Below are 115,343 nucleotides of genomic sequence, written 5' to 3'. Positions count from 1 at the left end.
ATTCGAACAATGAAGGTAGGGGAAGTTAAACTATGGAATTGGAAGTAAAGAGCAAAAAAAAGAAGCGTCAAAGGCAAAGAGTTCCCACTGTCACAGGTCTTCTTTCCTTTGTTACTGCAATCATAGCACTTGCAGGATTAAATATAGCATTGTTAATGGATTATGATGAGTTTCCAGATTTTTTTCTTATAAAACTGCCTTTAGTTGGTTTGATCCTAGGCGGAATTGGACTTTTCACACAGAAAAGATCAAGATTGTTTTCAATTTGGGGCATGTTCTTATGTCTTTTCATATTTATTTTTACCTTTACGATGTTTGGGCTGGCATGGAGCATTAACCCCAAACCATAATAAAAAGGCAGGGAAATTTCCCAGCCTTTTTTATTTATACTTCTACCTTCTTATCCCTAACCTCTAATACATCCAAAAGGAATACAAACACCGGAATCCCAACAATCAGACCCCAAACACCAAAGAAATGTTCTCCAAAGATTAACACGATAAATGTGTAAAAAACAGGTAAGTCCGTCTTAGCAGACATTAATTTTGGATTAAGAATGTATGCTTCAATTGCATGGATAATCATGATTACAATAAGGATATAGATTACTTGAATAAAGCCCCCAAGTGTATAAGCAATTGTACAAAGCGGGATTAGTGAAATGATCACGCCTGCAACAGGTATTAATCCAAGTAAAAAGATTAAAATCGATAATCCCATTAATTGAGGGAAGTCCATAATCCATAATGCTAATGTAGTCAATCCGCAATTAACAATAGCAATAATAAACTGTGCTTCAATTACTTTACCAAATGTGAGGACAAACTTTTTTGCAAAGAACTCAATTTCATTGTAAAAAGGTGCAATTTTACTGTTTTTAAATTTGGAAGTAAATTCGATTAGCCTTGGCTTTTCTAATAAGAAGAATAAACTTAGAATAAGCGAAAGCATAACCTGGATGGCGATATTACTTACACCGCTAAAGTACTTTAGTAAGAATGTAAATCCTTGCTCCAAATATTTCGAGATTTGGTTCGTTTCTATAAAACTCATGACATAGTTTATAATAATATTATCGTGCTGCTGTGTATAGAAAACGGTAATCTGTGTGACTAGTTGGGAGATTTCAGCAACAATGATCGGCAAGTACTTGCTTATCCCAATCGTTAACAGCCCGATAATAGCCAAATATACAATGAGCACGGTTACTTTTCGATTCAACTTAATCTTTCTAGTAATTAGGTTCACTAATCGATTAAGTAAAAATGAAAAAATAAATGTGATTAGAATTAAATTAATCATGCTTCTAAGTAAGTATAGAACGAATAATAAAATTCCGAAAATAATAAATCTTTTGAACGCACTTTTTTGTAATAAAGTTTGAATCGTCTCCATTAACGTCATATTCCTCCAATATATCGTAGCAGGCGGCTACACTTCTTATCTTCTATTTTAGTCTATTTTTAAAGATAATCATAATGATTTCATAAAAAAACAGATACTTTTTCACATTCACTTCAAGTATATTACATGATTTAATTAAAATGATGAAACCTTCCTAAATTTGGAACGTAACAGTATAATATTTACATATTTTCTAAAGGAGACCAGAATGAGTAGAATCAAGGAATTAATTAGTTGGAAATTTTTATTATTTATTGCAATCGCTATTATTCTGACAAATGTGCCGATCATAGGAAACTACTTTCGTGTGGTGAATACGGTCATTCATGAATCAGGCCATGCCATCGTTGCCCTTTTTGGAGGGAAGGTACATGAAATTTCTCTGTTTATGAATACCGAAGGAGTAACCTACACAAGCCATTCATCCTGGTTTGGCGGCTTTTTCACTGGAGGTGCAGGGTATGTGTTTTCTTCCTTCATTGCATTTCTATCCTTTTGGTTTATTAGCAGAAAACAATACAAGCCGATAATCATTATTCTTTTAGCATTAATTGGGTTAAATCTCATCTTTTGGGTAAGGAATTTTTACGGCATTTTTTGGCTCATCACCTTTGGAGCTGCATTTATCTTTCTATTATTTAAAGGAACAGCCGCCATTGTTGAACATTTCTTACTCATGATAGCAAGTATTCTTTTAGTAGAATCTATTGGGTCATCCTTTACGATCTTCCTCTTAAGTTTTACACAGCCATATTCGGCGGGGGATGCGACAGGACTTGCACAGTCAACACATTTTATTCCTGCACAGTTTTGGGGAATTGTCTTTTTATGTCAAGCCCTTGGATTTGCAATAGCCGGATTTAAGGTTGGGGCTTATCGAATAAATAAATAAATTCTTACATTGTAGACAAGGATGTATTGAGCATACATCCTTGTCTTTTTTGTCTTATAGAGAAAAAATCACCAAAGTTCTTTCTTTAATATGCAAATTTTTCAATAAAAATCTGCCTGTACTGATAGGAATATGGTATTATTACGTTTGAATGTTTGTAAATGTCTAGCTCCTGCGGCAACCCCCGACGTACAGGACGTCGAGTTATGTCGAACTCGAGGTCACAAGATAATCCTTTCAGAAAGGCTCGACTTATGCTTGTCTGGGGTGATCAAACCGCTTGCGCTTTTCTATGTTTCGATTTTTTTCGATGAATTCAAACATACACTAAATGATTGAAGGAGATAAAAATGACAGATCATACAATAATTCGTTTTGAACAAGTAACGAAACAATATGATAATGATCCCCCAGTTTTAAATGACGTAAGCTTTGAAATCGAAAGAGGGAAATTCTATACGCTTCTAGGACCATCTGGATGTGGGAAAACAACGATTCTGAGATTAATTGCTGGATTCATTGAGCCGTCTAAAGGAAAAATCTTTATTAATGGAAAAATTGTTAACGACGTGCCTGCAAACAAACGTCAAGTGAATACAGTTTTTCAGGACTATGCTTTGTTTCCGCATTTAAATGTTTATGAAAATGTGGCATTTGGCTTAAGAATAAAGAAGTTAAAAAGTAATGAGATTGATCGAAAAGTGAAAGAAGCATTAAGGTTTGTCAATCTTGAAGGATATGAAAAAAGAGAAATAAAAGAAATGTCGGGCGGGCAGCGCCAGCGTGTTGCCATCGCACGAGCGATTGTCAATGAACCAGAGGTTATATTATTGGATGAACCTCTTTCTGCACTTGACTTAAAGCTCCGTACTGAAATGCAATATGAATTACGTGAACTGCAGCGCAGACTAGGGATCACATTCATTTTCGTTACCCATGACCAAGAAGAGGCACTTGCGATGTCTGATGAAATCTTTGTTCTTAATAACGGCAATATCGAACAAAGCGGAACGCCAACTGATATTTATGATGAACCTATTAACCGATTTGTTGCAGACTTTATCGGAGAATCAAATATTGTTCCGGGCGTTATGTTAAAAGATTTTTCTGTACAATTTGCTGGAAAAACGTTTGAATGTGTTGATGGTGGTTTTGATCCAAATGAGGCAGTCGAAATTGTCATTCGACCTGAGGATTTAGAAATTACGATGCCAGAAAATGGGAGGCTTCGTGTACATGTTGATTCTCAATTATTCCGTGGGGTTCACTATGAGATTAGCTGTAATGACCAGGACGGTAATGAGTGGCTTGTCCATTCAACAAAGAAGGCAATTGTTGGTGAGGAAATAGGGCTAACGTTTGATCCTGAGGCTATTCATGTTATGAGACATGGGGAGACGGAAGAGGAATTCGACAAACGACTAGAAGCATATGAAGAGGGAAGCTATGAAAAGTAAATCACGGAATTTTTACCTCATTCCATATGTTATTTGGATCGCCCTTTTTGTCGTTATGCCGATTCTCCTGGTTCTATATTACTCATTTTTCGATATAGATGGACAATTAACGTTTGATAATTACAAGAAGTTTTTTACACCAGTTTATTTAAAAATGACGTTTAGCTCTTTTTGGTATGCCTTTTTAATTACTATGTTTACATTACTTGTTGCATATCCAATTTCTTACTTGCTTACAAAAACAAAGCATAAACAGCTTTTACTTTTATTAATTATCCTTCCTTCTTGGATCAATTTATTGCTAAAAGCTTACGCATTCATTGGTATATTCGGAACATATGGAGCAGCTAATAGCTTCCTTGAAGTAATTGGGATCGGAACAAAGCAAATCCTTTTCACTGATTTTAGCTTTATCTTTGTTTCTGTATATATATTCTTGCCATTTATGATCCTGCCTATTTTTAACGCATTGGATGAATTGAATCCGTCACTTGTTGATGCATCCAATGATCTTGGTGCATCTAAATGGATTACATTTAAGCGTGTAATATTCCCGCTGACCATTGATGGTGTTAAATCAGGGTGTCAAATTGTTTTCATACCAGCCTTGTCGCTGTTCATGCTTACAAGATTAATAGCTGGTAATCGAGTGATTACACTTGGTACAGCTATTGAACAGCATTTCTTAGTTACGCAAGACTGGGGAATGGGCGCAACGATCGCCGTCTTTTTAATCATTGCCATGGTATTAATTATGATTCTCACTGGGAAAAGAAAGCGGGGGATCTTATGAAGAAATTATCTAAACTATCTACAGTTTATTTAATCATTATGTTTTTCATTCTGTATGCCCCGATATTATATTTAATGTTTTATTCCTTTAATAGCGGGGGAACGATGTACCATTTTGAAGGATTTACACTTGATTGGTACAAGGAGTTATTTGGCGATTCAAGACTGTTGATCATCGTACTAAATACAGCCATTATTGCTCTGCTTTCAGCTGCAATTTCTACGATTCTTGGGGTTGCAGGTGCCCTAGCTATCTACTATGCAAGAAGAAGAAGAGTGAAAAACACATTGCTTTCGCTGAATAATGTTCTGATTGTTAGCCCGGATGTTATTATCGGTGCATCCTTTTTAATTTTGTTTACGATGGTTGGTATTAAGCTTGGGTTTATCTCTGTATTACTTGCTCATATTGCTTTTAGTGTGCCAATTGTTGTCATTATGGTTCTTCCGAAAATTGAAGAGATGAATACATCAATGATTTATGCCGCTCTTGATTTAGGTGCTAGCCGTTGGGATGTCTTGACAAAAGTCGTGCTCCCATATATTACACCAGGGATTTTTGCGGGATTCTTTATGGCATTAACGTATTCATTAGATGATTTTGCTGTTACCTTTTTTGTAACGGGCAATGGCTTTACCACCTTATCAGTGGAAATTTATTCACTTGCCAGAAGAGGGGTTTCCTTAAATATTAATGCTCTTTCAACACTTTTATTTATTTTTACCATGCTCCTAGTTGTCGGTTATTACTTCATCACTAAACGTAATAACAAACCGGGTAGAATGGGGGTTAGATAATGAAACAGCTAATTCGTGCATTATTAGCCGTGTTAATCGTTTCGTTTGTTTTAATATTTATTGTTTTCAGGCTAAATTCCTCACAGGGCTATACGAGCGGAAATACGTTAACCATTTTTAACTGGGGCGATTATATCGATGAGGAACTGATTAAACAATTTGAAGATGAGACAGGAATAAAGGTCATTTACGAGACATTTGATTCCAATGAAGCGATGCTGACGAAAATCGAACAAGGAGGGACCGCCTATGATATTGCCGTTCCTTCCGAGTACATCATCGATAAAATGATTCAGGAAGATCTGCTTCTTCCGATCGATCATTCAAAGCTCCCGAATTTTCAATATCTGGATTCCCGTTTCTTAGATTTGCCATTCGATCACGGGAACAAATATTCGATTCCGTATTTTTGGGGAACGGTAGGCATATTGTACAACACGAAAATACTTGGCGATCGAGAATTAACTAGCTGGAATGACCTTTGGGATCCTGCGTTTAAGAATCAAATTTTGCTAGTTGATAGTGCGCGTGAAGTATTAGGTATGTCATTAAATAGCCTAGGCTATTCATTGAATGATAAAAACAAAGATCACCTTCAGGAAGCAAAGGAAAAGATAGATGCATTAACACCTAATATAAAGGCAATTGTTGGGGACGAAAATCGTTTATTATTGCAAAATGAAGAAGCAGCGATAGGACTTGTCTGGTCTGGGACCGCCCAAGAAATTATGTGGGAAAATGAAAATGTGGAGTATGTGATTCCGAAAGAAGGATCGAATTTATGGTTTGATAATATGGTTATTCCAAAAACGGCGAAAAATGTCGAAGCTGCACATCAATTTATCAATTTTATGCTCGATCCAGAAGTAGCTGCACAAAATACAGATTATGTCGGCTACTCTACACCTAATAAAGAAGCACTAAAATATATGGATGAAGAAGTAGTAAATGATGAGCGTTTTTATCCGGATGAAGAAATGACTTCAAAGCTTGAGGTATATGAAAACCTAGGAAAAAGAATGCTCGCTCATTACAATGATCTTTTTCTTGAATTTAAAATGCATACAAAATAATTGTGAACTGACCGGCTAATAGCTGGTCAGTTTTTTTTGTACCTGTTCTTATCATATTCTTATTGAATTATGGAGAAATTAATGGAAAAAGGAGTGGTGAAATGAAACGATTACTTTGCCTGCTTGTTCTTCTCTTTTCTTTAAACCAGCCCTTATTTACAGAAGCTTCTCAAATGAAAAGAGAACTAGCTATTGTAATAGATGACCTTGGAAACAATATGAAAGGAACAGAAGAAATATTAGAGCTTCCTATTACTTTAACTGCAGCAATCATGCCCTTTATGCCGAGCACGAAAGCAGATGCAGAACTCGCAAAACGAAATGGACATGATGTGATCGTCCATTTGCCAATGGAGCCAAAGAAAGGAAAGAAGAGCTGGCTTGGTCCAGGTGCAATCACAACAGACTTAAGTGATGAAGAGATACGGAAACGAGTTGTTGCTGCGATTAAGGATGTCCCACATGCAATCGGCATGAATCATCATATGGGATCGAAAGCGACAGAAAATGAGCGAGTCATGAGAATTGTCCTGGAGGTTTGCAAAGAATATGGATTTTTTTATCTCGATAGCAAAACAACTGCAAATAGTGTAGTGGGGAAGATTGCCAACCAACTAAACATCCCCTATTTAGAAAATAATTTGTTTTTTGATGACGTATATACCACTCGCCATGTGACAAAACAAGCGAACCTATTAGCCGGAAAGTTGAATAAAAGTGAGCAAATCATTGCAATTGGACATGTTGGTGTTTCTGGTCCAATTATGGCGAGTGTCTTAGAAGCGTATATTCCTGTTTATAAAAACAAAGCAGAACTTGTTCCGCTTTCCAAGCTTATCCCTGGATATGAGTTGCTTGATGAGGGCATTTAAAATGTAAAAACAAACTGGTTGTACTTTGACCAGGTTATTTCTTTTCAGTATAGAAAATAACAAAAAAGCCGCCCACATTCTGATCTGGTTAGTCCCGCAGTCGCTGCGAAAGTAGAAGAGGTGGACGGCCGTGATACTAGTATATGTTTTAGTGAAAAAAAGATTCGAGTTCACACACATTTAGTGAAAGGAAGGGAGTTTTCCACTATTATTAAAGATGATAAGAAATTTTTAGTAATTGAGGTGGAACATATGAAGATTCGTGAAATCACATTGCGACATTTAAAAATGAAAATGAAATCTCCGTTTTCGACAAGTTTTGGGACAATGCAAGATAAAGAATTTCTTCTTCTTGAAGCAAAATCAGAAAATGAGCATATCGGTTGGGGAGAGTCCGTAGCCTTTGACACACCCTGGTATACAGAAGAAACGGTAAAGACGAATTGGCATATGCTCGAAGATTTTATGATCCCGGCGGTAATAAACGAAGAGCTTGACCATCCAAATCAAGTTTCAAATATTCTCTCATCAATAAGAAAAAACAATATGGCTAAATCAACAATTGAAGGGGCTGTATGGGATTTATATGCGAAAGAAAAGGGGTTAAGCCTGACCAAAGCACTTGGAGGAAATAAGAAGAGAATCGAAGTTGGAATAAGCATTGGTATTCAAAATACTATTGATGACCTCTTACAATTAATTGATGGGTATACTGCTAAGGGATACAAGCGAATGAAGGTGAAAATTAAACCAGGCTGGGATCTTGAGGTCATTCGAGAAATCAGAAAGCATTACCCAAAAGTCCCATTAATGGCTGATGCAAACTCAGCGTACACGTTAAATGATATCGATCTGTTTAAATCAATGGATGAATATGGTTTAATGATGATTGAACAGCCATTAGCTGCAAATGACATTATTGATCATGCAAAGCTTCAAAAGGAAATTACAACACCGATTTGTTTGGATGAAAGCATACATTCATATGAGGATGCGCGTCTAGCCATTGAATTGAAAGCCTGTCAAATAATTAATATTAAAATTGGCAGGGTAGGGGGACTATCAGAGGCAAGAAGAATTCATGATCTATGCAAAGAAAACAAGATTCCTGTATGGTGTGGCGGCATGCTTGAAGCAGGCATTGGAAGAGCACATAATATTGCTTTAACTACATTATCTAATTTTATTTTGCCAGGTGATACAGCTGGTTCTTCACATTATTGGGAACAGGATATCATTTATCCAGAGGTAGTAGTAGAAAATGGATATATCAATGTACCAGCGCATCCTGGTATTGGCTTTGATCCAAATATGGAGACCATTCGGCAATTTACTATAAATGAAAAAATATTTTCTTAATAAGCTCCCAGGACATGTGGAGCCTGGGAGTAATTATAAATTACGAAATATTCAATCAATATTTCTTGGGAAAGCGCAGATTCAGACATTTCCTTATTAAAATCGTCATTCTGCAAGTCTGAATTTGTCGTATGTAAAAGATGTTGTCGGTTCTTGAGGAGAGAGGCGGTTACAATGGGAATTTCATATGAAAGGTTGTCCCCGCACTTTCTTTACTAACAATTTTGTAATCGCCATTCATACGTTTAATGATATCAAAACTAATCATTAAACCAAGACCAGTTCCTTTTGTTTTGGTTGAATAATATGGCTGTCCTAGCTGCTTAATCTGATGGGAGGAAATACCAATTCCTTCATCTTTAATATTTATTTTCGCATGTCCATCTTCTTGATAGGCATGCAATTCTAAATTTCCGCCAGAGGGCATGGCCTCAATCCCATTCTTGATTAAATTGATTAATAACTGCTTACATTCATTTGTATTTCCGTTAATAACTAAATTTCCTTCAATATTTGTAATAAGAATAACATTAGACATTACAGCAAATGGATGCATAAATTCTGCAACATCCAATAATGTTTGTGTAAGAGGAATCGACTCGCAAAAATGGCTTGAAGGGCGTGCAAGCGATAGAAAATCTCCAATTATTTTCTGTGTCCGATCCAATTCTTCAAGTGAAACAGATATAAACATTCCTTGTTTGGATGTTAAGTTATTTTCGTCCTTCATGATTTGCAAAAAGCCTCGGATCGTTGTCATTGGATTGCGAATTTCATGTGCAACTGAAGCAGCGAGCTGACTCACTGCATTCAATTTATCTGCGTTTTGTAATTGTTCCAGCATGGCTAGCTGAAGCTTATTCATTTCGATTAAATAGATAATGATCGCAAGTGTCAGTAATGAAACAATGGAAAATGAGCATAGAAATAGGAAATCTTCTGAATGTCCTGATTGTATAAAAGCAATTATGCGTGTACCAGTAATTAAAATATAGAAAGTGACACCAATACAAAGTTTCTTCCAAGGATTTCCTCTTTGATAGTTTTTATAAACAAAGCCAAATAAGGGTATGATGATTAAATAATTTATTAATAATACCAATAATTCCTTAAACTCTCCAAATACGTTTACTCCTAATAAAGCACCAATTGTAATACCACCAGATAGTGGACCCATATAGAAAAAAGATATAAAAATAGGAATAAATTTCAAATCAAATGCCATGCCATCTGCAACTCTTACAGGAAAGGACATAGTCAATAGAAGTGAAAATATAATCGTGATAAGAAAAACAATATATGTTTTCAGTCCTTTTTTGTGTCGGCTAAGTATGATATTTACTAAGGGGATCATCATCATAATAAAGAAGTGAAAAAATAAATCTGCTACAAAATCCTTCAAGAGCACCATTCCTCCATGCTAATCGTTCCATATCTAATTAAACAAGCAGGGAGGGGAATCCTTTATAATATGTAGATAAATGTTGAATGAACAGGAAAAATAATTCTTTCATATTTTACAAAACTCGACAAAAAAATAACCGGCTCATGATGAGCCGGTAAATCTTAAGAAAGAACGAGTTGCTTTTCATTTATCGATGGGTAAATATCCACAAGTTCTTGGACTTCTGTCCCATCTAAAGTCTCTTGCTTTAAGAGGGCTTCTACTAAGTTGTCAAATTGGACTCTGTTCGTATTTATTAGCTTTTCTGATCTCTCTAATGCTTTTTGGAAAAGTTCTTGCATTTTTATTTCTTTATCTGACTTGTTAAAGGTTAAAGTAAAACCATCATCAAGTAAGCCTGTGTCAACCATTTGTTCAATCATCTGTTTTGCCTGTTGAACATCGCCGCCAACACCTATGCTGTGCTCGCCAAGAATCATTCTTTCGGCAACACCGCCAGCTAAAATCATTGCTACTTGATCAAGCATGTCGCTTGTTGTCGAGAGATGCATTTCTTTCGGAACCGGCGCAACATAACCAAGTGCTTGTCCACGGGGAATAATGGTCGCTTTACGAACAGACCCGGGCTTTGTAATTGCTGCAACAAGTGCGTGTCCTGATTCATGGATTGCAACACGTCTTTTCGTTTCTGTGTCCTGAAGCGCACGTGTTGAGCTTCCAAGCACGGTTCTGTCTAAAGCGAAATCAATATCTTCCTTTGAAATGCAAGCTTGTCCATTTTGTACAGCTCTGCGACTGGCTGTTTCAAATAGTGATTGAAGATCGGCACCGGAAAAACCAGAAGTGCTTTCAGCAAGTTCTTCAAGAGAGTTCATTACATTTGTAGCTAATTTTCTATTTTTCGTATGAATCTCGATAATTTCTTTTCTTCCTTTCGTATCAGGAAGAGGCACATGAAACGAAAAGTCAATCCGGCCAGGTCGAAGAAAGGCATCATCAAGCATATCTTTCCGATTTGTCGCCGCAATGAAAAGAATGCCATCATTAGAGTGTCCGCCATCTAGCTGTACTAGAAGTTCAGTTAACGTCTTCTCACTTTCTTCACCGCCATGCTGCTTTCTTTTACCAGCAAGGGCATCGACTTCATCGATAAAAACGACTGCAGGCTTTTGCTTCCTTGCATTTTGGAACAATGTTCGCACGCGGGATGCACCAACACCTACAAACATTTCATTAAATGCTGAGCCGCTCGTTGAAAAGAAGGTTGCACCTAGCTCTTTAGCAATCGCTTGTGCCAGCAATGTTTTCCCTGTTCCAGGAGGACCATATAATAGTATCCCTTTCGGTTGCTTTAAACCCATTTGAATTGCACGTTCCGGTTCTTTCAAAATAGAAAGAGTTTGCATGATCTCATCTTTCATTTCACCTTGAATTCCTCCAACATCAGCAAGAGAAATAGGTGGAAGCGGCTTTGCCCTCGATACACTTTGCTTCATTGTATTTGTTGCACCAAGGCCGCCTCTGCCAGACTTATATAAATAAATGCCTATGGCAGTAATTAAGACAGCGAGCCCGCCCAAAATCCATGGTGTATATGGACTACTAGATGAAAATGTATATTCAACATGATAATTTTCTACTAATTTACCAATCAATTGACTATTTGGCGGGACATGTGAAATAAATTTACCATCACCAGTAATAATCGTAAGTTTTCCATTTATATGTTCATTTATTGTAACCATTTCCCCATTTTGCGATGCAATCAATTCTTCGACAGAAGAATAGGGGACTGTTACGGATTTATTCCCATTCTGAACAACAAAGAAAATGGCTGTTGCTATAACTAATAAGCCTACAATAATCGGAACAATTGTTGAAGCTTTTCTAAAATTTAATTTCAACTTTTTCCCTCCTCATTGTACCTTTTCATTATAAGTACGAAACATATGTGTGAATAGTAGATGATTTATGTAAAAACTAGAAAATATTGTTAAATAACTTATATAGCAAAGATATCCTTAAAAGTACTATTTCCCCTTCACAAATATTGGAAAGCAAGATATAATTACATAGGATATTAAATAAACGTAACCACAAGGGGAGCGTAAAGCTGAGAGTGAACAGTTCGCTGTTCTGACCCTTCGAACCTGTTAGATAATTCTAGCGCAGGAATGTGGATTGAATAGGTGTTTTTTTGTTTTGTATGCTTATTCTCCCCTTGAGGTGTCGTACCATTTGAAAAGGGGAGTATTTTTATGAAAAAATTAAGTTTAATCGCATTGATTGAGGCTTCATTTTTTGCAGCATTTGCCATTATTTTGGATTTATTGCCATCAATCAAGCCAACGCCCAATATATCAATTTCAGTTGCCATGCTGCCCATCTTCATCTTGGCCTTTCGATGGGGGTTTCGTGTAAGTATGATTTCTGGCTTTATGTGGGGCATTCTCCAAATTGTCATGGGAGATGCTTGGATAGTAACACCTGTACAAACATTTATTGAATATGTCTTGGCTTTTGCATTCATCGGTTTTGCTGGACTATTTTACAATTTCATTCAAAAAGATCTGAGATATGGAAAAAAGAAAACTGCGCTTACTTGGATTGTAGCAGCTATATTTATCGGAAGTCTTGCTCGCTATTTCTGGCATTTCTGTGCTGGTATTTTATTTTTTGGCAGCTATGCACCAGAAGGCATGTCACCGTTTCTATTCTCTTTTGCAGTAAATGGAGCAACAGCACTTGGATCATGGGTACTATGTTCAATTGTTGTCGTACTTGTCATTGCCACTGCACCGCAAATAATTATTAGAAAAAATGACTCATTGGCTATAACACATAACAAAGCTTCGTGAAAGATAAAAAATCCTCTCTAAACTTTTTAGAGAGGATTTTTATTTATTGAAAATGAAATGTAATACTATTTTTGAATCATCATATTTAGTGGATAATTATGTGAAGAAAAGAGAGTTGCTACTGGAAAAATATATTGAATATGGAAAAATAATCATTATTTCAGAAAAACTGATTCGAAAGATTTAACAGAGAATTACGAGAACTTTTTAATAATTTTACAAATATGTGAACAACTTTTGAAATCTGAATCAGCTTCAAAAGTTATTTTTTCCTCTAAGAAAGTAGTTTAAATGCAATGTTTATATGTATTCATTGTTATTTCGATATATTAGTTGATCCAATAAAGTAAAAATATTCCTTCGGTTATTTGTCACATTCTTTTCGTTAACAACATGTTAATATTGTAAATGAACCAGCAAGAACATGTTTAGGTGTTCTTTTGTTGAAGATTGTGAAAATATGTACACAATAATTGGTTTTTTTGATTTCTAATAAGAAAGGAGCCCCTGTTATGAAATTGAAATGGGCTGTATTAGCGGTATTTTTCACTATTGTCACTGTGTTAACAGGATGTGAACCATTAACGGTCTTTGATCCTAAAGGGCCTCAAGCTGAAAGGCAAGCCAATGACATACTATTATCGATAGGAATTATGTCGGTAGTTGTTATTGTTGTTTTTGCTATTTTAATATATGTGTTGGTGAAATTCCGCGCTTCAAAACAAAGTGAAGACTATGAACCACCTCACATGGAAGGGAATCCATGGGTCGAAGCAATTTGTGTAGGAATTCCTGTGATAATTGTTGCTTATTTATCATTCGTTTCCGTACAAAGTAACTATATCGTTGAGTCTGCTCCGAAAGGCTATGAAGAACAAGAACCATTGGTTGTCTATGCTTCATCGTCCAACTGGAAATGGCATTTTAGTTATCCTGAAGAAAACATTGAAACAGTCAATTATTTATATATACCAACAGACCGTGCACTTGAATTTAAATTATATTCAAATGGACCGATTACAAGTTTCTGGGTTCCACAACTAGGCGGTCAAAAATATGCAATGGCTGACATGATTACAACATTGCACTTAGCTGCAGACGAACCTGGCGAATTTATGGGTCGTAATGCTAACTTCAGCGGAAAAGGGTTTGCTGAAAATGCATTCAATGTCACTGCCATGTCTCAAAAAGATTTCGATGATTGGGTAAAGGAAGTAAAAGAAACGGCTGATCCACTTTCTGAAGAAAAATACAATGAATTATTAAAGCCTGGACACCTTGGTCAAATGACTTTCACTGGAACTCATTTAGAATTCGCACCACCACCTGAGCATGACCATGGTTCATCAGACAGTGAATCAACAGAAGAAACACATGAAGGACATTCTGATTCTCACGAATCAGAAGAAAATCATTCAGATCATAGCAATCATTAAGAATAACAGAATAGTAAAATAACTTTTCTCGAAAGGAGAAACATACGGATGGAATTCTTTGAACGCTTTGCCATACCACATCCAAGTCCTGCAATTTATGCATCAATGGTTGTTATTGGGCTAACAGTGATCGCAATTATTGCTGGATTAACCTATTTTAAAAAATGGGGCTATTTATGGCGTGAATGGTTGACAACGGTTGACCATAAACGAATTGGTTTAATGTATTTAATATCCGCATTGCTGATGCTTTTTCGTGGTGGGGTAGATGCCATCATGATGCGTGCTCAGCTTGCTACACCAGATAGTAAATTACTTGATGCACAACACTATAATGAAATTTTTACTACACATGGGGTCGTTATGATCATTTTTATGGCGATGCCTTTCATATTTGCATTTATGAACTACATTGTGCCATTACAAATTGGCGCGCGTGATGTTGCGTTCCCACGTTTAAATGCAATTAGTTTCTGGCTATTTTTCATGGGAGCAATGCTATTTAACATCTCATTTGTCATTGGAGGTTCACCTGATGCGGGGTGGACATCATATTTCCCGCTTGCAGGAAATGAATTTAGCGAATCCGTTGGAACGAATTATTATATGATCGCGATCCAAATATCTGGACTTGGTTCTTTAATGACAGGTATTAATATGATCACAACGATTATGAAAATGAGAGCCCCTGGTATGACTATGATGAAAATGCCAATGTTCACATGGTCTACTTTAGTTGCAAACCTTATCATTGTTACAGTGTTCCCAGTTTTAACAGTGGCTCTTGCTATGGGAACAATGGACCGACTTTTTGCAACCAACTTCTTTACAAGTTCGAACGGCGGTATGGATATGCTTTGGGCGAACCTATTCTGGGTTTGGGGACATCCTGAGGTATATATCTTGATTTTGCCAGCTTTCGGAATATACAGCGAGATAATTTCTACTTTCTCAAGCAAAAATTTATATGGCTATAAATCAATGGTCGCTTCTATGGTTATCATTTCAGTACTTTCATGTTTAGTATGGGCTCACCATTTCTTTACAATGGGTCAAGGGGCAGCATCGAATAGCTTCTTCTCGATCACAACGATGGCGATTGCTGTACCAACTGGGGTTAAGATTTTCAACTGGTTATTCACCATGTGGAAAGGGAAGATTCGGTTTACCGTTCCTATGCTTTATTCAATAGGATTTATCCCACTTTTCACAATTGGCGGAGTGACAGGGGTCATGCTTGCGATGTCAGCAGCTGATTACCAATATCATAATACAATGTTCTTAGTTGCTCACTTCCATAATACAATTATTCCTGGTGTTGTATTTGCGATGCTTGCAGGTCTTACGTATTATTGGCCAAAAATGTTTGGCTTTATGTTAAATGAACGAATCGGGAAATGGACGTTCTGGCTCCTCTCAATCGGCTTTGTTCTTGCATTCTTCCCAATGTATATTACTGGTCTAGATGGGCAAGCGCGTCGTATGTACACTTACTCTGAAGCAACTGGCTTCGGTGCATTGAATATGATTTCATTTGTTGGTGCAGGGATTATGGCAATAGCTTTCGCTTTAATCGTCTACAATGTTTATTATAGCATTCGTTATTCACCAAGAAATATCGGTTCAGACCCATGGGATGCTCGTACATTAGAATGGGCAACAAATACACCAGTTCCTGAATATAATTTTGCAATTACACCACAAGTGAATTCTATTCAGCCATTCTGGGATTCTAAGAAAAAGGGACATGTACTATTCCCAGCTAAGTTAGACAAAATTCATATGCCAAATAACAGTGGCATGCCATTTATCTTATGTTCAATCTTCTTTGTATGGGGCTTTTCATTTGTATTTGCTATCTGGCCGCTTGTCATCCTTTCAACAATCGGAATCTTCGCATGTTTGGTATTGCGCTCATTCGAAAAAGATCACGGACGTTATATTTCTATTGAAGAAATTAAAGAAACGGAAGAGAAAACAGGGGGGGCTAAATTATGAAACTAGATCACTCGCAACCTCTTGAATATAGTACTGGGCAAAATAATCTAAATATATTCGGTTTCTGGATTTTCCTTGGTGCCGAAATTATGCTTTTCGCAACACTTTTTACAACTTATTTTACATTAGAGCACCGAACAGGTAATGGTCCTACCGGCGCAGAAATTTTTGAAATAACACCAGTATTAATTGAAACAATTTTGCTTTTAACAAGTAGCTTCGTGATTGGTCTTGGAATTCATGCCATGCGTTTAGGCAAGATAAAAGCAATGATTAGCTTCTTCTCCATCACTTTGCTATTAGGTTTAGGATTCTTAGGGTTTGAAATATTTGAGTTTGTACATTATGTACACATAGGAGCAGGATTGCAAACGAGCGCGTTTACTGCCAGCCTATTAACAACATTAGGAACACATGGAGCACACGTAACATTCGGTTTATTCTGGGGCTTAGCCATCATTCTGCAAGTAAAGAAACGCGGGTTGACTCCTGAAACTGCGAATAAATCATTTATTTTCTCCCTTTACTGGCATTTCTTAGATGTAGTTTGGATCTTCATCTTCAGCTTCATCTACTTGAAAGGAATGATGTAATATGAAAGAATTATTCCCGGCCAAACAAGTAATGGGCTTTGTATTTTCATTAATTCTAACTGCTGTAGCCCTTGCCGTTTATTTCTTAGACATGTCATTCGCAATAGGATTAACAGTTCTTGTTGTGACAGCATTTATTCAAGCATTGCTGCAACTTGTAGTATTCATGCATGCAGGTGAAACAAAGGATAAATGGTCCATATATGGCAATGTCTACTTTATGATTTTCATTGCGTTAATTACAATATTCGGTACACTATTCCTCTTCAACTGGGATATGTAACATATTGCAAAAAAGGAGCATCTAAATGGATGCTCCTTTTTTTGTTTTGTTCAGCATCTCTTCCGTTGCTACAAAGAATATCCCCATCACAAAGATAAAAACCGCACCCATAATTGTTCCAATCCCAATCGGTGTTAATATATTATTCCCGTTTCCAAAGAAACCAAATGTAAAAATGATAAGGCCGATTGTTGATAATGTGACACCAACATAATTTACAATCTTGAGTATGTTCGCATTTAGATTCATTTAACTCATCCTCCTTATATTTAAATTATTCATTTTGTTCACAAAATTGTCAAACTTTTTTTAAAATTTTATTTTATTATTTCTAGATCATAAGATTTAGATACATATAAAAAATGCTTGAAGACAAAGTTTTTTTGAAAACAAGTCTTCAAGCTTTTATGATTTACATTATTTTTTATAGTGTGGCTCCAGTTGTTTTCTAATATCCCTTAGTAATTCCTTAACTGTCATTTGATTTTCACTTTGACCTTTTGTTAATGCAGATTGCATTACCTTCGCTATTTCATTTGAATTTACTTTTGGTTTCATATTCTAACACCTACTAATATTCAATAAACATACGTAATCATTCATTAATGGTGTTACTTTTTTTTAGTATATTCTCCTCCAATACTGTCCGTGAATCGTTGACAATATTACAAAAAAGTGAAAATCGTAGTTTACAAAATGGAAAAATCGGGTAGTAGGATATTGACCCTCATAAAATGGTAGGGGTCAGCGAATACTGTATTAAAACAAACAGGTCTACATGAAAAGGAGGTCTGATTATGAAAAAGAAGAATATGGATATTGATAAGCTTTTGGATGCAACTAAAGAAATAGCTGATGACGACTTTCACTATATGATCAGACACATCGAAATCGATTCATTGCTTGAAAATACAGAGAACTGGTAAAATAAAAATTCCATACATAGATGGTAAATCCACTCATATTGAGTGGATTTTTATTTTTCATTTTTATTACAAATATGTAACAGTTTTCAATCGAAGTGCGTCAATAGCTATAAAGGAGTGAAAAATATGAAGAAAAAGTGGGTACTAGTAGGCGGCGCTCTCGTGATCATGATGTTTATCCTTACTGGCTTCTTTGTAACTCAATTAAAAGTAGTGGGTGGCTTAGACGAAAAGGAAAATTTGATCGTAATGAAAAACAAACTGTGGAAAATCCATTTTTCCGAAAAACTTGATCCATCAAGCATTAATAACCACACCGTTTTTGTTTTGAATCAAAAGGGAGAGAAGCAAAAGACAGTTGTATCATTGAGTGACGATGATAAAACAATTCTTATTGAACCGCCAGAGAACGGTTACGATTTTACCTCTTATACATTACAACTATCAAAAGAGATTCATTCCATAATGGGCAGAAAAATAGTAACCGGTATTACTCAGAGCTTTACTGTAAAAGAATCTTTGCCAATTGCTGAATCGAAAAGCAAGTTAAATGAACATATCTTAAAACGAGTGACTGAAATGTGGGGAAATAAGGATTACTCAGTTAAAGAGGAATCTTCAATGGATTCAGCAGCAGGGGAATCTGAAAAGTCACAAGGTCATTCAGAAACAAATGTGCAAGTGGATGGAATTGATGAGGGAGATATTGTCAAAACAGATGGAAAGCATATTTTTCAACTGAAAGATAATACACTGCAAATTATTAAAGCAATCCCTGCTGATAAAATGTTAATAGAAAAAGAGATTACTTTTAAACAATCATTTTATCCTATTCAAATGTATTTACAAAACGATCAATTAATCGTTATGGGCACGAGTTACGAAGGACAGTCGAGCGAGAAAAAACAAGCAGACATGAAAATAGCACCAGTTCATGAAACAACAAAAGCAATAATTTATGATGTGAAGGATAAAAAGAACCCTGTAGAAATAAGACAGATTGAAATTGAAGGAACACTTGTCACATCAAGGTTAATGGATGGTAATGTTTATTTAATTGCCAATAAATACCCAGATTATTGGCTGCTTCGTGAGAATCCAGAAATCGATATTCGGCCAAGATATTCAGATTCAGCTACTCATACACAAATGCAAGCAGTTAATTACGATAAGATTCAGTACTTTCCAGAATCTAAAGAAACCAATTTTACAAACATTGCTGTGATTGATTTAGATAAACCTACTTCCAAAATTGCTCTCACCACGTATTTAGGCAGTGGAGATCAGATATATATGGCAAAAAACAATCTTTATCTTGCCGTTACGAATTATATGCCCATGGCAATTGAAGGAGATTATTCATACAACCCTGATACAACGGTTTATAAATTTACTGTAGATGGAATGAAGGTTGATTTCCACAGCTCAAGCGAAATTTCAGGAACGATATTAAATCAATTTTCGATGGACGAATATAAAGGTTATTTCCGCATCGCTACTACAAAAGGGCAAGTATGGGATGATTCAAAGCCATCTGCCAATAACCTCTATATCTTAGATGAGAATTTAAAGCAAGTTGGACAGTTAGAGGATTTAGCAAGAGGGGAACGAATATACTCGGCTCGTTTTATGAACGATAGAATCTTCATTGTTACATTCAAGGAAACCGATCCGCTCTTTGTCATTGACGGATCAAATCCTAAACAGCCGAAAGTATTAGGAGAATTAAAAATTCCTGGTTTTAGCAACTATCTCCACCCATATGATGAAAATCATTTAATCGGATTTGGTCATGATACAAAGGTAATCCCTGGCAAGGGCTCAGGAGGGGAGCCGCTTATTTTCACAGATGGGGTAAAACTTTCACTATTTGACATAACAAATTTATCGAATCCAAAGGAGAAATTTACTGAAATAATCGGTGGCAGAGGAACGTATTCCCAATTAAACTATGACCATAAAGCTCTCCTGTTTGATAAAAAGAAAAACCTATTTGCTTTTCCGATAACCGTTTATGAAAATGGAAAATCGACGGATGAAATGGAAAGGGATTCAATTTTTACATTCCAAGGTGCTTACGTTTACAACATTGATCTTAAAAAAGGATTTTCATTGAAAGCAAAAATGACCCACCACGACCCAAATTCCATCTATGAAGAGTGGGAGGACAGCATTCAGCGCGTCCTATATATCGGTAACACGTTGTATGCATTATCGCCGAATAAAATTAGTTCTTATGATTTAGGTTCATATAAATTAAAAGGGGAGTTAAACTTAAAAAAATAATGTGAAAATTAGCACCCAAATTATGGGTGCTAATTTTATTGAAGAATTATAAAAATTGCTTCATAATTAAACGTAAACAATTTTTATTTTTAAAAGACTGGAGTAATCTATGAATCTATTTCTTTATTGTGTTAGCTCTTATTTCATTGGGAACATTTTAACCGCACATTTTCTTATAAAAATTCTTCATAAGGGGAAAATTCTTGGGGAAGGTTCAGGTAATCCTGGAGCAAGAAACGCGGGTCGTTTATATGGCAAAAAAGCTTTTGTTCTTACTTTTCTTGGGGATGCCATTAAAGGAGCTCTGGTTGTTTTCATAGGCAGAATGATTGAATTATCAGCCTTGGAACAGATAATAGGGCTATCCTTTGCATTAATCGGCCACATTAAACCTATTCTTTTCCGGTTTAGAGGAGGAAAGGGAATATCCACTTTTATTGGTGGGGCACTCGCCTTCGAACCTTTATTAGCAATTGTCATCATTATAGCATTTTTAATCACGTATCCATTTACAAAAAGCTTTACTTTTTCCGGTCTTGGTTCCTTTCTTGTCCTGCCTGTTGCCGTTTTTTTTCTGCATGATTCTGTAGAATCAATGTGGGGATTCATTGGGCTAACAATTATTATCCTGTTGGCGCATTCACAAAACTTGATTGAAAAATGGAGAAAAAACAATCCTAACCGAAATTAACTTCGGTTAGGATTGTTTTTATTCAGGATCAGGGCTATTCACCATAATACCAGCAACCTGAGTCAGTCGATCGTAGAAAACAGGACCTGAAGGATGTTCATCAAGCCCTATTTCATGAAAGGCTTCTTTCATACAGCGAAGCCAGCACTTTGCACGTGTTGGTGTAATTTCAAAAGGAAGATGCCTTCTTTGCATCGCTGGGGGGCCAAATTCTTCACTGTAAAGGGCTGGTCCACCAGTAAATTGAGAAAGAAACATCCGCTGCTTTCTTTTTATTTCTTCCATGTCATCTTCAAACAGTGGACGCAAATCTTTATCTGCATACACTCGCGGATAAAAAGCATTGACTAATTTATCAATTGTCTCTGCTCCTCCAATTTCATCAAAAAGATTTTTAAATTTATAATCCATTTTTACTCACCTACTATCGATATTCTATCAGTTATCCTAATTATAATGATTAATAGTATAAATTTTTGTGATTTAAATCACGTTTGGTTAAACGTTCATTAGAGAAGATTTTCTAATTGTACATTATTCATTACTCTTCCTAAAGGATAATAAAATAGAAATATAAATAGGGTAAGGGGAAAGGAAGAAAAAAGATGGTAAAAAATGCGGAAGCGCAGAAGCGGGTCAAAAAGAAGTGGTGAAGGCAGGGAATAGGTTATCAAAAATGCTCGATTTCCAGCATAATAATCTAGTTATCTATTGTAAAAAAACTCTGGCTGCTCTGAATTGTATAATCATCATCTCCAGGGAATGTGCATGAGAAACTGGTTAGGACTCGATTTTTTCTGATTGCAATTAATCTGTCTGAAGACTGCATAGATAAAGACAGAGCTTCCTTTTTATTAGCGATCTTCGCCCAAATTCTACTTTACTACACATATTTTTATTAGCCCTTCAAATTCTGTCATAAACCATTGTGATTTGGGGTATAACCAGCACACGCAATGACCCAATTAGTTTCTAATTTATACATTGTAAAATTAATCTTCAAAAACAAATTTTATTTGCTCATCATGCTTGCTGTTTTCTTCATCCGACATTTCGTAATCCGTTCCAGAGTTTGTTACAGCTGATTCCGTAGTAAATGCACCATTCATGCTTTCTATTAATAATGTCATTTCAGGGATATTATCTTCCATTATCTATTACACCTCCTGATAATAGAGTGCGGAAATTCAACAAAATTATTCACGAACTCATACTCGTTTTGAATAAGCATACTTCCATTAACAAAACATATAAACAAGTCTGATTGGAGGTATGATTTCAATGGAAAAAGATATTGAATGTTTAGATGATAAAGATATTATGCATCATTTAATGTCCGAACAAATTGCCTATATATGTGTGGAAGAAGAGGAAGAACGAATGCGTGCTGAAGCTAATAATACAAAGGGACAAAGTACATGAAGAAGAATGTATTTGCTTGTCTATTGATTATAGGAGGTTTATTATTTTCTGGCTATCCTTCTTTTGCATCGCCACCTTCCTATGCAAAATGGGGACAACTCGCTGTTAAGACAGCCAAAGAAAAATATCCTCGTGCGAATATTGTAGACTATTTGCATATTGGTAGAGAGGACAAGCCAAATTCTTCGATAGAAAAGTTTAAGCTTTGGGTGGATGATCAGGGAAAAGAGTTCGGGCTACTCATTCAGATTGAATTTGATCCAAAAAATGATCGGGTTATACGTGTACATACACAAAAAACGAGCAATTAAAAAACCCAATAGCATCCGCACAATACAAGCGGTTGCTATTGGGTTAATTTATACTTTCAACACATTAAAGTATCTTGCCTCAGGATGGGCAAAGACGATAGCCGAAACGGATGCTTCTGGCTCCATCATACATCCATCTGTTAAATGAACTTCGATATCCTCCGGACAGATTAAACGGAAGAGCTTTTTCTGATCTTCTAAGTCCGGACATGCAGGATAACCGAAAGAATAACGCTGCCCATGATATTTAGCTGAGAAACGATCCTTCATTGTCATTTCAACTGGATCAGCGAATCCCCAACGGTCTCTTATTTGACGATGTATGAGTTCAGCAAAACCTTCAGCTGTTTCAAGGGCAAGCGACTGCAGGGCATGGCATTCTAGAAATCTGCCTTGTTCTTTTAAATGGTCTGCCACTTGACGAATCCCTCTTCCAGCAGTAACGGTAAAGAAGGCGACATAATCCATTTGTCCGCTATCTGTAGACTTCAAATAATCTGCTAGACAAAGATATGGTTCAACTTCCTGCCTTGGAAATTCAAATGTTTCAATAATAGCTGTTTGCTCTTCATTATATATAATCACCTTATCGCCATCTGACTGTGCAGGGAAAAATTGATAAACTGCGGCAGGCTTGATCCAATCATTTGCCTTTGATTCCTGAAGCAAGTCATTCACCATATCATTCATTTTAATCGCCTTCTCATCACCTTCATCAAGCAATTTTTCGAACTTGCCTTTTAAGCCAAGATGATGTCCGATTAGCATTTGCTTATTAATATAGGGTTCAATATGTGAAAGGGAATAGGACTTCAATAATCTTCGTTTTAGATCCATTGGAACAAAAACAGGAACATTTATATCTAATTTTGGTCTCATTTTTATGGCGGTTGCGGTATGCCATCCGATTCTTTCAAAAGGTACAGCATTCAAAGCAGCCGTTTGTTTTTCGACCTGCAGAAGCTTCAGTTTTTCTACTTCTGCAGGCTCCTGAAGCTGGTTGGCAAGTGAAAGGCCGTTCATCGCATCCTTTGCATAAAGAACGAGGCCATCATACTCTTTAGCGATTTTTGTATCGGTGAATTTTCGTGATAAGGCTGCACCGCCAACTAAAATTGGGATGTCAATTCCAGCTTGTTTTAAATCATGGGCGGTAATGACCATTTGTTGTGCTGATTTCACAAGCAAACCAGATAATCCGACCATATTGGGCTTTACCTTTTTTATCGTCTCTACTAGCTGCGCTGGTGCCACTTTAATTCCAAGATCAATCACTTCATATCCATTATTGCTTAAAATAATATCGACTAAATTCTTACCAATATCATGTACATCACCCTTAACAGTTGCAAGTACAATTTTTCCTTTTCCAGCTGTTGTGTCATCCTTTTCCAAATAAGGCTCAAGAAATGACACAGAAGTTTTCATCACTTCTGCACTTTGAAGTACCTCGGCTACAATTAGTTGATTATCATTAAACAATCGGCCAACTTCCTTCATTCCAGCCATTAATGGGCCATTTATGATTTCAAGGGGAGCAGGATAGACTTTAAGTGCCTCTTCGAGATCAGCTGTCAGGCCTTCTTTCGTTCCCTCAACAACATAATAGGCAAGACGTTCCTCCAGTGTCATATCAGGTAAAATACTTTTCTTTTCCTTTTTTTTATCACGATAAAAGTCTGTAAACTCTGCTAGCGCTTGATCCGTTGTTTCAAAAAGCAGCTTTTCTGCAAGCAGCACTTCTTCTTTAGGAATAGAAGCGAATCTCTCTAACTTTTCCGTATTGACAATTGCATAATCTAAGCCAGCTTGTGTGCAGTGATAGAGAAAGACAGAATTCAATACCTCACGACCGACAGGAGGGAGGCCAAATGACACATTACTAATACCTAGGATCGTTTGAACTTCGGGCATTTCTTCTTTAATTAACCGAATGCCTTCTACCGTGGCTTTTGCTGATCCAATATATTGTGCGTCACCTGTTCCAACAGGAAAGACAAGCGGATCAAAAATAATATCCTCCGGTTGAATACCGTATTTATTTACAAGTAATTTGTATGAACGCTTCGCAATTTCAAGCTTCTTATCAGCAGTAACACCCATTCCTTTTTCATCAATCGTACCCACGACCACAGCAGCACCATACGTATGAATAAGGGAAGCGGTCACTGCGAATTTTTCTTCTCCATCTTCAAGATTAATCGAGTTAATAATCGCTTTGCCCTGAGAGTACGTCAGAGCCTTTTCTATCACATTTTCATCTGTAGAATCAATGACTAGGGGAGCTTTCACTTTTTTGACAAGTTCTTTCATAAAGTTTTCTACATCTTCAAGCTCTTCTCGATCAGGATCTGCAAGACAAACATCGATTACATGGGCACCACCTTTTATTTGTGCGCGTGCAATTTCAGATGCCTCCTCAAACTTTCCCTCTCTTATCAGCCGCTTAAACTTTCGTGAACCAATGACATTCGTACGTTCGCCAACCATAATTGGACGAAGGGTAGGATCATCATAAATAAATGGTTCGATTCCGGAAACTTTATGAATTGTATTTTTTTCAAACACTCGCGGTGAATACTTTTTCATTTCTTCGGCAATTGCTTTAATGTGTTCAGGGGTAGTTCCACAGCAGCCCCCGACAATATTCAGCCAGCCTTCCGAAGCAAAGCCTCCTAGCTTTTGTGCTAACGTCTCAGGGGTTTCATGGTATTGCCCTTCCTCATCAGGCAGTCCTGCATTCGGATAACAGCTAATTGCTGTAGATGCAAGACTTGATAAGGATCGTATATGATCCTGCATGAATTCAGGGCCTGTTGCACAGTTTAATCCAACAGCCAATGGCTTCATATGTTCTAGTGAGATGTAAAAAGCTTCAATCGATTGTCCAGCAAGTGTGGTCCCCATCGGTTCAATCGTTCCAGATATAATAAGCGGCAATTGTTTACCCGTTTTTTTGAAAGCGTTTTGAATGCCAATGAATCCTGCTTTTACATTCAGCATATCCTGACTCGTTTCAAGTAGAAGAAGGTCAACATTTCCATCAATTAACCCTAGTGCTTGCTCCTCATAAGATTGAATTAGTGTTTCAAATGTCGTACCACCTGTAACACTTAATGTTTTTGTTGTTGGTCCCAGAGAACCAGCAACAAATCTCGGAAATTCATCTGTTGATAGTTGATCAGCTGCCTTTTTAGCAATCTGAGCAGATTTCTTATTAAGCTCATAAGACTTGTGAGCTAGCCCATATTCTTCTAAAACAACACTTGTTGCGCCAAAGGTATTTGTTTCAATGATGTCAGCACCAGCATGTAAGTACTCAAGGTGAATCCGTTCAATAAGAGAAGGGAGGGTAATTGTTAAATACTCATTGCAGCCTTCATATTCCTCACCGCCAAAATCATCTGCAGACAAATTAGCATTTTGAAGCATGGTACCCATTGCACCATCCATAATGAGAATTTTTTTCTCTAGTTGTTCAGTTAATACTGATTTTTGCATTTTTGTTCCTCCTCGTAATCTTAGCGCTCACTTCATGTGCATATAATGCTAATTCAGCAGTAAGATCAAAACGCATAAACGGTGTTATCAAGTAAATTCCATTAAAAAGTTCACATGCTGCATCGATTAAAGATTTCGCAATTGCTACTCCTTCACGAGCTGCATGGACTGGGTCATCCTTTAGATTGGCCATACGGCTGCGTATTTCTTCTGATATTTTTATTCCTGGTACCTCATTATGAAGAAACTCTGTATTTTTACTCCCTGTTAATGGCATAATCCCAATGTATATGGGCTTTTTTAAGTGTTTGACCGCTCCATGGATTTCCAATAATTTTTCCAACGAAAAAACTGGCTGGCTAACGAAATAATCTGCCCCATAAGTAATTTTCTTTTCCAGTCTTTGCACGGCTTTTTCGATGGATCGAACATTCGGATTAAAGGCAGCACCAACAGAAAAAACCGATTGTTCCTGTAAATGTTTTCCTGAGACAGAAATCCCTTCATTAAATTGTTTAATCATCTGAATTAACTCAAATGATGATAAATCGTATACGGAAGAAGCCCCAGGAAAATCACCGACTCTTGCCGGATCACCGGTTAACGCCAATACATCATATAGTCCTAATGTGTGAAGTCCCATCAAATGAGATTGAAGACCAATAATATTCCTGTCTCTGCATGTAATGTGTACCAATGGACGCATGCCCATTTCCTTTTTAACCCGATATCCTAGTGCTGAATTACAAATTCTTGGCGTTGCTAGTGAATTATCAGCAAGAGTTATGGCATCAATTCCAATTTCCTTAAAAGCCTTCACACCCTCGAAAAATTTTGCTGTATTAAGGTGCTTAGGGGGATCAAGTTCGACAATAACAGATGATCTCATTTTTACGATTTCCTCTAAAGGAGTATATTCTCTTACAGGTATATTTCCATCAGAAATACGTATCTGCTCACGTTTCTTAATTAATTTTTCTGAAATTGGAGGGAGGCCCTTGAGTTCAGATGCAAAGGCTTGAATATGATCAGGCGTTGTACCGCAGCATCCGCCAATTAATCGAACACCTTGATTTCGAAAAGCTTTTGCAGATTGTCTGAAATAATTTGGGTCTCCTTCATAATGAAATTTCCCATCCGTATAAGCTGGGATACTTGCATTTGGATAAGCCGATAAATAGGCTCGGCTAGGAAGGGGAATATCCTCTAATGTTACTAGCATATGATGGGGGCCAAGACGGCAATTTAACCCAACAACATCTGCACCAAGATTCTCGAGACGTTCGATAGCTTTTGAAATCGGTGTTTGATCCTGAAGAACACCGACTTCATGAAGGGAAACCTGGGCAATAATAGGTAATTCAGTTTCTTTCCGAACAATTTGGAGTACATTTTCCAGTTCTTCAATGTCATAATACGTTTCAAGTAATATACCATCTACCCCTTCAAGAAGGAGACAATAGAGCTGCTCCCGAAAACTTCTTTTTATCTCCTCAAGAAAAACCATATTTGGCTTCATTCCTCGGATTCCGCCAATCGTCCCAACTACATAGCTGTCTTTTCCAGCAGCTTTTCGGGCATTTCGGACTGCGGCAGTATTGATTTCCTTTACATTATCCTCAAGGCCATATCTTTGCAGCTTAATATAGTTGGCAGCATAGGAATTTGTTTGAATGAGGTTTGCACCCGCATGGATATATGCTTTATGAATTTGCTGGATTTGTTCCGCTTGGGATATATTTAATTCTTCAAAGCAGCAATCTGTCCCATAAGAATAGAGAAGGGTACCCATTGCTCCATCAGCAATGAGGATTTCATTTTTCATTCTTTCAAGTAAACTCATTTTCATCCTCCTCTATGAAATACTTTTTCTTCGAAACTACTTGCAGATAGTGCTGTCTTAAAGTCCCTTAATAAATCCTCTGAGTTCTCCAAACCAACAGAAAGGCGAAGGAGACTATTACTAATTCCTCGTTTTTCACGTTCATGAAGGGGCATGGCTGAATGGGACATTTTTGCAGGATAGGAAAGGATGGATTCCACAGCACCAAGACTCACAGCAAACACAGGAATTTTCACCTTTGAAACAAAATCTCTTAATATACTTTCATTTTCAAGTTCAAATGAGAGGACAGCACCAGCATCTTTTGCTTGCCTGCCTTGTAAAACATAGTGTGGATGGTCCTCCAGGCCAGGATAGTAAACATTTTTGATGGCTGGATTTTCCTTAAGGGCTTGGGCGATTTGTTTGGCCGATTGGATAGATTGAGCAAGTCTCACATGTAACGTTTTGATTCCGCGTAGAACGAGCCAAGCATCCTGTACACCAAGCACTGCTCCAAATGAATTTTGCAAAAATCCGATTTTATCTGCAAGAACTGGGTCCTTTACTACAGTAAGACCAGCAACAACATCACTATGCCCAGATAAAAACTTTGTTGCACTATGCAGTACTACATCTGCTCCTAAAGTTAATGGCTTTTGTAATGCTGGTGTTAGGAAGGTGTTATCAACGAAGGTTAAAGCCCCATGAGACTTAGCGATCGAGCTGATTGCTTTAATATCCGTTACTTTCAACAGTGGATTGGATGGAGTTTCAACGTAAAAGACCTTTGTATTTGGACGAATAGCTTGCTTAACATTATCTAAATCAGTCATATCAACAAAAGTATGGTTAATTCCATATCTTGAAAGCACTTCAGTTACAAAGCGGTATGTTCCGCCGTATACATCCTCTGTAATTACTACATGATCTCCCTTTGACAATAAAAGGAATGCAGTTGAAATTGCAGCCATTCCTGAAGAAAATGCAAAGCCTCTAGTTCCTTCCTCCATATCAGCTATAACCGTTTCCAATGCTTCTCTCGTTGGATTTAAGCTTCGGCTATAGTCATACTTTCCAAATGAATCGATATCATACTGATGGAAGGTAGATGCATGATGAATTGGAACACTGACTGCACCAGTTAGATGATCAATTTTTTGACTATTATGAAGAAGCTTCGTCTGAAAACTCCATGACTCTATCTCACACATTGCATACCCTCCGTCCGAGCTTTAGCAAAAGCCTGCTCTAAATCATTTATTAAATCTTCTACATGCTCAATTCCGACCGAAAAACGCAGTAATCGATTGCATACACCTGTTTCAAACCGGATATGTTCTGGAATATCAGCATGTGTCTGAGTTGCAGGGTATGTTATAAAGCTTTCTACTCCACCAAGACTTTCTGCAAAAGTAATGAGGCGAAGAGTTTGTAAAAACGGATTTACCCATCCTTCATCTTTGATTCGGAATGAAATCATTCCGCCTCGTCCTGGATAAAGTACATCGGTAACGGCATCATGTTCAAATAAAAATCTGAAAATTTCCTTTGCATTTCTTTCATGACGTTCCATTCTTAAAGATAGTGTTTTCATTCCACGTATAAGCAGCCAAGAGTCAAACGGACTTAATACCGCACCTGTAGCATTATGATTAGCAGCTAATGCTTCACAGATTTCCTTGCCCTTAGCTACGATAAGCCCTGCCAATACATCATTATGGCCGCCTAAATATTTTGTTGCACTGTGGATAACAATATCTGCTCCTAGTTTTAAGGGCTGCTGTAAAAGGGGGGTGAAAAACGTGTTATCAACAATCAGCAGAAGCTGATGCCTTTTCACAAAATAAGCAACCTCTTCGATATTGGTTTGCTCCATTAAGGGGTTCGTTGGTGTCTCGATAAAAATGGCCTTTGTTCGTTCAGTAATTTCTTTTTCCAGGACTTCAGCAGAAAAAGTTTGAACATATTTACATCGTAATCCCCATTGCTTACAGCCCTGTTCAAAAAGCCGATAAGTACCACCATATAAATCCTTTGAAACGATAAATTCATCGCCAGATTGAAAGAGGGAGAGGACGGTTAGAATAGCTGACATTCCTGAACTACACGCAAATCCTTGGTCGCCTTCTTCAAGCTCAGCAATTGCCTTTTCAAGCAATTGGCGTGTTGGATTTCCGGTACGGATGTAATCATATCCGGTTGATTGTCCAATTCCTTCATGCCGATAGGCTGTAGAAAAGTAAACGGGTGGATTAACTGTTCCTGTATCTAATTCGCTGCGATTGCCAATTTGGGCAAGGATTGTGTCGAGCTTATGCATTATTTACACTCCTTTTGTCTATAAAAATAAAAAAAAGCCTTCTTTAAGAAGAAGACTTTTTCATAATCAATAATTAGCCGTTCTTCTTATCTTTCAAGTTATAAAACTTGCAGGAATTAGCACCTTATTAATCTCATAGATTAATGGTTGCTGAGGTGTCTACGGGCCTTACCCTCGACCTCTCTTGATAAGAAATCATTATTTAATTATTTCAAACTTTACAACATTCTTATAATAAAAGTCAATGGATTTTAAAAAAATGTGTAAAGGTACAATAATATTATTATGTAAACTATCTATTCTTCTATATATTTTTCGAAAAAGGAAGTGATTAAAAAATTAATTGCACCATTTAACATTTATTTATAAGGATCATAAACACTTTTTTAGAATAAGTTTTTCCTTGGAATAGATAAAAAAAATATTTTTCACTATTTTCATATTAAAAACCTTTGAACAACAGGGTTTTACGTGGTAGAATGGCTTTGAAAACGATTTATCCTCTGAAAAATATTATTATTCTAATAATTATCATTTAATGTTAAAAAGTGGATAAATAGTTTATTATGCATTTAATACAAATTCAGTTATGGAGGTCATTTTCCATGAAAAAGCCATTGAATGGCGAAAAGCCTTTTGCTGAAGGCTTTCATGGCCCGAACCTTGGCTATGTCATTGAACTATATGAAGCATATTTAGAAAACCCTGAGTCTGTTGATCCTGAAATGAGAGCGTACTTTGAAACAACAGGATCTCCAGTTGTAGAAAATCGTACAGGGAAGACGGAAATTAGTGGTGTTAATCAAACTGTTCCGCAATTAGAAAAAACATTGTCTGCTATACGTCTGGCAGATAATATTCGCACATACGGCCATCTTGCCGCAAACATTTATCCATTAAATGACCATGAACCTGAAAAAATGCTTTTTGAGCTATCACATTACGGGTTAATAGAAGAGGATTTGTATGCAATCCCTGCTGGAGTCATCTGTAAAGATGCGCCAATTCCGCTAAAGAATGCGTATGATGCGATTGAATACTTAAAAAGCATGTATATGGGTACAATTGCATTTGAATTTCACCATGTATATGACGCAAATGAAAAGAACTGGCTGCGCCGAAAAGTTGAATCAGGCAGCTTAAAGCTGAAATTGCAAAAAGAAGAAAAAACTAAGATTCTAAAAAGATTGACTGAAGTAGAAGAATTCGAAAAATTTCTTCATCGCACATTTGTCGGTCAAAAACGGTTTTCAATTGAAGGGCTTGATTCAATGGTGCCTTTACTTGATGAAATAGTTGCAGAATCTGTATCAAAAGGGGCAAAAACCATTAATATCGGCATGGCTCACCGCGGGCGCTTAAATGTGCTTGCCCATGTGCTTGGGAAGCCGTATGAAATGATTTTCGCTGAATTTCAGCATGCTCCAAATAAAGAGCTTGTACCTTCTGAAGGTTCAATTGGGATTAGCTATGGCTGGACAGGAGATGTGAAATATCATCTTGGACTTGATAAACAAATTAAAGACGAAAATACTACAGTGACACGTTTGACATTGGCAAATAACCCAAGTCATCTTGAATTTGTCGGTTCTGTTGTCGAGGGATTTACACGAGCAGCACAGGATAATCGATCAACAAAAGGCTATCCAATTGAGAATTTAAACTCGGCAATGTCTATAATTATCCATGGGGATGCCGCATTCCCTGGTCAAGGGATTGTAGCAGAAACTTTAAACTTAGGTCAGTTGAAGGGATATAATACTGGAGGCTCCCTCCATATCATTGCAAATAATACAATCGGCTTTACAACAGAATCACGTGATTCACGTTCTACTAGATATGCGAGTGATCTCGCAAAAGGGTTTGAGATTCCGATCTTGCATGTGAACGCAGATGATCCGGAAAGCTGTATAGCTGCAGCAAGATTTGCTAGTGAATACCGTGAAAAGTTTCAGAAAGACTTCTTAATTGATCTTATCGGTTATCGCCGCTTTGGGCATAATGAAATGGACGAGCCAATGGCAACGAATCCATTAATGTATAAAATCATTAATGAACAGCCAACGGTAAAAGAACTGTATGGAAAGAAACTAGTAAATCAGTTAATCATAAACAAAGATACAGCTGACAAAATAGAAGAAGACGTATTAGTAAAACTGAAAGCTGCATATGAAAAAGTACCAGCAACGAAAAAAGAAACAGAAGAATTAAATCCGCCTGAAACGGTAGAAAAAGGCCTGCCAAAACTCAAAACAGCTGTTCCTTTTGAAAAACTTAAGGAAATTAACCGAGAGCTGTTAACATGGCCTGAAAAGTTTACTGTTTTCAATAAGCTAGACAAAATTCTAAACCGTAGAATGAGCGCTCTTGACGGAGAAAAGAAGATAGATTGGGGTCATGCGGAAACTTTAGCATTTGCATCCATTCTCCATGATGGAACTCCTATCCGCCTGACAGGTCAAGATTCTGAACGAGGCACATTTGCCCACCGAAATATTGTTTTACATGACAGCAGCACAGGTAAATCCTATTCGCCACTTCATTTATTATCATCGGCGAAGGCTTCCTTTGCCGTTCATAATAGTCCATTATCAGAAGCAGCTGTTCTTGGCTTTGAATATGGTTATAATGTATTTGCACCTGAAACGCTCGTTTTATGGGAAGCACAATTTGGAGATTTTGCTAACTCTGCACAGGTGATATTCGATCAATTCATCGCTGCGGGCAGAGCAAAATGGGGACAAAAATCCGGGCTTGTCATGCTGTTGCCACATGGTTATGAAGGACAAGGTCCTGAGCACTCGAGTGCACGCTTAGAAAGATTCTTAACACTAGCCGCTGAAAATAACTGGACTGTAGCTAACTTGACTTCGGCTGCACAATATTTTCATATTTTACGTAGACAGGCAGCGATTCTGAAACGTGAAGAGGTTCGTCCGCTTGTCATTATGGCACCGAAGAGTCTATTACGTCATCCGCTCGTTGCTTCTAGCGGACATGAGCTGAGTGAAGGCGATTTTCAATCAGTTATTGAGCAGCCTGGTTTAGGTCAAAATACGGATAAAGTAACTCGGCTTGTTCTCTCCACAGGAAAAATGGCTATTGATTTAGCAGATAACCTAAAAAATGTTGATAACCAAGAGTGGTTCCATCTTTTACGAGTAGAAGAAATCTACCCATTCCCGTTGGAAACGATTCAAACTATAATGAAACGGTATCCAAACTTAAAGGAAATGGTTTGGGTACAAGAAGAACCAAAAAATATGGGTTCATGGAATTTTGTTGAACCAAGATTACAATTTATTGCACAGAAGGAAATAGATGTTTCCTATATTGGCAGACGCAGAAGATCTAGCCCTTCTGAAGGGGATCCAAATGTCCATAAAAAAGAACAAGCACGAATAATAGAAGAAGCATTTATGCACAAGCAAGAGGGAGGAAATTAAGGTGGCAGACATAAAAGTACCGGAACTAGCTGAATCGATTACAGAAGGAACGATCGCCCAATGGTTAAAAAAACCAGGTGATTTCGTAAATAAAGGGGACTATGTTGTTGAGCTTGAAACAGATAAAGTAAATGTCGAGATCATTTCAGAGCATAGTGGGATTTTAAAGGAAGTTAGAGCAGGGGAAGGCGATACAGTTAATGTCGGTGAAACGATTGCCGTAGTTGATGAAAGCGGGGAAGCAGCTGCTGAGTCAGCAGCTGAACCTCAAGCCGTAACAGAAATAGCTCCAATTCAAGAGGCACCGAAACACGCTGCCTTACAAGAAGAAACGGTTCATGTAAGCAATGAGCAGAAGGGACAGCGTCCGATCGCATCTCCTGCTGCAAGAAAAATGGCTCGTGAGAAAGGGATTGATCTGACACAAGTGCCGACAGTTGATCCGCTTGGACGTGTTCGTGCTCAAGATATATCATCCTTTAGCCCTCGTGAGGAAGTGAAGCAGCAAGCAACACCAGTTCCAAAGCAGCAGGGTGCACCTGCCGTTCAGCCTGCTGGTAAAGAAGTTGAGCGTATTCGTATGACCCGCCGCCGTCAAACGATTGCCAATCGACTAGTAGAAGTACAGCAAACAGCAGCGATGCTGACAACGTTCAATGAAGTAGATATGACAAATGTAATGAACTTGCGAAAACGACGTAAGGATAAGTTTTTGGAAGAAAATGACGTGAAACTTGGATTTATGTCCTTCTTCACAAAAGCTGTTGTTGCTGCATTGAAAAGAAGCCCTTTATTAAATGCAGAAATTCAAGGTGATGAACTCGTTCTGAAAAAATTCTATGATATCGGGATTGCCGTGTCTGCGAACGAAGGTCTAGTCGTACCAGTCGTACGCGATGCAGACCGTAAAAACTTTGCGGAAATCGAAAAGGATATTTTAGATCTTGCCGAAAAGGCAAGAAACAACAAATTAGCCTTACAAGATCTGCAAGGAGGAACATTTACGATTACAAATGGCGGGGTTTTTGGTTCTCTATTATCCACACCTATTCTTAATGGACCACAAGTCGGCATCTTAGGCATGCATTCCATTAAACTGCGTCCAGTTGCTATTGATGCAGAGCGTATGGAGAATCGTCCAATGATGTATATTGCTTTGTCTTATGACCATCGTATTGTCGACGGTAAAGAGGCAGTTACTTTCTTATCTAGAGTGAAAGAATTAATTGAAGATCCTGAATCATTATTATTTGAAGCGTAATAGAGGAAGCAGGGTGGATGTTTGACACCCTGCTTTTTTGTATCATGCGAACTATTTTAAAAAAATAAAAAAGAGCGAAAGGCATCAAAACCTGTCGCTCCACTTCTGAAATTTTCTCATTTACTTTTTAAATGGTTTTAAACCTCGTTTTGTAATCTCCATTTTCAATATCCTAATCCATTCTTTCTCTAACCCAGACTTTAATGCATCACGATACGAGACGACCAATTGTTCATTACTCATAATCTTCATTCTGCATACCTCCTGTAATGGATTGAATATGAAGCTTTCATTCATTTTAATCGTTTCTACTACATTTGAAAACCCCCATTTTCAAAAAATACAAAAAAAGGACTTTTGAACCTTAAAAGTGAAGAAAAAAAGTGGTTTACCCTACATAGGTGAAAAATGGAAGCAAATCTATAGGAGAATGCAATGATGAAATTAGCGAAGTGGATATTTTTTATCCATGCTCATTCTTGTGCTTGCAGCTGATGCTCTCTTTTTTCTTTCCCTTTTTCCATTTACAATAGAAGTATCATACTAAGAAGGAGTGATTCTATGAACTTAGCACTTGATCATATTGTTCACTTTATTAAGGAACATCCTAATGTGGCAGTAGAAAAATGGAAGATGCGCGGTTTTCATGCTGTTATGGGCGGAAGCCATGAAAAATGGGGGACATATAATAGTTTACTTTATGTTGGAGAAGCATATATTGAATACTTAACGATTGAGAATACAGAAATTGCCTCTAAATCTGCTAATCCTTTAATCTTGCAACTTGTTAGAGATCTCACGAACGGAGAAGGGTTTGGTCAAATTTGTTTCCGAACGAATAATATGGTTGACTTGAAAGAACAGATCGAGAATAAAGGATATCAAACATATCCAATTTTTAATGGAAGCAGAAAAAGGCAAGATGGGTCTATAATTAGGTGGAAAATGCTTTTTATTAAAGACTCATCGAGCTTACCTTATCCATTTTTTATTGAATGGGAACAAGAGGATTCGGCTCGGATGAAAGATTTGAAAGATCTTGGATACTTGGATGAAAGTCTAACGAAACATTCCATTCATTTTATTCAAGTTGCTGTGAATGACTGCGAATCTGCAGCAAGGGATTGGGCAAATATATTTGATTGTACCTTACCGGATATTCATATGGATGAACATTCATCGGTGAAAAAGGCAGTACTTAAAGGAGAAACGTTTGAAATTCACTTTTGCCAGCCACATAGTGAGGACAGTCCTATACATAATATCCTATGTAAAAGAGGAGAAAGGCCATTTGAAATTCATTTTGACCCTGTTCTTGATACAAAGTCTTTTACTTTGTTTGGCTCGCAATATAGCTAAATAATAAAAAATGCGTTACAAACTAGTAGCGCATTTTTTATTCCATTTATCATTATTAGAAAATATTGAATATTACGTAATGTGTGATAACATAAAATGTAAGCGTTACAGGGTGGTTCTGTTTTTACTGTTTAAACGAAAGGGTGATGTTCATATGTCAGAGTTGTTACATTTCACTGTTGGGAAGCTATTAGAGGAAAAAGCACAGCTGCATCCAGATCATGAAGCAGTTGTCTACGCAGATAGAGGACTGAGGCTGACGTATAAGCAATTGGATGAATATTGTAGACGTGCTGCAAAAGGCTTGATGAAACTTGGACTGGAAAAAGGAGAGCATATAGCTGCATGGTCAACCAATACACCAGAATGGCTCATTACTCAATTTGCAACAGGTCAAATGGGAGCTGTGCTCGTTACTGTTAACACAAATTATCGAACAGCTGAGCTTGAATATTTATTAAAGCAATCTGATGCAACAACGATTATCCTAATGGAGCATTATCGAGATGCATCATACATAGACATGCTGTATGAAATCGTGCCAGAATTAAAAACGAGTGAACCTGGCCGCCTACAGTGCAGCCGACTTCCTTTCTTAAAAAATGTCATCGTGCTTGGTGAAAATCGATACCCAGGGACATTTAGCTGGGAAGATATTTTAGCTTTAGGTGAAGCAGTGCCTGATAACCTGCTTGATGAGCGCTTGAATAGCCTTGATCCAGATGATGTGATCAATATGCAATATACATCAGGAACAACTGGTTTTCCAAAGGGTGTCATGCTGACACATAATAATGTTGTAAATAATGCATTCAATATCGCTCATTGCATGCGTTTAACAAAGGATGACCGTTTATGTATTCCAGTACCATTCTTCCATTGTTTCGGCTGTGTAATCGGTACGCTCGCATGTGTTTCTGTTGGAGCAACAATGGTTCCCATTCAAGAATTTAATCCAAAAGCAGTACTTCAAACTGTTCAGGATGAGAAATGTACAGCTATCCACGGGGTACCAACTATGTTTATTTCCGAATTAAACGATCCTGATTTCTATCAATATGATCTTTCTACACTCCGTACAGGTGTAATGGCAGGATCTAATTGTCCCATTGAAGTCATGAAGGCAGTGATTGAAAAAATGGGTGTACGGGAAATTACGATTGCCTATGGACAAACTGAATCATCTCCTGTCATTACACAAACAAGAACAGATGATCCAATTGAACTGCGTGTAGAGTCGGTAGGTAAGGCTTTACCAAATGTTGAAGTAAAGGTGGTGGAACCGGGAACAGGTAAAGAAGTCTCAAATGGGATACAAGGGGAGTTATGCTCAAGAGGCTATCAAGTCATGAAGGGCTATTACAAAAATCCTGGGGCAACAAAAGAGGCAATTGATGAAGATGGCTGGCTCCATACTGGAGACTTAGCAGTGATGGATGAAAATGGCTACTGCAAAATCACAGGCCGTTTAAAGGATATGATCATCCGAGGCGGAGAAAATATTTATCCACGTGAAATTGAGGAATTTCTATACTCTCACCCAAGCATCCTTGATGTACAGGTTGTTGGTGTACCTGATGAGATATTTGGCGAAGAAGTTGTTGCATGGATTATATTAAAAGAAGGTAAATTAGCTACAAGCGAAGACATACGTGAATACTGCAAAGGAAAAATTTCTCGTCATAAAATCCCTCGCCATTTTGAATTTACGGATGCCTACCCAATGACAGCATCTGGTAAAATTCAAAAATACCGTTTGCGTGAGCAAGCGAAAGAAAAAATTGAAAGAGTAAATTCGATGAAATGAATTTTCCCAAGATCCATTATCCTCTTAATGTTTAAAACATGCTAAATAGGTGGTATATAACTATTGCCATCTTTTTAGAAAGAGGGTTACTAAAATGGATAATTTTGCGAATGCACGTTTATTAGAATTAGTTTACGATGGGCGGACTTATGAATTTCTAGAATTTATTCGAATAGACCGAATATGTGAAATCACCTATATTACATTAAAGAATGTGATTACGACTGAAATATTTACTTTTGATGAAGAAAAGATCAGAAGTATTCGAATGAAAATTTACCCCCATTCAAAGTCAAATTCAAAAAAACGAGAATCATCTTGCAGGAAGTAGCTCCAATTCTTTATACTATTAAATATAAAGAATGAAGGAGTTGCTACAATGATTCATCTTAATTGGCATGAACGAGAGACAGTGAAAAAGGTTAAATGTGTGCACACAGATGCTGCTAAATATATCGTGAACAGAGCGTTAACAGCTGGCAAAACGTATGAAGTAAAAAATGAAACTGAGGAATTTTATTTTATTATTGATAATTCAGGAAAAGTTGGCGGATTTTACAAAGATTATTTCCAAAATGCATAATGGGAGAAAGGAACTGTCAGTAAAAATGTAAATACTTGCTGCTCACTCATGCATTTGAAATCTGGCAGTTGAATCGTGTTTTTTTCAAAACGGATGCAAGAAATACACGATCTCAGCAGGCCATTGCCCGTCTTGGTGCCGTGAAAGAAGGAGTACTGCGAAAGGATAGAATTATTTCAGATGGCTTTGCTCGTGATACCGTATACTTTAGCATCTTAAAAGAAGAGTGGCCAATGGTAAAAAAGCTCCTTCTAGAAAAAATGAAATAAAGGAAAAGAGGATCAACTTTTGATCCTCTTTTCTTATTAGTCATTACCGTTGATTATTTACATTTGAAGGAAACATCCTGCGGACACTTTCTGTGAACTCTTCAAATAAACCTTCCATTGGTTCCCCATTACGAATATCATTTGAATAGGAAGTCATTCGATCATAAAAATCTGGGTTTGCTGATACATATACATCGTCAATCTCTTGATCAACCGCTTTCACCTGATCAGCAATCTTTCTTTCAACTACACGTGTTAACTCAACACCTTCACCAAGCTGTGCGGCAACATAAGCATTATCATCTGTAACAATTACATTGACATCTTTTACTTCTGGCATTGCCGCAATTCGATCTGCTGCTTTATCAGCTACTCTCATTCTCGGTGAATCATTATTGTCATTTTGCGGGTTATTTCTCACCCGGAGCAAAGGATCAAGGTCGTTCAGATCATTTGTACCATTAAAGCGATTCCCATCATTTACACGTACAGGATCCGTTACATCACGGTTTCCGAGAGCTGTATCATTTCCATTGTTATTTGCCCCGCATGCAGTTAGGAAAACAGCCGTTAAAGCTGCAGTAATCATCCATTTATATTTCAACATTCACTCACTCCTTTCAATTCATTCATATCTATTTTTCCTACTTAAATAGTAGTTATCCATGCTTTATTTTTCATAATGATGAGATTTTTTCCTTATGAATGATATGATAGGGAGGTAAAAGTGTGGAAAGCAGGGAAGAAGCATGACTTATGTTTTTATTGGAATTGGCGGGATTGTCGGCAGCTTGCTACGCTATTTTATTTCTGTTTGGTCTGATCATTTATGGATCCATGCTTTTCCATTTGGAACCCTTATTGCAAATTTGACCGGATCGTTTTTCTTAGGTGTTTTCACGAGGATGTACAGTGAAAATGAGAAGGAAAACCGCATGTTAGTTCTGTCAATTGGTACAGGAGCAATCGGTTCTTATACAACCATGTCAACCTTAAACACGGATATAATCAATCTCATTGATAATGGAGAAATTAGTCTGGTGTTTCTATACATTTTGATTAGTTTATTTGGAGGGCTGGGGGCAGCTTGGTTAGGCTACTTCCGTACATTAAAAAAGAGAGGACATAAATAGATGTTGTTTCATATATGTTTAGTTGCAATAGGTGGATCTTTTGGAGCCATTTGCCGCTATTTAGCAACTTCTTATCTTCAAAGAAAATACCCAGGAAAGATACCATTTGGTACTTTAACAGTAAACTTGATGGGCTCCTTTTTATTAGGCTATCTACTCGGGGCAGCAGAAGATGATAAGTTGACCTTACTTCTTGGAACAGGTTTTATGGGCGCTTTTACAACGTTTTCAACCTTTAATTTAGAAGCAGTAAAGCTGCTGGAAGGCAGAGAAAAAACGTCAGGACTCTTTTATATTGCAGTTACCTATGCAGGAGGAATTACCCTTGCTTTCCTTGGGATGCTTTTAGGAAAAATAGGAAAAGGAGTATAGCATATCGGCTATACTCCTTCATTGTTAATTTGAGCTTACTTCTGTATTTTTTGATTTCTCGGATGGATAAAGTTTTCTCCCAAGCAGAGTTTGCAAGGTTAAGAAAATACCTCCGACTGTCCAATACAAAGGCAAAGCAGCTGGTGCATTTAATGAAATTAAAACAATCATAATAGGGGAGAGAAGCCCCATAAACTTCATTTGCTGCTGAGTTTGAGCAGGCATATTCGCCTGTGAAACTTTGAACTGTAAGTAATAAACGATCCCAGCAACAGCTGTTATCCATATATCTGAATGACCAAGATTAAACCATAAAAACGAATGGGCAGCGATTTCCTCAGAGCCTCTAATCGCATAATAAAATCCCATTAATATAGGCATTTGAATTAGGATTGGAAGGCACCCCATATTAAGCGGATTGACATTATGCTTCTTGTAAAGGGCAAACATCTCTTGCTGTAGCTTTTGCTGTTCTTTCTGATCCTTCGCTGCTTTTAATTTTTTTTGGATGTTATCCATTTCTGGCTTAAGAACATCCATTTTCTCTTTCATTATTTGCTGTTTTTTATATTGTTTTAACATTAAAGGCATTAACAATAATCGAATGGCAAGTGTAATCACAATAATTGCAATCCCATAATTATCATGAAAGAGAACAGCCACTCCATGGATTAAAGAAGCAAATGGTTCAACAACGAACTTTTGGAAGAAACCATCGCTATTTTGAGTATTTGGTGCGCTACATGCGGATAAAAGCATTGTTCCCGCTGCAAGCAACAAAAATAAATGAATGTTTTTCTGATTTTTCATATTTGTCACTCCTCATAATAGTTAATAAATCATGTAACAATTAGAGGAGAAGCACCTTCTGGATCATCACCAGGACTTTGTTTGCTACGAATGCATTTAATCATCCAAATTAATAATGGATTTCTATATTTATAATAAAATAACTGCTGAATCGGTAAATTGGTTGATGTTTCTAATTTATTTGCAGTATTTAATGAGTCATAAAAATGATATTCAATCTTCCAAACCCAAAGAAACTTAACTATCATTCCTAAAAGAAAGCTTGCATAAATTGTGTATTCAGTGGGAATATTCGAAATATCAATTAAAAATTCAGTCATGTTTTTTCACCTCATTACTTAAGGCCAATGGGTAAATTATAGAGTAAATTATCGTTTTAAGCAATTAAGAACATTATCCATTGATTTTTGATACTCAAGGTTTCCTGTTGAACACAAGGGAATAGAGTAATAGAATAGTAGGTAGACTGATTAATTTAGAACGGTGGGGTATTTTGTTATTACCAAAGCAAAAAACACTCGTGAAATATTTAAAAATATTGATTCCCATTTTTATATTATTCATACTTGCCTTTGAATCAAAGGAAATTTTCAAAGATTTTAATTGGCAGCTGCTTAATCATTATTTGGACAAGCTTGCATTAAATAAACTTTTATTTATTTTATTCCTTGGCTTAATTTCCCTTACTCCAATGTTTTTCTATGATGTCATTTTACTTCAAATTTTTCATATATACATACCGAAAAGAAAGCTCATCTTTTTTTCGCTTGCAGCTAATGCTTTTTCTAATCTTATCGGATTTGGCGGAGTTGCAGGAACAACATTGCGATCCTTTTATTATAAATCTCACGTAAGGAATGACACACCATATATCCAGACAATTGCTAAATTATCACTGTTTTATTTGTCAGGACTTTCCATTCTATCCTGGATCACTGTCTTTTCCGACATGCATGTTTATTCCGAAGTGAAATTTATTAAGATTGCTGTCTTAGCCATTGCCTTATACACGCCTATTCTCTTGATCGTATTCTTTCTTAAAAAGTCCTTTTGGAACTTAGGACATGTAAAACGAGGCTATATTAGTGAATTAATGGCTGTCTCTATATTTGAGTGGTTATTTGTTGTCATCTGTATATGGGGAATCGCAAATTTTTTAGGTGTGTCTGTCCCTTTTACGAAAGTATTTCCAATTGTAATCATTTCTGCATGTGCTGGTATTATAAGCCTGATTCCTGGGGGAATTGGCTCCTTTGATCTCGTTTTTCTAATTGGAATGGAGACAAAGGGTGTGCCTGCAGAACTTAGCCTGTTAATTATAATGTTTTACCGTCTAAGCTATTACATCATTCCAGCTATTTTGGGGACGCCATTTATTATGAGGCATTTTATGGTGAAGAAACATATACGAAAATAGGGGCTGTTGATCAACAGCCCCTTACTTTTATAGTGATTCTTGCTTAATATTAGGATGAGTGGAAAATAAGAGCTTTGCAGAAACTAATCTTTTTCGAATGATGATGCCGATCCATGATGCAAGTGCTGCTTTAATCAAACCAACTACGAGGAACGGAGTAAACCCGCCAGCTAAAGCCATTGTCCATGTAAGATCCGCTGATATTTTTAGCCAAGTGGTTCCAAATGCTAAAGTAATGATCATCCCGATTGTATTTGCAATCATTGCATTTTTAAAAGTAAAACTTGTTTTTTCCATATAGAAGCCTATGATAAATGCTGCTGGTACAAAACCAACTAAAAAGCCACCTGTTGGTCCAACCAATTTAGAAATTCCACCTGAAAGTTCTGCAAATACAGGTACACCAGTTGAACCAATGATTAAATATAGTAAAACTGAAAGCGTTCCATAGCGGGAACCGAGAATCGTTGCAGCTAATCCGATGGCCAGTGTTTGTCCAGTTATCGGAACTTGCGGGAGGGGAATTGTTATTTGTGCCAAAACACCGATAATAGCAGCGAATAATGCAGTAACAATCATAGATCTTAATTTCAGTTGCTGATTTGTCATCTCCGTACTCCTCTCTATGTTAACTATAAATACAATAGAGTTAACAATATTAAAATAATATTTTCTTAATCTTTTGTCAAGCTCTTTTTCCTTGATGTAACATGGCTTGTGTAATCATACTTATTTCAGGGTAATATAACAATACTAATCGCTTACAAGGGGAGGTAAATTTATGAGCACATCATATAATGATGACAGTCTTTCTTTACATACAGATTTATACCAAATTAATATGGCAGAAACGTATTGGAATGACCATATTCATAATAAAAAAGCAGTCTTTGAAGTTTATTTTCGTAAAATTCCCTTTGGGAATGGATATAGCATATTTGCTGGCTTAGAAAGAGTCATTGAATTTATTGAGCAATTCCGTTTTTCAGACAGTGATATCGCCTATTTACGTGATGAATTGCATTATAAAGAAGATTTTCTTGAATATTTACGCTCCCTTACATTTACAGGTTCCATTCGTTCTTTAGAAGAAGGGGAGCTAGTATTCGGGAATGAACCAATTATGCGAGTAGAGGCACCGCTTGCGCAGGCACAATTAATTGAAACAGCCTTGTTGAACATTATTAATTATCAAACATTAATTGCAACGAAGGCCGCGCGAATTAAAGAAGTCGTTGGTGAGGAAATAGCGATGGAGTTTGGAACAAGACGGGCACATGAAATGGATGCTGCCATTTGGGGAGCAAGGGCTGCTTATATTGGCGGCTTTCAATCCACATCAAATGCAAGAGCTGGGAAGAAATTTGGCATGCCTGTTTCTGGTACACATGCACATGCACTCGTACAAGCATACCGTGATGAATATACAGCTTTTCATAAGTATGCTGAAAGACACAAAAATTGTGTATTTCTTGTAGATACATATGATACATTGAAATCCGGAATACCAAATGCCATAAAAGTAGCTCAAGAGCTGGGGGATAAGATTAACTTTGTCGGTATTCGGCTAGATAGCGGTGACCTTGCTTATCTATCAAAGGAAGCCAGGAAAATGCTTGATGCTGCAGGTTTCTATCAAACGAAAATTATCGCCTCTAATGATCTAGATGAATATACAATCTTGAATTTAAAGGGGCAAGGTGCGAAAATTGATGTATGGGGAATTGGAACAAAATTGATTACTGCGTATGATCAGGCTGCACTTGGAGCGGTTTACAAGCTTGTTTCAATAGAAAATGAAGCAGGAGAAATGGTAGACACAATTAAAATCAGCGGCAATCCTGAAAAAGTTACAACACCCGGACTAAAAAGAGTGTATCGAATCATAAATAAAAAATTCAAAAAATCTGAAGGGGATTACATTGCTTTAGATTTTGAGAATCCACAAGAAGAAAAACGTCTGAAAATGTTCCATCCTGTTCATACATATATCAAGAAATTCGTTACAGATTTTGAAGCAAAAGAGCTCCATAAAGATATCTTTTTTAATGGAAAACGTGTATATTCATTGCCAGCACTTTCATCCATTCAGCAATATGCGAGGGGAAATTTAAATCTCTTATGGGAAGAGTATCGAAGATCATTAAATCCAGAAGAGTATCCAGTCGACTTAAGTCAAAAATGTTGGGACAATAAAATGAAGCATATTGATATGGTTAAACAAAAGGTAAAAGAGTATTTAGAAAAGAAAAAATAGGGGGAAGAGAAATGACTTTACAAAAAGAAATCATGCAAAGCCTGCATGTAAATCCAGCTATTGATCCAAAAAACGAAGTTAGAAGACGAATTGACTTCTTAAAAGAGTATCTCATTCGTACAAAAGCGAAAGGGTATGTCCTTGGAATAAGCGGTGGGCAGGATTCCACACTAGCCGGAAGATTAGCACAGCTGGCGGTTGAGGAACTCCGTAATGAGGGGCATAGTGACGTTTTATTTATTGCAGTCCGTCTTCCTTATGGTGTACAAGCAGATGAAACCGATGCTAAGTTAGCTTTATCCTTTATTAAAGCTGATTACGAATATATATTTAATATTAAAGCAGCGGTCGATGAGGTCCAAAAAGAATTTAACTCTAGTATCCAAAGCCAGCCGTTAAGTGATTATCAGAAGGGGAATGTAAAGGCAAGAATGAGAATGATTGCCCAATACGCTTTTGGCGGAGAAAAAGGACTGCTAGTTATTGGAACAGATCATGCTGCAGAAGCGATCACAGGATTTTTTACAAAATATGGGGATGGAGGGGCGGATGTCACCCCATTAACAGGATTAACAAAAAGACAGGGGAAAGCACTGCTGAAAGAATTAAATGCGGATGAAAGATTGTATTTAAAAGTACCAACTGCCGACCTTCTTGATGAAAAACCAGGACAAGCAGATGAAACTGAGCTAGGAATTACATATGAAGAATTAGATGATTACCTTGAAGGGAAGCAAGTATCTGCAGTTGTCGCTGAAAAAATTGAAAAACGCTATTTAATTACCGAACATAAAAGGCAAATTCCAGCATCGATGTTTGATGGGTGGTGGAAATAAAGCAAACGCTTGGGGATCCAAGCGTTTTTTTAAAAAGATAAGAAAGTATAAACTTGAAGTTAGAGAAATGTCTAGCACAAGCGTCCTATCGCCTATCAAACTTCAGGTCCTCTCCCTACGATAAGTCGACATCAATTCGCTTCACTCATTGTGTCTCCTATATCGAAAAAACCGGTCCTTCCAGTTCGTACAGCGATGACCAAGGTGCTTGCGCATTTCTCATACCCAATATGTAATTGAATCCATGATGCCAATCAACAATAGAATCAAACCCGTCATCCTTTAAATAAATTGATCAATTTTCTTATTTTTCCTCATTAAGCCTCCGTCAATGCCCAATACATAAATGATCATTAAAAAAACGATAAGTGGGACAGAGGTGCCAATCGCAAAAATTGGAGGAAGAAAGGCTCCATAAGATGAATTCAAAACTAAAGGCATAAGCCCAAAAAAGAATAGTGAGAACATCGTCGGACAAAACGAAATAGAGAAGGTTGCCCCCATTAAAAATGATCCCGTTTTCCGTTTACTCAGAAACAGTTTCAACCATCACGATTCTTTTTTGAATAGCTTGATAAAAACCATCTGGATCATCAACATTTAAAATGATACATTTAACTTCCTTTTTTATCCCGTAAGCGAAGTTCACCACTTGAGGCTCCTTTAGATTTATTTCAAATTGTGGCTTTTCTTGAAAAAAATCGATTACCCTTGCATCAAATAGCTCATTCAGCTCTTTTTTATTCAACTTTTCCGGTCCATCGTAATATTTAATTTCTTTTATTATTTCTAAAGGAAGCTCCATGCTTTTGGAAAAGCCCGGTTGAAGGAGAAGACAATCTTTTGAGAGAACAAAAGGGGTAAGACGAATCGCATGAATTTCAGCCAGAAAATATAGAATGGCATATAAATTAAGAAATAGAAGAATGTAAGAAGCCATTTCATTCCATTGATGAAGAAAATAATGGAAGCCAATCGATTCAATGACTGTCGCATGAATGAGCATAATATAAACGGCATTAACACTCGTCTTTTTATGATAAGTATAGGAATGACCATTTTGAATATTTACCTTTTTTCGCCAAGCAAAGAGGGAATAATAGAATATGGATAACTCCGACAAGAACACAGCGATTAGACGATTATTCGGCAAATGATTTTTAACAGTTCTCTTAACATTTAATTGAAAAAGTGAATCTTGATTTGAAATGGACCGATAATTTCTAATAAGTCTAGGTAACTTGGATATAACCTTGTAAAGAATGAAGAGTTCAACTAGAATGAGCAGTCCTTCCGAAAGGAAAACAATATATGGCAAAAAGGAATATTGAGAAAAATGCTCATTCGGAATAATAAAGTAAGCAGCCCCATAAGAGGCAGCAATTACGAATCCCAAGTACTTAAGTGAATATCTCTTCCGGATGATAAAAAAGTATGCAAGCAAAGGAATCACAATCATGAAATCGAGTATAGATCCAATAACCGCACCACTGGGAACTGGACCTAATACTGGTATTCTAAATAAAATATAATTAGCAGCGAGTATGAAACTAATAAAAATGAAAAATAGAAGAATTTTAGTTTTTTTGTGTTTTCATTTGTCAAATATAACCACTCCTTCCATTTAATTATACTGTATTTGAAGAAGAAGAAAAACAAAAATGCAGCAATGGCCAAATGCTGCATTTTAGAAAAGTGTGTTAGCTTTTTGTAAGGATTCGGAGAGCCCTTGCAGTTTTTTCTTTGTTTGGCGGCTCGATCTCTTTTAAAGGATAGTCTAGACCGAGCGCTTCCCATTTGTATACACCAAGCTTATGGTAGGGGAGGACTTCAACCTTCTGCACATTTTTTAATGAACGGATGAACTCACCTAGTTTTTTTAAGTCCTGTTCATCATCTGAAATGGTTGGAACAAGTACATGGCGAATCCAAACCGGTACCTCATGGTCAGATAAGTACCAAGCAAATGATAAGATATGTTCATTGGTTAAACCAGTCAGCCTTTTGTGTTTCTCTTTATCAATCTGTTTTAAGTCGAGTAGAACGAGATCAGTATATTGCATTAACTCTTTTAATTGTTTTTGAAATAACGGTGCCTTGGAATAACAGCCACCTGATGAATCAATTGCGGTATGAATCCCAGCATTCTTGCATTCCTTAAAGAGTTCAATAAGGAAGGGGATTTGTAGTAGTGGTTCACCTCCGCTAACAGTAATGCCACCCCCAGATGCTTCAATGAAAGGAAGATAGGATTTTATATCAGACATGATTTCAGAAACAGACATTTGCTTGCCTGTGCCTATCTCCCACGTATCGGCATTATGGCAAAATTGGCAGCGGAGCAGACAGCCCTGTGTAAATACCACATATCGAATGCCTGGTCCATCAACGGTTCCAAATGTTTCAATTGAATGTATGTTTCCGATCATGATAATCTTCCTTTCATTTGAACGGTAAGTGAGTATGAGAGTTTGACAAGGATACCGATTACATTTTTACTTCCGTTTTTTTATTACATAGTCTCGTGAAACGTACGATTTATAACGTCCAGCTGCTGTTCTTTCGTCAGCTTAATAAAGTTTACCGCGTAACCTGATACCCTGATTGTTAATTGCGGGTATAATTCTGGTTGCTCCATTGCATCTACCAATGTTTCCCGATTAAAGACGTTCACATTTAAATGATGCCCAGATTTAATTGTGTAGCCATCAAGTATAGACACGAGATTACGAACACGGCTTTCATTATCTTTACCTAACGCATTAGGCACAATCGAAAAAGTATTTGAAACACCGTCCAATGCATATTGATAGGGGAGCTTCGCTACTGAAGAAAGGGAAGCGAGTGTACCTTTCGTATCACGGCCATGCATTGGGTTAGCTCCTGGTGCAAACGGTTCACCCGCACGTCGTCCATCAGGTGTATTTCCCGTTTTCTTTCCATACACAACATTTGACGTAATTGTTAAAATAGACAATGTATGAACAGAATCACGATAGGTTTGATGCTTTTTCAGTTTTTTCATAAAGCGTTTAAGAATATCAACCGCAATGCTGTCTACACGATCATCATTATTCCCGTATTTGGGATAATCACCTTCAGTAATGAAATCAACTGCTAAACCATTGTCATCACGAACGATTTTTACCTGTCCATATTTGATTGCGCTTAATGAATCAGCAACAACACTTAGCCCCGCGATACCCGTTGCCATTGTACGAATAACATCAGAATCATGAAGCGCCATTTCAATTCTTTCATAGCTGTATTTATCATGCATGAAATGGATAATATTTAACGTATTAATATATAAATCCGCCAGCCATTCCATCATATGATCAAATTTATTCATCACTTCTTCGTAGTTAAGCAGTTCTCCTGTTATCGGTGCATATTCAGGTCCGACTTGAGCATGTAGCTTTTCATCTTTCCCTCCATTAATCGCATAGAGAAGGGCTTTCGCTAAATTGGCACGTGCACCGAAGAATTGCATTTGTTTACCAATTTTCATCGCTGAAACACAGCAGGCAATTCCGTAATCATCTCCGAATTCGGGAAGCATAATGTCGTCATTTTCATATTGAATAGAGCTTGTCTCAATGGACATTTTTGCACAATATTCCTTAAAGTTTTCAGGCAGTTTCGCAGACCAAAGAACAGTTAAATTTGGTTCTGGTGCTGGACCCAGGTTATTTAAAGTATGAAGGAACCGGAAAGAATTCTTCGTTACTAAAGGGCGTCCGTCCAATGCCATCCCGCCAATTGATTCCGTTACCCATGTTGGATCCCCACTAAACAATTCATTGTAATCTGGTGTTCTTGCAAATTTAACAAGACGAAGCTTCATAACAAAATGATCGACAAGTTCTTGCGCTTCTTGTTCAGTCAACACACCGTTTTGAAGATCTCTTTCTAAATAAATATCAAGGAATGTCGATACACGGCCAAGACTCATCGCTGCACCATTTTGTTCCTTTATTGCCGCAAGGTAGGCAAAATATAGCCACTGAAATGCTTCTGCTGCATTGCTGGCAGGATCTGAAATATCAAAGCCATAAATCAATGCGAGCTGCTTCAATTCTTTCAATGAACGAATTTGTTCTGATATCTCTTCACGAAGCCTAATATTCGTTTCTGCCATTACACGGCTCGTTGCTTTTAAATCTGTTTTCTTTTCCTTAATTAGTGCATCAACACCATAGAGCGCTACTCTGCGGTAATCTCCAATAATTCTTCCGCGTCCATAAGCATCTGGTAAACCTGTAATAATTCCGGCTTTACGAGCAAGCTTCATTTCATCTGTATAAGCATCAAATACACCTTGATTATGTGTCTTCCTATATTCAGTAAAAATCTTTTCCATTTCTTTATTAGCTTCATAGCCATAGGATTCGCAGGCGGAAATTGCCATCCGTACACCACCATAGGGCTGAAGGGAGCGTTTAAAAGGCATTTCTGTCTGGAAGCCGACAATTTTTTCTTTATCTTTATTTAAATAACCTGGTCCATGTGAAGTGATTGTTGAAACGATTTCAGTATCCATATCAAGGACACCGCCACTTTCTCGTTCCTGCTTAGTTAGTTCCATCACTTGATTCCAAAGGGAAGTCGTTGAATCAGTTGGACCTTCAAGAAAGTTTTCATTTCCAAGGTATAGAGTGAAATTGTTTATTATAAAATCACGGACATTTACTTCTTTTTCCCAATTTCCAGTTTTAAAGCCTTTCCATTGTTCCATTGTCAATCACCTCGGGTTAATGTTGTATGATACAGGTGCTAAGAACATCTACAATTTGAGTATAACAGATAATTAGTGAAGACAATCACAAACTTTTCGACTGAATTGTGAACATTGATATATCAATGGTTAGATGAAGGTAAATTTGTTAATGTTAAAATTACTCCTTCTATTCTTGATGGACTGTATTATAACTGATACAAAAAATAGTAACCCTGTTATATAAATTCTACTTATCATTAATAAGATTAAACTTTTACCAAAAGAAGAATACAACTAATATGGAAAAATGACGAAATGAATAGGCAGCATTTACCGGTTTAATAGAGTAAGTGAGTTTGGTTTAATAGAATTATGAAAACAATTAAAAAGATTTCACTCACTATTTTGTTGTCTGTCGCTCTAGCCTTTGGACTTTCTATTCATGCAAGCGCTTCTACCATACATACTGTACAGTCCGGTGATACCATGTGGAAAATTGCTGTTAAATACCAAGTAGGTGTTACTGAGATTATCAATGCAAACTCGCAAATTTCTAATCCTAACATGATTTATCCGGGACAAAAAGTAAATATTCCAAGCTTATCAGTAGCTACAACAAGTGTAGAAGATCAAGTTGTACAGCTTGTTAATCAGGAAAGAGCTAAGTATGGACTAAACCCGTTAAAATCAAATTGGGAGCTTGCAAGAGTTGCAAGATACAAATCTCAGGATATGATTGATCGAAAATATTTCGACCACAACTCCCCAACTTATGGAACACCATTCCAAATGATGAAGAGCTTCGGCATATCATACCGTTCGGCTGGAGAAAATATTGCAGCTGGACAGGCTACTCCATATGAAGTCGTTCAAGCATGGATGAACAGCGAAGGGCATCGCAAAAATATTCTTTCAAGCACTTTCACTGAAATCGGCGTCGGTTATGTAAAAGGCGGCTCCTATGGTCATTATTGGACACAGATGTTTATTTTTAGATAATATAAAAAAGACACCGGATTTTTTCCGGTGCCTTTTCTATTAATCAACTACAATGTATGCAATCATCGGTCCGTTTTGTGATTTATCATGATGTGTATGACAAATTAGCCGGTAAACTCCATCTTTTCTAAATTGAAGTGGAACAATGGTTTCCTCGCCTTTTTTCACTATGCCTTCAATATCTGTTCCCTCAATAGAAAAAGGATGCTCTGCACCATTTACACCAGAGATCATTAAATTCACTTTTTCTCCTTTTTCCATAAAGATCGTCCCAGGGTCCCAGCGATATGATTCTATTTCTTTGCCATCGGGCATTGTAGCATTAAATTCCCCTGTAACCATATGAATCTCACGAACTTCATCCTCCGTTTCCTGATTAAAAACTGTTTCAGCACCCGTATTCAAAATTAACCAAATAGATGCCGATGCAACAACAGTAATTAAAATAAGAAACACAATAATGGACCGTTTTTTCAACACAAAAAATGGCATTTTTTCTCCCCCTTACAAATGGTTGTCTATTATTATAGATATGCAGGGAGGGGGGGAGAACTTGTCTACTTTATGATTATTTTCATTGATTTAATCAAACTATTTAATTCTAGTAACAATAAGTAACATAAAAAACGAAATTAAAATCATGGTTAAAACAAGAAGCCACGCAAGCTTCATATTTCCTGATTCAATTGACATATAAATTGCAGTAGACATCGTTTGTGTCTTCCCAGGAATATTTCCGGCAAACATTAATGTGGCACCAAATTCACCTAAAGCTCTTGCAAAGCTAAGTATGGCGCCAGAAATTAGAGAGTGATAAGCAAGAGGCATTGTCACTAGAAGAAATACTTTCCATTCTCCAGCTCCATCTACTCTTGCGGCCTCTTCTACAGCAGGATCAATAGTTGAAAATCCTGTTTTTGCAGACTGATACATAAGTGGCAAAGCAACAACTGTTGACGCAATTACACCAGCCCACCAAGTAAACATCACTGGCTGGTCGAAAATCCACTCTATCCATTTACTCACAGGACTTGTATTCCCAAAAAATACAATTAATAGAAAACCAATAACGGTTGGCGGAAGCACAAGAGGAAGCAAAAGGATTGTTTCAGCGATGACTTTCCCTTTAAACTTCTTTTTAACCATAAATTTTGCTAGGAGAATCCCAAGTATAAAAACAATAATAAGTGACACGAAAGCAATTTTTAATGAGAGTTGTACTGGTAAAAAAAATGAATCATTCATTCCAATCAATCCATTACAATAAATCCGTATTTTTCAAATATTTTTTTAGCGGATTCCTCTTGAAGGAATTGAAAAAAGTTTTCGGCTTCTTGCATATGTTTCGTTCCTTTCAAAATGCCTACAGGATAAACAATAGGATCGTGATTATTGCTATTAGCTTCTTCAACGATTTCAACTTTGTCTGACATTAATGCATCGGTCTTATAAACAATCCCTGCATCGACATTTCCAGTTTCTACATATGTTAACACTTGTCTCACATCTTTTGCAAAGACAAGTTGATTCTCCATTTTATTCCAAAGATTCATATTTTCAAGCGTTTGTTTCCCATATTTTCCAGCAGGGACCGCTTCTGGTGTACCAAGGGCCAGTTTTCCATCCTCAAAGTTTGTCAGATCTTTAAAACCTTTTACCCGATGATCTGATTCTTTTGGTATGATTAAGACAAGCGAATTTTGTAAAAGATCTTTCCCTTTTGTTTTTTCAATAAGATCTTTTTTTATAAGGTCATTGTATTGATCCTGCGCTGCTGAAAAGAAGAGATCAACAGGGGCACCTTGAATAATTTGCTTCTGAAGCGATCCTGAGCCGCCATAATTAAAGAAAAGCTTAATATTTTTGTTTTCCTTTTCAAAGAGAGGCTTCATTTCATTCATCGCATCTTCTAGACTAGCAGCAGCCGAAACCGTAAGTTCTACAGTTTCTGCTATATCTGCATCTGCTGTCTTTTTAGATGGATCATCTGTTTGCTTATTTGAGCATCCACTGATAATCAGCATGAACAGCAAAGACAGAATAAACATTAAACTTTTACATTTCATTTTTCAATCATCCTAACTATTTATATTTTTATTTAACAAGTTATAATTAATTATAATTAGTTATAACTAATTATAACAGTAATATTTATCACATTATTAAAAATGATTGGATGGATTCTATGTCTGATAATGATGTTTCATACACAATTGAAGAAGTTGCTTCCTTATTAAAAGTCTCTAAGCTAACTGTTTATGATTTAATAAAAAAAAATGAATTGCCATCCTATCGGGTCGGCAGGCAAATGAGAGTGGATATGAAGGATTTAGAAGAATATAAAAATAGGAAGAAAACAGGAGGGAGCATAAGAGTACCTGTTAGTAAACAGAGCATTCCTGAAATCCAGCCGAAATCCTTTGTAATTAGCGGGCAGGACCTAGCATTAGACTTACTTGCCAAGCAGCTGGAAAAGGGGGAGACTGAGCTGCGTCCTTTACGTGTATATTCCGGCAGCTTAAACAGTTTAATATCGATGTATAATAACCAATGTGATTTAGTGAGCCTCCATCTTTTTGATGGAGATACAGGGACATATAATATCCCATACGTAAAAAAAATCCTGACGGGTTTTCCGTTTATTGTCATTAACTTTTTATCAAGATGGGCTGGTCTCTATGTAAAAAACGGGAATCCGAAAAACATAAAAGGATGGGCTGATTTAAACAGAGAAGATGTAAAAATTATTAACCGTGAAAGAGGTTCCGGGGCAAGAATCCTATTGGATGAGCAGCTGAGAGTTCATGGGATTAAGTCAAGTGAAGTCAATGGCTATTATCGTGAAGAAACAAGTCATTTAACTATCGCATCAGCGATTGCTGGGGAAAAAGCAGATATAGGAATTGGGATTGAAAAGGCTGCAAAAATTGTTGGAGTTGAATTTATCCCTCTAATTAAAGAACGATATGATCTTGTGTTAATAAAAAGGGAAGAGAATAAAGATATCATTCAACAAATTAAAGACATACTAAGCTCAGGGGAAATGAAAAAAGACATACATTTAATGGGTGATTATGATATTACAGAAACTGGAAAAGTGATGTATGAAACGTTTTAAAAATTAAAAGACTAAAGAGGAAAAATCTTTAGTCTTTTTATCATGTTTATTGTAATCTTGATTCCACCTGTGAACAAACCTCATCTGCTGTTAAGCCGCTAGCCTCAATAACTGGGGCTTTTGTCGATACGTCCTGCATCCCCATTACATTAGAATCAATTCCGCTTACAACACAGCAGGAGCAATTTTCGGCATCGGCAGCCGATTTCAAATCGATGACATCATATCCTTTTTCACGAAGAGCCTCTGAAACATTCGTTAACGATTGTTCAACTGCAATTTTTTTCATAATAAATCACACCTCCTATGTTGTATAATTCCTTTTCTCTCCCCCAATTATTCAACTTTTTTAAGTATAAAAAAGAAAAGAGATTCAAAAAGTAAGGGTGGAGGTGATACATATTGGGAAAGCGTAAAAAGGATCCATCAAAGGCAGGATTGAGCTCCCCGGAAGTAAAAGGGCAGGGGACAACGAATATAGAAACAGGTAATTTCGCCTCATCTTCAGCTCGTCATAAAAAGAAGAAACAGGATATATAAAAAAGAAATCGGCTCTCTCGCCGATTTCTTCCATTCTTTTATTAAATTTCTTATTTATACATATCAGCAATTTGCTTTTGCAAATCCCCATTCTCTAAATATTCATCATATGTCATTTGTTTATCAATCATGCCATTTGGAGTTAATTCGATAATCCGATTGGCAACTGTTTGAATGAACTGATGGTCATGGGAAGCGAAGATCATTGACCCTTTAAAATTAATTAATCCATTATTCAATGCAGTAATCGACTCAAGGTCTAAATGGTTCGTCGGTTCATCAAGCAATAGTACATTTGCACCACTTAACATCATTTTTGATAGCATACAGCGAACCTTTTCTCCTCCAGAAAGAACACTAGATTTCTTCAAAACTTCTTCACCAGAAAATAGCATACGACCTAGGAAGCCTCGAAGGAAACTTTCACTTTGGTCATTCGGTGAAAATTGACGAAGCCAATCAACAAGATTTAAATCACTGTTTTCAAAGTACTTGGAGTTGTCTTTCGGAAAATAGGCTTGAGATGTTGTTACTCCCCATTTAAATGAACCACTATCCGCTTCTAATTCCCCAGCAATAATTTTAAATAAAGTAGTCTTTGCAATCTCATTTGTTCCAACAAGTGCAATTTTATCATCTTTATTCATAATGAAGCTAATATTATCTAATACTTTAACTCCATCAATGGTCTTGCTGATTCCTTCTACACGAAGTAGATCATTCCCGATCTCCCGTTCAGGTGTAAAGCCGACAAATGGATATCGGCGAGAAGAAGGCTTAATATCATCAAGTGAGATTTTATCAAGGAGTTTTTTACGAGATGTTGCTTGCTTTGATTTTGATGCATTTGCACTAAAACGAGCAATAAAGGCTTGAAGCTCTTTAATTTTCTCTTCCTTTTTCTTATTGGCATCTTGAGCCATCCTTGAAGCAAGTTGACTGGATTCATACCAGAAATCATAGTTTCCAACATAGATTTGAATTTTCCCATAATCAAGATCGGCAATATGTGTACATACTTTATTCAAGAAATGACGGTCATGGGAAACAACAATAACTGTATTTTCAAAATTGATTAAGAATTCTTCAAGCCATTGAATCGCTTTGATATCCAAGTGGTTTGTCGGTTCATCCAAAAGGAGAACGTCTGGCTTGCCAAATAATGCCTGTGCAAGCAATACCTTCACTTTTTCAGAACCAGATAATTCAGCCATTTTTTTATCATGAAGATCTTCTCCAATACCTAGACCTTTTAGAAGAATAGCTGCTTCAGACTCAGCTTCCCAACCGTTAAGCTCAGCAAATTCACCCTCAAGCTCTGCGGCCTTCATTCCATCTTCATCCGTAAAATCTGCTTTCATATAGATCGCATCTTTTTCCTGCATAACCTCATACAGACGAGTATGACCCATAATCACAACCTTTAATACTTCGAATTCCTCATACTCGAAGTGGTTCTGTTTTAATACCGCCATACGCTCACCAGGTCCAAGCTGAACATTACCCGTTTGGGCTTCTATTTCCCCTGATAAGATTTTTAGAAAGGTTGATTTTCCCGCACCATTTGCTCCGATTAAACCGTAGCAGTTACCGGGAGTAAATTTAATATTCACATCTTCAAACAGCTTACGATCGCCATAGCGAAGACCTACATTACTTACCGTTATCATCTATTTATATTCCTCCAAAAAACATAATCCTATAAATTATAACATTTTCCTCAACGAATCGCGAATATTATTGAAATGTATTGTATAATAGCCAATCCATCTTTAATGAGCAATAAACCAAAAGAGAAATCAGAAATTTTCGATAACTAGAAGGAAGTGTTAAGAAAGTATCGAATTATAGTAAGAAAGTAAATATTTATTCGCAGATTAGAAGGAGGAAATAAAGCAAAATGGAAGTCGTTCAGAATAGACAAACCAAGCGAAAAACCAATTGGAAGAAAATCTCCGTTTGGTCATTTGCTATCCTAGCTGCAATCATTGTAATTACGGTCATTTCGTTATATCTATATATTTCACGATCACTTCCAATGACAAAGGGGGAAATAACGATCGGCTCCATTTCATCCCCAGTTAAAGTAACACGAGATGACAGCGGGGTCCCGCATATTCTCGCTAAGAATGAACGTGATTTGTACATAGCACAAGGGTATATACAGGCACAGGACCGTCTCTTTCAAATGGATTTAAGCAGACGGCAAGCCTCAGGAAGGTTAAGCGAGGTCATTGGAGAGGCAACTGTGGAAAATGATAAGTATTTTCGTACACTAGGATTAAAGCGTGCTGCTGAAGCCTCATATGATCAATATTCCGATGAAGCAAAAGAAATTTTGAATTGGTTTGCAGAAGGTGTAAATATTTATATGAAAGAACTTGAAGAAAACGGAAAATGGCCAATTGGCTTCAAGCTATTAGGCTATCAGCCAGAGGAATGGAAGCCAATTGATTCATTAACCATCGGAAAATACATGGCATATGATCTTGGTGGTCATTGGGAAAACCAGGCATTTAGATATTATTTGCTGCAGAATTTTTCAGAGGAAAAAGCATATGATCTATTTCCGTCTTACCCAGCTGATGCACCATACATTATTAGCTCAGATAAGCTCGATATAGAAAAAAGTCTGGCATCAGCAATTATTCCGCCAGAATTCAACGGAAGCAACAACTGGGTTGTCAGCGGGGTGAAAACAGCTTCTGGTAAACCGTTATTGGCAGATGATCCACATTTATCACTAAGTACACCTTCCATCTGGTACCAAATGCATTTGCAGTCACCAGAAATGAATGTAAGCGGAGTTATTTTTGCGGGAATTCCAGGTATTATATTAGGACATAACGATCAAGTGGCATGGGGGGTAACAAATACTGGACCAGACGTCCAGGATCTTTATATCGAAAAAAGAAATCCAGACAATCCAAAAGAGTTTCTTTATAATGACAAATGGGTAGAAGCTACAATAGTAGACGAGCCAATAAAGGTAAAGGGAAAAGAAACTATAGAATATGAAGTAACGATAACTCGTCATGGACCAGTTATTTCTGAGTTTGCAGAAGAAAGCGGAAAAGAAGATGTTTTATCTCTACAATGGACAGCTCTTGAACCTTCCATTGAATTGGAGGCAATCGTCGAAATGAACAAAGCGAGTGATTGGGAACAATTTGAGAAAGCACTTGAACTTTTCCATACACCCGCTCAGAATTTTGTATTTGCCTCTCAGGATGGAACCATTGCTTATAAAGCAAACGGAAAAATTCCTATTCGTAAACAAGGTCAAGGTCTTCTTCCGGTTCCTGGGTGGACAGATGAATATGGATGGGAAGGCTATATTCCTTATGAGGAGCTTCCAAAAACGGTTAATCCAGAGGACGGATTCATCTCAACTGCAAACAATAAAGTCATTGATGAAAGCTATCCTTACCATATTAGCAATGATTGGGCCCAACCATATCGTCAAATGAGGATTCAGGAAGTCCTAAAGACGAAGGAAAAACTCACATCCAAAGATATGATGGCTCTTCAGATGGATCAGAAAAACTTACAGGCAGAAGAGTTCGTTCCAATTCTACTAGAAAATCTGGATGCTTCATTAAAAGGATACGAGAAAGAGGCCATTGCTATTTTAAAAGATTGGGATTATCAAGATAGTAAAGATGAAGCAGCACCATTGATCTTTAATCTCTGGATGAAAAAAATTTCTGATGTACTATTTCAAGATGAAATTTCAACGGAAATGAGAGGATTATTTAAAGGGCAAAAACAAGCAGTCGATGAATTAATTAGAAGAGCCGCAAAAGGCAATGAAGGCCCATGGATAAAGGAAAACGGAGGACTTTCTAATGTATTGCATAAATCTTTACAGCTGGCATTAAAGGATGTCGAAAGTCTTCAGGGAAGCACGCTTGCTAAATGGAAGTGGGGGGAATACCATCAAATATACTTCCCACATTCATTATCTAGTGTCAAACCATTAAACTATTTATTTAATAAAGAAGGCAGCATTCCAGTAGGTGGTAGCTCTGTAACTGTACAAGCAGCAGCAAATAAGGAAGACGGCACCGTTAATCATGGAGGCTCTTGGAGATTTGTTATTGATACAGCGGAGATGAACGTAGGCTATCATCTAGTCGGTCCCGGCCAATCAGAACATCCTTTAAGCAAATGGTATCACAACCAGATGAGGGCGTGGGTTGAAGGTGACTATCATCAAACCTATCTAACAGATGTAAAAGGAGAAGAACTGACACTTAATCCATAAAGGATAATCTTTGAATAATTTGTGAAATATGCCAAAATCCTTATTAAATAATTTTAAAAAACCAACCTATTGTTCATAATTTTTTCATATTTTTCATGTACAATAAATCCATACAGGCAGGATAAAAAAGGAGTTTTTATTGTGGCCAAAAAACAACTCGTCGAATTAGTAACCCGTTTAAAAAAAGCAGGTATTAATGTGAGTTTTACAAAACCAAGATCAAAAATGCTGATTGCACTCCCACAGAACAAAAGATTAACTACATCAACAAATTAGAATAACAAAAAGAGGCTGTCACTAATGTCAATGAAAATGGATTTTAGTGGCAGCCTTTATTCTACTTATTATTTCTTTTAGCTAATTTTTCGCGGTCCTCAAATTGTGGTGGCTGTTCCAGCCAATTTCGTTCAATCATTAAATTCATCCCATCTTCACCATATGCCCCTGCTTTAGACATAAACCCTAAATACATTGAAACGATATCTCTGCGCATACTTGTTGAAATACCAGAACCATATGCAGCTATACCAATATTGGAAAGGGCACCTACTATATAAAGCATAAGTTGATCTGAAAATGGAGGACTAGTCGAATTGGTCACATTTTGATCCCATGACATTGCTGTCGGTACATCACTTTCCTCAAGTACATCATGAATTGAACTCAAGAGGTGTGAACATACATGTTTCCCACGAAGAAAATAGTCTCGCAACACTGGTTCTGTTGCAACTTGTGAAAAACCAACACAAGTAGCTTTGCCCACTTCATTATTTATCGCATTCATTACTAAATGGGTTACCTCAATCCCTAACAGTGCTCGACGTCGGCCAAACCAACCTGTTAAAAAATTTTTTTCGTCGACAAAATCAACCTCTTGTGGATAGGTCATAAAAGGAATCCGTACAAATACACCCTTCGATTGCATACAATGAACGACATGCTGATATAACAGGGCAGTATGCCCCATGAAGTCACGGTACATCTGACAAATATCCTCTCGTGCAGACAGCGTAAGAGCAGTTGTATGGGAGGTGACTCCAAATCTAGCTAACTGCAGAACAAATTGTAAATAAAAAATATCTGAAAATAGTTTTGGTGCATTCGGGACAACATGCTTTTCTACTCGAAATCCTTGTGGCACAACAATTTTTTCTTTAAGAAATATAGCTTCAATAGTATCCTTATGGTTTATTGCTACTTGTAAGGTTTCTTCAAGAATTATTTTTACTTCTGGATCTTCCACCGTTTCCAAAAAATGAGTTATCACACATATAACCATACTATCGTTTATATATGTTCCCCATAAGCTTGAAATTTCTGCACAAGTCAATTTAACAATCTCAGTTTTTTCACCCAATACATCTTCCTCCTTTTTACCTATTTTCCCCGATTTATGGAAAAACCATGCAAACTTCTTTTCTTTGTTATAAGAAGTTAAACAAAAAGCGAGGGAAGAAAAATAACCATTTTTCTTCCCTCGCTTTGAACTTCTTTTTTAAATTTCCTTCATGATCTTTTTAAACACGTCATCCTTATTAAAATCTTCTCCCATTGGGAACTTTTTAATAAATTTATTGTTCTCATCAATTAAGAAAACAAAAGTACTATGAACATAGAACCCATCGCCAGGATCACGATATTGAAATTGGAACGTTTCTGCTAATTCACGAATTTCCTTTTGATCTTGTTTCATATTTTCTTGATCACCTGTCAATAACGTCCAATTGCCATCATCCTCGATGTCAAATGTTTTCATATATTTCATCATTTTTTCTGGTGTATCTCGGTATGGATCAATACTAACAGATAAAAATTCAACATTCTTCCCGAAAACACCTTCAGCAACTAAATCGTTTTTTAAAAGGTTCATTCTTTGGGTTGTTGTCGGACAAATATCTGGGCAATGTGTGTACATAAATTCAACAAGCTTTAATTTTTTGTCTGACTTAGAAAATTCATAGTTTTCATTATGCATGGTTACAAGTGAAATATTATCAGGAATCTTTGAAGTCATGTCACGAATGATAAAAAAAGAAATACCAGCGATAATTCCAAGAACAACAATACTTGAGCAAATAATATATATTTTTTTCATTATTAACCCTCCCTTTATAAGGATAATGAAAACTAACCGAAAATCCTATGGATAATCTGTGAACATGTGATATCAATCATAGGTTTTTCAATGAAAGATTTCAAATTTTGGCGTTATTTTACCATATCCAAGAGTGGAGGGGGGAATAGATACAGAATTGTTTGAGAACATGATAGGTTATCAATAGAAAAAAGGAACCGTCAAGTTCCTTTTTTCTGTTACCTATCGTTTATTTCATTGAAATCCAAACACTTTTCACTTCTGTGTAGTTATTTAGCGCATAGGATCCCATTTCTCGTCCCATACCTGACTGTTTATACCCGCCAAATGGAGAAGCGGCATCAAAGGCATTATAGCAATTCACCCATACCGTTCCTGCACGAAGCTTGCTTGCAACGTAATGGGCATTGGCAATATCACGCGTCCAAACACCTGCAGCTAAACCATACTCGCTGTTATTGGCACGATTAATCAATTCATCCAAATCCTCATACGGTAATGCAGAAATAACAGGACCAAAAATTTCTTCTTTCGCAATGGTCATTTCATCCCGAACATCTGCAAAAATAGTAGGGGAGACAAAATATCCTTGCTCCTGTGGCTTTTCACCGCCAACAAGAAGCTGCGCACCTTCACTGACACCTTTTTCAATATAGCCCAGGACTCGATTTTGCTGTTCAGTTGAGACGAGCGGGCCAATTTCAGTATCTGCATGAATACCTGCACCTTGTTTGATTTTCTTAGCATGACTAACCATATCGGCGACAACATTATCAAATTGCTTCTTTTGGATAAAGACTCGAGATCCAGCACAGCATACTTGCCCTTGATTAAACATAACCCCATTTAATGCACCTGGAATCGCCTTTGTTAAATCTGCATCCGGTAGAATGATATTAGGCGATTTTCCTCCTAATTCAAGCGTTACTCTTTTTAAAGTCTTAGAAGCTTTCTCCATTATCAATTTTCCAACTTCAGTTGAACCGGTAAATGCAATTTTGTCCACTAGTGGATGATCGACTAATGGCTGACCAGCTGTTTCACCAAATCCTGGTACAATATTCACTACACCAGCAGGGAAACCGGCTTCTTCAATTAATTCTGCTAAGTATAAAGCAGAAAGCGGTGTTTGCTCCGCAGGCTTCAATACGACTGTACAGCCAGTCGCGAGAGCTGCTCCTATTTTCCACATCGCCATTAGGAGAGGGAAGTTCCATGGAATAATTTGCCCTACTACACCTACTGCTTCATGGCGTGTATAGTTGAAAAATGGACCGCTTACAGGAATCGTTTGTCCTACAATTTTTGTCGACCATCCGGCATAATATCGCATATGCTCAACAGCTAGCGGAATATCCGCATTAGTTGTTTCACGAATAGGTTTCCCATTATCTAATGTTTCCAATTGTGCTAATTCTGCACTGTTTTCTTCCATTAAATCTGCAAGTTTATACATAAGTCTGCTTCTTTTCGCTGCACTCATCTTTGACCAAGGACCTTCATCAAACGCCTTTCTAGCAGCTTTTACAGCAAGATCGATGTCCTCAGGCCCTGCCTCGAATACATTAGCTAGCACCTCGCCAGTAGCTGGATTATATGTTTCAAATGTTTTTTGAGACTTGCTTTCAACAAACTCTCCATTAATATATAGATGTTTTTTTCCGGTTAGAAATTTTTCTACCTTTTCCTTTAGACTAACTGTTAATTGACTCATCATACTCCTCCTTTAAAATAGTAATCTATGTATTTCATGCTGCTAGTTTAAGAAGAATGCCTTTGTGAACGCTTACAATACTATGTTAACACTATGAAAAATTGATAATCAATGAATAATTAAACAAATATTCTGACAACAATCGACACGTCTTTTCTATGAATATCTTTTTCCATCATTGTAAATATGTCAGAAAAATGGCAGTAGTTTGAACTAATGGTGAACAATTTACCTGTCCGACACGAAAAGCCAGTGTTGATGCTATTTTTCCTCTTTTTGAACATTCTGTGATTTGAGGAATATGTCACAGAACTACGATTAGGTTAAGAATACGATAAAGATAAGTATTTCCAGTAATAACTTAAAAGACCTGTATTCAAAGGGGGGCAAGGGAATGAAGGGTACAGGATTATTCAAAATTTTGATTGGCGGGCTAGCTGCATATGAACTTCTCGGGATGATGAAAGCAGGAAATAAAACTGTTCTGCGGCCCCCGGGAGCAGTTGATGAAGATGAATTTCTTGCCCTTTGCATTAGATGCGGGAAGTGTAATCAAGCCTGTCCCTATGACTCTATCAAAATGGGAAAGGAAAACCTAGGCTTTGGGATTGGAACTCCTTATATCGATGCAAGAGATAATCCATGCCGCCTTTGTGATGACTACCCTTGTGTTAATGTTTGCCCAACAGATGCTCTAACAGGAATTAATAATGTATACGATGTAGAAATGGGCCTAGCTGTTATTGATACGAAACATTGTATTGCTTACCAAGGTATGAGGTGCGAAGTATGCTATCGTGAATGTCCATTAATAGACGAAGCAATTAAATTAAATATTTATGTAAAACCTGATGACCCAACACACGCTGTCTTTGCACCTATTATAGATCCTGAGAAATGTGTGGGCTGTGGGATCTGTGAAGAAAGATGTGTCATAGAGAATCCTGTTGCGATAAGAGTTAAACCACGAGTAATAAAGGGGATCTTTTAATAGCGGTTTTTAGTGGCATGAGCACATAGATTAGATACATACTGCTCAACAAATTTAAGCCACTTTAAATAGATAGATAAAGTCTCTTCATTTAAAAGGGAGGAAAGTAAGCTATGGAATTATCTAGAAGAACCTTGCTTAAAGCAACTGCAATCTCCATGACAATGGCTGTTGCTGGCTGTAAAAAGAAGGAGGCAAAACCTTCAGGAACAGAAGTGGCAATAGCTGGAGAATCAACAGAACCAGATGAATGGAAATCGACTGTTTGCCGATTCTGCGGTACAGGATGCGGTGTATTAGTAGGAATAAAAGATGGGAAAGTTGTAGCCACTAAGGGTGACCCAGATAACCGTTCAAGCAGAGGACTTAACTGTATTAAAGGTTTTTATGTAGGGAAAATCTTATTTGGAAAAGATCGCCTGACAAAACCGTTAATACGGGAAGACAAATCAAAAAAAGGTACAATGGAGGGTTTTAGAGAGGCTTCCTGGGAAGAAGCACTTGACCTGGTAGCAAAGAAGTTAAAGGAAAACTATGAAAAGGATCCAAAATCGATCGCATTCTGGGGCTCTGGTCAGCAGACAATCATGGATGGCTATGTATCTGTTAAACTTTGGAAAGCTGGCTTATTAAATAATAATATTGATCCGAATGCAAGACTTTGTATGGCCAGTGCAGTTACTGGGTTTATGTCTACTTTCCAGTCGGACGAACCGATGGGCTCCTATAAAGATTTAGATGAAGCAGATGTTTTTGTTACATGGGGTGCCAATATGGCTGAAATGCATCCTGTTCTGTTTTCACGTTTAACAGCTAGGAAGATTGCAAATCCAGGCGTTAAACTCTATGACATAACCACTAGACATTCTCGGACTTCTGAAGTTGCCGATTCTGTTTTAGTATTTAGACCGCAATCAGATTTAGCAATCGCAAATGCCATTGCAAACTATCTCATTCAAAATAAAAAATATGATCAAAAATTCATAGATGAACATCTCCAGTTTAAGGCAGGAACAGAGAATCTTGGCCATTCCTTTAAAGATGATTATGATGTAACGGATGGAAAAGATGCGGATAAGGTTTGGAATATCACCTTTGAAGAATATAAACAGAGTGTAAGCACTTATACATTTGAAAAAGCGGCAGAAATTTCCGGAGTACCAGCTGCAGATATAGAAACTCTTGCGAAAGAATTTGGAGATCCTGATAAAAAAATCATGTCTCTTTGGACCATGGGAATGAATCAGCATACACGAGGAACATGGATAAATAATCTTGTCTATAATATTCATTTATTAACTGGAAAAATAAGCAAGCCAGGGAACGGACCATTTTCATTAACTGGGCAGCCTAGTGCCTGTGGTACAGCTAGAGAGGTTGGCGTATTCTCCCACAGGCTCCCTTCGGATATGGTCGTAAGCAACCCAGAGCATAGAAGATATACAGAAATGATTTGGAACTTGCCTGCGGGTTATCTTGACCCGATTGAGAAACCAGGGTTCCATACGGTTAAGATGTTTAGGGAATTAGGGAAAGGAAATGTCAAATTCCTTTGGAGTATGTCCAATAACTGGGGACAAACGATGCCAAAACTCAATCGTTATCGCGGGAAGGATGCTGACGGCAAGGGAGTTCTTGATGGATTTATCGTTGTTTCGGAAGTGTATCCTACTAAATCAACAGAACTCGCAGATGTCGTTTTCCCAGCAGCTATGTGGGTTGAACGGGAAGGACAATTTGGCAATGCAGAAAGACGTACGTCAGTGTTCGAAAAATGCACAGAACCTCCAGGGGAAGCTAAATGGGATATATGGACACTTGTGCAAGTAGCCAAACGTGTACTAGATGGCAAAATGATAGGCAATAAGGCAGCTTTTGATGTCCTCTTTGGAAATATATGGGATTATGATAAAAATGATTTGCTAGAAGATGGCCATGAAGTCAATAGCCGTTTGTGGGCTGAATATCGCTCTTTTACAAATCCCCATGAAAGTACAAACAAAGAAATTCAGGAACTCGGTAAAAAACTTAAATTAAAGGCAAAGCAAATGGCTCCATACGAGGAATATTTCAAACAGCACGGAATTTGCTGGCCAGTCCGTGAGGTAAATGGCAAATGGGTAGAAACAAACTGGCGGTATGTACACGGGAAACAAGAAGAAGGCTATGACCAATATGGAGTAGAGGAATTTGGAACAGTAGGAAAATATAAAGATATTGATTTTTATAAATCGGATGATCACCGTCCAAGTGTCATTTTCCGTCCATTTGAAGATGCAGCGGAAATACCTGATGCCGAGTACCCATTCTGGCTTTGTACTGGACGTGTACTAGAACACTGGCACAGCGGTTCAATGACACGACGTGTTCCAGAACTCCATCGAGCTGTACCAGAAGCTTTCTGTGAAGTTCATCCTGAGGATGCCAAGGCATTAGGCATTCAAAACGGAGACTTGGTCAAGGTAGTATCAAGACGAGGTGAAGTACAAGTAAAAGCCACAACGAAAGGAAGAGGAAATCCCCCTAAGGGACTCATCTATGTACCATTTTTTGCCGAGGAAACATTAATCAATCTTGTCACACTAGATTGCTATTGTCCAATCTCAAAACAGCCAGATTATAAAAAATGTGCAGTTAAAATTGTTAAGGCATAAAGATTGGGGGGAATATCATGAGAAGCAAAGAAATACTATTTGTTGTTGCATTTATGCTAATCATATCGATCGCAATTGGAGCAACAAAATTATCAACACCACAATCATCAGAAACAGATGATCAAACTCCACAGAAAGTGGAAACGGTATCCATCCCTCAGCTGGAAGTGGAAGGAAGGGAAGCCTCTGCAACAATGGTGCTCCTCGGTGCACCGCCAATGCAGCCTGCGGATCACATTGATCGCTGGAACCCTGAGATTCATCATGAAAGCTGTATGACCTGTCATGCAGTTCCGGAAACTGGGGCACCGACGCCTCCAGCAAATCATTATTATGATGAAGACACAAAAGGAACAATCTTTAGAGACAATTGCCAGCAATGCCATGCCACACAAAATGATAGTAAAACTGCGTTTAATGAGGAAGAAAAATAGATTTTATAGATTAGTATGAGGTGCCTTTGGTGTACACGCTCATATCGTTTTATTCAAATAAATAACATAATGAACGGATACACCTTTGGCAAAGAAAAATAGAAAAAACTATTTAAAAAAGCTTATAAATTATGGGAATTTACAAATTTCACAGGAAAGCCGGGGATTTTATGGTGATATCAGGCATTTATATAGAAACGATTCCGGGCGGAGCCAATAATGCAGCTGCATTATTAGCTGAAATAAATGGAGTTGAAGTCCATCATATAGAGGATGATTATAAAATTATTCTTACGATTGAAGCAGAATCAATTAATAAAAGCTATGAAATTGCTGAAACCTTCAAGCCTATTGATGGAATTCTTACGATTTGTTTAGCCTACAGTAATTTTGAAGAGGAACCTGCTTATCAAGAAGCAGGTGTTTTCAGATGAATGAAAGAATAAACAGAAGGCAATTCTTATCTATTAATTTAGAGGCAACTGTTGGTTTTTTGGGGAATTTTCTCGGTACACAAATGGAACAGGAAAGAGATTTTTTCAGACCTCCTGGTGCCCTTAATGAACTTGAGTTTCTAACATCTTGCACGAGATGCGGAAAATGTAAAGATGGCTGCCCAGAGGGAATTATCAATCTATTTACTTTATCTGATGGAGCGAAACTGATAAATACTCCTTACTTGAATCCGAATCAGAGCCCATGTACATTTTGTATGGAATGTGTTGAGGTATGTCCAACAAATGCTTTAAGCAGGATAGGCTTACTTGAAGAACCGTCGATTGGAAAGGCAGAAATTTTAACCAATCGTTGTCTAGCTTTTCAAGAGGTAATGTGTGATTTTTGTGTTCGTTCCTGCCCAGTTAAAGGAGCACTTGTTTCAATGAATGGGATACCAAAGGTAATTGATGAAAATTGTACAGGTTGCGGAATGTGTGTAGCAAACTGTATCTCTGAACAAAAAGGAATACGCATCCAAACATTAGGTTAGGAATGAGCAGGATGAGAAATAAGGTATTTTCAATCCGAAAATGGACAATAGCAAGAAGAATTATTCAATTTTTCATTATCGCCCTTTTTTGCTCACCACTATTTTTTGTTGCAGTAGAGGGAGAAAATTTTTTCTTTGGTTCTTTAAGTTCCTCCACAATTGTCGGGATTGTGCTGTCAGATCCATTCGCCGCATTGCAAGTGATGATGGCATCGAAACAAATCCATTTTGCTTATTTAACTGGAGCACTGATTATTTTTGTGTTTTATTTAATTATTAGAGGCAGAACATTTTGCAGCTGGATCTGTCCTGTTAATACTTTGTTAGAGTTAACTGAAAAATTTAGAAGGTTCATGAAGGTTCCAGATAAGATGTACAATCGGCATACAAAAAAACATTTGGCACTTGCCATATTACTTTTATCATTTCTGGTTGGGGTTCCAGTCTTTGAATTATTTTCTCCTATAGGATTTACAATGAGGAATGCCTTATTTACTTTCGGAATAGGAATATGGATCATCATAGCAATAGTTTTATTCGAACTTCTAATTTCGAAACGTGGGTGGTGCCGTTATTTTTGCCCTTTAGGGGGATTTTATCAATCGATCGGAAAAGCTGGGATTTTCAATGTGAAATTTGATCATGATGCATGTGTTGGCTGTGATAAATGCCGTTCTGTCTGCTTTGCAGATCCAGTTATATTAGAACCTGGTATATTTCGAGAGAGTAAATTTGTTGTGTCTGGTGATTGTAGTCTCTGTGGAGCTTGTGTCGATCATTGTCCATTTGGTGCATTAAAAATTACTGCACAACTTCCGACTTCTAGATATAAAGAAGATTTGGTGATAGGAAAGGAACAGTTTGAGAAGGAAAGACTAGCAAAATGGTATAATATTAAAAATTGAGCCTATTCAACAGGACAAAACCAATTTGGTTTTGCCCTGTTTTTTCTTGGTAAGCTACTGCCATTGCTGGCAGCTTATTCACTCTTATCATTTCTGTTGGAGTTGCTTTTTAACTAAATAAACATTCCTGCAATAGCGGCACTTAATAAGGATGCAAGTGCACCTGCAATTACTGCTTTAATGCCTAGTTTGGCAATGTCGCTTCTTCGTCCTGGAGCAAGATTCCCTAAACCTCCGAGAAGAATAGCCATTGATGAAATATTAGCAAAACCGCATAAAGCAAAGCTAATAACAATCACAGATTTTGGAGACAAATGACTGATTTCAGGTGCAAAAGAGGAGTAGGCAACAAATTCGTTTAACACTAATTTCTGTCCGATATACCCGCCAGCTTGTACAGCTTCATTCCAACTATCGGTAAAACCTGGAAGGCAAATATAGTCCCAATATTAGTCCCTTCAGCAAACAATCCCCCAAAAAGGAAGTTAATTCCTTCATTTGCATAGCCAACAACTTCATTGACTACATTTGTAAACTTCTCTAATGCCTTTTTCCCGTACTCCCATTTTAGTACAATAACAGCAAACCCCACTTGGATTGCAAGCCCTGCAAGGATTGTTCGAATATTAATTGCCTTTCGATTGGAAGAGAGAAGAAGAGCGATAGCAAAGATCGTCGCAATCCCCAATAATCCCCAAATATAATTCATGAAAACACACCTCGTACACAATTTATCATTAGATTTTCCCCAAAATCAAAAGAGTCATACAAAAATATTTTGTCGTAGTGTAAAGATAGTTAAGATTTGCCACTTCAAAAGTGATACAATATATTTTGCATTCTTTTTAAATACTAGAAATTTCAAACTAAACAATATGTGAGGATGAATAATGAAAAAGGATATAAAAAGAAATATATGGACAATGCAATCATTCTATTTACTAACTTTTTTCGGAACTGGAAGTTTATATCCTTTACTAAGTGTTTACTTAAGTGATGTCGAACATTTAAATGGATATCAAATCGGGACAATTATGTCGATTAGTCCGATTGTCATGATATTTTTTCAGCCTATATGGGGAATGGTTTCCGATAAATTAAACGCACCTATCAAAATACTAACAGCTGCCACAGTAGTTGCAGGAATATTTGGGTTAGGATATATCGCTTTTAACGGCTATTATTGGATATTTATGACAGCAACATTAGTTGCCATTTTCCAAAGTGCCATTATACCCGTGTCTGATAGTCTAGCATTAAAATATACAAGTAAGGTCAAGGTGAATTATGGGAATATCCGCTTGTTTGGTTCTCTTGGCTTTGGTCTTGCTGTTTTTATTATGGGAAGGCTATCTGAACTAGATCCAGAAATTATTTTCTATTCTTTTTTCTTTTCTTTATTACTAGCGAGTTTTCTTGCTTCTAGAATGCCGTTTGAAAAAAGTTCAAAAAATCAAAATCTCCTCGGGGGAGTAAAAGAGATACTTTTTCATAAGAAATTTCTTGTCTTTCTTGGAATCACATTTTTAGTTTTTGGTCCAAACCTAGCTAACAATACATACTTTGGATTGTTTATTGATGGGAGCGGGGGAACATATACAGGAATCGGGATTGCTTTTTTACTAGCCGTCTTATCTGAAGTGCCGTTTATGAAGGTAGCTGCAAGCTGGATTAATCGGATTGGATTACTCCAAGTTGCGACTATTGCTGGAATCGTGTCGTTAGCAAGATGGCTGCTTTATTTTGCTGAACCTGATCTTTGGATCATCTATGCTACTTCCATCTTACAGGGCTTCTCAATCGGTCTATTTATACCTGCAGGCTTACAGTATATTCGGGATATCACACCCGTCCATATTACAGCAACAGCGATTACACTTTACTCTGCAATTGGAAATGGCCTAGGAAACTGGTTCTGTACTTTTGTCGGAGGGATCATCTTTGAAGAATCTTCTATTTTTACCGTATACTTATTTTTTGCCATTCTAGCTTTTATTGGGATTTGCTTAAGTTTATGGTTAATTAAGGAGGAAAAGGGAAGCTCAAAAATACGTGCTACTAGTAAAATGAACTTTTAATTTCTAAGCCCTCCATTACGGAGGGCTTTATTTATTTTAAATCTAACTGTATTAGGAAATATATAACAGTTTTAAAAAAAGGAAGTTCTAAAGTGGAAGGAGGGACTGCCATAAAAAAACGAAGCTGGAAAGTACAAAAATTGCTCGCAACTTCATTTGTTCTTATTTACTTCTATTGTCCGATCTCTTTGCCAAAAGTTCTTTTACTTCATTGTATGATAAGCCTGATTCACGATTAAGCCGTTTAACCTCTTCAATATCAGTTCCTACAACAGTGTATTTATTTGTTTTATTATTCATATTCATTGTCATATCCTCCATTTACAATTAGATACCCTAAACTTTTCGAAGGTTAAATCTTCCTTAATATGAACATACTAAGTAAGAAATGCGTAAGTGCCTTCGGAACCATCAAAGTACTGATCGTTCCTGTAAGGGTAATGCTAAGGCGCTAGTACTAGATAAAAGGGGGCGTTTGCTATTTTCTTTAACCGAAAAAATCAAGATGATAAACCAGAAGTCGTCATGTTAGATACGGAAATTTATTCTTGCAGCCATGATGATTGTAATGGATGGATGAGAAAAGATTTTGCTTCAGATGACTTAAAATGCCCATTATGCGGCAATGATACGAATGCTGAAATGCGTGAACTTCCGCAAATTGAATAACGTTTTTCAAAAAGACTGTTGAAGAGAGATAGACAACAGTCTTTTTATATTGTTAAGAAAATGAATATTATCGGATATAATGGATAATTTTGTTCCGAATTGGTCTGCGTCCAACTCGCAAGGAATTTTAGGCAGCACGAGTATAAACGCAAGAGTCTCGACTTATGATTGTCGGGGGTGATCAAGTCACTGGCGTATTTATTCTTTACAAGTTTTCATTTTGCTGGCCTATTTCATTTTCACCAATAAGAATATTGGCAGTTTCTATTGAGTGGTGTTCGTTTAATGCCCCCCCTCTATAATTGTTTTCATTCGGATGCTTCTCATCCTTGCTCATAATCCTATAATCATTAATTCCTTCGTTTGTATTTTTTTGCTTCTTCAATTTTAGTTCTCCTTTCTTCCTTATCAATAACATGACAATTAATTCGACCCCTTATGCATGTTTGAAAAAGAAAATCCCTCTATATAAAGAGGGACTGATCTATCTATATCTGTACTATCTATTTACTAGCTGTTATTCCGCTTTTTTTGATAAGCATCGATCACATTCCAACAGATAGGTTTCTACATGTTCATGAACCCTTTGACCACATTCTGGGCATACTTTACCTTGCTTTCCTTTTGATTTTTCATTTGCCACATTAATCATAGTAACTCCTCCTTTTTATAATACAGACTTATTATTTTCCTATTGTTATAGTACAGTATACACTAACAGAATTAAAATGTGCACAATAATTAAAAGAATATTTAAACATTTTATTATTTTTTAAAAAATTCCCTAAGGTAAGATATATAAAGATATTTCAGATTTTCACTTCCAACCAATGGTTATTTGGATTACAATCATACTTGTGATTATTTTTTTATGCCTTAATTAAAGGGGGCTTTTAGAACATTTATGCTAGACATTTTACAATTGTTTAATCCAATGCTTATTTTTGTTGCGATGGTTCTTACATTTATCGCATCCTATACAGGTTTAGATTTATTCTCACTTACACGTTCTACTGAAAGTAATAAAGGATTTCTATTTTTAGGGGGTACCTTTTCGCTTGGAGTAGGAATTTGGATTATGAACTTTATTGGGATGGTTGCCATTAATATGAATGGGTCCGCGACCTATCATATTCCGTTAACTGTATTATCACTTGTTTTTGGCATTGCATTTACAGGAATGTCATTTTATTGTGTCATTGATATGAAACTTAAATTTCGCCATTTGTTATTAGGCAGTTTTTTTATGACCATAGCGGTCTTGTCGATACATATTACCGGTATGTATGCCATGAAAATGAATATCCATTATAATCCTGTCCTATTTTCAGTCTCAACACTTCTCATCTTTTGCTCATTTGTATTTTCTTATTGGATGCTATTTTATTCTAAAGGTCTTTCACGTATTAATGAAATATGGATTATGCCCATTAGTTCACTAGTCATTACAGGCGCTATTATTGAAGGATATTTACTGTTGCTGCGCGCATCCTCTTCAATGAAAACATCAGGTACTGCACAACAAACGTCTAATCCTGAAACCTATCTGATTTATCTCGTCTTTTTTGTTTCGATACTAATCCTAAGTGGATTAATTGGTTCAAGAACGATTACAGGAAAAATGCTTGCTGTAAGCAACACGAATCTAAGCGATATTAAGTCAGCACTCGATGAATCTTCAATCGTGACCATCACAGATCCAGATGGAAAAATAACATATGTGAATGATAAATTTGTTGAAATCTCAAAATATGAAATGCATGAAGTGCTGGGTAAGACTCATAATCTCTTAAATTCAGGCGTTCATTCTACCCAGTTTTTCAAAGATCTATGGGATACCGTATCATCTGGGGAAATTTGGAGAGGTGAAATATGTAATCGCTCAAAGGAAGGGAAACTGTATTGGGTAGAGACAACGATCGTGCCATTTCTCAATCAGGAGGGAGTACCATATCAATTCGTTTCGATTCGATCAGATATTACTGCTTTGAAAACAACCGAGAAGCATCTAAAAGAAACATTAAAAGAAGTAAGTGATATAAAATTTGCCCTAGATCAATCTTCCATCGTTGCCTTTACAGATGAAAAAGGAATCATTACGAATGTGAATGACCGTTTTTGTGAAATTTCGAAGTACAGCAGAGAAGAAATTATCGGACAAACACATTCTTTGTTAAATTCCATGTATCATTCAAAAGAGTTTTTCCAAGAGCTCTGGAGGACAATCGGACAAGGAAAAGTTTGGAAGGGGGAAATTCAAAATAAAGCGAAGGATGGGACGCTTTATTGGGTTGATACAACGATTGTACCTTTTTTAAAAGAAAACGGGAAACCATATCAGTACTTAGCTATTCGGAATGATATTACCGAGAGGAAGAAAAACGAGGAAATTATGCATCGACAGGACAAGCTGGCAACAGTTGGACAGCTGGCAGCTGGTGTTGCACATGAAATCCGCAATCCATTAACTTCAATGAGAGGGTACACCGAGTTCCTTCAATTAGATGAAACAAATAAAGAACGGCAAGAATATTTAGACATCATCCTTGATGAAATTGATCGTGTAAACAATATTGTCGAAGATTTTATGATGCTTGCAAAACCAAAGGCAGTCGTATTAGAGGAAAAAAACATCATTCCTATTATTAAAACAGTACTTTCATTATTTGAATTTGAAGCAAGGAAGAAAAATATTCATATTTACTTTGAATTTAACCAAGAGAATGTAACTGTTGATTGTGATGAAAACCGTTTGAAGCAGGTTCTCATAAATTTCATAAAAAATGGGATCGACGCCATACCTAATGGAGGAGAAATAAGAATACGCGTAAGGGTTGTTGGTCAAACCGTACATGTATCCATTCAGGACACAGGGATGGGAATTCCAAAAGATAAACTAGAAAAAATAGGTGAACCATTTTTCACAACGAAAAAGAAGGGAAATGGACTTGGTTTAATGGTAAGCTTTCATATTATTGAAAGTCATAACGGTAAGGTTGATGTTGAAAGTGAACTCAATAAAGGTACAACTTTCACAATTAAATTACCTGCCAAAACAGCCTAATAAAAGACAAAAAGGAAGGAGAAACCCTTCCTTTTTACTTTGATCATTTTGAATGTCTATCCTCTTTATCATTTTGATGAACAAAAAAACTTTGAACAGGTTTCACCATTTTCTTGAAATTCTCTTCAAAACTTTGACTTATAAAGGAAGCACGTTCATAAACAACCGTACGGAGGTTATCAAGCTGCCGAATGATTTTCTGCGTTAATGCCTCTTGTACGTCTAATCGTTCCATGACTGTTGTATGGTAGACTTCCTGCACCTCAAGTTGCTTTATCATCTCGTCATACCGTTCTTCTTGTTTCACCAGCTGTTCCGACATCTTTGTTGATATCGATTCAAAATTAGCGATTTTGCCTGTAAGCATTTCTGTTGAATGATGCTGTATCGAAACTTGGTCCAAGATTGCCTGATTGATTAGATTTTCTCGTTCGATTAACTTAACAATGAGCCCATTTCTATTTTCAAGAAGGTCAAGACGTTCGAGAAGCAGACTATTTTCGTTCTCCTGCTGTTCAATTGTCGATAATAAATGGTTTATGAGCCCATCCTTATTTTCTAATTTGTTAATAAGTGTGTTGAAATATTCATTTTGATTCGCTGTAGAAACCACCATTTGATGATGAACATCTTTAAATGAATGGTCAATCCGACTATCCAATTTTCCAAAAGCTTCTGAAAAACGATGGTTCACTTTCTGTTGTTGCTCAAGGACACTCTGCAAATAATTATAGCGAAAGGTTTCTTGATTGGATGTTTCATTTATCTCTTTCCTCTGAAATAGCCTTGGTTCTATGTCACGGTTAGAAAACATTCCTATCGTTCACTCCTTCCTTCTCATACCACATAAAGCAGTACTTTTTTTATGTTATGTTTATAGACAAGAAATGGTTGCAAGATTGGGCTGCTCACTAGACGTGTATAGAGAAAATCCCATAAATTTAACGACAATGGTAAATTTTTGATATATTATTGTAGCCAGTAAAGTTTAACTTTAGTAGAATAGGTTTATAAGAAGGGAACATAGGTGTAAATGTTTTACGTAAATAGATTAAAACGGTTACACTAGTAGATGAAAAGATATCTTTTCACTTCTGTTATTTTGTAAATTAATTATTTGGGAGGATGAAAGCGTTTATGGCTATTTCACTATCTAAGGGACAAAAAGTTGATTTAACAAAAACAAATCCTGGGCTGTCAAAAGTAATTGTTGGGCTTGGCTGGGATACAAATAAATATGATGGGGGCCAAGATTTTGATTTAGATGCAAGCATATTCCTTCTTGATTCTGCAGGCAAATGCGCTTCTGATAAGGATTTTATTTTCTATAACCAGCTAGAAGGCGGAAATGGTTCTGTTGTACATACTGGCGATAACCGTACAGGTGAAGGGGACGGCGATGATGAGCAAGTGAAAGTTAACTTAAGTGCTGTTCCAACGAGTATTGAAAAAATTTCGTTCGTTATTACCATTCACGATGCAGAAAGCCGTGGGCAAAACTTTGGTCAAGTATCGAATGCATTTGTTCGTATTGTTAATGAAGATACGAACGAAGAAGTTATTCGCTACGATCTAGGAGAAGATTTCTCTATTGAAACAGCAGTTATTGTAGGCGAATTATACCGTCACTCAGGTGAATGGAAATTCTCTGCAGTTGGATCAGGCTACCAAGGCGGCTTAGCTCGTATTGCAACAGACTTCGGTTTGCAGGTAGGATAATTTCCCAATTGCTAATTGCTATACAAATAGATAAGCCAGGTAGACATTACTCTATCTGGCTCATTCTTTAAACTAGATTTTAGGGAGGGTTTATGATGGGAATTCAATTATCGAAGGGACAACGAATTGACCTAACAAAAACAAATCCTGGATTAACGAAAGCAATCATCGGACTTGGCTGGGATACAAACAAATACCAAGGCGGACATGATTTTGATTTAGACGCTTCCGCTTTTTTAGTTGATGCAAATAATAAATGTCAAAACGATCTTGATTTTATCTTTTATAATAATCTGCAGCATCCAAGCGGAGCTGTTATTCATACAGGTGATAATCGTACAGGTGAAGGGGACGGCGATGACGAGCAGCTTGTAGTTGATTTTACAAAAATCCCTGCAAATGTTCATCGTATTGGGATTACTGTTACGATTCATGATGCAGATCAGCGTATGCAAAACTTTGGTCAAGTATCAAATGCGTTTGTACGCTTAGTGGATGATGCAAATAATCAGGAATTATTGCGTTTTGATTTAGGAGAAGATTTCTCAATCGAAACAGCAGTTGTTGTCTGTGAATTATACCGTCATGGAAGCGATTGGAAGTTTAATGCCATTGGCAGCGGATTTTCCGGCGGTCTTGCATCTCTTTGCCGAAATTATGGTCTACAGGTGTAGTTATACATTTCTACTCTCAGTAATAAGCTCCTTTCAAATAATTTTTGAAAGGGGTTTTTTTATCCTTAATTGTACTAATAACTGGAGGATATACCATAAACTTAAAAAAAGAGTGGAAAAAGAGGTGTGAAATCATGACAGTTCATGTCGTGAAAAGTGGTGAATCTATATGGTCAATCGCACAGAGCTATCAGGTACCCCTCTCATCAATTATAGAGGCAAATCAGCTTAACCAAAATGAAACGATCATTCCTGGATTAGCACTTTATATTCCTAATAATGGCTTACCTATAAGGTCACAGATCGTTTCACTAGGAGATACCATTAGCAATTTAGCGAAAAAGTTTCAAACATCGATTAATCTTATTCTAATGGCAAATCCAGGGATTAATCCATATCAGCTAAGAATTGGACAAAAAGTAAATATACCTTCTCCACTAAAATTAGTAATGGAAACTCTCGGTTTTATCGTTCCGTATTCTCCAAAGTCATTCCTGCCAGTCCTAAATCAAATAGCTAGTAATCTCACCTATTTATCAATTGTTTCCTACTCATTAACATATGAAGGATATGCGTATATCCTTTTGGATGATACAGACCTTATTACTGAAAGCAGAAGACTGAATGTCGTTCCACTTCTAATGATTAGAAATTTCGTAAATGACGAATTTAGTCCGGATCTCATTGGTAGAGTACTTGAAAACCCGCGTTATCGGCAAAATTTAATAAATAGTTTAATGAGTTTTATTTTACAGAAAGGGTATGGAGGAGTAAGCATTGATTTTGAATTTATTCCTCCGCCAAGAAGACTGGATTTTAATCTGTTTCTTTCCGAATTGAAAGGAGCATTAGGCTCTCTCATTCTACATGTAAATGTCCATGCAAAAACAGAAGACATTCCAACGAATCGAATCATCGGAGCATACGATTATGAAGCCATTGGGAGAGCAGCGGATATTGTTGCTGTCATGACAATTGACTATGGTTACCCAACAGGACCGCCAAATCCTGTTTCACCATTATGGTGGATGGAACAGGTAATCCGTTATGCAACCAGTTTAATTAATCCGCAAAAGCTGCAAATTGCCTTGCCTTTGTATGGCTATGATTGGAGGCTTTCCGATAACAAAACGAGTGCCCATTCTCTCCTTGGCGCACAAAATTTATCTATTGCAACTGGTTCGGTCATCAATTACAATCCTCAGGCTGCTACACCATCGTTTACTTATTGGCATGGAGCGGAAGAACACATGGTCTGGTTTGATGATATTCGAAGCTTTCAAGAAAAATATAAGCTTATCGATCAATACGGTCTTTTAGGTACAACCTACTGGCAGTTAAGCCTTGCATTTCCACAAAATTGGTTTTTTATGGATCAAAACTTTCTAATTACGCAGTGAATCTTGTGTTATTAATCAATTGTCTGCAATTCATCTTCAAAATAAAACATACTCGGATTTTCTTTAATGGTATAAGAATATCTTTTCATATTTGCAATATAACTAGATTTATTTATCGTGACTTTTTCTCCTGTTGAAATTAAAATAACAACTTCATCCGCTTCGAATTTATTATTACGTTTCATTGTCATTCCTTCTTTCTGTTTTATCATAAAGACAAAAGAGTATAAAAAAAGACGCCAATAAGGCGTCTTTTTACGTATTGCGGCGATGACTGCACGCCACATTCGTGCATTTCCTTTGAAGGACTGTCCATCGGCTTACGCAATTAGCTCATCGCATATCTAATATAACATATATAATAAATAATAGCAATCAACACGTAATGACATTTTATTATAGAGCAAAAATGACACTTTATGAAACCTTTTAGGCTCATTTTCGTTTATTATAAAGATATAACTTTGAAATGGATATAGTAGGGAGATACGATGAAAAGAATTCAGCCAATTTGGGAAGCAATTAGAAGGTTTTGGCGTAATAAGCATCTAACAAAAATATTGCTGCTCATTTTACTTACACTTGTATTATTAACCATACTCTTTTTTGCCTTCATAGCCGCTACTGCAAATGTGGAAACGTTAAAGGAAGGATTAAAGCAATCTACTGTCATCTATGATAAAAATGAAGAAGTTGCTAGCCATTTAGCTACTAATCGGTCAGAGGGTGTTTCGATTGAGGAATTACCTGTTTATGTTAAAAACGCAATTGTAGCTATTGAGGATGAACGTTTTTATGAGCATAATGGTTTTGATTTGAAGGGGATTGCACGAGCATTCTTCAAAAATCTGTTTGCCGGAAGAATAACTGGAGGCGGAAGTACAATTACTCAGCAGTTAACAAAAAACGCTTTACTTTCATCTGAAAAGACGTATAAACGTAAAATTGAGGAGCTGTTTCTAGCTGTCGAAATAGAAAAGAACTATAAAAAAGATGAAATATTGCAGATGTATATGAATCAAGTTTATTTTGGGAGCGGAGCTTGGGGCATAGATCAGGCTTCGAATAAATATTTCAATAAAAGTGCTAAAGACTTAACAGTAAGTGAATCTGCATTACTTGCAGGGTTATTGCAATCACCCTCTGGAAGGGACCCTTTTAAGCATTATGATCGTGCGATCGAGCGTAGAGATGTCGTTTTAGGAAAAATGAAGGAACACAAAATGATTAATGACAGTGAATATGAGGAGGCAATTTCTGAAAAAATTGAATTAGAGGAAGGACATGGCAGCTTCATTGAAAGAAAATATCCTTATTATGTTGATGCCGTCCTTGACGAAGCTATTAATCAATACGGACTAACACAAGAAGAAATTTTTACAAGAGGATACAGAATCTATACAGAAATGGATCAAGATCTTCAATCCAATCTTGAAAAGATATATGAAAGGGATTCACTATTCCCGAGAGGAAAAGGTGGTGTCCTCGTGCAAAGCGGTGCCGTATTATTAGATCCACAATCAGGCGGGGTAAGAGGTCTTGTAGGCGGCAGAGGTGATTATGTATTCCGCGGTTTTAACCGGGCTACCCACATTAAAGCTCAGCCAGGCTCAACCATGAAGCCTTTATCCGTATATACACCTGCATTAGAGGAAGGCTACCAAGCAACCTCTATCTTAAGGGATGAGCCAATGAACTTCGGGGACTATAAACCAGAAAATTCTTCGAAACAGTACGGTGGAGACGTTCCAATGTATAAAGCTGTTGAAGAATCTTTAAACATCCCTGCTGTCTGGCTGCTTGATCAAATTGGGCTAGATAAAGGGCTTGATGCTTTAAAACGTTTTGGCATTCCGCTTGAGGAAGAGGATGAATATTTAGGGATTGCTTTAGGAGGAATGCATAAAGGAATTTCACCAATGAAACTGGCAGAAGCGTATTCTACCTTCCCAAATGAAGGGAAGCGACATGATGCTCACCTTATAACTAAAATTGTTGGACCGACTGGCAATATTATTGCTGAAAGGAAGAAAAAAACAGTTAAAGTCACCTCAAAAACTGTAGCCAAGCAAATGAATTCCATGCTTCTTAATGTTGTAGAATCTGGAACAGGAGAAGCAACGAAAATAGATGGCGTTCAAATTGCAGGAAAAACTGGAACAACACAGCTGCCTTACAATGATATAAATGGTACAAAAGATCAATGGTTTGTTGGTTACACACCTAATATTGTCGGAGCAGTATGGTTAGGTTATGATCAAACAGATCGTGAACATTATTTATCGAGCAGCACGACGAAAACGGTTGTCCCTTTATTTAGAGAAATCCTTGAGCAATCGCTTCCGTATATTGAAAAAGATGACTTCTCGACAAAATCTGTAAATGAGAAACTAGCTCAACAGAAAGAACAAAAGGAAGTCAAACAAACCATTAAGGATTCTGCTGAAAAAATAAAGGAAGAACTACCCAAATGGAAGGAAAAGCTGATGAATGTAGTGGAAGAGCTTGACCAATTTGGCGATTTCCTTAAAGATAAATGGAAAAATACTTTTAATAATTAAAATAAAAGGAGAATAGCAGTCCTCAAAAAAGGACACTATTCTTCTTTTATATTCACAGAGTGTTATAATATGGATTATTAAGCTAGCGATTTGAAAGCAATCGCTATTTCTCAACTATCATACTGCTAGCAAATGATAGCAGTATGATAGATCGCATTTACAGGAGGGTTTTGCATTGTTATGAGTGAAGATAAACGTATTCAATTAAATGTCCGTATTGCAAATGAAACGTCTAAAAAGCTAGATGAAATTGTCGAATATTATCAGCAAAATACAAAGCTTGGCAGAATTTATAAAGGTGATGTGCTGACTGATATTATTGAGAAATCCTACGATGTTATGAAAAAACAGCAGAATGCCAATAAGAAATTCTAAATTTTACCATTAGATTGAATATTTACAAAACGTCATTGTCAAAATAGTTAGAATTATATACTATTCAAATAAGGATGGTGATATAATGCGAACAAGAACAAATAGAGAAACAAAGAATTTAGATCATCTGAAATTTGGATTAACAACCTTATTCTTGCATGTATCATTTTACTGTTTAATCGTATTTATCTTACTTTTTTTTATGGAGCTATTTAGTTAATTCAATTTCTGATGCTATTACTTTTAATTGAAGGGTAAATAATGTTATTATTAAGGCTGAACTTAATAGTAGGAGATGATTACTCATGGCAAAAAAAGGATACATACTTATGCAAGGCGGAGAAAAAATTGAATTTGAACTATACCCGGACGTAGCTCCAGGAACTGTAGCCAACTTTGAGAAGTTAGCTAATGAAGGTTTCTATAATGGACTTACTTTTCACCGTGTAATTCCTGGTTTTGTTAGCCAAGGAGGCTGCCCAAATGGCACAGGAACTGGCGGACCAGGCTATACAATTAATTGTGAAACAGAAGGCAATCCACATAAGCATGAAGTAGGTTCGTTATCAATGGCACATGCTGGAAGAAATACTGGCGGAAGCCAATTCTTTATCGTGCATGAGCCTCAGCCACATTTAAATGGCGTTCATACAGTGTTTGGAAAAGTTACTTCTGGAATGGAAACTGTAAAAGCTATGACTAACGGAGTCGTAATGGAGAAGGTCGAAGTTACAGAAGCATAATAGGTGAAGGATGGAGCCAATTTTTTTGGCTCTTTTTCTTTTCCCGTGTTTTTTCAACGAATAGATCCCATACTAATAAAAAAAGGAGTCGTACTTATGGGAGCAATCGAAAGAAATGGGTATCGTTTTGAGCCAGAGTTCAGTGTTGTAGGAAAGAGTGGAGCTATACATGTAACCAAAAATGGTAAATTCATTGAAGAGGTTCATTTTGATTTTACTGGTGAATTTCCTGAGCATAATCAAATTGAAGAACTTGTCAACCACTATTGCTTTCAACACGGGATATAAATTTTGAAGCCTTGGAGCCTATTTTTATAGGCTCTTTTTCTTTAAATGACTAGACATAGTCATACTTTTTTTGTATTCTCCATAATAAGAATAGGAAAAGAAAGGGTGTCTTTTTTGAACCCCATTAAGGATCATTTAAAAGAAAACCTTGATCTTATATTTGTTGGCTTTAATCCGAGTATTCGATCTGCAGAAACTGGTCATCATTTTGCCAATCCAAATAATCGCTTTTGGAAAATTCTCCATGAATCAGGTCTTACACAGAAAAAATTAGATGCAGAAGAAGACTATAAATTATTAGATATTGGTTATGGATTAACGAATATTGTTTCTAGACCTACAAAGTCGGCAGATGAAATTACGAAGGAAGAATATCAGAAGGGTAGAGAAGAGCTGAAAAAGAAAATCAGGCCTCTTAAACCGAAAATGGTTTGTTATGTAGGAAAAGGAGTATATCAGGAATTTAGTGGTAAAAAATCACTGCCTTGGGGAAAACAGAAGGAATCAGTGATTCCAGGTATCGTTGATTTTGTGGCCCCTTCATCAAGTGGACTAGTACGAATGAAAATGAATGAAGTTGTAGCTATTTATGAAAAAATTCCACCGTTATTAGGCGAATTAAAAAATGTGGAAAACTAAACGAACTGGGAAGAGGAGCCAGACATTTGGAAACTTTTACAGAAAAGGCAGTCGCAATAATAAAAAATATTCCTCCAGGAAGGGTAATGACTTACGGCCAGATTGCCATATTAGCAGGCAGCCATAGAGGGGCAAGACAGGTAGTCAGAATTCTTCATTCTATGAGCAAAAAACATCGATTGCCTTGGCATCGAGTTGTCAATATAAAAGGAGAAATCGGATTAAAGGACGACGAACAATATTCCATTCAAAGACTTTCTCTCGAAAGCGAAGGAGTGGAATTTTTCAATAACGGAAGAATTAATCTCTCCAAGTTTCAATTTTCTCCTGAACAAGACGAATAAAACTCATTTAATAACCTGAAATGTACTTAATGTTAAGTACATTTCAGGTTATTATTATTAAAAGCTTATAATATACTATTTACATATTCCTCAACCATTTCAGACGTTACGTATTTTCTAGCTGGAACAATGCCTTGCTTGGAAATCTCATTCATCATAGAGGTTACTGCATTTATTTTATCCGTTGAAAATGCAAGGTCTCGTTTACAATTTGAAATGGCTTCTTCAATATAAGTCTCACGTTTTTGATCTAACTCCAAGAAGGTTGTAATCATCTTATGTTGCTTGTTTACATGTGCGGTTATCGCTTTATGGACACTCATTTTTTCACCCCTCAACTACAATTACAATCTATCATACCAATTAACTTTATAACCGTTAAGATGAAAATGTTATTTTTCCATCCAAATGGCTATACTAAATAGCTACTGATTTCATTTAAAGGGCTGGTTCAGTTGAGAAAAACTCTTATTCTTTCTATTAGTATCATGTTCATCCTAGCTATTTGTTCACTTATCCATTCGAAACAACTTCCTGTACAAGCAATTGAGGATAGCATTGGACTGGAACAAAAACTAAATAATCTTATTCATAGTGAACCTGATTTAAAAGGTGCCTTGACTGGCATCAGCGTCCGAAATGCGGCAACTGGTGAAATTCTATATTCACAAATGGGCGAGACCCGTTTAAAGCCAGCGTCAAATCTTAAACTATTTACAGCTGCTGCAGCTCTATCTATATTAGGTGCAGATTACACTTTTCAAACTGAAATACTAACAGATGGAGAGGTGAAAAAGAATATACTTAGTGGGAATTTATATGTAAGGGGTAAAGGAGACCCTACTTTATTAAAGGCGAATTTTGACCAAATGGCAAAGGATATTAAATCCCTAGGGATTATTGAAATTAAAGGCGATCTCATTGGAGATGACACTTGGTATGATGATGTTCGCTATTCAAGAGATATGAATTGGAGTGACGAAACTTATTATTATGGAGCGCAAATATCAGCACTAACTGTCTCACCAGACGAGGATTTTGATGCAGGTACAGTAATTGTTGAAGTAAAGCCTGGTACTGAAATTGGAAAGGAGCCATCCATTGATCTTCAGCCCACTACTGAGTATGTTGAAATAATTAACCATGCTAAAACAGTGGGATCAGATGAAGAGAAGACTATTACTATCGAGCGTATACATGGAACAAATACAATTATTGTTGAAGGGACGATTCCGGAGAAAGCAAAGAGCAAGAAAGAATGGATTGCTGTCTGGGAGCCTACACACTTTGCACTTGAACTATTTAAGCAAACATTAGAAGAGAATGGGATTCAGGTAGATGGCAGCCAGAGATTTGCTGCCACACCTATGAACGCCTCAATTTTGAAAAGTTATCAATCAAAGCCTTTATCTGAATTGCTGATTCCTTTTATGAAATTAAGCAATAATGTCCATGGAGAAGTATTGGTTAAGGAAATGGGAAGAGTGGTTAAAGGAGAGGGAAGCTGGGAAAAAGGGCTGGAAGTATTAGCATCTGAGTTATCTGAATTGGGTGTCAGGACCAATACAATTGAATTAAGAGATGGATCAGGCATCTCCCACATAAACTTAGTTCCACCTAATGAAATAACAAGCCTTCTTTTTGCTGTTCAAAAGGAACGATGGTTTAATCACTTTCTTCATTCACTTCCGGTTAGCGGAGCACCTGAAAGGATGATCGGGGGAACACTTAGAAACAGAATGTTAAACTCTCCTGCTCAATGGCAGGTAAGAGCAAAAACGGGATCAATTGCTTCGGTTAGTTCACTATCAGGTTATGTGGATACTAAAAGCGGGGAAAGGCTCATATTTTCAATCATCCTAAACAATTTATTGAACGATGCAAAAGGGAAATTGATTGAGGATAAAATAGCTTTAGTTTTAGCAGAGCAATAATTTTATGAATCACAGTAAAAGAATAATGGGGATTTTAGTACTAAGCAACTGTTTGGAGACTTAAACTTACTAATTATGGGAAAAACGGTCACTAAATCTGCTTTTAGCGACTGTTAATTACTTATATTGGAAAAAAGAGTAACCAAAACAATTATTAGTGACCGATTTTCACATTTTTTTACTTTTTAATGCACTAAACCTCTGATAAGCAAAAAAACGGCTCATACAGGGTGAGCCGCTTTTTTGCTTTTATTTATAAAGCTTTTGCTGCCTGAACATCTAAACTGATTTTCACTTTATCTCCAACTAAAACGCCGCCAGTTTCAAGTGCAGAGTTCCATGTTAAACCATAGTCACTGCGCTTAACGGAACCTTCAACCGTAAAGCCTGCTTTTTCATTTCCCCATGGATCTTTTCCAGATCCTTCATAAGTAACAGTAAACGTTTCAGATTTCGTCACACCATGCAGTGTCAAATTTCCAGTTAAATCATACTCATTATCGCCATTGTTTACAATTTTTGTTGCCTTGAAAGTCATGGATGGATGGTTTTCCACATCAAAGAAATCACCAGAACGAAGATGGTTGTCACGATCTTCATTTCGTGTATCAATGCTTGCTAAATCAACTGTAAATTCAATATTTGCTGATGTTAAATCTGCTGGATTTGCTTCGATCACCGCATCAAATTTATTAAAAGTTCCTTTCACATTTGCGATCATCATATGCTTGATTGAAAAATCCACACTGCTGTGTACCGGATCAATTGCCCATTTTGTGTTTGTCATTTTATTTTGCCTCCATATTGTTTGAATTGATTTAACTTGAATTCAAGATAATTTAATTCTAGATAAATTATATGAAAGAAACAAGGCTTTTGTCAACAAATTATTTTATTTTTTCATAAAAATCTATAACGTTCATGTTTCTATTCGGCTAGTGATACAATAAGGGGTAATAACTAGCGATCGAAGGAGATTCAGAGTATGACGCAGCTGGAGATGACTTACCTTGATGCAATTGAACAGACAAAAAATAAAATAATAGAGGACATGAATAATTATTTTGGTAACAAAAATATTATGCCTACATTCGAGGACTATCTTATTGACAGGGAACAGTATCTTGAACAAATTTGGACAAATATCTGGCTAAATAAGGCAACGAATAATGTACCGAAGCAAGAAAAAATAGCGTTCTTACTGGAAAAAGGGTTTGAAACAGACAATGTAAGCCGAAAGATTATTAATCACCTTTTTCGAACAGAAATGCGGACATATAAACCTTTTGATACATACCAATGGGTAAATGAAAAGTTTCATAACCGAACAGAACTGTGGTCTAATCAATATAAAAAGGCACATGCTGATTTTCTCCAAAAGGAGGAGGAAGACAGGCTGCGTATTGAAATGGTAAGACTGCAGGATCACATAGAACAATCAATAGATAACATAATTGATGCGAATGAAGAGCCATTATATTTATATATCAGGCATTTTACGGCAAAACAGTTTGCATCTGATTTGAAAAATAGACGAAGATTCGCTCCTGTTGATACTTTTGCTCTGGAAGAAAAATTAGTAGAAATTGGCGGGTTTGATGAAACTTCTTTTTCAACAATATCAAACTTCCTTCACGAGCTTACCGGTGATATACATAAAACACGGTACCATGGACGAACTTATTTTGAATACGAAACGTATTATGATCGATATGAAAGACTGTATGCGGAATATTTAGCAGATATTCTCCCAAAAATGGTGGTAGAACAGCTGCCTGATTCGATTGCAAAGGAGTATAAAAATACCTTCTCCGAAACAACTTTAACATCGATGATTGAAAACGTACTCGAATATGCGTATGAACCGTTAGCAAATGAGTTGATCGAGATCGTTCAGGATGAATATATATCTGACTTGCTTAAGCTTTTAACGATTCCCTTTGATTTAAATGAACATCAGAAGTTATATGAAGAGGCATTAGAAGATAGGGAACGGAAATGGAAAGAAGAGCAAGAAGAAATGGAGCGTAAAAAGGAAGAAGAGGAACGGATACTTGATGAAATATTTGGTCAAGAATATCACCCTGCTGTGGAACGAAATATTCGCTACACCTTGCATATCGGGGAAACAAATACAGGGAAGACGCACCATGCATTAGAAAATATGAAAGCTGCTGATAGCGGCATGTATTTGGCGCCCCTTCGGCTATTAGCACTCGAGGTATACGATAAGCTGAATGGAGAAGGGACCCCTTGCTCTTTAAAAACGGGAGAGGAGGAAAAGCTCGTCTCCGGAGCAAAACATATTTCCTGTACCGTTGAAATGTTCCATGAAAAAGAATTCTATGATTGTATTGTCATTGATGAAGCGCAAATGCTAAATGACAAAGATCGGGGTTTCTCCTGGTATAAAGCCATTACGAAAGCCAATGCAAAGGAAGTACATATTATTGGCAGCTGGAGCGCAAAAGAAATGATTCTCCAGCTGCTTGGAGATGCGGACATTGAAATATATGAATATAATCGTGACATTCCGCTTGAGGTCGAAAAGAAAGAATTTAAGATTAATCAAGTGAAAAAAGGAGATGCACTTATTTGTTTTTCCAGAAAACGCGTCCTTGAAACAGCCTCAAGACTTGAAAATACTAAGCATTCTGTAAGCATGATCTATGGAAGCATGCCTCCTGAGACAAGGAAAAAACAAGTACAGCGTTTTATACAAGGGGAAACATCTGTGATTGTTTCTACTGATGCCATCGGAATGGGCTTAAACCTGCCTATTCGCCGAATTGTTTTCCTTGAAAATGAAAAGTTCGATGGAACTAGGAGGAGGTTGCTCACATCACAGGAAGTGAAGCAAATTGCCGGTAGGGCTGGACGAAAGGGTATATATAATGTTGGAAAAGTTGCTTTTGTCTCGGATATTCGGACGATGAAAAGACTGCTTGATTCCGAAGATATGCCGGTTCAAACCTTTTCGGTCGCTCCGACAAATGCTATTTTTGAAAGATTTCAGAAATATTACCATGATCTTGAAACTTTTTTTGAGCTATGGGAGCAATTCGAAAGTCCGAATGGAACAAAGAAAGCTTCATTATCTGAAGAGATGGATCTTTATAACCGGATCCGTGGAACTGAAATCGAAGCTAGGCTGTCAATAATGGATCTTTATGGATTTTTGCATCTTCCTTTTTCAAAAAAAGAACCTGAATTAATCTGGCAATGGGAACAAACAATGTATGCGATCTTAAATAATTCCGAACTTCCAGAGCCAAGGATTAAAAAACGAAATCTCGAGGAATTAGAGCTATCCTATAAAGCAATTGGCCTCCATCTCCTGTTTTTATACCGTTTGGATCAACGAACCGAAGCACTTTACTGGGAACGGCTGAGGGAGGAAATTAGTGACCATGTACACGAAAGATTAAAGACAGATGTGAAAAATATGACGAAGAAATGCCGGCGATGTGGAAAAAAACTCCCATGGGAGCATGAATTCCACATATGCGATAATTGCCATATGAACCAACCAAGAAGAAGATACTGGGACTAACATAATGACCCATAGTAAATCACCAACGGTAGCCAATCTAAAGTCTATTGACAACCGTTGGTGATAAAATTTTATTAGAATGGTCCTCAATCAGCCCAATTGGATACCTAAGTGGAAGAAATTCTACCGAAACTTTACTGAATCAGTCCTATTGACTACCTAAGTCTACAGACTTTCACTAAATTAGTCCTCAATCAAAGGTATTGGTTACCGAAATGCCTTTTATATCAGAAAATTACACTCAATCACTAACTCAAAGGAAAAAACACCACTCACGGTTTTAATACTACCTTAATACAGTTATCCTCATGGTCATTAAAGATTTGGTAACCATGACCAGCTTTATCGAGAGGAAGCTTATGTGTGATAATATCTGTTGGATCAAATTCTTTATTTTTAATCATTTCATAAAGCTTGGGCATAAATGGAATCACAGGAGCCTGTCCCATTTTTAAGGTGATATTTCTGACGAAAAATGCCCCTAATGGAAATAAGTTGTAGTTCCCCCCGTAAACACCAGTCATTTGAACTGTACCTGCTTTTTTTACAGCCTTTGTTGCCATTTGAATTGGTCCAAGGATACCGCCTTGAAGCTTGAGCTTTTGTTCAAGGTATTCAAGCGGAGATTTTTTTCCATCCATTCCAACACAATCAATAACAACGTCTGCACCACCATGGGTAATTTCTTTTAAATGCTCACCCATATCAGGATATTTCGTGAATTCATATACCTCTACATGATTAATCCTTTTCGCATGATTCATACGATAGTCTAAATAATCCACTGCAATCACGCGTTCCGCCCCTTGCATCCAAGCAAATTTTTGTGCCATCAAGCCAACTGGACCGCAGCCAAGGACAATGACAGTATCTCCTTTCTTAACGCCAGCATGGATGACGCTCCAATATGCTGTGGGAAGTACATCAGATAGAAAAAGCAATGATTCATCTTCTAATTCACACGATTCTGGAATTACAAATGGGGTGAAATTTCCAAAAGGGACTCTCAAGTACTCTGCCTGCCCTCCCGGATAGTTTCCGTATTTTTCAGAATAGCCAAAATAGCCTCCTGAATCATAATGTGGATTTGAATTGTCACACTGGCTTGTTAAATCCTGTTCACAGTACGCACAATGACCACAAGCCACATTAAATGGGATTACCACCCGATCACCTTTTTTTACTTTAGTCACTTCTGCTCCAACTTCCTCTACAATTCCCATCGGCTCATGTCCTATGACATAACCTGGAGGCAGGGGCATATTTCCTTGATATAAATGTAAATCAGACCCGCAAATAGCGGTTGAGGTAATTTTAACGATAATATCATCATTCTTTTCTATTGAAGGCTCATCTATATTGTCAATTAAAACATTTTTCGGTCCTTGATACGTTACAGCTCTCATTCCCAACACTCCAGTCAAAAATTATCTTCAATTTAGTATTCACCTGTAACATCTCCTTACTCCATTAAATATTGGTACTGCTCCAAATTTAGTTAAATGAATAATAATTACATTCAGTCGCAAAATAACAGTGATTTTTTATTATGAGGAGGAGACTTATGCAATTCCAAAACCAGCAAGGCCAAGGTCAGATGCATCAAAATATGCATACAGGTATGGTTAATCAACAATTAAATCACGGCGGGCATGAAGTATTTGATGTACATGAAGTATTATCAGGTACAATTGGAACATTAGATTTGTATACATTGCTGCGTCCCCATGTAAAGGACCCAGAGCTGTTAAATATACTTGATCGACAAACTCAATATATGAAAACAGAGTACAATACAACAGTAGATTGTTTTAAAACTGGACAAGACCCTGCAATCCGAATGCAGCCTTACAATATGACACAAGGTAATGATTTTGTATACGGATTAAAGCCTTCCCAGCCGAAAAAACCCTTACAATCCGCATCCGAACTTACTGATGAGTGTATTTCCAGCTATATGCTTGGTTCACTAAAAGCAGGAGCAGGCTCAAAAGCACTGGCTGCGTTAGAGATAACCAATCCTGTTGTACGAAGAGTCATTGCCGACTCCGTTCCAAACTGCATTGAAATGGCTTATGAACTGGCTGTATATCAAAATAAACATCATTATTATCAAGTACCGCAGCTTGCCGAACAGGATATGGAGCAATTAGTCAATTCCTTTGCACCTGCTCCAATGAATGGGCAAATGCAAAATCCTGATACAGCGCATTAATCGTTTAGGCGATCCCATAATCGGGGGTCGCCTTTGTTTATGAGATAAAATTTGCTATTTTAAAGGAAAACAAGCAAAATAATAAAATAGGATTTATGGAAAGTAGGGGGTTTTTTGCCTGATTTTTTAATGCTGCAAGAGGGCTTGATATTGACGGAGTGACACATGTGTTTAACTATGACATCCCTCAGGACGCTGAAACCTATGTACACAGGATAGGGCGGACAGGAAGAGGAACACAAATCAGTTAGAAAACAGAAGACCACAACTATTTCCAATGGTTTGACTAACCCTTCAAAGGGAAAAGGAAAAGCAAGCCGAAGTAAAAATAGAAGAACACGATAAAGAGGTGTAAACATGCTACATACAAAAATTACAAATTATTTTTCCGACGAAAAAACAGCATCATTTAAAGAAGAAATCGAATATGCAAGGAAGCATCAGATTATTGATGAAACAAGAACGATAATGGAAATAGATCCTGCTGCACGTTTCAATGATGCATATATTGAACGCAGCGATAAAGAAACAGAAGAGTTTCTCGGAGAAGAATCAGCAGGCTTCTTAAATCAGCCTATTCATTATTTAAAACAGTATCTTAATGAATTTATCTACATTGAATCAGACTGTTTTCCAATGATTCATACTGAATCGATTTGTCTTGAAGTAGATGATATCTTTCGTACATATGAAGTCATGCTTGGTTTAAAGCTTCAAAAAAAATATGAAAAAGGAATCAAAGCCTACTTGGAACAAGAATTAATCGGAGAAATAAAAGTAAGTTTACTATTTAACCAGACTGATGGATTATGGGATTTCAACTTCGCACTGAATAATATAAAAGGATTCAATGAAGACTTAACAATCGGCGAAGTCCTTGTTCTTGTATACCGTTTCCTTTTCAAATTGGCTGAAACGGTTGAAGAAAATAAATAAGGGGAGTTGTATAACATGTTCAAACATACTAGTAAATGGATTGTCATTGCTTTATTATTCCTTCTGACAATGACGATTTCAACAAGTGCACTTGCCTCCAATGGAGATAATAATAACGAAGACAGTATTAACGAAAAGTTCGGCCTCCCAGTTGTTGTATATGGGTCAGCCTTGACACCTGCACAGAAGGAAGAGGTCCGTAAATTATTAGGTGTAAAAGATCCAAAGATGGTGAAGGAATTAACAGTTAGTGGAGAAGATTTAGAAAGATACATTAAAGGTAATAAACATTCTAATATGTATTCATCTGCAAAAATTACGCTTAAGGATTCAGGATCTGGTCTCTATATTAATCAAGTAACTCCAGAAAATATTACGGAAGTTTCAGATGAAATGTATGCAAATGCGCTTTTAACTGCAGGCATTCAAGATGCAGTCGTTGATGTGGCATCTCCAGTAAAAGTAAGTGGTCACTCTGCTTTAGTTGGAATATATAAAGCCTATGATGAGGGCGAAGGAACTGAATTAAATACAGAACATACAGAAGTAGCCAATGAAGAATTAAGCCTGGCATCTAAATTAGCACAGCAGGAAGGGCTAGATAAGGACAAAATTTCCGAGCTCCTAACGGAAATTAAGAAAGAAATTGCCGCGCAAAATCCTGCAACAAAAGAGGACATCGAAAAGATTATCAACGAGCAATTAAAGACGCTTGAAATCAAATTAAGTCCTGAGGATCGCCAGCTGCTTGTAGATCTATTTGAAAAAATGCGCAGTCTTAATATTAACTTTGACAATGTAAAATCACAGCTTGAAGACTTGTCGAAAGACATCCAGAATCGAATTGAAGAAGCGGTTGGCGATAAGGGCTTCCTGCAGGCGATTGGGGATTTCTTTAAAAATTTAATCGATGGAATTAAAAGTCTATTTTCTTAAAAGCAGGGCATCCCCTGCTTTTTTATTTTTCTAACTCTGGGAATTTAATAGGCGTAAGTAAGGAATACTTATCCCGATAAGAGCGATAAGCAACTAGCTGCACATTTCGTGCTCGTACATCCACTTGTAATATTGATGAATGTTTCATTTCTAAATAATAATGAATTCCATCCAGTTTCATTTCATAAAAAGTAAACTGTAAGCCTAAGAAGTCCTTTTTCGTCACTTTGCTATCGGGATGATTTTTAATAAAATCCGCAATTTCTTTTACCGATGCAGCAGATGTACCAGTAATACTATAGAATCTTTCTTTCATTTTTGCATTCGCTTGATTGTACGTTACCTTGGCTTTATGAATCATACTATCCACTAGGTTTTTCATAAAAAACTCCTCACTTTTTCATAATAATCCTTATCATAACATGACACTTATCATGGGGTGTGCATGACACGTGTGTCTTTAAAATTAATTCTTTCTTCTATAGTATTATCATTAAAACGGCGGAAGGATACAATGAATATGACCAAACAAAAACAAATTCATTTAAAGAAGCAAATGGCTCCGTACGAACAATCGAATACAAAGGAAAGTAATTGGCAGCTGATAAATACTATTTTGCCTTTTATCGGTCTCTGGTTTTTGGCATATAAAAGCTTATCCGTATCCTATATTTTGACACTTATCTTTGCAGTCTTAGCAGCAGGGTTTTTAGTAAGAATTTTCATCATTTTTCATGATTGCTGCCACCATTCTTTCTTTAAAAACCGGGTCGCCAATAAAGTTATCGGGACAATCACAGGGATCATTACCATCTTCCCGTATAGCCAATGGCAGCATGATCATTCTGTTCACCATGCGACTAGCAGCAATTTAGATAAGCGTGGGGTTGGCGATATTTGGATGCTAACAGTTGAGGAATACATGGAAGCATCTGCTTGGCAAAAAATTGCCTACCGTTTATACCGAAACCCAATTATTATGTTTGGTCTTGGACCAATCTATGTCTTCCTTATTAAAAATCGATTTAACAGAAAAGGTGCTCGTAAGAAAGAGCGAATGAATACGTATTTAACAAATGTTTCAATTGTTTCCCTATATGGTCTGCTGTGCTGGGGTATTGGCTGGGAAGCATTTCTCCTTGTTCAATTACCAATCTTCTTAATCTCAGGAGCTGCAGGTATCTGGCTTTTTTATGTACAGCATACGTTTGAAGATTCCTATTTCGAGGAAGATGCGGAATGGGAATATGTAAAAGCTGCAGTGGAAGGCAGCTCATTCTATAAACTCCCGAAACCATTGCAATGGATTACAGGGAATATTGGCTATCACCATGTTCATCATTTAAGCCCGAGAGTGCCAAACTATAAGTTAGAAGAGGCCCATAATAATACAGAGCCGCTAAAAAATGTGCCAACTATCACGCTAAGTACAAGCTTACAATCACTTAAATTCCACCTATGGGATGAAAAAGAAAAGAAATTTGTCGCCTATAAAGAAATCACAAATTATCTCCAGAATACAAAAAAAAGTGAGATGGCTTCTAGATTAAAGTAGTACAATATGGGTGGAGCCACTTGCGTGAGCTTCACCTATTTTTTTAATCTAATGAGGGAATCAGATGATAAAAAACTATTTTACAACTTTAAAAAGCTCTGGCATATCTCCTTATATTTGGAGTGTTTTTGCCATTTTGCCATTTTACTTCATTTTTCAATCTTCTTCGACAATTGAAGTCATTGTTGGTATTTTATTAACAATTATCTTTTTTATTTCTTATCGCTTGGCTTTTCTATCGAAAAAATGGCCTGTTTACTTGTGGACGGGAATTCTCATCGCCATTTCCACCGCAATGACGATTATCTTTCAATTTGTCTATTTTGCCTTCTATATTGCCTATTATAATGGGAATATCAAAAACAGAATTGCCTTCTTAACGTTATATATTATCCATCTTGTATTTACAATTGCATCGATTAATTATAATTTAGTTCTAGGAAAACCATTGTTTTTGAAGCAATTGCCGTTTGTCATTATCATTGGGATAAGCGTGATCCTTCTCCCATTTAATCTTTATAATAAAAAGAAGCAGGAGAAACTAGAGGAACAGCTAGAGGTCGCGAATCAGCGAATTGCAGAGCTTGTGAAACAAGAGGAGCGACAACGGATTGCGCGAGATCTTCATGATACATTAGGACAAAAGCTTTCATTAATTGGGCTAAAAAGTGACCTCGCGAGGAGACTTGTATATAAAGATCCTGAAGCATCTCGAAGTGAAATGAAGGATGTGCAGCAAACAGCAAGAACGGCCTTAAACGAAGTTCGTACAATGGTCTCGCAAATGCGAGGGATTCGCTTGGAAGAGGAGATTATCCGTGTCAAACAAATCCTTCAAGCAGCAGAAATCTCACTTATTGTTGAGAATGATGTAAATCATCTAAGTATTTCAATCTTTCTTGAAAATCTTCTTAGCATGTGTATGAAAGAAGCAGTAACAAATGTCGTAAAACATAGCAAGGCGACATTCTGCCAAATTAAATTTGAGCAATCAGCAAATGAAGTATGCATTATAATTAAGGATGATGGTATCGGTATTCCTGACCAATATTACTTCTCTAAGGGCAGTGGTTTACTTGGAATAAAAGAACGGCTAGAATTTGTGAACGGCAGCTTAGATGTAAAAACGATTGATGGAACGACGATTACAATGAAAGTACCAAGTGTTGTAAAACAGACTTAAAAAGGAGGAGCAAGAATGATTAGAATTGTAATTGCTGAAGATCAGCGGATGATGCTTGGTGCATTAGGATCCTTGCTCAACCTGGAAGAAGATATGGAAGTGGTCGGAAAAGCAAATAATGGAAAGGAAGCCGTCACTTTAGTTAAGCACCATCAACCTGATATTTGTATCATGGATATTGAAATGCCTGAGAAAAGTGGACTTGAAGCAGCTGAAGAGTTAAAAGGATTCGGTTGTAAAGTCATTATTTTAACAACTTTTGCACGTTCTGGTTATTTTCAAAGGGCTCTACAAGCAGGTGTGAGTGGGTATTTACTGAAAGATAGCCCGAGTGAAGAGTTAGCTAGCTCCATACGAATGGTTATGGACGGAAGACGGATCTATGCACCTGAACTAATGGATGATGTATACAGTGAAGAAAATCCGCTTACCGAACGCGAAAAAGCAGTTCTTGAGCTTGTTGCAGATGGGAAAAACACAAAAGAAATTGCTGACGAGCTCAAAATCAAAACAGGAACAGTCAGAAACTATATCTCACAAATACTTGACAAGCTTGAGGTTAAAAACCGAATAGAAGCGATTACACAATCGAAGGAAAAGGGATGGTTTAAGTAAACCATCCCTTTTTTATTTGTAATATGGAAAAAGAGTATCTGTTCCATCATTAATATACTTGGAAGTAGACAGGAGAACATAATTATTTATTTTTCGAATTTTTTAAAAAATCACTCGACAAAGTATATGAATTGGAGGATAATTGTAAAAATAAATAATTCACTTTTACTAAGTACCGCTTAAAAGAGTTGAAAAACAGCAAGGCTTTTAAGCAAAAAACTCATGAGAATTACATATTAAAAAGACAGGGAGAAGAAGTAGGATGAGAGACTATCAAATGGAAATCAGCTTAACCGCAGCGAGAAAACAAAAACCGGCATTTGACCAGCTTCAGTTTGGAAGACATTTTACAGATCATATGTTTGTGATGGATTATTCTACAGAAAAAGGCTGGTATGACCCGCGAATTATTCCTTATCAACCTGTCACATTGGAACCATCGGCAATGATTTTTCATTATGGGCAAACAGTATTTGAAGGGTTGAAGGCATATCTCTCAAAAGAAGGACAAGTTTTATTATTTAGACCGGAAAAAAATATGGAACGAATGAATCGTTCGAATGCGAGACTTTGCATGCCTCCAATTGATGAGGAATTTGCGTTATATGCATTAAAACAATTGCTTTCTATTGAAAAGGACTGGATCCCTTCATATGAGGGCACTTCTCTTTATATACGCCCATTTATCATCTCAACTGAGCCATTCTTAGGTGTCGCACCTTCAAACAGTTATCGATTTATGATCATTTTATCCCCTGTTGGGGCTTATTATAAGGAAGGCATTAATCCAGTGAAAATTTCCGTTGAACAAGAATTTGTTCGTGCAGTTCAAGGCGGGACTGGTAATGCAAAAACAGCTGGCAACTATGCTGGCAGCTTAAAAGCACAAGAAATGGCAGGAAATTCGGGATACTCCCAAGTTCTTTGGCTTGACGGAAAAGAAAAGAAATATATCGAGGAAGTCGGCAGCATGAATGTATTCTTCAAGATAAACGGGGAGGTCATCACACCTGTTTTAAATGGAAGCATCTTAGACGGTGTTACCCGTGATTCAATCATTCAGTTAATTGAACATTGGAATATTCCTTTTTCTGAACGAAAAATTTCAATGGAAGAAATCTATCAGGCACATAAAGAAGGGACTTTAGAAGAAGCTTTTGGTACGGGTACAGCTGCTGTCATCTCGCCAATTGGGGAGTTCTTCTGGCAAAATGAACAACTTGAAATCAATAATGGAGAAACCGGGGAACTTGCGAAAAAATTATATGATACACTAACAGGGATTCAATACGGTACACATGAAGACCCGTTTGGCTGGCGTGTAGAAGTATTAGAGGAGGCTTTAAATATTTAATCATTTTTGCTTGCAATATTCAAAATACATGGTATGCTATGAATTGAATTCAAATAAGAAACACTAGGGGTGTCTTGTAAAAGACTGAGATTGAACGGCCGTTCTAAACCCTTTGAACCTGATCTAGTTCACACTGGCGTAGGGAAGTGGTAAATGGTTGAACACTTACGTATACATCAACCCCCACTCATATGTCTAAAAGAGTGGGGGTTTTTTATACTTAAATACTAACTAAATACTTTTTTCTGCTAGGGGCGCCTTATGGCTGAGAAGTAACCCTTTGAACCTGATCTAGATCATACTAGCGTAGGGAAGTAGGTAAGATGATTACGACTATTTGTGCGTAATGATTTAACCGCTTTCCACATTTGGAAAGCGGTTTTATTTTTGCTTTAATTGAAATTCGAAGGAGGAAATAAAATGGATATTGTAAAAATAAAGAAATTCACTGATAGGCTGTTTGAAAATGTTCAGCCGATCTGGGAGAAGAATCATAATCATCCCTTTGTTCAAGAGCTTGGAAAAGGTCAATTAGATGAGGAAAAATTCATTCACTATATGAAACAGGACTATGTGTATTTAATCGATTACGCAAAGCTATTTGCCGTGGGTGTCCTAAAAGCACAAGATCTACATACGATGGGGAAGTTCGCTCAAATTCTCGATGAGACATTAAATGTTGAAATGGAGCTTCATCGCCAGTTTGCTGCTGAATTTGGCATTTCCCGTGAGGAGTTAGAAGCTACAAAGCCAACACCAGTTAATCTTGCGTATACACGCTATATGTTAAACGTTGCCCAAAATGGCAGTTTAGCCGAGGTCGTTGCTTGTCTATTGCCTTGTGCATGGGATTACTGGGAGATTGGGAAATTGCTTAGAAAACAATATGGAAATCAAATTGAGACAAATCGATATGGCAAATGGATTGAAACATACGATTCTGAAACCTTCGGTGAAGGAGCAAAGTGGCTTATACGGCTGATGGATGAATTAGCGGAAGGAAAGCCAGAACGGGAGCTCGCCATCCTTGAGGAGCATTTTCAAATGACCTCAAAGTACGAATATTTATTCTGGGAAATGAACTATTACAAGCAAGAATGGCCTATATAACTGTAAGTGGGTGAAGAAATGACGCTCGTGTTAAAAAATGTTTCCTACACATTTACGAATAAAGGAAACCAACACAACAAAGTGATCTCGGAATTAAGTATGCAAGTAAATCGTGGGGAATTCGTCTCTCTCATTGGCAAAAGCGGCACAGGCAAAAGCACGATATTAAAATTGGTAACTGGCCTGCTTAAACAAGATGAAGGAGAAATATCCATAAACGGCAAGTCCATTTCGCTTGGGGATGTTGGCTATATGCCCCAGCGAGACCTGCTGCTTCCATGGCGATCAATCATTGATAATATCATAATTGCAGCGGAATTCCGGAAGGATTTACAGATTACTAGAGAAGAAGCAAGAAATTGGCTGAATCATGTTGGCCTGATTGAATATGAAAACGCCCTGCCTAAACAATTGTCTGGAGGGATGCGGCAGCGTGCAGCCTTCCTTCGGGCACTGCTGACAGGCAAAGACTTGCTATTGCTAGATGAACCGTTCGGCGCTCTTGATGCATTTACCAAAAGAGAGATGCAAGCATGGCTGTTATCCATTTGGCAGGAGCTAAATAAAACGGTTTTGTTTATAACCCATGACCTGGAGGAAGCATGTCTTCTTAGTGACAGAATCATCCTGCTGCACCCAGACAAAAAGATAGAAGAAATAAATGTAGATCTGCCGCGTCCACGATTTCCTGACCTGCTGCATTCAACAGAATTGGCTGGATTGCGACACGAACTGGAGAAAAAGATTGCCAATGAAACAGATTAAGAGATGGATTCAGAGTTATAGTCTATTTATCGTTTTTGCAAGTTTACTATTAATCGTATTTGAATGGCTAGTCAGGGGAGAGATAATCCCTTCATTTATTATACCTGCCCCAACCAGCGTCATTGTGATGATCCTGGAAAATTGGCGGCCATTAGTTTTGGAGCATTTAAGCGCAACCATGCTTGAATTTTTCATCGGCTTTTTTATATCAGTTATAGGCGGTGTATTACTTGCAGTTTGGATGTTTTTTTCAAAAACAGTTGAGAAAATGTTATATCCTGCTGTACTGATTTCACAGATGATGCCGATTATTGCCCTATCACCAATCTTTGTCCTTTGGTTTGGCTATACGTTATGGAGCAAGGTTGCCGTGACCGTATTAATCTCATTTTTTCCAATTGTTGTTGGTACATATGATGGTCTTAAGTCAGGGGATAAAGAATATATCGAGCTACTTCGATCGATGGGTGCAACACGATGGCACACGTTTACAAAGCTGAACATTCCAATGGCTTTGCCATCCTTTTTCTCTGGGTTGAAGCTTGCAACAGTCTATGCACTTGTTGGAGCGACGATTGGCGAATGGCTTGGTGCAAGTGAAGGGTTGGGTTATTACAGCAGGCGAATGTCTGGCAATTTAAATGCAGAAGGGGTTTTTGCAGCCATCACGATATTGACGATCATTGGCATCCTTCTTTTTTCCGTCATGACAGCTATTGAAAAGAAAGCATTACACTGGAAAAATACAGAATAACAAACAACTGGAGTTGGTTAGTAGATGAAAAGAATTTTGTTTCTTATTTTAATAATGGCAATGCTGCTTACAGCTTGTTCAGAAAATAATACAAATAGCAATGAGAAAGAGAAGCTAGAAGATATTAGCATCATGCTAGATTGGTATCCAAATGCAGTACATACAGCTATTTATACTGCAAAAGAAAAGGGCTACTTTGCCGATGCAGGGCTAAACGTCAACATTGAGATGCCTGCAGATACGAATGATCCGTTGAAGCTTGCGGCTACTGGAAAGGTCGACTTGGCAATCAGCTACCAAACACAGCTTTTAGTCTCAAGAGCAGAAGGGATTCCGGTAGTATCAGTCGCTGCTCTTGTCAGACATTCACTTGATGCAATCATGTTTAAAAAGGATAGCGGAATACAATCACCAAAGGATTTGGAAGGGAAAAATATTGGGTATCCATCAGCATCTGTCAATGAAGCAGTCGTTTCTACGATTGTAAAGAAAGTTGGCGGAGACATGAATAAAGTGAAAATGACCGATGTTGGCTGGGATTTAATGTCGTCACTTGCGACTGATAATGTGGATGCGCTTACTGGTGCTTATATTAACCATGAACTTGTCCTGTTAAATAAAGAAGGCTATGACATGGATATTCTTAAACTAACTGACTTTGGAGTTCCAGATAACTATGAACTTGTAATTGTTACAGGAGAGAAAACATTAAAGAAGAAAAAAGCAGCCTTTGAAAAATTCTGGCAAGCGGTAACAAAGGCACAGGAAGACGTTAAAAAAGATCCCGCTGCCGGTCTTAAAGTTCTGCTGGATCATGAAAATGATAGCTTTCCTCTAGATAAGGAAGTGGAGACTGAAAGTTTACAAGTGCTTTTACCCCTAATGGAGGAGGCAAATGTGCCGTTCGGGTATCAAGAGGAGGACACTTGGAATGAAGTCGCTATTTGGCTTTATGAATCAAAGGTAATAAAGGAGAAATTGAATGCAAAAGAAGCATTCGTTAATATCGTTTCCAAAGAATGAAAACTACAAAACGAGAGGGAGGATTTAGTATGGATAAAACAAAGAAGCTTACATTAACTGCGCTCATCGCAGCCATTACAACTGTATCAAGCAGTCTCATTTACATTCCAGTAGGATTTGCGAAGATCTTCCCGATTCAGCATTTTGCCAATGTCTTATCAGCTGTGCTGCTTGGTCCATGGTATGCAGTCTTTCAAGCAGTTATTTCCTCAACATTAAGGAACATGCTCGGGACTGGAAGTATTTTTGCTTATCCCGGCAGTATGATCGGGGCATTTTTGGCAGCCATTCTATATAGGAAAACAAAGAATCTTAATTTTGCAGCAGCAGGGGAAGTAATCGGGACAGGGATACTTGGAGCAATGGCCACCTATCCAATTTCCATTCTGTTATTAGGACAGGAAGCAACATTGTTTGGCTTTATACCTGCATTTATGATCAGTTCATTCACTGGTGCGCTCATGGGATATGGCTTGCTGAAAATATTAGTTCGAAATAAGGCAATTGGAGGAATGCTCGATGAAAACAGCACTTACAATCGCGGGCTCTGATTCTGGAGGCGGAGCTGGCATTCAGGCAGATTTGAAAGCATTCTCAGCACATGGAGTTTACGGAATGTCGGTTATAACGGCCGTTACAGCACAAAATACACAAGAGGTTCGATCCGTACAAAATATTGAAAATTCTATTATAAAGGATCAAATGGAGGCTGTTTTTGATGATATTTGTGTGGATGCTGTAAAAATTGGCATGCTATCATCTGCAAAAACTGCAGAGACAGTCGCTGCTTCATTACAAAAATATCAACCTGCGTTTGTTGTTCTTGATCCTGTCATGGTATCTAAAGGAGGGCATCATTTACTACAGCTTGATGCTGTGTCAGCATTGAAAGAAAAAATAATTCCAATGGCAACCTTAATAACCCCAAACATCCCTGAAGCTGAAGTGTTAGTGATGGATACTATTCATACGCCTGAAGATATGATGGCAGCCTGTCTCGCCATTGCAGCTCTCGGGGCTAAAGCTGTCCTACTAAAAGGCGGACATCTGCATGGCGATCCGAACGATTTATTATTTGATGGGGAAAATTTCACTTGGATAACAGGAACTCGGATTCATACAAAAAACACACACGGAACTGGCTGCACATTGTCATCAGCCATTACTGCAAATCTAGCAAATGGTGCTTCGTTAATAGACTCTGTTCAAGAAGCTAAAAAATATATTACATTAGCCATTACACATAGTCTAAATCTAGGCAAGGGGTACGGACCGACGAATCATTTCTACGAGCTTTATAAGAAAGCAGACCTAGTGACAAAGTAATAACGCAGGGGGATATAACATATGCAAAAACATGAGATTAAGGACTTATTCTTAAGAGTAAAAGAACAGAACCCATTAGTGCACCATATTACAAATCATGTAACGATCAATGATTGTGCCAATGCAACGCTTGCGCTTGGAGGCTCACCTGTCATGGCAACAAGTATCGAAGAGGGAGCAGATATGGTGAAGTTAGCAAACGCCCTTGTCATAAACTTTGGCACCATTGATGATGAAACATATGCTGCAATGGTTCGAGCGGGGCAAGCAGCAAATAAAAAGGGGATACCAGTTATATTCGATCCAGTTGGCGTAGGAGCTACCCCCTTTCGTACCAATCGAGCAAAGGAATTTTTAGAGCATGTAAGGGTATCGATTGTTAGAGGGAATGCATCGGAGGTATTTGCCTTAATCGGCGGAGAAGCAAGCACAAGAGGGGTTGACTCAGGCACCTTGTCCATTTCAGTAAGAGATTTAGCTAAGAATGCAGCAAATAAGCTTCAGGCAATTGCAGTGATTAGCGGGGAATTGGATACCGTTTCAAATGGAAAAAAAATAGTCCAAATCGAAAATGGAGATATTTGGTTAACTCGAATTACTGGAACAGGGTGTATGACAGCTTCCTTAATTGCATGTTTTTCCGGGGTTACTGAAGATTGGTTCTTGGCTGCGATTGCAGGGATGTCTGTCATGAGCTTAGCAGGAGAACGTGCAAAAAAAGCACTTCAAGACAATGAGGGGATCGGAACATATCGTATGAAGCTAATGGATGAAATCTTCCTCATGGATAACCAAATCTGGGCAGAAGGAGTGCGTTTATCATGAAGCCGGATTACACGTTGTATTTAGTTACAGAGGAGTCCATGCCATTAGATCAACTGCTGCGTACAGTTGAAGAAGCTGTCAAAGGAGGCGTCACTATCGTCCAGCTTCGAGAAAAAAATGCTTCGGGAAAAAGCTTTTTTGAAAAAGCAAAAAGCATGAAGACTTTGCTATCTGCCTATCATGTTCCACTGATCATCAATGACCGTGTGGATGTCGCTTTAGCTGTTGGTGCCGACGGTATTCATATCGGACAAAGCGACCTTCCATTAGCAGCAGTTAGAAATATTGTCCCTTCATCTATGTTTGTAGGAATTTCTGTTTCTACAATTAACGAAGCAAAAGAGGCAGAGAAAATTGGTGCGGATTATATCGGGGTCGGTGCCGTATTTCCAACTCATTCGAAAGTGGATGCCGAAGTATTACCCGCAGGAATGTTAGCAGAGATTACGAATGCTGTTTCAATCCCTGCTGTAGCTATTGGAGGGATTAAACTTGATCATATCTCTAAGCTTCGTGAAATGAATATTGCTGGAGTGGCGATTGTATCTGGCATCATGAAGGCAAATGATCCTTACAATGCAGCAAGCTCTTACAGGAAGGAAATGGAGATTTAGCATTTATAATATTTTTTTTAGGTCAACTAGTTATCTAGTTGGCCATTTTTATTCATATTCCTAAATTTACAAGTTGTTTCAGAAAGTCTGGAAAAGTTCTATAATAAAAATATAAAAACAATTTCAACAATAAGGAGAATCTGTTATGGAAAAGATTACCCGCATTTCAAATGAACTGAAGGACTGGATTCTACAAACATTAAAAAGCGGTGTAAATCCTGAATCAATTGTTGCTGCTATGGTTAAGAAAGGATTCGACCAAGATTTTGCCTATTTAACAATGTTACGTATCTTAAACAATCAATCTTTAAAAACCGTTGATGGCAATCAAAGCCCATATATGTATGAATCTATTGAAATAGCAAAAAGGGGAAATATTATAACAACAACTGACCGAGAAGTTAAGGTGCTTTTGAAAATGGACAAGCCATGCATCATTTATCTTGATAATGTACTAAGTATAGAAGAATGTGACCAGTTAATTCATTTATCAACGAATCGACTTCAACCTTCAGAAATTATCGACCCAATAACAGGAGAAAAAAAAGCGGTACCTGGAAGAACGAGCAAAGGTGCCTATTATCATTTAAATGAAACAAATCTTATTGCCACGATTGAAAGAAGAATAGAAGAAATAACGAGTCACCCGCTTAATCACGGAGAGGGCCTTCAAGTGTTGAACTATAACATTGGCGAGGAATATAAGGCCCATTTTGATTACTTTCCTGCCAATCAAATTGATATGGATAAAGGTGGACAACGGATCGCAACATTCTTAATCTATTTAAATGATGTAGGGGCAGGCGGTGAAACGATTTTTCCAAAAGTCGGATTATCTATCGTTCCTAAAAAGGGAACGGCTGTTTATTTCCATTATGGTAATAGTCATGGTCAAGTGGATCGGATGTCTTTACATAGCAGTATTCCCGTTATAACTGGGGAGAAATGGGTGGCAACAAAATGGATCCGTCAAACAACTATTTGCCAGAACAGTCAAATGAATGAGGTTCTAACTTAATAAAAGAATTTATTATTCAATAAATAATAATTCAAACAAATCCTAATCTTGCCAAAATATAGAATATAAACGTAAAATAAGAGAAAGGTTTTTGTGACACAGGGAGTGTGCCCGATGGAAATGATGAACGGCTTGCTTATTAATCTTCTCTTTATTCTTATTTTCGTTTTACTTACAAATATGCTATTATTACACAAAAATAAATTTATTCAATCCTCAGTATGGAACTTTTATTTTGTTTTTATCATTTGTACGCTAATTGTCATCTGCCTGCAATTATCTGTTTCAGTAGGACATGGTTTTATTTATGATTTACGGTTTGTCCCATTTCTTCTAGGTGGTTTATATGGCGGGAAACGTATAACAATTGGATTAGGAATTTTTCTCCTAACTATTCGATTTATTCTTGGCGGAGATGGGTTTTGGTTATCTTTGTTTCTAATAATTATTTCAACAATTGGTATTTTCATGATCTCACCGATCTATGTAAAAAAGTCACTTTGGACTAAATTAAGCATTGTATCTATATTTTCCATTGGATATGCAGTCATAGGCTATTTGACCCCTGCATTATTATATGGTTTTCACGACCTTACGGAATTTGCAATTTATAGCATTATTTTAGTCATTTCTACCTTTTTTGTAACGTATCTTGCAGAGATCCTCAGAACTGCATTTGTATTACAGCTCGAGGCAATGAAATTCGAGAAAATGGAAATTGTCAGTCATTTAGCAGCTAGTATCAGTCATGAAGTAAGAAACCCGCTAACTGCCGTTATCGGCTTTCTACAACTAATAGGGGAAAGCGAGCATACAAATGAGAAAAGTAAATCATATGCCATGTTTGCTATTGAAGAAGCCAATCGGGCTTCTGACATCATAAATGATTATCTAACCTTTGCTAAGCCACACTCAAATGAAGAATGTTTAATGAACATTGAAAAGGAAATCAATAAGTGTCACGATATTCTACGCCCGCTTACTTTAAAGCAAAATGTAGATATAGAATCTTTTTTTCAACATGCGGGTTCGATTAAAGGGGATCCCCATAAGTTCCACCAAGTATTACTAAATATTGTTAAAAACAGCATTGAAGCAATGCCAGAAGGAGGCATGTTAACAATCCAAACGTTTGAAAACCGTGGTCGTATCCATATAAAAATAACCGATACCGGACATGGCATGAAGCCTGAACATATTGCTAGACTTGGGGAGCCATATTTCTCATTAAAGGGGCAAAAAGGGACAGGCTTAGGAATGATGGTTGTTTATCGAATTGTAGAAAGCATGAAGGGTACAGTAACTGTAATAAGCGAAATCGATATTGGCACATCCATTACTCTGTCGTTCCCGAGTTTCTCGTAAGGTCATTCATTCTTTGTTACCTGTTTTTCATGTATAATATGGATGAGAATACTAGTTTGGGGGGACATCCATTTCTTATGAAAACAATAAAACCAGTTGAATTAAGTAACAGATTGCAGAAGAATGAAGAAGTATTTATTCTCGATGTAAGAGCAGAAGAAAAATACAATCATTATCATATCAAGGAACAATATATACATAGTGTAAACATCGAAAAAACACATATTTTTGATGAGAATGATATGGAGTCAATTTCTAGCTTGCCGAAGGATAAAGAAATAATCATCACTTGTACAACAGGAAACTCAGCAAGAAAATGTGCGGAAATTTTAGCTGAAAAAGAATTCAATGTTACCTTGCTTGAAGGCGGAATTACTGCATGGAAGGATTATAAAGCTACTAAGTAAGCGGTTAAGAATGACCGCTTACTTTTTTATATACATAATGAACTGATTAAAAGAGAGTATCATTGTGAAGTATATTCCGTAACCAATAAACGAATACAAATGTTTCCAAGAATGATGATGCACAAATACTCCTAATCCTTCAGCTTGCTTTTCGAAAACAGCCATGAGCATGCTAAGAGCTATAATAAACATTGCAATTTTCCAACTCTTTAACTTCCTGCATACAATTAAGAAAAATACAGTCAGTAATGGAAGACCAATGAGAGGAAAAGCAATATGTATAGTGAAAATTTCGGGCAATGGTCTTGCTGGAAAAGAATAAAGCCCTCTACCAACAAAATAAAGGTCTAGGTATGTTCCATATAATGAAGAAAGCAGGATGATCGGAAGGAAATCCATCATGCTTTTAATCACGGAATGAAATGGCTTTTTTCGTGATAACCGCGAGTTCGAGCCTTTCAAGTGTTTTGCAATAGTCATTCTCAATCTCTCCATCTATTATTTCTTCCACACGGGGTAAGTAATTGATTACCCCTGCATCCTTATACCAATCTCCTATTTCCGCACAAGGATGGTTTTGATTTTTCCATGCAAATTCTAAACTTGGACTATAAATACGCGATGAACCCGGAATAATTTGACATGATTTTATCCGTTGTTTTAAAATTCTTCCAGGGACTCCTTCATCCACATCATGAAAAAAATGTGGCCAGTAATCCATTCGCGAACCCGAATGCGGATGCTCATTAGCCCATTGAACAGTCATTTCAAATCGTTCATTATTATTAAACAGGACATGATATAATCGTTTTCCAAGTAAAATACGTTCATGTAAACTTTCAAAATGACGTAATGTTTGTCCAGCAAGCTTTTGCTTCCCATTACATGAATAGGGAAAAAGAATATGATTCATAGATAGGAACTCCTGCAGCTTGAATTCCAATGTATTAAACACCTTCTTTTTAAAAGAAGAGTTTTGTAAAACTCTCGCCTCCAAATAGCTTTGTTCATTCACGATTAAAGCCATCGTCAACAGATATACATCTCGTTCCTTCCAAAACTCATTCCAGATAACTTCCATAAAGATGGAAACGTTTAAATTTGGCAGTAAGTGAAATAGATTCGTCCTGCTATTTAAACTTGCTTCATAGAGCAAGAATTGTGGAAAAGCATCTTGAAAAATCAGCCAATTTCCCCGCTCTAAAAATGAAAAAAACGACTTAGCTTCTTTGCTCGTTAATAGCTTTGAAAGAATCCCTCCCTTCAAGTCTGTCATATTCCACCCACCGTTCCTAGACACCATATGTCCTAAAAAAGCCCAGTGTATTTCTGGATGCCGATTAAAAAAGGCGAGATATGCTTTTGTTCTAGTTACATTGTTTTGATTTAAACGATTGGTCTCCCTTTTGATCTTTTGTATAAAATCATTCTCACTCTGGGATAGTGTTTCTATTTGTTTCGGTTTTTTAGACCTTTTTTTCAGCTCCTTTTTAAGTCTTAATAGACGTTCAGAAAGTTGAGGTTTTTCTAGTTTCTTAAGCTTACAAAAGATGTCCACCACCCCCTAATGAATGGTTCTTGCAAAAGTTGAATATGTATTTGTATATATCAAAAAGCAGGGAGAGAAATAAAAATGATGAAGAGCCGCATCAGTGCAGGAATAAACCAGCTGATAGAAAAGCTGCAGCAAGATCAATCACCTAATGGTTCATGGGATTATCCGTTCGAAACAGGAATATCCACTGATTGTTATATGATCATTTTATTAAGAACATTAGAAATTCATGATGAAATCTTAATCAAACAGCTGACAGATCGAATAATAAGTAAACAGGAGAAAACCGGAGCATGGAAACTTTATTATGATGAAGGAGAGGGTAATATTACAGCCACCGCAGAGGCTTATTATGCACTCCTTTATTCTGGATATTACAGGAAGCAGGATCTTCGGTTAAAAAAGGCAAGACAGTATATATTAGCAAATGGCGGTTTAGACAACGTTCATCTGCTTACAAAACTCATGCTTGCGATGACTGGTCAGCTGAAATGGCCAGCTCGATTCCCGTTGCCCATAGAACTAATATTGCTGCCGCCTACATTCCCAATAAATTTTTATAGTTTTTCCGTGTTTGGCAGGGCAAATATGGCTCCAATCATGATTCTAGCTGATCGAAAATATTGTCTTCGCTCAAAGGACAGTCCCGATTTGTCCGATTTATTGACTCGAAAGCATGATCACTCTGACAACGATTCTGTTCATTTTCATAACACGGAAGAATGGCGTTCCTTATATGAAACGATTGAGAAAGGAATCAAATGCCTTATTGGGCTGCCAAGCTATATTCATAAACTAGCAACGGAGCAGACAAAACAATATATGCTTGCACGTATTGAACCGAATGGAACATTCCTAGGTTACTTTAGCTCCACGTTTTTAATGATATTTGCCTTGTTGTCATTAGGTTATTCGAAAAAGGATCCGATCATTATTAAGGCAGTGAAAGGCTTAAAGTCAATGAAATGTGAGATAAATGGTCAGACTCATATACAATATACGAATGCTGCTGTTTGGAATACTTCATTAATTAGCTATGCTATACAGGAAGCTGGGCTCTCGACAAAGAAACAAATGCTAGAAAGGGCCAACAACTATTTGCTTAGTCAGCAGCATTATAAATACGGGGATTGGATCATTCATAATCCTTCCAGCTTTCCAGGAGGCTGGGGATTTTCGGATAATAATACGCTTCATCCTGATGTGGATGATACAACGGCTTCTTTACGTGCGATTGCAAGAAATGTCCAAAACGCCCCAAATTACCGTCAATCATGGGATAGAGGAGTTATGTGGGCATTATCCATGCAGAACGATGATGGAGGATGGCCTGCGTTTGAAAAAAATACGAATAGCAGGCTAGTAAAAATGCTGCCGATTGATAAAGCAGAATTTCTGCTGACTGATCCATCTTCAGCAGATTTAACAGGGAGAACTTTAGAATTTCTATGCTCATGTACAAATCTATCAAAAAATCATGAAGCAATTAAAAACGGAATGAATTGGCTCCTTCGTAATCAAGAAAAGGATGGCTCCTGGTATGGACGGTGGGGGATTTGTTATATATATGGAACATGGGCAGCAATAACCGGACTCCGTTCTGCAGCTGTAGGAGAAACTCATCATTCCGTTAGGGCTGCAAGCGTTTGGCTATTATCTATTCAAAATCCAGATGGCGGCTGGGGGGAGTCATGTAAAAGTGATAGTAAACAATCCTATATCCCATTAAAAGCAAGCACACTAACTCACACGGCTTGGGCGGTGGATGCTTTAATTGCAGTCTCTGACAAACCAACAAAAGCAATAAATGCCGGAATAAATTATCTATTGAATCATCTCCATCATAAGGACTGGACAACGGATTATCCTAAGGGGCAGGGAATGGCGGGTGACTTTTATATTCATTACCACAGCTATCGTTTTATTTTTTCTTTACTTGCTTTGGCACATTATCAAAACAAATACCATACACGTCAATAGAACTTATATTTTATCTCTCATTTTCTGCGTTTCATATCAATTTACATGTTTTTACACAATAAATGCCAGAAAAATGTTAAAATAGGCGATATGACTATTATTCTAATTAGGAGGATTTCAACTATTGGATACTAAATTTAATAAGCCCAAAACCTTTGGCGAAATATTAGATCATACGTTCATCTTAAGTAAAAACCGCTTTAAAGACTTTTTCTTGATTTTACTTATATTAATGGGACCTATTTATTTACTGCAAGCAATTATTCAGCTTTTATCAGGGGTTAGTTTTTTCAGAGAACTTGGAAGTGGAGAATTATGGTTTGAGCAAATTCTTTCGAGTTTTGATGAAACAGCTATCCCGCTTGACAGTTCGATTGGTGCTAATATTTCATTAATATTGACTGGTTTATTTGGAATCATCTTGTTCCCAGTAGCAGAAGCAGCTGTTCTTTTTGCGATAAATCACATCCGAAAAAATGAGGAATATTCAGTAGGTTCTGTCATTAAAGAAGCCTTTTCCCGTTTTTGGCCAATTTTAGGAAGCACGATTTTATTTGGACTAATTACGTTTGGATTAATCATTGTACCCATTCTTATGATTAGTTTTACAGGTGTTTTCGGAGCTATCATTCATCCGGCAATCGGGATCATTTTTGCTGTTTTACTATTTTTGGGTTTTGCTGTTGGCATTGGATACTTATTGACTCGCTGGAGCTTTTACTTTGGCTCTGTCGTTCTAGACCGGGAATCACCTGGCTTTACCCGAAGCTGGCGGCTTACGAAAAAGCGTACATGGCTGCTCATGGGGCTTTATATTATCTTTTATATCATCATAACGACAATTAGCAGCGCAATCGAGATCACCTTTGGGATCTTTCTAGGAAAAAGTGTCCTATTATCAATCATTGTCAATTTAGCAACCATTTTGACAACTATGCTACTCACTGTTGGATACGCCGTCATGTATCTTGATTTGAAAACAAGACATGATGCGGATGATATTAAAGATATGATTGAAGATTACAAGTCTTATTAAAAGGTGACGATCAATGTTAAAGGATAGCAAGGCAAGAGATGAGCTTGAGGAAATACTTAAGGAACGCGAATATCAGGCTTATTACGATGATTCGAAAGGATTAATTTCCATATGGTGGGAAAAGGTGAAGGATTGGTTTGCCGATTTGTTAGCAGATTTATTTCCTTCCTTTGCTCCTTCTAGTGCTGCAGCAGGACCCATCCTCATTGGAATCATTGTTATCATGATCATTTCCCTTGGTGTCATTGCTTTTTTTATCTTTCGGAATAGAAAAAGAAATCGGATGCTGCATGATCATAAGCCATTACAATCTATGAATGAAATGAATTGGTCCTTTCAAAGACATCTATCAGAATCGCAAAAACATGAAGCAAACGGAGAGTATACATTGGCAACCCGCCATTTATTTTTAGCTTTGCTTCTCTATTTTCATGAAAAAGAATGGCTTGTTGCTCGAATTTGGAAGACGAACTGGGAGTATTATGATGAGCTCCGTAAAGTAAATCAAGAGTGGGCGGATCAATTTTATCACCTTGCACGATTATTTGATGAAGTGACTTATGGTAAGCACAATATCCAAATAGAGGAGTTTTTACAGTTTCGAATCACTGCAATGAAGTGGCTCGAAAATTCAGAGGAGATACGTGAATTTGGTGTAGAAAGGAGGTAGCTGCTAATTTGCAAAAGACACTTGAAAAGAGACGACCATGGATTTGGCTAGGTATTCTTCTTATTCTATTTATACTCCTTAGTTATTTCGGTCTTTCCAAACAGCCAAAACCATATCCAAATTATGTGTCTGAATCTCCATCACCAACTGGAGTCAAGGCATTTTATACATATTTAAAGGATAAAAGAGAAGTAAACAGATGGTTGCATTCTCCTGAAAACCTGCCAAAAAGTGAAGATGAGCATTTGCTCCTAATGGTGGAGCCTTATTTTATCCCTGAAAAGGAAGAAATGGATGCGTACTTGGAGTTTATGGAAAAAGGGAATACCATCCTATTGTTTCATACGAATCCGAAAGGGATGTTTGATATTGAAATCGAGCATTTGAGCTCTGACACTTATTTGGGCGAGGATTTACGTGTAAGTGACAATAATGGGACTGGTTATCGTGCTGATTTGCATTCGCCTATCCGTCTTCAAACAAACGAACAAGATAAAATTTTGCTAAAAGATGAAGCTGGAGTACTTGCCTTCAAACGATCGTTTGGCAAAGGACAATTAATTGTCTCTAACTCTCCTGAATGGATAATAAATGGCAGCATTTTAAGCGTTGATCATCTTCCTCTTATTCTTTCTTTAATAAATGAAGAAGAGAATACAAGTCTCTTATTTGATGAATTTGTTCATGGAGCTCAAAACAGCTCCACATTTTTGACATTGTATCCAAAATGGTTTTTACTGTTGCTGCTGCAAAGTGCGCTCATTGCGATTCTATGGCTAATAGCACACGGAAAGCGATTCGGACCGATCTTTATCCCGAGGGAAGAGAGCGTTCGATTTAGTGATGAAGGCATTCGCGCCTTGTCTGCCTGGTACTTAAGAGGCCGGCGATACCAAGAATCATTATCATATCAAGCTGATTATGTGAAGCTTTTGCTTCAAGAACGATGGGGGATTCCAGTCAGCAAAGAATGGAAAGATCTTTCTGCTCCATTAGAACGAAAGTGGACAAACATACCTGCATACGAGATTAAAACATTTTTAAATGAACTAATCACAATCCTACAAAAAGAACATGTAAACAAGCAAGAATACTTGCTATGGTCAAAAAGGCTTGACCGTTTAAGGAAAGAGGTGGAGGAATCTTGAAGACAGAAATAACATCTTTATTGGAAAAATATGAAGAACGAATTTTAGGTCAACATACAAATCTTAGACTCCTATTATCAGCTATTTTAGCAGGGGGGCATGTCCTTCTAGAAGGAGTACCTGGTACAGGTAAAACTCAAATGGTCAGAACTCTCGCTGCACTGCTCGGAGGAGATTTTAGCAGAATACAGTTCACTCCTGACTTGCTTCCAAGTGATATTACCGGAAGCACGATTTACAATATGAAAGATAACACATTTCAAACGATTAAGGGTCCCGTTTTTACGAATATCCTTTTAGCTGATGAAATTAACCGTACTCCAGCGAAGACACAAGCGGCACTTCTTGAAGCGATGGAAGAAAAACAAGTAACGATACAAGGCGAAACCTATCTATTACCTGATGTATTTTTCGTTGTGGCCACACAGAACCCAATCGAGTTTGAAGGTACCTATCCGCTGCCTGAAGCTCAGCAGGATCGTTTTCTATTCAAGCTTCACATTGATTTTCCATCTTTTGATGAGGAAAAAAATGTCCTAAAACAAGTGATTGAAAAAAAATTTGATAAACAAACCCTTGGATCCATTCTTGATATGGACACTTTTTCAGCAGTCAAGAAAGAGATTGAAAAAGTAACAATGGAAGATCAGGTTATTGATTATATTATGCAGTTGGTCAGAAGGACAAGGGAGACTGAATCGATTCGTTTCGGTGCGAGCACGAGAGCCGGGATTTCCATTGGGAAAGCGGCTCAAGCATGGGCTTACCTCTCTGGACGGGACTATGTGACACCAGATGATGTAAAGATGGTTTCCAAACCTGCATTAAGGCACCGTATTCAACTTTCCCCACATGTGGAATTGGAGGGATTGACTGTTGACCAAATCATTGAAGAGCTTGTGGGCTCGATTCCTGTTCCAAGGTAAAGGAGTCTTACCGACCAAAAGGTTATTATTGCTTTTTACTCTTTTATCTATTGCTTTAGTCATTGTATCCATTTGGGACATTTCTTGGACGTTCTTACTTACGGTAAATATACTTGTTTTGATTGCAAGCCTATTCGATTTGCTGTTTTCAGCGAAAAAAAAGGAGCTTTCTTTTAAAAGGATGGCTCCTGCAGAAATGGAAAGAGGCATTACTTATCAAGTCCAGATTGAAATAAAAAATAACTCGCCTTATTCTTTATCGTATCGGTTAATAGATGGCATCCCACAATCGTTTATTCAGCAATTCCCGCTAAAAGGGAATGTTTCTACGCAAACGACTGTTCTTGCTGCATATGAAGTGATTGCACCGGTACGGGGAGAGTATGAGATCGATAAAATCTATTTTCGCTATTCAAGTCCATTAGGTTTATGGGAAAAACAGCTAACGATTGAACAGTCAAATGCTGTTAAAGTGATTCCAGATTTAACAGAAACGAAACAATACTTGG

The 115,343-nt window shown here is 37.1% G+C and carries 119 protein-coding genes, 3 pseudogenes and 4 riboswitches (2 of these 126 running past the window's edge); of the genes and pseudogenes, 82 read left to right on the top strand and 40 right to left on the bottom strand.

What is annotated here, in order from left to right; all coding sequences use genetic code 11:
• Together AN957_RS14340 and AN957_RS14335 are read left to right on the top strand one after the other, a co-directional pair.
• Positions 1 to 48, top strand: partial view of an anti-sigma factor gene (locus AN957_RS14340; RefSeq protein WP_053476162.1) — the final stretch only. The gene continues 975 nt to the left of window position 1, outside the view; the window shows 48 of its 1,023 coding nt (coding positions 976–1,023); its start codon lies off the left edge, out of view; its stop codon occupies positions 46 to 48.
• Positions 33 to 350, top strand: a complete 318-nt coding sequence (locus tag AN957_RS14335) for a hypothetical protein (protein WP_053476161.1) — start codon at positions 33 to 35, stop codon at positions 348 to 350. The genes AN957_RS14340 and AN957_RS14335 overlap by 16 nt, the downstream gene beginning before the upstream one ends.
• A 34-nt stretch (positions 351 to 384) precedes the next feature.
• On the opposite strand, the gene AN957_RS14330 is transcribed toward AN957_RS14335, so the two are convergent.
• Entirely contained in the window at positions 385 to 1,395 is a 1,011-nt protein-coding gene (locus tag AN957_RS14330; RefSeq protein ID WP_053476160.1) for an AI-2E family transporter, read from the bottom strand.
• Positions 1,396 to 1,612: 217 nt separating this feature from the next.
• Here AN957_RS14330 and AN957_RS14325 point away from each other — a divergent pair, with 217 nt between their 5' ends.
• From AN957_RS14325 to menC, 7 genes are all read left to right on the top strand, one after another.
• The gene (locus tag AN957_RS14325) at positions 1,613 to 2,296 is read left to right on the top strand and encodes a M50 family metallopeptidase (protein WP_053476159.1); all 684 of its coding nucleotides are present in this window, start codon (positions 1,613 to 1,615) and stop codon (positions 2,294 to 2,296) included.
• 350 nt (positions 2,297 to 2,646) lie between these two features.
• The gene (locus AN957_RS14320) at positions 2,647 to 3,753 is read left to right on the top strand and encodes an ABC transporter ATP-binding protein (protein ID WP_053476158.1); all 1,107 of its coding nucleotides are present in this window, start codon (positions 2,647 to 2,649) and stop codon (positions 3,751 to 3,753) included.
• Positions 3,743 to 4,546 (top strand): ABC transporter permease, encoded by an 804-nt coding sequence (locus AN957_RS14315; protein WP_056684758.1) that lies wholly within the window; start codon positions 3,743 to 3,745, stop codon positions 4,544 to 4,546. The genes AN957_RS14320 and AN957_RS14315 overlap by 11 nt, the downstream gene beginning before the upstream one ends.
• On the top strand, positions 4,543 to 5,343 hold the full coding sequence (locus tag AN957_RS14310) for an ABC transporter permease (RefSeq protein WP_053476156.1): 801 nt from the start codon (positions 4,543 to 4,545) through the stop codon (positions 5,341 to 5,343). The genes AN957_RS14315 and AN957_RS14310 overlap by 4 nt, the downstream gene beginning before the upstream one ends.
• Positions 5,343 to 6,416 (top strand): ABC transporter substrate-binding protein, encoded by a 1,074-nt coding sequence (locus tag AN957_RS14305; protein WP_053476155.1) that lies wholly within the window; start codon positions 5,343 to 5,345, stop codon positions 6,414 to 6,416. Before AN957_RS14310 ends, AN957_RS14305 begins: the two co-directional genes overlap by 1 nt.
• Before the next feature lie 101 nt (positions 6,417 to 6,517).
• Positions 6,518 to 7,288 carry a divergent polysaccharide deacetylase family protein gene (locus tag AN957_RS14300; RefSeq protein WP_053476154.1) on the top strand — a complete coding sequence of 257 codons (771 nt, stop codon included), beginning with the start codon at positions 6,518 to 6,520 and terminating at the stop codon, positions 7,286 to 7,288.
• Positions 7,289 to 7,540: 252 nt separating this feature from the next.
• A complete protein-coding gene (gene menC / locus AN957_RS14295) occupies positions 7,541 to 8,647 on the top strand; it encodes an o-succinylbenzoate synthase (RefSeq protein WP_056684754.1) in 1,107 nt (368 codons plus the stop codon).
• Positions 8,648 to 8,816: 169 nt separating this feature from the next.
• Here the strand turns inward: menC and AN957_RS14290 are convergent, their stop codons facing one another.
• Positions 8,817 to 10,049, bottom strand: a complete 1,233-nt coding sequence (locus AN957_RS14290; protein ID WP_053476152.1) for an ATP-binding protein — start codon at positions 10,047 to 10,049, stop codon at positions 8,817 to 8,819.
• 164 nt (positions 10,050 to 10,213) lie between these two features.
• Entirely contained in the window at positions 10,214 to 11,956 is a 1,743-nt protein-coding gene (locus AN957_RS14285; protein WP_056684751.1) for an AAA family ATPase, read from the bottom strand.
• A gap of 185 nt (positions 11,957 to 12,141) precedes the next feature.
• Positions 12,142 to 12,244, top strand: a riboswitch (TPP riboswitch).
• 66 nt (positions 12,245 to 12,310) lie between these two features.
• On the opposite strand from AN957_RS14285, the gene thiT reads away from it, so the two are divergent.
• From thiT to qoxD, 5 genes are all read left to right on the top strand, one after another.
• Positions 12,311 to 12,910 carry an energy-coupled thiamine transporter ThiT gene (gene thiT, locus AN957_RS14280; protein ID WP_056684748.1) on the top strand — a complete coding sequence of 200 codons (600 nt, stop codon included), beginning with the start codon at positions 12,311 to 12,313 and terminating at the stop codon, positions 12,908 to 12,910.
• Between the two features lie 512 nt (positions 12,911 to 13,422).
• Positions 13,423 to 14,346 carry a cytochrome aa3 quinol oxidase subunit II gene (qoxA, locus tag AN957_RS14275; RefSeq protein WP_053476149.1) on the top strand — a complete coding sequence of 308 codons (924 nt, stop codon included), beginning with the start codon at positions 13,423 to 13,425 and terminating at the stop codon, positions 14,344 to 14,346.
• Positions 14,347 to 14,394: 48 nt separating this feature from the next.
• Positions 14,395 to 16,344, top strand: a complete 1,950-nt coding sequence (qoxB, locus tag AN957_RS14270) for a cytochrome aa3 quinol oxidase subunit I (protein ID WP_053476148.1) — start codon at positions 14,395 to 14,397, stop codon at positions 16,342 to 16,344.
• Positions 16,341 to 16,937, top strand: coding sequence for a cytochrome aa3 quinol oxidase subunit III (qoxC, locus tag AN957_RS14265; protein WP_053476147.1), 597 nt, complete (start codon positions 16,341 to 16,343; stop codon positions 16,935 to 16,937). The genes qoxB and qoxC overlap by 4 nt, the downstream gene beginning before the upstream one ends.
• A gap of 1 nt (position 16,938) precedes the next feature.
• A complete protein-coding gene (qoxD, locus tag AN957_RS14260) occupies positions 16,939 to 17,220 on the top strand; it encodes a cytochrome aa3 quinol oxidase subunit IV (protein WP_056684746.1) in 282 nt (93 codons plus the stop codon).
• Positions 17,221 to 17,241: 21 nt separating this feature from the next.
• Here the strand turns inward: qoxD and AN957_RS14255 are convergent, their stop codons facing one another.
• Together AN957_RS14255 and AN957_RS28105 are read right to left on the bottom strand one after the other, a co-directional pair.
• Complete coding sequence (locus AN957_RS14255) at positions 17,242 to 17,469, bottom strand: hypothetical protein (protein ID WP_053476145.1); 228 nt, start codon at positions 17,467 to 17,469, stop codon at positions 17,242 to 17,244.
• A 168-nt stretch (positions 17,470 to 17,637) separates the two neighbouring features.
• Positions 17,638 to 17,778, bottom strand: coding sequence for a YwzD family small protein (locus tag AN957_RS28105; RefSeq protein ID WP_172797641.1), 141 nt, complete (start codon positions 17,776 to 17,778; stop codon positions 17,638 to 17,640).
• 239 nt (positions 17,779 to 18,017) lie between these two features.
• Here AN957_RS28105 and AN957_RS28880 point away from each other — a divergent pair, with 239 nt between their 5' ends.
• From AN957_RS28880 to AN957_RS14245, 3 genes are all read left to right on the top strand, one after another.
• Positions 18,018 to 18,146, top strand: coding sequence for a hypothetical protein (locus tag AN957_RS28880; RefSeq protein ID WP_256376270.1), 129 nt, complete (start codon positions 18,018 to 18,020; stop codon positions 18,144 to 18,146).
• Positions 18,147 to 18,272: 126 nt separating this feature from the next.
• On the top strand, positions 18,273 to 20,432 hold the full coding sequence (locus tag AN957_RS14250; protein WP_056684743.1) for a beta-propeller domain-containing protein: 2,160 nt from the start codon (positions 18,273 to 18,275) through the stop codon (positions 20,430 to 20,432).
• A gap of 109 nt (positions 20,433 to 20,541) precedes the next feature.
• The gene (locus AN957_RS14245) at positions 20,542 to 21,123 is read left to right on the top strand and encodes a glycerol-3-phosphate acyltransferase (protein ID WP_056684739.1); all 582 of its coding nucleotides are present in this window, start codon (positions 20,542 to 20,544) and stop codon (positions 21,121 to 21,123) included.
• A gap of 18 nt (positions 21,124 to 21,141) precedes the next feature.
• On the opposite strand, the gene AN957_RS14240 is transcribed toward AN957_RS14245, so the two are convergent.
• On the bottom strand, positions 21,142 to 21,534 hold the full coding sequence (locus tag AN957_RS14240) for a globin domain-containing protein (protein ID WP_056684735.1): 393 nt from the start codon (positions 21,532 to 21,534) through the stop codon (positions 21,142 to 21,144).
• Positions 21,535 to 21,745: 211 nt separating this feature from the next.
• Between AN957_RS14240 and AN957_RS26940 the strand changes: the two are divergent.
• Positions 21,746 to 21,895: pseudogene (locus tag AN957_RS26940) on the top strand (hypothetical protein); the annotation flags it as partial.
• Between the two features lie 220 nt (positions 21,896 to 22,115).
• Here the strand turns inward: AN957_RS26940 and AN957_RS27770 are convergent.
• Positions 22,116 to 22,274, bottom strand: coding sequence for a hypothetical protein (locus AN957_RS27770; protein WP_156341146.1), 159 nt, complete (start codon positions 22,272 to 22,274; stop codon positions 22,116 to 22,118).
• A gap of 130 nt (positions 22,275 to 22,404) precedes the next feature.
• On the opposite strand from AN957_RS27770, the gene AN957_RS28100 reads away from it, so the two are divergent.
• The gene (locus tag AN957_RS28100) at positions 22,405 to 22,545 is read left to right on the top strand and encodes a hypothetical protein (RefSeq protein ID WP_172797640.1); all 141 of its coding nucleotides are present in this window, start codon (positions 22,405 to 22,407) and stop codon (positions 22,543 to 22,545) included.
• Entirely contained in the window at positions 22,542 to 22,856 is a 315-nt protein-coding gene (locus AN957_RS14235; RefSeq protein WP_056684732.1) for a DUF3889 domain-containing protein, read from the top strand. The genes AN957_RS28100 and AN957_RS14235 overlap by 4 nt, the downstream gene beginning before the upstream one ends.
• Positions 22,857 to 22,904: 48 nt before the next feature.
• On the opposite strand, the gene metH is transcribed toward AN957_RS14235, so the two are convergent.
• Genes metH through AN957_RS14215 form a run of 4 tightly spaced genes read right to left on the bottom strand, consistent with a single transcriptional unit; the run spans position 22,905 to position 30,502 of the window.
• Positions 22,905 to 26,357, bottom strand: coding sequence for a methionine synthase (metH, locus tag AN957_RS14230; RefSeq protein WP_056684729.1), 3,453 nt, complete (start codon positions 26,355 to 26,357; stop codon positions 22,905 to 22,907).
• Positions 26,335 to 28,200, bottom strand: a complete 1,866-nt coding sequence (locus tag AN957_RS14225) for a bifunctional homocysteine S-methyltransferase/methylenetetrahydrofolate reductase (RefSeq protein WP_053476139.1) — start codon at positions 28,198 to 28,200, stop codon at positions 26,335 to 26,337. The genes metH and AN957_RS14225 overlap by 23 nt, the downstream gene beginning before the upstream one ends.
• Before the next feature lie 2 nt (positions 28,201 to 28,202).
• Positions 28,203 to 29,393, bottom strand: a complete 1,191-nt coding sequence (gene metC / locus AN957_RS14220; RefSeq protein WP_056684725.1) for a cystathionine beta-lyase — start codon at positions 29,391 to 29,393, stop codon at positions 28,203 to 28,205.
• Positions 29,381 to 30,502 carry a methionine biosynthesis PLP-dependent protein gene (locus AN957_RS14215; RefSeq protein WP_056684722.1) on the bottom strand — a complete coding sequence of 374 codons (1,122 nt, stop codon included), beginning with the start codon at positions 30,500 to 30,502 and terminating at the stop codon, positions 29,381 to 29,383. Before AN957_RS14215 ends, metC begins: the two co-directional genes overlap by 13 nt.
• 83 nt (positions 30,503 to 30,585) lie before the next feature.
• A riboswitch (SAM riboswitch) is annotated at positions 30,586 to 30,696 on the bottom strand.
• Between the two features lie 411 nt (positions 30,697 to 31,107).
• On the opposite strand from AN957_RS14215, the gene AN957_RS14210 reads away from it, so the two are divergent.
• Positions 31,108 to 33,948, top strand: a complete 2,841-nt coding sequence (locus tag AN957_RS14210; protein WP_053476136.1) for a 2-oxoglutarate dehydrogenase E1 component — start codon at positions 31,108 to 31,110, stop codon at positions 33,946 to 33,948.
• A gap of 1 nt (position 33,949) precedes the next feature.
• Positions 33,950 to 35,209 (top strand): 2-oxoglutarate dehydrogenase complex dihydrolipoyllysine-residue succinyltransferase, encoded by a 1,260-nt coding sequence (odhB, locus tag AN957_RS14205; protein WP_056684719.1) that lies wholly within the window; start codon positions 33,950 to 33,952, stop codon positions 35,207 to 35,209.
• Between the two features lie 120 nt (positions 35,210 to 35,329).
• Here odhB and sda read toward each other — a convergent pair whose 3' ends face one another.
• Positions 35,330 to 35,461 carry a sporulation histidine kinase inhibitor Sda gene (gene sda, locus AN957_RS14200; RefSeq protein ID WP_053476134.1) on the bottom strand — a complete coding sequence of 44 codons (132 nt, stop codon included), beginning with the start codon at positions 35,459 to 35,461 and terminating at the stop codon, positions 35,330 to 35,332.
• A 309-nt stretch (positions 35,462 to 35,770) separates the two neighbouring features.
• On the opposite strand from sda, the gene AN957_RS14195 reads away from it, so the two are divergent.
• From AN957_RS14195 to AN957_RS14175, 5 genes are all read left to right on the top strand, one after another.
• On the top strand, positions 35,771 to 36,568 hold the full coding sequence (locus AN957_RS14195; protein ID WP_053476133.1) for a VOC family protein: 798 nt from the start codon (positions 35,771 to 35,773) through the stop codon (positions 36,566 to 36,568).
• Between the two features lie 163 nt (positions 36,569 to 36,731).
• Positions 36,732 to 38,375, top strand: a complete 1,644-nt coding sequence (locus tag AN957_RS14190; RefSeq protein ID WP_053477536.1) for an AMP-binding protein — start codon at positions 36,732 to 36,734, stop codon at positions 38,373 to 38,375.
• A 94-nt stretch (positions 38,376 to 38,469) separates the two neighbouring features.
• A complete protein-coding gene (locus tag AN957_RS14185) occupies positions 38,470 to 38,706 on the top strand; it encodes a hypothetical protein (protein ID WP_056684716.1) in 237 nt (78 codons plus the stop codon).
• 48 nt (positions 38,707 to 38,754) lie between these two features.
• Positions 38,755 to 38,958, top strand: a complete 204-nt coding sequence (locus AN957_RS14180; RefSeq protein ID WP_053476131.1) for a DUF6501 family protein — start codon at positions 38,755 to 38,757, stop codon at positions 38,956 to 38,958.
• Between the two features lie 68 nt (positions 38,959 to 39,026).
• Positions 39,027 to 39,227 carry a GNAT family N-acetyltransferase gene (locus tag AN957_RS14175; protein ID WP_180320706.1) on the top strand — a complete coding sequence of 67 codons (201 nt, stop codon included), beginning with the start codon at positions 39,027 to 39,029 and terminating at the stop codon, positions 39,225 to 39,227.
• Between the two features lie 43 nt (positions 39,228 to 39,270).
• On the opposite strand, the gene AN957_RS14170 is transcribed toward AN957_RS14175, so the two are convergent.
• Positions 39,271 to 39,834 (bottom strand): YhcN/YlaJ family sporulation lipoprotein, encoded by a 564-nt coding sequence (locus tag AN957_RS14170; RefSeq protein ID WP_053476130.1) that lies wholly within the window; start codon positions 39,832 to 39,834, stop codon positions 39,271 to 39,273.
• A gap of 142 nt (positions 39,835 to 39,976) precedes the next feature.
• On the opposite strand from AN957_RS14170, the gene AN957_RS14165 reads away from it, so the two are divergent.
• The gene (locus AN957_RS14165) at positions 39,977 to 40,360 is read left to right on the top strand and encodes a fluoride efflux transporter FluC (protein ID WP_053476129.1); all 384 of its coding nucleotides are present in this window, start codon (positions 39,977 to 39,979) and stop codon (positions 40,358 to 40,360) included.
• Positions 40,361 to 40,732, top strand: coding sequence for a fluoride efflux transporter CrcB (crcB, locus tag AN957_RS14160; RefSeq protein ID WP_053476128.1), 372 nt, complete (start codon positions 40,361 to 40,363; stop codon positions 40,730 to 40,732).
• Positions 40,733 to 40,756: 24 nt separating this feature from the next.
• Here crcB and yidC read toward each other — a convergent pair whose 3' ends face one another.
• Both yidC and AN957_RS14150 read right to left on the bottom strand, forming a co-directional pair.
• Entirely contained in the window at positions 40,757 to 41,542 is a 786-nt protein-coding gene (gene yidC / locus AN957_RS14155) for a membrane protein insertase YidC (protein WP_053476127.1), read from the bottom strand.
• Positions 41,543 to 41,571: 29 nt separating this feature from the next.
• Positions 41,572 to 41,862 (bottom strand): hypothetical protein, encoded by a 291-nt coding sequence (locus AN957_RS14150; RefSeq protein WP_053476126.1) that lies wholly within the window; start codon positions 41,860 to 41,862, stop codon positions 41,572 to 41,574.
• A gap of 173 nt (positions 41,863 to 42,035) precedes the next feature.
• On the opposite strand from AN957_RS14150, the gene AN957_RS14145 reads away from it, so the two are divergent.
• Positions 42,036 to 42,959 carry a lysylphosphatidylglycerol synthase domain-containing protein gene (locus tag AN957_RS14145; protein ID WP_053476125.1) on the top strand — a complete coding sequence of 308 codons (924 nt, stop codon included), beginning with the start codon at positions 42,036 to 42,038 and terminating at the stop codon, positions 42,957 to 42,959.
• A 27-nt stretch (positions 42,960 to 42,986) separates the two neighbouring features.
• Here AN957_RS14145 and AN957_RS14140 read toward each other — a convergent pair whose 3' ends face one another.
• Positions 42,987 to 43,568 carry a biotin transporter BioY gene (locus tag AN957_RS14140; RefSeq protein ID WP_053476124.1) on the bottom strand — a complete coding sequence of 194 codons (582 nt, stop codon included), beginning with the start codon at positions 43,566 to 43,568 and terminating at the stop codon, positions 42,987 to 42,989.
• 172 nt (positions 43,569 to 43,740) lie between these two features.
• Between AN957_RS14140 and AN957_RS14135 the strand changes: the two genes are divergently transcribed.
• Positions 43,741 to 45,216, top strand: coding sequence for a nicotinate phosphoribosyltransferase (locus tag AN957_RS14135; protein ID WP_053476123.1), 1,476 nt, complete (start codon positions 43,741 to 43,743; stop codon positions 45,214 to 45,216).
• Positions 45,217 to 45,227: 11 nt separating this feature from the next.
• Positions 45,228 to 46,052, top strand: a complete 825-nt coding sequence (nadE, locus tag AN957_RS14130) for an ammonia-dependent NAD(+) synthetase (protein WP_056684711.1) — start codon at positions 45,228 to 45,230, stop codon at positions 46,050 to 46,052.
• A gap of 282 nt (positions 46,053 to 46,334) precedes the next feature.
• On the opposite strand, the gene AN957_RS14125 is transcribed toward nadE, so the two are convergent.
• The 4 genes from AN957_RS14125 to pflB all read right to left on the bottom strand — a co-directional run bounded on the left by AN957_RS14125 (position 46,335) and on the right by pflB (position 50,790).
• Positions 46,335 to 46,556 carry a hypothetical protein gene (locus AN957_RS14125; protein ID WP_075209154.1) on the bottom strand — a complete coding sequence of 74 codons (222 nt, stop codon included), beginning with the start codon at positions 46,554 to 46,556 and terminating at the stop codon, positions 46,335 to 46,337.
• 22 nt (positions 46,557 to 46,578) lie between these two features.
• Entirely contained in the window at positions 46,579 to 47,511 is a 933-nt protein-coding gene (locus AN957_RS14120; protein ID WP_245637788.1) for a hypothetical protein, read from the bottom strand.
• 241 nt (positions 47,512 to 47,752) lie between these two features.
• Complete coding sequence (pflA, locus tag AN957_RS14115; RefSeq protein WP_053476119.1) at positions 47,753 to 48,481, bottom strand: pyruvate formate-lyase-activating protein; 729 nt, start codon at positions 48,479 to 48,481, stop codon at positions 47,753 to 47,755.
• A gap of 83 nt (positions 48,482 to 48,564) precedes the next feature.
• Positions 48,565 to 50,790, bottom strand: coding sequence for a formate C-acetyltransferase (gene pflB / locus AN957_RS14110; RefSeq protein WP_053476118.1), 2,226 nt, complete (start codon positions 50,788 to 50,790; stop codon positions 48,565 to 48,567).
• Between the two features lie 354 nt (positions 50,791 to 51,144).
• Here pflB and safA point away from each other — a divergent pair, with 354 nt between their 5' ends.
• On the top strand, positions 51,145 to 51,771 hold the full coding sequence (safA, locus tag AN957_RS14105) for a SafA/ExsA family spore coat assembly protein (RefSeq protein WP_075209153.1): 627 nt from the start codon (positions 51,145 to 51,147) through the stop codon (positions 51,769 to 51,771).
• A 39-nt stretch (positions 51,772 to 51,810) separates the two neighbouring features.
• Here the strand turns inward: safA and AN957_RS14100 are convergent, their stop codons facing one another.
• The 3 genes from AN957_RS14100 to modA all read right to left on the bottom strand — a co-directional run bounded on the left by AN957_RS14100 (position 51,811) and on the right by modA (position 53,837).
• Positions 51,811 to 52,263 (bottom strand): cupredoxin domain-containing protein, encoded by a 453-nt coding sequence (locus tag AN957_RS14100; RefSeq protein ID WP_053476116.1) that lies wholly within the window; start codon positions 52,261 to 52,263, stop codon positions 51,811 to 51,813.
• 99 nt (positions 52,264 to 52,362) lie between these two features.
• On the bottom strand, positions 52,363 to 53,016 hold the full coding sequence (gene modB, locus AN957_RS14095; protein WP_053476115.1) for a molybdate ABC transporter permease subunit: 654 nt from the start codon (positions 53,014 to 53,016) through the stop codon (positions 52,363 to 52,365).
• Between the two features lie 5 nt (positions 53,017 to 53,021).
• Entirely contained in the window at positions 53,022 to 53,837 is an 816-nt protein-coding gene (gene modA / locus AN957_RS14090) for a molybdate ABC transporter substrate-binding protein (protein ID WP_053476114.1), read from the bottom strand.
• Between the two features lie 119 nt (positions 53,838 to 53,956).
• Between modA and AN957_RS14085 the strand changes: the two genes are divergently transcribed.
• Positions 53,957 to 54,889 (top strand): helix-turn-helix transcriptional regulator, encoded by a 933-nt coding sequence (locus AN957_RS14085; RefSeq protein ID WP_053476113.1) that lies wholly within the window; start codon positions 53,957 to 53,959, stop codon positions 54,887 to 54,889.
• Between the two features lie 46 nt (positions 54,890 to 54,935).
• Here AN957_RS14085 and AN957_RS14080 read toward each other — a convergent pair whose 3' ends face one another.
• Positions 54,936 to 55,178, bottom strand: a complete 243-nt coding sequence (locus tag AN957_RS14080; protein ID WP_172797639.1) for a YkuS family protein — start codon at positions 55,176 to 55,178, stop codon at positions 54,936 to 54,938.
• 113 nt (positions 55,179 to 55,291) lie between these two features.
• Here AN957_RS14080 and AN957_RS26935 point away from each other — a divergent pair, with 113 nt between their 5' ends.
• On the top strand, positions 55,292 to 55,429 hold the full coding sequence (locus tag AN957_RS26935; protein ID WP_075209152.1) for a YuzL family protein: 138 nt from the start codon (positions 55,292 to 55,294) through the stop codon (positions 55,427 to 55,429).
• Between the two features lie 50 nt (positions 55,430 to 55,479).
• Here the strand turns inward: AN957_RS26935 and AN957_RS14075 are convergent, their stop codons facing one another.
• A complete protein-coding gene (locus AN957_RS14075) occupies positions 55,480 to 57,099 on the bottom strand; it encodes an ABC-F family ATP-binding cassette domain-containing protein (protein ID WP_056684705.1) in 1,620 nt (539 codons plus the stop codon).
• Between the two features lie 230 nt (positions 57,100 to 57,329).
• Here AN957_RS14075 and AN957_RS14070 point away from each other — a divergent pair, with 230 nt between their 5' ends.
• Both AN957_RS14070 and AN957_RS28875 read left to right on the top strand, forming a co-directional pair.
• Positions 57,330 to 59,696: a penicillin acylase family protein gene (locus tag AN957_RS14070; protein WP_053476110.1), complete on the top strand. Its 2,367-nt coding sequence runs from the start codon at positions 57,330 to 57,332 to the stop codon at positions 59,694 to 59,696.
• Between the two features lie 141 nt (positions 59,697 to 59,837).
• The gene (locus AN957_RS28875) at positions 59,838 to 59,972 is read left to right on the top strand and encodes a hypothetical protein (protein ID WP_256376271.1); all 135 of its coding nucleotides are present in this window, start codon (positions 59,838 to 59,840) and stop codon (positions 59,970 to 59,972) included.
• 61 nt (positions 59,973 to 60,033) lie between these two features.
• Here AN957_RS28875 and AN957_RS14065 read toward each other — a convergent pair whose 3' ends face one another.
• The 3 genes from AN957_RS14065 to AN957_RS14055 all read right to left on the bottom strand — a co-directional run bounded on the left by AN957_RS14065 (position 60,034) and on the right by AN957_RS14055 (position 63,505).
• The gene (locus tag AN957_RS14065; RefSeq protein WP_056684702.1) at positions 60,034 to 61,053 is read right to left on the bottom strand and encodes a DUF3231 family protein; all 1,020 of its coding nucleotides are present in this window, start codon (positions 61,051 to 61,053) and stop codon (positions 60,034 to 60,036) included.
• A 138-nt stretch (positions 61,054 to 61,191) separates the two neighbouring features.
• Positions 61,192 to 61,791, bottom strand: coding sequence for an SCO family protein (locus AN957_RS14060; RefSeq protein WP_053476108.1), 600 nt, complete (start codon positions 61,789 to 61,791; stop codon positions 61,192 to 61,194).
• Positions 61,792 to 62,020: 229 nt separating this feature from the next.
• Positions 62,021 to 63,505, bottom strand: a complete 1,485-nt coding sequence (locus AN957_RS14055) for an aldehyde dehydrogenase family protein (RefSeq protein ID WP_053476107.1) — start codon at positions 63,503 to 63,505, stop codon at positions 62,021 to 62,023.
• A 394-nt stretch (positions 63,506 to 63,899) separates the two neighbouring features.
• Between AN957_RS14055 and AN957_RS14050 the strand changes: the two genes are divergently transcribed.
• The 6 genes from AN957_RS14050 (at position 63,900) to AN957_RS14025 (ending at position 69,477) form a co-directional block, all read left to right on the top strand.
• Positions 63,900 to 64,496, top strand: coding sequence for a 4Fe-4S dicluster domain-containing protein (locus AN957_RS14050; protein WP_053476106.1), 597 nt, complete (start codon positions 63,900 to 63,902; stop codon positions 64,494 to 64,496).
• A gap of 113 nt (positions 64,497 to 64,609) precedes the next feature.
• A complete protein-coding gene (napA, locus tag AN957_RS14045; RefSeq protein ID WP_053476105.1) occupies positions 64,610 to 67,150 on the top strand; it encodes a nitrate reductase catalytic subunit NapA in 2,541 nt (846 codons plus the stop codon).
• 17 nt (positions 67,151 to 67,167) lie between these two features.
• On the top strand, positions 67,168 to 67,584 hold the full coding sequence (locus AN957_RS14040; RefSeq protein ID WP_053476104.1) for a nitrate reductase cytochrome c-type subunit: 417 nt from the start codon (positions 67,168 to 67,170) through the stop codon (positions 67,582 to 67,584).
• Between the two features lie 173 nt (positions 67,585 to 67,757).
• Positions 67,758 to 68,018, top strand: a complete 261-nt coding sequence (locus AN957_RS14035; RefSeq protein ID WP_197282526.1) for a chaperone NapD — start codon at positions 67,758 to 67,760, stop codon at positions 68,016 to 68,018.
• Positions 68,015 to 68,572 carry a 4Fe-4S dicluster domain-containing protein gene (locus AN957_RS14030; protein ID WP_053476102.1) on the top strand — a complete coding sequence of 186 codons (558 nt, stop codon included), beginning with the start codon at positions 68,015 to 68,017 and terminating at the stop codon, positions 68,570 to 68,572. Before AN957_RS14035 ends, AN957_RS14030 begins: the two co-directional genes overlap by 4 nt.
• Before the next feature lie 11 nt (positions 68,573 to 68,583).
• A complete protein-coding gene (locus AN957_RS14025) occupies positions 68,584 to 69,477 on the top strand; it encodes a NapH/MauN family ferredoxin-type protein (RefSeq protein ID WP_231690072.1) in 894 nt (297 codons plus the stop codon).
• Positions 69,478 to 69,590: 113 nt separating this feature from the next.
• On the opposite strand, the pseudogene AN957_RS27400 reads toward AN957_RS14025, so the two are convergent.
• Positions 69,591 to 70,186: pseudogene (locus AN957_RS27400) on the bottom strand (nucleoside transporter C-terminal domain-containing protein).
• 178 nt (positions 70,187 to 70,364) lie between these two features.
• Here AN957_RS27400 and AN957_RS14010 point away from each other — a divergent pair.
• A complete protein-coding gene (locus AN957_RS14010) occupies positions 70,365 to 71,555 on the top strand; it encodes an MFS transporter (protein WP_380000843.1) in 1,191 nt (396 codons plus the stop codon).
• Between the two features lie 162 nt (positions 71,556 to 71,717).
• Here AN957_RS14010 and AN957_RS27765 read toward each other — a convergent pair whose 3' ends face one another.
• Positions 71,718 to 71,861, bottom strand: coding sequence for a hypothetical protein (locus AN957_RS27765; RefSeq protein WP_156319115.1), 144 nt, complete (start codon positions 71,859 to 71,861; stop codon positions 71,718 to 71,720).
• A 174-nt stretch (positions 71,862 to 72,035) separates the two neighbouring features.
• Between AN957_RS27765 and AN957_RS14000 the strand changes: the two genes are divergently transcribed.
• Complete coding sequence (locus AN957_RS14000; protein WP_053476097.1) at positions 72,036 to 72,224, top strand: cold-inducible protein YdjO-related protein; 189 nt, start codon at positions 72,036 to 72,038, stop codon at positions 72,222 to 72,224.
• 205 nt (positions 72,225 to 72,429) lie between these two features.
• Here AN957_RS14000 and AN957_RS13995 read toward each other — a convergent pair whose 3' ends face one another.
• Both AN957_RS13995 and yhfH read right to left on the bottom strand, forming a co-directional pair.
• The gene (locus AN957_RS13995; RefSeq protein WP_053476096.1) at positions 72,430 to 72,609 is read right to left on the bottom strand and encodes a hypothetical protein; all 180 of its coding nucleotides are present in this window, start codon (positions 72,607 to 72,609) and stop codon (positions 72,430 to 72,432) included.
• 132 nt (positions 72,610 to 72,741) lie between these two features.
• Positions 72,742 to 72,876 carry a protein YhfH gene (gene yhfH / locus AN957_RS26930; protein ID WP_075209151.1) on the bottom strand — a complete coding sequence of 45 codons (135 nt, stop codon included), beginning with the start codon at positions 72,874 to 72,876 and terminating at the stop codon, positions 72,742 to 72,744.
• Between the two features lie 252 nt (positions 72,877 to 73,128).
• Between yhfH and AN957_RS13990 the strand changes: the two genes are divergently transcribed.
• A complete protein-coding gene (locus AN957_RS13990) occupies positions 73,129 to 75,288 on the top strand; it encodes a PAS domain-containing protein (RefSeq protein ID WP_053476095.1) in 2,160 nt (719 codons plus the stop codon).
• A gap of 43 nt (positions 75,289 to 75,331) precedes the next feature.
• Here AN957_RS13990 and AN957_RS13985 read toward each other — a convergent pair whose 3' ends face one another.
• Complete coding sequence (locus AN957_RS13985; RefSeq protein ID WP_056684699.1) at positions 75,332 to 76,102, bottom strand: hypothetical protein; 771 nt, start codon at positions 76,100 to 76,102, stop codon at positions 75,332 to 75,334.
• Positions 76,103 to 76,425: 323 nt separating this feature from the next.
• On the opposite strand from AN957_RS13985, the gene AN957_RS13980 reads away from it, so the two are divergent.
• The 3 genes from AN957_RS13980 to AN957_RS13970 all read left to right on the top strand — a co-directional run bounded on the left by AN957_RS13980 (position 76,426) and on the right by AN957_RS13970 (position 79,081).
• Positions 76,426 to 77,007, top strand: a complete 582-nt coding sequence (locus tag AN957_RS13980; protein ID WP_053476093.1) for a TerD family protein — start codon at positions 76,426 to 76,428, stop codon at positions 77,005 to 77,007.
• 95 nt (positions 77,008 to 77,102) lie between these two features.
• Complete coding sequence (locus AN957_RS13975; protein WP_053476092.1) at positions 77,103 to 77,681, top strand: TerD family protein; 579 nt, start codon at positions 77,103 to 77,105, stop codon at positions 77,679 to 77,681.
• 134 nt (positions 77,682 to 77,815) lie between these two features.
• Positions 77,816 to 79,081 carry a glycosyl hydrolase family 18 protein gene (locus AN957_RS13970; RefSeq protein WP_053476091.1) on the top strand — a complete coding sequence of 422 codons (1,266 nt, stop codon included), beginning with the start codon at positions 77,816 to 77,818 and terminating at the stop codon, positions 79,079 to 79,081.
• Positions 79,082 to 79,092: 11 nt separating this feature from the next.
• On the opposite strand, the gene AN957_RS13965 is transcribed toward AN957_RS13970, so the two are convergent.
• On the bottom strand, positions 79,093 to 79,368 hold the full coding sequence (locus tag AN957_RS13965; RefSeq protein ID WP_053476090.1) for a hypothetical protein: 276 nt from the start codon (positions 79,366 to 79,368) through the stop codon (positions 79,093 to 79,095).
• A 204-nt stretch (positions 79,369 to 79,572) separates the two neighbouring features.
• Here AN957_RS13965 and AN957_RS13960 point away from each other — a divergent pair, with 204 nt between their 5' ends.
• The 6 genes from AN957_RS13960 (at position 79,573) to AN957_RS13935 (ending at position 84,031) form a co-directional block, all read left to right on the top strand.
• Positions 79,573 to 81,642, top strand: a complete 2,070-nt coding sequence (locus AN957_RS13960; protein WP_053476089.1) for a transglycosylase domain-containing protein — start codon at positions 79,573 to 79,575, stop codon at positions 81,640 to 81,642.
• A 180-nt stretch (positions 81,643 to 81,822) separates the two neighbouring features.
• The gene (locus AN957_RS13955) at positions 81,823 to 82,017 is read left to right on the top strand and encodes a hypothetical protein (RefSeq protein ID WP_053476088.1); all 195 of its coding nucleotides are present in this window, start codon (positions 81,823 to 81,825) and stop codon (positions 82,015 to 82,017) included.
• A 305-nt stretch (positions 82,018 to 82,322) separates the two neighbouring features.
• Positions 82,323 to 82,760 carry a peptidylprolyl isomerase gene (locus tag AN957_RS13950; RefSeq protein WP_053476087.1) on the top strand — a complete coding sequence of 146 codons (438 nt, stop codon included), beginning with the start codon at positions 82,323 to 82,325 and terminating at the stop codon, positions 82,758 to 82,760.
• Positions 82,761 to 82,856: 96 nt separating this feature from the next.
• Entirely contained in the window at positions 82,857 to 83,048 is a 192-nt protein-coding gene (locus tag AN957_RS13945) for a YbxH family protein (RefSeq protein ID WP_053476086.1), read from the top strand.
• Between the two features lie 114 nt (positions 83,049 to 83,162).
• Positions 83,163 to 83,687 carry a mismatch-specific DNA-glycosylase gene (locus tag AN957_RS13940; protein ID WP_053476085.1) on the top strand — a complete coding sequence of 175 codons (525 nt, stop codon included), beginning with the start codon at positions 83,163 to 83,165 and terminating at the stop codon, positions 83,685 to 83,687.
• A gap of 26 nt (positions 83,688 to 83,713) precedes the next feature.
• On the top strand, positions 83,714 to 84,031 hold the full coding sequence (locus tag AN957_RS13935; protein WP_075209150.1) for an MGMT family protein: 318 nt from the start codon (positions 83,714 to 83,716) through the stop codon (positions 84,029 to 84,031).
• Positions 84,032 to 84,096: 65 nt separating this feature from the next.
• Here AN957_RS13935 and AN957_RS13930 read toward each other — a convergent pair whose 3' ends face one another.
• Positions 84,097 to 84,354 (bottom strand): YpbS family protein, encoded by a 258-nt coding sequence (locus AN957_RS13930; protein ID WP_053476084.1) that lies wholly within the window; start codon positions 84,352 to 84,354, stop codon positions 84,097 to 84,099.
• Positions 84,355 to 84,486: 132 nt separating this feature from the next.
• Here AN957_RS13930 and dacB point away from each other — a divergent pair, with 132 nt between their 5' ends.
• Positions 84,487 to 85,965, top strand: coding sequence for a D-alanyl-D-alanine carboxypeptidase/D-alanyl-D-alanine endopeptidase (gene dacB / locus AN957_RS13925; protein ID WP_053476083.1), 1,479 nt, complete (start codon positions 84,487 to 84,489; stop codon positions 85,963 to 85,965).
• A gap of 253 nt (positions 85,966 to 86,218) precedes the next feature.
• On the opposite strand, the gene AN957_RS13920 is transcribed toward dacB, so the two are convergent.
• Positions 86,219 to 86,752 carry a YceI family protein gene (locus AN957_RS13920; protein ID WP_053476082.1) on the bottom strand — a complete coding sequence of 178 codons (534 nt, stop codon included), beginning with the start codon at positions 86,750 to 86,752 and terminating at the stop codon, positions 86,219 to 86,221.
• 198 nt (positions 86,753 to 86,950) lie between these two features.
• On the opposite strand from AN957_RS13920, the gene AN957_RS13915 reads away from it, so the two are divergent.
• The gene (locus AN957_RS13915; protein ID WP_056684697.1) at positions 86,951 to 89,518 is read left to right on the top strand and encodes a DEAD/DEAH box helicase; all 2,568 of its coding nucleotides are present in this window, start codon (positions 86,951 to 86,953) and stop codon (positions 89,516 to 89,518) included.
• 272 nt (positions 89,519 to 89,790) lie between these two features.
• Here the strand turns inward: AN957_RS13915 and AN957_RS13910 are convergent, their stop codons facing one another.
• The gene (locus AN957_RS13910) at positions 89,791 to 90,924 is read right to left on the bottom strand and encodes a zinc-dependent alcohol dehydrogenase (RefSeq protein ID WP_056684694.1); all 1,134 of its coding nucleotides are present in this window, start codon (positions 90,922 to 90,924) and stop codon (positions 89,791 to 89,793) included.
• Positions 90,925 to 91,082: 158 nt separating this feature from the next.
• Between AN957_RS13910 and AN957_RS13905 the strand changes: the two genes are divergently transcribed.
• The 4 genes and pseudogenes from AN957_RS13905 (at position 91,083) to AN957_RS13895 (ending at position 93,605) form a co-directional block, all read left to right on the top strand.
• On the top strand, positions 91,083 to 91,733 hold the full coding sequence (locus AN957_RS13905; RefSeq protein WP_053476079.1) for a spore coat protein: 651 nt from the start codon (positions 91,083 to 91,085) through the stop codon (positions 91,731 to 91,733).
• Between the two features lie 131 nt (positions 91,734 to 91,864).
• Positions 91,865 to 91,966 (top strand): annotated as a pseudogene (locus AN957_RS28870) (helicase-related protein); the annotation flags it as partial.
• Positions 91,967 to 92,090: 124 nt separating this feature from the next.
• Positions 92,091 to 92,669 carry a hypothetical protein gene (locus AN957_RS13900; protein WP_075209149.1) on the top strand — a complete coding sequence of 193 codons (579 nt, stop codon included), beginning with the start codon at positions 92,091 to 92,093 and terminating at the stop codon, positions 92,667 to 92,669.
• A gap of 15 nt (positions 92,670 to 92,684) precedes the next feature.
• Positions 92,685 to 93,605 (top strand): DUF1002 domain-containing protein, encoded by a 921-nt coding sequence (locus tag AN957_RS13895; RefSeq protein WP_053476078.1) that lies wholly within the window; start codon positions 92,685 to 92,687, stop codon positions 93,603 to 93,605.
• Positions 93,606 to 93,627: 22 nt separating this feature from the next.
• On the opposite strand, the gene AN957_RS13890 is transcribed toward AN957_RS13895, so the two are convergent.
• On the bottom strand, positions 93,628 to 93,987 hold the full coding sequence (locus AN957_RS13890; protein ID WP_053476077.1) for a hypothetical protein: 360 nt from the start codon (positions 93,985 to 93,987) through the stop codon (positions 93,628 to 93,630).
• Positions 93,988 to 94,125: 138 nt separating this feature from the next.
• Here AN957_RS13890 and desA point away from each other — a divergent pair, with 138 nt between their 5' ends.
• The 15 genes from desA to AN957_RS13815 all read left to right on the top strand — a co-directional run bounded on the left by desA (position 94,126) and on the right by AN957_RS13815 (position 107,519).
• Entirely contained in the window at positions 94,126 to 95,160 is a 1,035-nt protein-coding gene (desA, locus tag AN957_RS13885) for a Delta(5) desaturase DesA (RefSeq protein WP_053477532.1), read from the top strand.
• Positions 95,161 to 95,224: 64 nt separating this feature from the next.
• Positions 95,225 to 96,343: a sensor histidine kinase gene (locus AN957_RS13880; protein WP_053476076.1), complete on the top strand. Its 1,119-nt coding sequence runs from the start codon at positions 95,225 to 95,227 to the stop codon at positions 96,341 to 96,343.
• Between the two features lie 15 nt (positions 96,344 to 96,358).
• Positions 96,359 to 96,958, top strand: a complete 600-nt coding sequence (locus tag AN957_RS13875; protein ID WP_053476075.1) for a response regulator transcription factor — start codon at positions 96,359 to 96,361, stop codon at positions 96,956 to 96,958.
• Positions 96,959 to 97,220: 262 nt separating this feature from the next.
• A complete protein-coding gene (locus AN957_RS13870; protein ID WP_053476074.1) occupies positions 97,221 to 98,312 on the top strand; it encodes a branched-chain amino acid aminotransferase in 1,092 nt (363 codons plus the stop codon).
• 55 nt (positions 98,313 to 98,367) lie between these two features.
• Positions 98,368 to 98,474: riboswitch (TPP riboswitch) on the top strand.
• Between the two features lie 78 nt (positions 98,475 to 98,552).
• Positions 98,553 to 98,642: riboswitch (TPP riboswitch) on the top strand.
• Positions 98,643 to 98,732: 90 nt separating this feature from the next.
• A complete protein-coding gene (tenA, locus tag AN957_RS13865) occupies positions 98,733 to 99,422 on the top strand; it encodes a thiaminase II (RefSeq protein WP_053476073.1) in 690 nt (229 codons plus the stop codon).
• An 18-nt stretch (positions 99,423 to 99,440) separates the two neighbouring features.
• Positions 99,441 to 100,187 carry an ABC transporter ATP-binding protein gene (locus AN957_RS13860; RefSeq protein ID WP_053476072.1) on the top strand — a complete coding sequence of 249 codons (747 nt, stop codon included), beginning with the start codon at positions 99,441 to 99,443 and terminating at the stop codon, positions 100,185 to 100,187.
• On the top strand, positions 100,174 to 100,941 hold the full coding sequence (locus AN957_RS13855) for an ABC transporter permease (protein ID WP_053476071.1): 768 nt from the start codon (positions 100,174 to 100,176) through the stop codon (positions 100,939 to 100,941). The genes AN957_RS13860 and AN957_RS13855 overlap by 14 nt, the downstream gene beginning before the upstream one ends.
• A 24-nt stretch (positions 100,942 to 100,965) precedes the next feature.
• Positions 100,966 to 101,964 (top strand): ABC transporter substrate-binding protein, encoded by a 999-nt coding sequence (locus AN957_RS13850; RefSeq protein WP_053476070.1) that lies wholly within the window; start codon positions 100,966 to 100,968, stop codon positions 101,962 to 101,964.
• A gap of 29 nt (positions 101,965 to 101,993) precedes the next feature.
• Positions 101,994 to 102,515: an energy coupling factor transporter S component ThiW gene (thiW, locus tag AN957_RS13845; protein WP_053476069.1), complete on the top strand. Its 522-nt coding sequence runs from the start codon at positions 101,994 to 101,996 to the stop codon at positions 102,513 to 102,515.
• Positions 102,484 to 103,290, top strand: a complete 807-nt coding sequence (gene thiD / locus AN957_RS13840) for a bifunctional hydroxymethylpyrimidine kinase/phosphomethylpyrimidine kinase (RefSeq protein WP_053476068.1) — start codon at positions 102,484 to 102,486, stop codon at positions 103,288 to 103,290. Before thiW ends, thiD begins: the two co-directional genes overlap by 32 nt.
• Positions 103,291 to 103,311: 21 nt before the next feature.
• Positions 103,312 to 104,115, top strand: coding sequence for a hydroxyethylthiazole kinase (gene thiM, locus AN957_RS13835; protein ID WP_053476067.1), 804 nt, complete (start codon positions 103,312 to 103,314; stop codon positions 104,113 to 104,115).
• On the top strand, positions 104,112 to 104,729 hold the full coding sequence (thiE, locus tag AN957_RS13830) for a thiamine phosphate synthase (protein ID WP_053476066.1): 618 nt from the start codon (positions 104,112 to 104,114) through the stop codon (positions 104,727 to 104,729). The genes thiM and thiE overlap by 4 nt, the downstream gene beginning before the upstream one ends.
• Positions 104,730 to 104,874: 145 nt before the next feature.
• On the top strand, positions 104,875 to 105,747 hold the full coding sequence (locus AN957_RS13825) for a 2OG-Fe(II) oxygenase (RefSeq protein ID WP_053476065.1): 873 nt from the start codon (positions 104,875 to 104,877) through the stop codon (positions 105,745 to 105,747).
• Positions 105,748 to 105,861: 114 nt separating this feature from the next.
• The gene (locus AN957_RS13820) at positions 105,862 to 107,112 is read left to right on the top strand and encodes an ATP-binding protein (protein ID WP_053476064.1); all 1,251 of its coding nucleotides are present in this window, start codon (positions 105,862 to 105,864) and stop codon (positions 107,110 to 107,112) included.
• Positions 107,113 to 107,189: 77 nt separating this feature from the next.
• The gene (locus tag AN957_RS13815; RefSeq protein ID WP_053477531.1) at positions 107,190 to 107,519 is read left to right on the top strand and encodes a rhodanese-like domain-containing protein; all 330 of its coding nucleotides are present in this window, start codon (positions 107,190 to 107,192) and stop codon (positions 107,517 to 107,519) included.
• A gap of 18 nt (positions 107,520 to 107,537) precedes the next feature.
• Here AN957_RS13815 and AN957_RS28865 read toward each other — a convergent pair whose 3' ends face one another.
• Positions 107,538 to 107,918, bottom strand: coding sequence for a CBO0543 family protein (locus tag AN957_RS28865; RefSeq protein ID WP_281176530.1), 381 nt, complete (start codon positions 107,916 to 107,918; stop codon positions 107,538 to 107,540).
• A gap of 7 nt (positions 107,919 to 107,925) precedes the next feature.
• Positions 107,926 to 109,077: a DUF2515 domain-containing protein gene (locus AN957_RS13805; RefSeq protein ID WP_321172056.1), complete on the bottom strand. Its 1,152-nt coding sequence runs from the start codon at positions 109,075 to 109,077 to the stop codon at positions 107,926 to 107,928.
• Positions 109,078 to 109,155: 78 nt separating this feature from the next.
• Here AN957_RS13805 and AN957_RS13800 point away from each other — a divergent pair, with 78 nt between their 5' ends.
• The 6 genes from AN957_RS13800 to AN957_RS13775 form a co-directional block, all read left to right on the top strand.
• Complete coding sequence (locus tag AN957_RS13800; protein ID WP_053477528.1) at positions 109,156 to 111,054, top strand: terpene cyclase/mutase family protein; 1,899 nt, start codon at positions 109,156 to 109,158, stop codon at positions 111,052 to 111,054.
• A gap of 124 nt (positions 111,055 to 111,178) precedes the next feature.
• Complete coding sequence (locus tag AN957_RS13795) at positions 111,179 to 112,090, top strand: hypothetical protein (protein ID WP_053476063.1); 912 nt, start codon at positions 111,179 to 111,181, stop codon at positions 112,088 to 112,090.
• 13 nt (positions 112,091 to 112,103) lie between these two features.
• On the top strand, positions 112,104 to 112,760 hold the full coding sequence (locus AN957_RS13790) for a DUF4129 domain-containing protein (RefSeq protein ID WP_053476062.1): 657 nt from the start codon (positions 112,104 to 112,106) through the stop codon (positions 112,758 to 112,760).
• 8 nt (positions 112,761 to 112,768) lie between these two features.
• The gene (locus tag AN957_RS13785; RefSeq protein ID WP_053476061.1) at positions 112,769 to 113,908 is read left to right on the top strand and encodes a DUF4350 domain-containing protein; all 1,140 of its coding nucleotides are present in this window, start codon (positions 112,769 to 112,771) and stop codon (positions 113,906 to 113,908) included.
• Complete coding sequence (locus tag AN957_RS13780; RefSeq protein WP_053476060.1) at positions 113,905 to 114,834, top strand: AAA family ATPase; 930 nt, start codon at positions 113,905 to 113,907, stop codon at positions 114,832 to 114,834. Before AN957_RS13785 ends, AN957_RS13780 begins: the two co-directional genes overlap by 4 nt.
• On the top strand, positions 114,785 to 115,343 hold the start of the coding sequence (locus AN957_RS13775) for a DUF58 domain-containing protein (RefSeq protein ID WP_056684691.1). 800 nt of this gene lie beyond the right edge of the window; only the first 559 of its 1,359 coding nucleotides appear in the window; its start codon is at positions 114,785 to 114,787; its stop codon lies beyond the right edge, outside the window. Before AN957_RS13780 ends, AN957_RS13775 begins: the two co-directional genes overlap by 50 nt.

Source organism: Cytobacillus solani, assembly GCF_001420595.1.
In the GTDB taxonomy this organism is placed as follows: Bacteria; Bacillota; Bacilli; order Bacillales; family Cytobacillaceae; genus Cytobacillus; species Cytobacillus solani.
This window is presented reverse-complemented; position numbering and strand designations above follow the sequence as displayed.

Excerpts from the sequence above, each read along its gene's own strand:
- AN957_RS13915 (WP_056684697.1), top strand. The coding sequence starts at position 86,951 with ATGACGCAGCTGGAGATGACTTACCTTGATGCAATTGAACAGACAAAA.
- metH (WP_056684729.1), bottom strand. The coding sequence starts at position 26,357 with ATGCAAAAATCAGTATTAACTGAACAACTAGAGAAAAAAATTCTCATT.
- AN957_RS14300 (WP_053476154.1), top strand. The coding sequence starts at position 6,518 with ATGAAACGATTACTTTGCCTGCTTGTTCTTCTCTTTTCTTTAAACCAG.
- AN957_RS28880 (WP_256376270.1), top strand. The coding sequence starts at position 18,018 with ATGAAAAAGAAGAATATGGATATTGATAAGCTTTTGGATGCAACTAAA.
- AN957_RS13790 (WP_053476062.1), top strand. The coding sequence starts at position 112,104 with ATGTTAAAGGATAGCAAGGCAAGAGATGAGCTTGAGGAAATACTTAAG.
- AN957_RS14120 (WP_245637788.1), bottom strand. The coding sequence starts at position 47,511 with ATGATTGTGATTCCTTTGCTTGCATACTTTTTTATCATCCGGAAGAGA.
- AN957_RS14075 (WP_056684705.1), bottom strand. The coding sequence starts at position 57,099 with ATGATAACGGTAAGTAATGTAGGTCTTCGCTATGGCGATCGTAAGCTG.
- AN957_RS13855 (WP_053476071.1), top strand. The coding sequence starts at position 100,174 with ATGAAACAGATTAAGAGATGGATTCAGAGTTATAGTCTATTTATCGTT.
- AN957_RS14165 (WP_053476129.1), top strand. The coding sequence starts at position 39,977 with ATGACTTATGTTTTTATTGGAATTGGCGGGATTGTCGGCAGCTTGCTA.
- AN957_RS13985 (WP_056684699.1), bottom strand. The coding sequence starts at position 76,102 with ATGTTTTCTAACCGTGACATAGAACCAAGGCTATTTCAGAGGAAAGAG.
- AN957_RS14215 (WP_056684722.1), bottom strand. The coding sequence starts at position 30,502 with ATGCATAAGCTCGACACAATCCTTGCCCAAATTGGCAATCGCAGCGAA.
- AN957_RS13890 (WP_053476077.1), bottom strand. The coding sequence starts at position 93,987 with ATGAAAAACCTAGTGGATAGTATGATTCATAAAGCCAAGGTAACGTAC.
- thiT (WP_056684748.1), top strand. The coding sequence starts at position 12,311 with ATGAAAAAATTAAGTTTAATCGCATTGATTGAGGCTTCATTTTTTGCA.
- yhfH (WP_075209151.1), bottom strand. The coding sequence starts at position 72,876 with ATGATTAATGTGGCAAATGAAAAATCAAAAGGAAAGCAAGGTAAAGTA.
- safA (WP_075209153.1), top strand. The coding sequence starts at position 51,145 with ATGAAAACAATTAAAAAGATTTCACTCACTATTTTGTTGTCTGTCGCT.
- AN957_RS13955 (WP_053476088.1), top strand. The coding sequence starts at position 81,823 with ATGAGTGAAGATAAACGTATTCAATTAAATGTCCGTATTGCAAATGAA.
- qoxA (WP_053476149.1), top strand. The coding sequence starts at position 13,423 with ATGAAATTGAAATGGGCTGTATTAGCGGTATTTTTCACTATTGTCACT.
- AN957_RS13990 (WP_053476095.1), top strand. The coding sequence starts at position 73,129 with ATGCTAGACATTTTACAATTGTTTAATCCAATGCTTATTTTTGTTGCG.
- thiW (WP_053476069.1), top strand. The coding sequence starts at position 101,994 with ATGGATAAAACAAAGAAGCTTACATTAACTGCGCTCATCGCAGCCATT.
- AN957_RS13970 (WP_053476091.1), top strand. The coding sequence starts at position 77,816 with ATGACAGTTCATGTCGTGAAAAGTGGTGAATCTATATGGTCAATCGCA.
- AN957_RS14050 (WP_053476106.1), top strand. The coding sequence starts at position 63,900 with ATGAAGGGTACAGGATTATTCAAAATTTTGATTGGCGGGCTAGCTGCA.
- AN957_RS14335 (WP_053476161.1), top strand. The coding sequence starts at position 33 with ATGGAATTGGAAGTAAAGAGCAAAAAAAAGAAGCGTCAAAGGCAAAGA.
- AN957_RS14305 (WP_053476155.1), top strand. The coding sequence starts at position 5,343 with ATGAAACAGCTAATTCGTGCATTATTAGCCGTGTTAATCGTTTCGTTT.
- AN957_RS14250 (WP_056684743.1), top strand. The coding sequence starts at position 18,273 with ATGAAGAAAAAGTGGGTACTAGTAGGCGGCGCTCTCGTGATCATGATG.
- crcB (WP_053476128.1), top strand. The coding sequence starts at position 40,361 with ATGTTGTTTCATATATGTTTAGTTGCAATAGGTGGATCTTTTGGAGCC.
- AN957_RS13815 (WP_053477531.1), top strand. The coding sequence starts at position 107,190 with ATGAAAACAATAAAACCAGTTGAATTAAGTAACAGATTGCAGAAGAAT.
- AN957_RS13905 (WP_053476079.1), top strand. The coding sequence starts at position 91,083 with ATGCAATTCCAAAACCAGCAAGGCCAAGGTCAGATGCATCAAAATATG.
- AN957_RS13920 (WP_053476082.1), bottom strand. The coding sequence starts at position 86,752 with ATGACAAACACAAAATGGGCAATTGATCCGGTACACAGCAGTGTGGAT.
- thiM (WP_053476067.1), top strand. The coding sequence starts at position 103,312 with ATGCAAAAACATGAGATTAAGGACTTATTCTTAAGAGTAAAAGAACAG.
- AN957_RS13930 (WP_053476084.1), bottom strand. The coding sequence starts at position 84,354 with ATGAGTGTCCATAAAGCGATAACCGCACATGTAAACAAGCAACATAAG.
- tenA (WP_053476073.1), top strand. The coding sequence starts at position 98,733 with ATGGATATTGTAAAAATAAAGAAATTCACTGATAGGCTGTTTGAAAAT.
- AN957_RS14245 (WP_056684739.1), top strand. The coding sequence starts at position 20,542 with ATGAATCTATTTCTTTATTGTGTTAGCTCTTATTTCATTGGGAACATT.
- AN957_RS14025 (WP_231690072.1), top strand. The coding sequence starts at position 68,584 with ATGAGAAATAAGGTATTTTCAATCCGAAAATGGACAATAGCAAGAAGA.
- AN957_RS13900 (WP_075209149.1), top strand. The coding sequence starts at position 92,091 with ATGCTACATACAAAAATTACAAATTATTTTTCCGACGAAAAAACAGCA.
- AN957_RS14080 (WP_172797639.1), bottom strand. The coding sequence starts at position 55,178 with ATGAAAAAAATTGCAGTTGAACAATCGTTAACGAATGTTTCAGAGGCT.
- AN957_RS13945 (WP_053476086.1), top strand. The coding sequence starts at position 82,857 with ATGGGAGCAATCGAAAGAAATGGGTATCGTTTTGAGCCAGAGTTCAGT.
- AN957_RS13875 (WP_053476075.1), top strand. The coding sequence starts at position 96,359 with ATGATTAGAATTGTAATTGCTGAAGATCAGCGGATGATGCTTGGTGCA.
- AN957_RS13800 (WP_053477528.1), top strand. The coding sequence starts at position 109,156 with ATGAAGAGCCGCATCAGTGCAGGAATAAACCAGCTGATAGAAAAGCTG.
- AN957_RS14040 (WP_053476104.1), top strand. The coding sequence starts at position 67,168 with ATGAGAAGCAAAGAAATACTATTTGTTGTTGCATTTATGCTAATCATA.
- AN957_RS28865 (WP_281176530.1), bottom strand. The coding sequence starts at position 107,918 with ATGGATTTCCTTCCGATCATCCTGCTTTCTTCATTATATGGAACATAC.
- AN957_RS14235 (WP_056684732.1), top strand. The coding sequence starts at position 22,542 with ATGAAGAAGAATGTATTTGCTTGTCTATTGATTATAGGAGGTTTATTA.
- menC (WP_056684754.1), top strand. The coding sequence starts at position 7,541 with ATGAAGATTCGTGAAATCACATTGCGACATTTAAAAATGAAAATGAAA.
- sda (WP_053476134.1), bottom strand. The coding sequence starts at position 35,461 with ATGAAGATTATGAGTAATGAACAATTGGTCGTCTCGTATCGTGATGCA.
- AN957_RS27765 (WP_156319115.1), bottom strand. The coding sequence starts at position 71,861 with ATGAATATGAATAATAAAACAAATAAATACACTGTTGTAGGAACTGAT.
- AN957_RS14330 (WP_053476160.1), bottom strand. The coding sequence starts at position 1,395 with ATGGAGACGATTCAAACTTTATTACAAAAAAGTGCGTTCAAAAGATTT.
- AN957_RS14195 (WP_053476133.1), top strand. The coding sequence starts at position 35,771 with ATGAACTTAGCACTTGATCATATTGTTCACTTTATTAAGGAACATCCT.
- AN957_RS14085 (WP_053476113.1), top strand. The coding sequence starts at position 53,957 with ATGTCTGATAATGATGTTTCATACACAATTGAAGAAGTTGCTTCCTTA.
- AN957_RS14170 (WP_053476130.1), bottom strand. The coding sequence starts at position 39,834 with ATGTTGAAATATAAATGGATGATTACTGCAGCTTTAACGGCTGTTTTC.
- pflA (WP_053476119.1), bottom strand. The coding sequence starts at position 48,481 with ATGATCGGAAACATACATTCAATTGAAACATTTGGAACCGTTGATGGA.
- yidC (WP_053476127.1), bottom strand. The coding sequence starts at position 41,542 with ATGAAAAATCAGAAAAACATTCATTTATTTTTGTTGCTTGCAGCGGGA.
- AN957_RS14100 (WP_053476116.1), bottom strand. The coding sequence starts at position 52,263 with ATGCCATTTTTTGTGTTGAAAAAACGGTCCATTATTGTGTTTCTTATT.
- AN957_RS14030 (WP_053476102.1), top strand. The coding sequence starts at position 68,015 with ATGAATGAAAGAATAAACAGAAGGCAATTCTTATCTATTAATTTAGAG.
- AN957_RS13870 (WP_053476074.1), top strand. The coding sequence starts at position 97,221 with ATGAGAGACTATCAAATGGAAATCAGCTTAACCGCAGCGAGAAAACAA.
- pflB (WP_053476118.1), bottom strand. The coding sequence starts at position 50,790 with ATGGAACAATGGAAAGGCTTTAAAACTGGAAATTGGGAAAAAGAAGTA.
- metC (WP_056684725.1), bottom strand. The coding sequence starts at position 29,393 with ATGTGTGAGATAGAGTCATGGAGTTTTCAGACGAAGCTTCTTCATAAT.
- AN957_RS28100 (WP_172797640.1), top strand. The coding sequence starts at position 22,405 with ATGGAAAAAGATATTGAATGTTTAGATGATAAAGATATTATGCATCAT.
- thiE (WP_053476066.1), top strand. The coding sequence starts at position 104,112 with ATGAAGCCGGATTACACGTTGTATTTAGTTACAGAGGAGTCCATGCCA.
- AN957_RS14315 (WP_056684758.1), top strand. The coding sequence starts at position 3,743 with ATGAAAAGTAAATCACGGAATTTTTACCTCATTCCATATGTTATTTGG.
- AN957_RS13910 (WP_056684694.1), bottom strand. The coding sequence starts at position 90,924 with ATGAGAGCTGTAACGTATCAAGGACCGAAAAATGTTTTAATTGACAAT.
- AN957_RS14225 (WP_053476139.1), bottom strand. The coding sequence starts at position 28,200 with ATGAGTTTACTTGAAAGAATGAAAAATGAAATCCTCATTGCTGATGGA.
- AN957_RS13825 (WP_053476065.1), top strand. The coding sequence starts at position 104,875 with ATGGAAAAGATTACCCGCATTTCAAATGAACTGAAGGACTGGATTCTA.
- AN957_RS13860 (WP_053476072.1), top strand. The coding sequence starts at position 99,441 with ATGACGCTCGTGTTAAAAAATGTTTCCTACACATTTACGAATAAAGGA.
- AN957_RS13950 (WP_053476087.1), top strand. The coding sequence starts at position 82,323 with ATGGCAAAAAAAGGATACATACTTATGCAAGGCGGAGAAAAAATTGAA.
- AN957_RS13850 (WP_053476070.1), top strand. The coding sequence starts at position 100,966 with ATGAAAAGAATTTTGTTTCTTATTTTAATAATGGCAATGCTGCTTACA.
- qoxD (WP_056684746.1), top strand. The coding sequence starts at position 16,939 with ATGAAAGAATTATTCCCGGCCAAACAAGTAATGGGCTTTGTATTTTCA.
- AN957_RS13980 (WP_053476093.1), top strand. The coding sequence starts at position 76,426 with ATGGCTATTTCACTATCTAAGGGACAAAAAGTTGATTTAACAAAAACA.
- AN957_RS14055 (WP_053476107.1), bottom strand. The coding sequence starts at position 63,505 with ATGAGTCAATTAACAGTTAGTCTAAAGGAAAAGGTAGAAAAATTTCTA.
- AN957_RS13965 (WP_053476090.1), bottom strand. The coding sequence starts at position 79,368 with ATGTGGCGTGCAGTCATCGCCGCAATACGTAAAAAGACGCCTTATTGG.
- AN957_RS14240 (WP_056684735.1), bottom strand. The coding sequence starts at position 21,534 with ATGGATTATAAATTTAAAAATCTTTTTGATGAAATTGGAGGAGCAGAG.
- nadE (WP_056684711.1), top strand. The coding sequence starts at position 45,228 with ATGACTTTACAAAAAGAAATCATGCAAAGCCTGCATGTAAATCCAGCT.
- AN957_RS14180 (WP_053476131.1), top strand. The coding sequence starts at position 38,755 with ATGATTCATCTTAATTGGCATGAACGAGAGACAGTGAAAAAGGTTAAA.
- AN957_RS13820 (WP_053476064.1), top strand. The coding sequence starts at position 105,862 with ATGGAAATGATGAACGGCTTGCTTATTAATCTTCTCTTTATTCTTATT.
- AN957_RS14140 (WP_053476124.1), bottom strand. The coding sequence starts at position 43,568 with ATGACAAATCAGCAACTGAAATTAAGATCTATGATTGTTACTGCATTA.
- AN957_RS14325 (WP_053476159.1), top strand. The coding sequence starts at position 1,613 with ATGAGTAGAATCAAGGAATTAATTAGTTGGAAATTTTTATTATTTATT.
- AN957_RS14210 (WP_053476136.1), top strand. The coding sequence starts at position 31,108 with ATGAAAAAGCCATTGAATGGCGAAAAGCCTTTTGCTGAAGGCTTTCAT.
- qoxB (WP_053476148.1), top strand. The coding sequence starts at position 14,395 with ATGGAATTCTTTGAACGCTTTGCCATACCACATCCAAGTCCTGCAATT.
- modA (WP_053476114.1), bottom strand. The coding sequence starts at position 53,837 with ATGAAATGTAAAAGTTTAATGTTTATTCTGTCTTTGCTGTTCATGCTG.
- AN957_RS14135 (WP_053476123.1), top strand. The coding sequence starts at position 43,741 with ATGAGCACATCATATAATGATGACAGTCTTTCTTTACATACAGATTTA.
- AN957_RS14255 (WP_053476145.1), bottom strand. The coding sequence starts at position 17,469 with ATGAATCTAAATGCGAACATACTCAAGATTGTAAATTATGTTGGTGTC.
- AN957_RS13880 (WP_053476076.1), top strand. The coding sequence starts at position 95,225 with ATGATAAAAAACTATTTTACAACTTTAAAAAGCTCTGGCATATCTCCT.
- thiD (WP_053476068.1), top strand. The coding sequence starts at position 102,484 with ATGAAAACAGCACTTACAATCGCGGGCTCTGATTCTGGAGGCGGAGCT.
- AN957_RS14060 (WP_053476108.1), bottom strand. The coding sequence starts at position 61,791 with ATGAAAAAAATATATATTATTTGCTCAAGTATTGTTGTTCTTGGAATT.
- AN957_RS28105 (WP_172797641.1), bottom strand. The coding sequence starts at position 17,778 with ATGAAACCAAAAGTAAATTCAAATGAAATAGCGAAGGTAATGCAATCT.
- AN957_RS13975 (WP_053476092.1), top strand. The coding sequence starts at position 77,103 with ATGGGAATTCAATTATCGAAGGGACAACGAATTGACCTAACAAAAACA.
- AN957_RS13895 (WP_053476078.1), top strand. The coding sequence starts at position 92,685 with ATGTTCAAACATACTAGTAAATGGATTGTCATTGCTTTATTATTCCTT.
- AN957_RS14185 (WP_056684716.1), top strand. The coding sequence starts at position 38,470 with ATGGATAATTTTGCGAATGCACGTTTATTAGAATTAGTTTACGATGGG.
- AN957_RS14310 (WP_053476156.1), top strand. The coding sequence starts at position 4,543 with ATGAAGAAATTATCTAAACTATCTACAGTTTATTTAATCATTATGTTT.
- qoxC (WP_053476147.1), top strand. The coding sequence starts at position 16,341 with ATGAAACTAGATCACTCGCAACCTCTTGAATATAGTACTGGGCAAAAT.
- AN957_RS14125 (WP_075209154.1), bottom strand. The coding sequence starts at position 46,556 with ATGGGGGCAACCTTCTCTATTTCGTTTTGTCCGACGATGTTCTCACTA.
- AN957_RS13960 (WP_053476089.1), top strand. The coding sequence starts at position 79,573 with ATGAAAAGAATTCAGCCAATTTGGGAAGCAATTAGAAGGTTTTGGCGT.
- AN957_RS14070 (WP_053476110.1), top strand. The coding sequence starts at position 57,330 with ATGGAAGTCGTTCAGAATAGACAAACCAAGCGAAAAACCAATTGGAAG.
- modB (WP_053476115.1), bottom strand. The coding sequence starts at position 53,016 with ATGAATGATTCATTTTTTTTACCAGTACAACTCTCATTAAAAATTGCT.
- napA (WP_053476105.1), top strand. The coding sequence starts at position 64,610 with ATGGAATTATCTAGAAGAACCTTGCTTAAAGCAACTGCAATCTCCATG.
- AN957_RS27770 (WP_156341146.1), bottom strand. The coding sequence starts at position 22,274 with ATGGAAGATAATATCCCTGAAATGACATTATTAATAGAAAGCATGAAT.
- desA (WP_053477532.1), top strand. The coding sequence starts at position 94,126 with ATGACCAAACAAAAACAAATTCATTTAAAGAAGCAAATGGCTCCGTAC.
- AN957_RS14150 (WP_053476126.1), bottom strand. The coding sequence starts at position 41,862 with ATGACTGAATTTTTAATTGATATTTCGAATATTCCCACTGAATACACA.
- AN957_RS14320 (WP_053476158.1), top strand. The coding sequence starts at position 2,647 with ATGACAGATCATACAATAATTCGTTTTGAACAAGTAACGAAACAATAT.